Origin of the sequence: Vibrio sp. HS-50-1 (assembly GCF_024747315.1) — a bacterium.
Classification (GTDB): Bacteria; Pseudomonadota; Gammaproteobacteria; order Enterobacterales; family Vibrionaceae; genus Vibrio; species Vibrio diabolicus.
The window spans coordinates 57,672-173,014 of sequence record NZ_JAMPZF010000048.1 but is presented as its reverse complement, the minus strand read 5'-3'; the positions used below and the strand labels follow the sequence as shown (position 1 = coordinate 173,014).

Sequence of the window (115,343 nt, the reverse complement as noted above, 5' to 3'; positions counted from 1 at the left end):
GCTACACCTTCAAAGAAGGCACCACGCCACTCATCAAGTTCGATTTAGACCACACTCTCAACAAAGGTCACTTCAACAACCGCACCATGAAGGGTGATTTAGAGTTCATCGACGCTTACACCATTCGCGGTTTACGTAGCTCAAACGGATGGGCGAACAACCAACACGTGTACTTCTACGCCACCTTCAACCAACCTATCGTCAAAGCCATTGCTTTAGTTGACGGCGCAGAAACGGAAATCGATGTAAACAACGACAACATCGACGCAGTGAAAACCATCGCTTACCTAGAATTCGCACCATCATCAACACCGCTAGAAATCCAAGTAGGCTTGTCACCAACAGGCACAGAAGGTGCGGAGAAGAACTTAGAAGCAGAAGCGAAAGGTGTGTCATTTGATACTGCGCGCGCTCAAGCCAACGATGCATGGCACCAAGAGCTCAGCCGCATGATGGTATCTGGCGGCACGGAAGATCAAAAAGAGATCTTCTACACCGCGCTTTACCACGCTTCTATCGCGCCAATGATTTTCCAAGATGTCGACGGTCAATACCCAGCGATGCGTACTCGCATTCAAAAAGACGCGGGCGACACACCAAACTACTCCGTGTATTCCATGTGGGATACTTTCCGCGCTGCGCATCCACTGAAAACCATCATCGACCCAGAACGTGCCGAAGAGTTTGCCAACGACTTAATTCGTAAATACGAAGACGGTGGCATCTTGCCGAAATGGGAACTGCACAGCCATTACACGGGCACTATGATCGGCTTCCCTGCGGTTTCTATCATTGCTGATGCGATGGCGAAAGGTTTAGACATCGACCCACAACTGGCCAAAGAAGCGGCTGAGTTTACGGTGCGCTACCACGAGGCATCTGAATTCCCAGATTGGACGGAAGACAACAACATCGGCGCAGCAAACGTTGTGCAAGTGAAGGTGTACGAAGAAAACGGCTTTGTTCATCACGGCTACTGGAACAGTGCCTCTTACACGCTTGAGTTTGCTTATGGCGACTGGGCAATGGCAGAAATCGCGCGCATGGCTGGCGATGTAAAACTGCAAGAAGAGTTTATGACTCGTGCCGACAACTGGCTTAACCATTGGGATGCCGAGACGGGCTTCTTACGTCCAAAAAACCACCCGCTAAGCTCATCACCAAACAAACCGCCTTTGGAGTTCAACCAACCAATTGATGAAGAACGTTTGGATGAGTGTGAAATGGTTGAGTGGCCTGAAGGCTCTGGCGTGATGAAAGAGAAATGCCCACTGCTACCATTTGACCCTTACTACGTGGACGAGTTTGCCTACACCGAAGGGAACGCGTGGCAATGGAAGTTCCAACCAATGCACGATTTCAATCGCCTGAAACAAGAAATCTACCAAGCAGACTTGGCGCAAGGCAAAGACACCACGCCAGAGAAAGCCTTCCGTGAAGACTTGGACGAGCTATTCAATGCGCGTTCTTCAAACACAGGCGAAGAACTGCCAGACCTAACGGGTTACATCGGTCAGTACATGCACGGTAACGAGCCATCGCACCACATTCCTTACCTATACGCGCTAACGGATGAGCCATGGAAAGCGCAAGAGTACCTAGACCGCATCATGTCAGAGATGTACACCAGCGAACCAACTGGTTTGATTGGTAACGAAGACGTAGGTCAAATGAGCTCTTGGTACTTGATGTCGGCAATGGGCTTCTACCAAGTGACGCCTGCGGATCCGGTCTACACCATCGGTCGTCCTATGTTTGATGAAATCACCATTCCAGTGGAAGGCGGCGAATTCACAGTCATCGCAGACAACAACAGTCCACACAACAAGTACGTGAAGTCCGTAACCATCAACGGCAAACCGCTGGATGCCAACTTCACCTTCAAGCACAGCGAAATCAAAGCGGGCGGCGAGCTTCACTTCGTCATGACGGGTGACAAGCAAGAAGCGCTTCAAGCTCAGTAACGTTTTATGTAATTCGTGCTTAAAGAATAAGCAGATAGATTAACTCAGTGGCAGGAAGTGATGCGCTTCCTGCCTAAGGAATCAAGATTATGAACTTTACGAAAACCGCTATCGCCACCGCAGTAATTGCAAGTGTTATTGGTTTGGCTGGCTGCAACGATGACGATGAGAACACCTCACCAAGCGTCGATACTTCCAACCTAAAATACGTCGACCCATTCATTGGTACCGGCTTTAACGGACACACCTTCCCGGGTCCTGTTGTGCCAGAAGGCATGGTGCAACTTTCTCCAGATACCGAGCTGATCGGCTGGCACTCTTCATCAGGTTACCACTTCGATAAAAAGACTCTATTTGGCTTCTCCCACACTCACCTTTCTGGCACGGGCATGGGCGGTTTAGGTGACATTCTGTTCCTGCCGTTTACCGAAGATAAAGCTAAATACATCGAAGACAGCGACGACTACCGCGAAGCGATTTCGGTCAAGATGGACAAAACCTCAGAAGTGGCAGAAGCGGGTTACTACTCTGTGAAGATTGCTGAGAATGGTATCAAAGCTTAGCTTACAGCTTCTGAACGTGTCGGCTTCCATCGTTACACCTACCCGCAAGGTCAACCACAACGTCTGAAGATTGACCTCAACTCCATCCTAAATAGTGACTGGGGTTCGACCTCTCTGCGCAACAAACTGACGGTGAGCGAAGACGGTCATACCATCACGGGCGAGCGCGATGCAGCGCACTTCTCTGGTTGGGCGAAAAACCAAAAAATCTTCTTCTATGCGACTTTCGATAAGAAGATCAAAGACGTCTACATCCTTGCCAATGGCGAACATGTTGACGGCCTAACGGCAGAACATGTTTCTGAATTAATTTACGATGACCAAGGTAATCCAGTTAAGCGTGTCAAAGCGGACGTTACTGCCTACATCGAATTTGAAGATGAAGGCTCACAAGAGCTGAATGCGCAAGTGGCGTTGTCTGCGGTTGACCCTCAAGGTGCAGAAAACAACTACGATGCCGAAGCGAATGTCTCTTTCGATACTGCGCGTAACAACGCACGCGAGAAATGGGCAAAAGCACCCAACTTCTCTATCGAAGGTGGCACAGAAGATCAAAAAGAGATCTTCTACACTGCGCTTTACCACACCAAAATTGCACCTATAGTGCATCAAGACGTAGATGGTCGATTCCGTGGCATGGGCAAAGGCTCAATTCGTGAAGGCGAAGGGGAATACTCCATCGCTTACGGTCAAGCAACGGAAGAACAACCAAACTTCTCGGTTTACTCTCTATGGGATACCCAACGTGCATTACACCCACTAAAAACCATCACTGAACCAACTCGCGCGGTGCAATACGCGAAGAACCTAGTTCAGAAGTACACTGAAAGCGGCTTGCTGCCGAAATGGGAGCACTTAGGTGACGAGACAGGCACCATGGTTGGCTACCCAGCGGTAGCAGTGATTGCGGATGCGATGACCAAATTCCCAGAAGAGTTTACTCAACAAGAGAAAGAGCTGGCGCTGAAAGCCGCGATCGACTCTTCGACTTACGACAACTACCCTGCACTGCAAGCCGATTGGGATCAAGGCGTATTGGATCGCACTTTAACCAAGCACATCGACTACATTGAGAAAAACGGCTTCACACCTGCCATCCAACGTGTCGATGGTGAGCCAGTATTTGAAGACTACACGGTTGAGTCTGTTTCTTACGGTCTGGAAAACGCGTTCTACGATTGGGCTATCGCGCAAATCGCCAAAGCAGCTGGTGATACTCAAGCAGAAGAGCAATACCTTGAACGCTCAAAAGGCTACAAGAAGTACTTCGATTACAACCCAACGGAATACGCAGAGCATGGCGTGACGGGCTTTATGCGCCCAGTGATGATTGATGAAACCTTCATGACGCCATTCGACCCATACGGCACAGAACACGAGACAGGCAACTACACCGAAGGTAACGCATGGCAGTGGACTTGGTTTGTGCCGCATGACATCGCGGGCTTAAAAACCATCATGGGTGGCGATGCTGAGTTCCAGAAGAACCTAGAAGCAACCTTCACCGCAGAAAGCCAAGGTACAGAAACACCGGATATGTCTGGTTTGATTGGTCAAGTTGCGTTTGGTAACGAGCCTTCGCACCACATTCCTTACCTATTCAACTGGACCGCAGAACCATGGAAGACGCAACAAGTCGTCGACCACATTCTTGATGACATGTATTTCGCTGCCCCAGAAGGCGTAGTTGGTAACGAAGACGTGGGCGCCATGTCCGCTTGGTATGTGATGTCTGCATTAGGCTTCTACCAAGTGAACGCAGCAGAACCTATTTACACTGTGGGTCGTCCACTATTCGACAAAGCAGTGATTCCGGTGAAAGGCGGCACGTTCACCATCACCACAGAGAACAACGCCGATGACAACATGTACATCAAGTCTGTCACCATCAATGGCAAAGCTTTGGATAACGGTTTCTTCTTCGACCACTCCGAGTTCAAACCGGGTGGCGAGTTGCACTTCGTGATGACAGGAGAGCAATCTGAAGCGATGAAAGCGCCTCAATAACCTTCACTTGAAATGTGTTCCTCAGGCCAAATCAGTCTGAGGAACATAAGCTCAAATCAATCCCTTCCACTAATGACAGTGTCATTTCTGCTGCCGAAACTTCTTTGCAACCCGATGAATTTTGTCCGCACCACAACGGCGTAAATTCATCTCGGTTTTGCTTCTCCATAAGCGCTCTTAACTGAGTCATTTCAATGGATGCATATGGGAATTTCGGCGCAGACTCACAGATGTAGCCTAGCTCCGACATCGCGCGATTCACAATGCCTCGTGCTGGCCTGCCCGAGAAAACATTAGTCACCGCCGTATGCTGCGCGCGCTCACTGGCAATCGCATATCGATGTAAAGACGAGGTTTTTGCCTCATCACACAACAAATAGGCGCTGCCAACCTGCACGGCACTTGCTCCTAACTTCAGCGCGGCTTGTACACCGTTTCTATCGGTAATTCCTCCTGCTGCAATAACAGGTAAATTCACGCGCTTAACGATTTGCGGTAACAACGCCATCAAGCCTAATTGAGTAGATAAATCATCCGATAGAAACATGCCTCGGTGTCCACCAGCCTCCAAGCCTTGAGCGATAATGCCGTCAACGCCTTTTGCTTCCAGCCACAGTGCTTCATCCACAGTGGTCGCTGTCGAAAGGATCTTCCCTCCCCAGCCTCTAATTCGCGCTAATAAGTCATCGGCAGGCAAACCAAAGTGGAAACAGATCACTGGCGGTGTAAATGGTTCAATCGCGTCAGCAATATCATGATTGAAAGGCATCCTTGTCGGAGCGTTTGGCTGAGCCTGAACGGTTGCATCAACCTCGGAAAAATACGGTTGCAGCGTTTTTTGCCACTCTTCGTGCTTGTTGGCGTCATATTCCGGCATTTCATGGCAAAAGAAGTTGAGGTTGAACGGTCGGTTGGTTGCCTGTTTGATAAGTTGAAGTTCTTTTACGATGGCGTCTTTGTTCAGCATTCCACAAGGTAACGAGCCAAGCCCGCCAACATTACTGACAGCTATGGTTATTTGGCTGTCTTGCACGCCGGCCATTGGCGCTTGAATAATCGGTAACTCTGCTCCCAAAAGTGTATTAAATACCTTGTTTATCATGATCTTTCCTTGAAAACTTAACCTTTACCTGTGATGGCTCTGCGCCATAGTTATCCAGACTAGACTTTCACATGATTAACCACTTATAAAGTTAAAGTGATGCATTTGTGCGCTATGCACTTTTGATAGAAATGACAAAGGGAGCACATGGCTCCCTTGATGAGTGGCGAACAAGAATTGAAATGGCTATCGTGCTACATCTGATTCAAGCTCTAATTCTGCAACAGAAAGCATGGCAAACTCTTCTTCGGCGGTTGCTGCCACCAGTTTGTTGCGGCTGTATAAACCATAATAAACACCACCGATAAGAAACAATCCCATTGTCATGAAAAAGGCAGAGGGATCAAAAGCATAAACACCTGTCATTGCGATCAAAGAAAGCACCAGAGAAATACTCGAAGTAATTATCCCGCCAGGCGTTTTATATGGGCGAGCTAACTCCGGCTGTTTAATTCGCAATAAAATATGGCTCAAGGACATTAATGCGTACGATACAGTCGCACCGACAACAGCCATCGCCAAGATTAAGTCCCCCTCCCCCGTAAGAGAAACCAAGAACCCAAAAACTCCCGGAACCAAAAGCGCACGAGAAGGCACTTTTTTGTCGCTGGTTAATGACAAAGTTTGCGGCAAATAACCCGCGCGGGAAAGCGCAAACACCAAGCGACTGTAACCATAAATGATAGAGAAAAAAGAAGCGATAAGGCCTGCCAATCCAAGTAAGTTCACGGCCATTGCTATCGTTGAGTTGCCCGTAAGCTTCAGTGCGTCAACTAATGGCACAGCGCTATCGCCTATGACCTTTGAACCAACCGCACCAGCCAAAAGAACGACTACCAGAGTTGCGGTTAGTAATAAAAACAACATCGCACCAATGATGCCTTTTGGAACATCTTTTGCCGGATTTTTTGCCTCCTCTGCCGCTAAAGGTACGCCTTCAACCGCAAGAAACAACCACATTGCAAATGGCAACGCCGCCCATACGCCATACCACCCAAACGGCAAGATTTCTGTTGCCTGAGCCGTCGCCGGAGCAATATCGAATAAGTTATTAACATCAAAGTGACCAATAAGCACAGCAGCAGTGATTAGAATAGCTAGCACAGCCAAACCGCTGATGACCATCATTACTTTGAGAGCTTCGCCAACCCCTGCCATGTGAATAGCGATAAAGACGGCGTAGAAAAGTGCGTAAACAACAGGGCCATCGATACCAACCAATTCATTCACTGCTGAGCCAATAAAAATTACTATCGCAGCAGGTGCGAGCGCATATTCAATCAAAACTGATAAGCCAGTGAAAAAGCCACCTGTCGGCCCCATCGCCTGTCTTGCGAAGCTGTAACCACCACCCGCAGCAGGAATAGCCGCAGACATTTCAGCTAAAGACAATACTAGCGTGAAATACATTACTGCCATCGCGATAGCAGCAATAAGAAAGCCTCCCCATCCTGCTTGAGCGATGCCAAAGTTCCAACCGGCGAAGTCACCAGATATAACATACGAGACACCTAAGCCAGCAAGTAAAATCCAACCTGCGGTGCCTCTTTTTAGCTGCCTTTTGGCCAAGTACTCCTGATGTTTAGACATAGTAAATCCTTCTACTTTGATGAAATTAAAAAGTTGTCGCTGTGTTTATCTTCAACGCTTGCGCCACTTGGCTCATTGATGTCGGAGCGATCTTTCAGGTTCACTCCTGACAGTTGTAATTTTCGAGCCTCCTTGAGCAAGTAAAATGCGCGTTCACAGGCATCGTCATAGTTGAGCCCCTGGGGACGCACATTGGAAATGCAGTTTCTTTGGGAATCTTTAGAGCCTCGTTTAGCCCCCCAAGTGAGATACATACCCATGCTATCCGGAGAAGTTAAACCTGGCCTCTCTCCAATTAAAACCAGCACGGCCTTAGCGTTAAAACATTCACCAACATCATCCCCTACCGCTACTCTTCCTTGCTTTACGATTGTGATAGGTGCGAATTTCCATTGATGTTCATCATCAGCGCTTAAAAGAGAAATCAATCGAGTAACAACAGGCACTGCATGGTTTTGAATTGCGACGGAAGAAAGTCCATCAGCAATAACAATCGCAAGATCAATGTCAGTGTTATGCTCATTTGCTATCGAGTTGAGCGTTTGCCAAGAAGATTCATCGAGCTGCCTTCCTAAATCGGGCCTTTGCAGGTACATAAGCCGATCACTCACTTGGCTGCTCACTACCACTGGAGGCTCTAAGGTATTTTCAAGAATCGAGTAAGAGTCCGACAAACCAGCAACGAGAGACTCAATATTCAAACTGCAATGCACTGCATCCATAGCTTGGGCATGATCCAGCTGAAATGAGAGTAACTCGTTGGTTGGTACACTGTTCCCGCTACGACCCAGAGCGATCCGAGCAGAGGTGAAGTCGCGTAACTTGCCCCAAGGGTTGTGTGTGACAACTTCAGACTCGTCTTGTGGGGACTGAGCAATGGTGATTACTTTACCCATGAGAATACCCCTTATTCAGTTGATTTATTGCTCCCGAAAACGAGCGAGAGATTTGCTCACTTAACCGAACGTCTTGCACGCTCTCGAAAATCTGCATCTCCATTAACCATTGTTCAAACTCTGGTGCGGGCTTCAAACCGAGTACTTTTCTTGCATAAAGGGCATCGTGAAATGAGGTAGTTTGATAGTTGAGCATGATGTCATCAGACCCTGGAATACCCATGATGAACGAGCACTCGGCCACGCCTAACAGTGTCAGCAAGTTATCCATGTCATTCTGATCGGCATAGGCATGATTGGTGTAACAGATGTCGCAACCCATAGGTAAACCAAGCAACTTCCCACAGAAATGATCTTCAAGCCCAGCACGAATGATCTGTTTGCCATCAAACAGATACTCAGGGCCAATAAACCCAACGACAGTATTAACCAACAAAGGATCGAACTGTTTCGCGACAGCATAAGCACGAGCTTCGCAAGTCTGTTGATCGACCCCATGAAATGCATTCGCAGACAACGCTGTACCTTGTCCGGTTTCAAAATACATCACATTGTTTCCTACGCTACCTCGATTCAAAGACAATGCCGCTTCATGGGCCTCTTTCAAAATCGATAAGTCTATTCCGAATGTATCATTCGTTCCTTGCGTGCCGCCTATCGACTGAAAAACGAGATCGACTGGTGCACCCATTTCAATGGCTTCGATCGTGTTCGTGACATGAGTTAACACACAAGACTGAGTCGGTATTTGATAGTGTTGAATCACCTCATCCATTAAGTTCATTAACTTGATAGCTTGAGGCACATTATCTGTTGCCGGATTGATACCGATAACCGCGTCGCCATTTCCGTACATCAGACCATCAAAAATGGTCGCTGCGATACCATTGAGAGAATCAGTGGGATGATTCGGCTGTAAACGAGTAGACAGGCGACTCGGCAAACCAATCGTATTCCGAAAAGCCGTGACAACTTGGCATTTTTTAGCAACGAGAATCAAATCCTGGTTGCGCATAATCTTACTGACTGCGGCCACCATTTCTGGTGTTAAACCTTGACGAATTTTAGCCAACGTTTCACCATCGGCTTCTTCACTCAGCAGCCAATTTCGAAAATCCCCGACCGTCAAGTGCTCAATCGGTTTAAAGGCTTCAAGGTCATGCGTATCGATAATTAGGCGAGTGATATCGTCGCTTTCGTATGGAATAACCGCCTCGTTAAGAAACGTTTTAAGTGGTAACTCAGACAGCGCCATTTGTGCGACTACGCGTTCTGCCGCTGACTGAGCACAAACCCCGGCTAACGCATCGCCTGAGCGCTCCGGTGTCGCTTTCGCCATCAAGTCAGCCAATGACTTAAAGGTATAGACTTTACTGCCTTGTTGCCGACGATAAGTTGCCGTCATTGCTCTTCCTCTTCACTATTTGGTTCGCTTTTTGCTGAACTATCAATAAGCTTTAAGAAAGTATTGCCAAATGTGTTCCGTAGCGTTATCAAAAACTGGCAACATTCATAAACCAAAAATAAACAATGAGTTACATAAAAGCTGCTCCAACATGACTCACAAAAAAGGAATGAGCATCACAAGGATGAGTGACCAAACACCCCAAACTGCACCAATGCTGTGCATCCATCACACAAAGGATGCAAACCAACAAGCTGCAAGCCTAATAAACTGGCAACAGGAATACGATCAACTCAGCGATGGCCGATTTTTAGGTCAAATTCGAGAACGACGATTTCCCAATTTCCATGTATTTCGTGAAGACAGTAACCGCTCACTAAGACAGCAATGCAGGGTTGAAGAGGGAGGAATTTGGTTGGGTTTGAGTGCGGAAAATAAGCCGCTACACCTAAATCACAGTCAGTTTAATGCAAGCCAGCTTTTGCTTAGACAAGGCGGTGCAGATTTTGAGTTAATGACACCTGAACAGTTTTCTATCTATGGGATAGTACTCGACAGAAAACTGGTTCAAATCATAGAAAAACAGCTTGAGTTAGACGGTATCGGCTGCAACACACCGCACTTAGCGGGACCAACAGAAAAGCACATTCAACAACTTAAATTCTACTTGGGTACTTTGCTCGGTACCACTGAGTCGCGATGGTCTGACAGCACACATCAGGTGGTTTTAAAAGACATCGTACTCGAACTGTTCTCAATCAGTTCACCAAACTCAATCCACCCGATATCAATCTCTCATCGTCAGCATGTGATGCGCCGCATAAAGCAACAGCTACACGACTTAGACTACCGAACTCCGATCACCGTCAGTGAACTGTGTGACGCTGTGCACGTCAGTCGCCGAACACTGCAGTACACCTTTGAACATTGCTGTAATACTTCGCCAAAGCAATTCATACACCGAATGCGGCTGAATCAAGTACGTAGAGTGCTACAAAGCCCTGAAGATAATCGAACAATTGCAGAAATCGCTTTTGACTTTGGTTTTTTTCATCTAGGGCAGTTCAGTCAAAGCTACAAGCGGCTATTTGGTGAGACGCCAACTGAAACGAGAAAATGGGAGTCCAGCAAATAAAATGACAGGCAGTATATTCTTTTAGCTCCTGCGTTGGGGCCATGTTATGCAGTCGCAATGATTTGCTGAAACTTAGCATGAAGCTCTTCAAGTGCCGCTTCAACATCCGGTTCTGCACGGCTCAAGTGCGAGATTAACGTCATAAAATAGCAATCAAAAATCAGCGGTATTTTTCCCTCAAGGACGGAGCTTCCGTTTACAGATTGAAACAAAGCTTGGTTAAACGACTGATAATAATCCAAATCCCAAATCACTTCTTTCAACAAAGCTCGGCTCAGCTCAACGTTCTCAAAATAGTAGCGATAGTATTTCTCCGTCAGCGCCAAACCAATGTCGATATCGGTTTTACCTTCCACACTGACTAGCGTTTCTTGGCTGATCTGTTGCAGTTGCGCCAGCATCCCTTCGCGCAAAATCGACAGTTTAGTCGGGAAATGGCTAAACACTGTGCCATCGGCTACTCCTGCTTCTCTCGCTATCTGCCTTGTGGTCGTCATGTCATAGCCATTTTGAGCAAAAGATGCCCATGCGGCTTTTAGAATTTTATCTCTGGTTTGTTGTCGCTTCGTCATTGATGTGTCTGCTTAATGAGCCTGAAAGGATCATACCTTGCGTGGTTGAGATTGACAAATTGAGCGCGCTCATTTATAAAATTGAGCATGCTCATTTTATATAAAAACAAAAGGAATCGCTCATGTACGTATTAAACAAACTAGGCCAAGGATTGATTTTCTTCCCGACCATCTTCTGCTTTTCGTATATTTTAAGACCGATATTAATGGTCATCCTTATTCCAGGAGGACTCGCACTTTTGGCGTTAATCGGTGGCGCAGAAGTCAGAGCGGAACTCAAAGCCATGCTGCTTGAGGAGTTTTTTGGCGTTAGCCCATCGCACACCACCTCGAAAAAGGCGTGAGTGCGCTACAAACGTTGGCAAGGCTAAGTAAAAAAGAAAACGCGCAGATATCGAGATCTCAATACCTGCGCGTAGATGCGGTGAAAATAAGACTGGCGTTAGTCAGTATTCATGTTCTGGCCAATTCGCCATAAAACGCCACTAGGGTCAAACAAACAACATTCACGCATGCCCCAAGGTTGCTCGACCAGCTCAGTCAAACGCGAGCCAAATTCCTCATGGCCCACTTTGGATAAGTGCTGATGCCAGCTTTCTGCGTCTTCTACGAGCAAGTGCATCATGAAGTTATTACCGTGTTCTGGCTCATAAAAATTCTGTAAAAGAAACGCGCAGCTACCTTGAGAGAAGTATGCTACATCACCGAAGTCTGATGCCATTTCAAAGCCAATCGCCTCATAAAAGCGTTTTGATAGCGCGTAATCTTTCGCCGGAACAAATGATTTGATTTCAACAGTATTGAGGTTTTCCATTTCCAATTTCCTAAGCCCTTTTCCATCAAACTGACTGACGTAATCACGCTCTACGCCTTCTATTCGCCTTGCGTATTTTGCTGCGATGGCAGTGGTACACACTCTACCATTTGCGTTTGTAACCACGTGATAAATTTGTGTTCGAGTTCTGTACGCTTTTTATCTTGGCTCAATAAAACATAATTGCAACCTGATAGCACAAAACCAAATGGCGCGACCAAATTACCGCGCTTAATATCGTCCATAACAAAAGGATACGATCCCATCGCCGCGCCTAAGCCATCCACCGCGGCTTGTATGCAAAAATAAAAATGCGCAAATGATTGCTGAGTGCTGCCATTGAAGGTTTCACAACGTGTTGATTGCTGCCAATCCGCCCAAGCATGTGGGTCGGGATTGGTCATTTTCGGCGCGATGCTGGGCTTAAAGACTTAATGCGCTTGCGATCAGATTTCGACCATAAAAAATGCGGCTACTAGAGCCGCATTACAATCCACAAACCTTAGGTCTGATAAGTGAAACGTTTATTGAGTGATAACGGTGAGCTTATTCCAATCAATCGTGAAGCGAATTTGTGCCTCAGTGTAGTGGCTCGTTGTACCTTGATCGTACCAGTTACACGCATTGCGAGAGAAACCTTCGTCAACTTCTTTCATGCCCGCTCGTGCGATCATCTCCGTTTTTGGCTCTTCTCCGCGCTCAAATTCTGGTGTGAACACGTACTGGAATTTCGGTTTGAAGCCGTAGATCAGACGCGGCAAGTTCTCTTCTGGTAATAGGTTTTCGTTTGAACAACCTGTGTAGTGGTAAACACCCGCCCATTTACCGTAGTACTGGTAGTCGTTGGTGTAAATTTGGCTAAGAGAGGTGGTCCACTTAACGCCCATACCACGTTCCATGGAAGCTTTTGGCTTGGCTGCGGTGACGTAATCCTTACTTGAGTAACGAGACGTATAAGCCACACCGAGATCGGTCGTCAACGAGCCAGAAAAACTTGGTGCCGAGCCCGGTGTTGCAGTCGCGGTTAAGCCGATTGACGGTGCAACCGTGGTTGTCGATACCGAAACATCATTGGCTTCGTTTTGCGGTGAGTAATCCTCACTAAATACAGGCGTGCCACCAGCTTGATAGATGCTGTAATCGAACGCAACTGGGTAGTTTTGAGTAAAACGGTCAACAATCGCTGCATCAAAAGTGTGTTTTACACCCGGCTTACCTGGTACATAACCATTCCCTAGAGTGATCACGCGAGCCGCTTTTTTGTCGTTCTTTGAGTTATGGAATAACTCAACCAGTAACTTCATCTGCACACGGCTACCACGAAACTCGTACGGGAAAAGCTCAGGCTCGCTTTGCATCACGACCTCATAACTTTTCTTTACGTAACCTTCTAGCGCGATGTTATCAATCAAGACACTTTCTACAACCTTGTTATCAGAAGCAGCAGCAGTAGCGGAAATCCCTAACATTAGGGGAAGCAGTATTTTCTTATTCATTATTTTATTACCTTACTTGGGAACAGTCCCAAATCAAGCTAACATATTGAATACACTGCATCAACGTGACGAAAACGATTCACATTATCAATAGTTTGACCTACACCCAGAAATGAAAAAAAAACAGCCAACTTACGCTGGCTGTTTCGATGCAGTTAATGAATGACCCGAGCGTCCCCTTTAAGTAACTGAGACAGATCGATAGTGAATATCGTCACTGTCGGACGTTTAGGCAGAGCATTTTCGATCGAAAACTCTGGCCCAGCTGGAACGAGGGGGAAGTGAATAGCAGTCGGCCACGTTGACGAAGCTTCATTACCGCCCGGCTCAGATATTGAGAAAGAAAACGCAGGCAAACGGGTCATAACACTTACCTCAAATGACTGATTCGCGGGCTCAAGCGAGCCCGCTTAGGTTTTGCAATGTTATTGTTGTTTTAACGCTTACTTAATCACTAACGATTGGTAACGTTAGATATCAAGTTCTTTGTCTTCAACGTGGTTGGTGATCATCGCTTCAGTGGTGATCATCAAGCCAGCAACAGACGCTGCGAATTGAAGCGCTGAGCGTGTTACTTTCGCAGGGTCCAAGATACCCATTTCGATCATGTTGCCGTATTCACCTGTCGCAGCGTTGTAACCGTAATCGGCATCACCCGCTTTGACAGCATTCGCCACAACTGAAGCTTCGTCACCTGCGTTGGTTGCGATTTGACGAAGAGGCTCTTCCATTGCACGTAGCGCAACTCGGATGCCCACGTTTTGGTCATCGTTGTCGCCTTTTAGATCCGCCAATTCTTTCGCGATCTTAGTTAGAGCAACACCACCACCAGCAACAATACCTTCTTCAACCGCTGCGCGAGTAGCGTGTAGCGCATCGTCCACGCGGTCTTTCTTCTCTTTCATCTCAACTTCGGTTGCAGCGCCGATCTTGATCACCGCTACGCCGCCAGAAAGCTTCGCAACACGTTGTTGAAGCTTGTCTTTATCGTATTGAGAAGTGGTTGTTTCGATTTGTTTTTCAATCGAAGCCACACGATCAGCAATCGCGCTTGCTTCTGCTGCGCCACCCACAATAGTTGTTGTGTCTTTGGTGATGGTCACTTTCTTCGCGCTACCTAGTTGCTCTAGCGTTGCTTTTTCGAGTTCTAGGCCGATTTCTTCAGAGATGACCGTACCTGCGGTTAGTACCGCAATGTCTTCCATCATCGCTTTACGGTTGTCACCAAAACCAGGTGCTTTCACCGCCGTCGCACGCACGATGCCACGCATGTTGTTCACAACCAATGTCGCTAGCGCTTCACCTTCGATGTCTTCAGCAATGATCAATAGCGAGCGAGAAGATTTCGCCACTTCTTCTAGCACTGGCAATAGCTCGCGGATGCTGCTGACTTTTTTGTCCACCAATAGGATGTAAGGGTTGTCTAGCTCTACGCTGCCATTTTCTTGGTTAGTGATGAAGTATGGTGACAAGTAACCGCGGTCGAATTGCATACCTTCAACCACAGACAATTCGTTGTCTAGACCTTGGCCTTCTTCCACCGTAATCACGCCATTGCGACCCACTTTTTCCATCGCTTCTGCAATGATTTCACCGATCGCGCGATCGCTGTTTGCAGAAATGCTACCCACTTGGGTGATGGATTCTTTGTCGCTGCATGGCTTAGACATTTCACGTAGTTTCTCAACCGCCGCTTCAGTGGCTTTGTCGATACCACGTTTTAGGTCCATTGGGTTCATGCCAGAAGCTACCGCTTTAAGACCTTCGTTGATGAAAGATTGCGCCAGTACAGTAGCGGTCGTTGTACCGTCACCCGCTTCATCATTCGCTTTGGACGCCACTTGTTTCACCATTTGCGCGCCCATGTTTTCGAACTTGTCTTTCAGTTCGATTTCTTTCGCTACAGACACACCATCTTTGGTAATGGTTGGCGCGCCGTAAGATTTATCAAGCACAACGTTGCGGCCTTTAGGGCCTAGTGTCACTTTTACTGCGTCCGCCAGTAAGTTCACACCTTTCAGCATTTTTTGACGTGCGTCATTAGCAAATAATACGTCTTTTGCAGCCATAATTATCTCCTCAAAAAACTACTACAAAAATAATTACTCAACGATTGCTAACACATCAGATTCGGACAGAATCAAGTATTCTGCGCCGTCAATTTTCTCGGTTTTCACGCCGTAACCGTCATTGAAAATGATTTGGTCGCCCACTTTGACTTCCATCGCAGCGCGTTCGCCATTTTCAAGGCGTTTACCTAAACCAACAGCAATGACTTTCCCGCGGTTTGATTTTTTCACCGACTGAGAAGTTAAAACGATTCCCCCTTCAGATTTATTTTCCACCTCTTGTCTTTCAACAATTAGCTTGTCATTTAAAGGACGAATTTTCATTTTTAAGTGCCTCCTACTTGGAACCAAAAATAAAAGACAGAATAAACATCAAGATGGATTTGCGAGTCGACCGCTCGCTTTCGATGAGAATAATAAGGTCGAAAAATTGGAGTTCAAGAGGTGGATTTCATAAAAATTTTTTATTGAATTGAATAAAATCTTCTATCGAAACTTTTGACATTCACGGCCACTTAAAACCTCTTTATGATGGAAAATGTGTTCAATCAAATCTAGAGTGGTTACATACTCTTAAAAAGGATAATCAAACAATGAAAAAGGTCGTATCTCTGTTTCTTGCAACATTGTGCGTTGGCTTGCTTTCTTTCAGCGTTGCGGCTTCTGAGCGTGCTGAGCAAGGGTGGCAACTGATTGAGAAAGGCGCAATGATTGTCGATGTACGCACGCCGCAAGAGTTCTCTGAGGGGCATTTAGACAATGCGGTCAATTTCCCTCTATCTGAGCTTGATAAACATTTCCAAGACGTCGATAAAGATCAAGCGATCGTATTGTACTGCCGCAGTGGTAACCGCTCTGGTAAAGCGTATCAATATTTGCAATCGCAAGGGTTCACGAATCTGCACAATGCAGGTGGCTTAGAAGAACTGCAAGACGCCAAATAATCATCTCTGTTCTAATTTCAAAAATAAAAGCGCAGAGGGCGTTGCAGACTTATTGCAACGCCCTCTGTTACTAAATAATTCTCTTCCGCTACTACTCTATTTGGGCCCGGCCTCAAACTGAGTCAGGTTATCCGATATCTCAAGCCACGGCGCTTTAGACGCGACAAAAATATGGAAATTTGGCTTGTGGGATGGAGCATCATCCAAGACACCTAGGCGAATATTGACAATCCCATTGTTCTTTTTCGAATACAGGCTCGACCCGCAATGGCGACAAAAGCATAACATGGTATTTTCGCTTTTCTGATAAGTCTGAATATCCTCTTTTCCTTGAATAATGAGCAACTTATCCAAAGCGACGCCACCTGCAGACGAGTAGTCGGAGCCTGTGAACTTGCGACATTCCGAGCAATGGCAGTTTCCCATGTACTTGAATTCATCTGCCACTTCCAATTTCACCTTACCACACAGACATGAGCCTTTGAGTACTTCCATTTGAGTCCCTTTTTGTTATGAATCTAATTGAATTAGACGAATACACCGACACCATGCCACTGCAATGCGGAAAATTAAAGGCAGGTAATACAGGTTTTCAAAAATGAAACGAAAATGTAAAACACTCTACTTAGAGGAAAGATAGGTGTGCTCAGCACGTGAGAGCTCAAGCTATTGTCGATACAAAAACACCAAGCAAGACGCTTGGTGTTTTCTTAATATTTTGTCTAACACAGTCATCGCTCTTAATAAGAGACGCCGTGTTGAGAAAGTGTAGTGCTTAGAAAATGCAGTGCTTAGTAAAGCTGGTAGCTTCGTTTGCACTCCAGTCACCTTTTGGCTTATCTTTCAAGTTCTCACACCATTGCTCGCTGCCCACACCATCTTGAAGAACACAGTGCTTCGCAAAGTCTACTGCGTTGTCTGCTGTCCATTCTGTTTTTGGCTTATCGCGCATGTCGTTACACCAGTCTTCAGTGCCCACTTCATCACTACAAGCGGTTAAAGCAGAAGCCGCCAACATCAGCATGACTAGTTTTTTCATAAATTTAAGGTTCCAGTTGCAAACAATATTAAAATAAAACTCAATCGCTTCAACAAATGCCCATTCAACGGTCTGAACTAAGCTGTCACTTGTTGAAGTGACTTTTGTATCAACTATAACGAAATTATCAGTCTACGTGTTAAGACACCGAAAAATTATTGAGCCAAGCTGCGTAAATGACACCATAAACACCTATAGGCAGCGCGCTTGCGTTAATGCGCTGATCTTAGAAGACCCAGTGCCAAAACATGATAAACGTAACTCTAACGCCATTTGCTCAAAGTGCTCGACCACCGCTTGAGTGCTTATAGTAGCCGCTTTCAAGACTGCACCCGCTTGCCCAACGAGATTGGCGCCCAAATGTATGGCTTTCGCCGCTTCAAGTCCGTTATGCACACCACCTGAGGCGATCAAAGGTAATGTAGGATGCTGTGCTCGTATTTGAGTCAAACATTTTGCCGTTGGGATGCCCCAATCGCGGAAAAGTTCGGCTGCACGCTGCATTTTCGGATTATCTTGGCAATAGCCTTCAACCGCGCTCCAACTTGTGCCACCCGCGCCCGCTACGTCAATGGCATCCACACCGGCGTCAACCAATCGCTGCGCAACGTGACCACTAATACCAAAACCGACTTCTTTAATAATGATCGGAACATTCACGCGAGATTTAAGCTGCTCGATAGCGTGTAAGACCCCAATCCAATTATGGTCGCCATTTTTCTGAAACGCTTCCTGCATTGGGTTTACGTGTACAAACAACGCATCCGCTTGAATGGATTCAACCGCACGCTGCGCATTATCAAGTTTACCTTTGTCGCGCAACTGAGCGGCTCCAAGGTTGGAATAAAGCGGCACATCTTTGGCTAAATCACGAATGGTTTTGCCTAGACCTGCGTGTTGGCGCTCTTCTATGCTAATACGCTGCGACCCCACGCCCATCGCAATGCCTAATTCACTGGCAGCTTCAGCCAAACGACAATTGATCACTTCAGCATCTTTCGCTCCACCTGTCATCGAGCTAATCAAAAACGGCAGCGCCAATCGGTGGCCAAGAAACTCTGTCGACAGGTCGATCGCCTGAAAGTCACATTCTGGCAGCGCGCAGTGTTCAAACTCGACAGACTCAAAGCCCGCCGTTTTATGCTTCATGCTCATGTCATGATGTAAAACAGCGTCTAGATGTAAATCTTTTCGGTTAGTTTGCGGAGCCATAATGTCACCCTAAAGTAAAATAGTCGCGCAGTATTGCGATCCTTATCAGTAACGTCAATGCGAATTTTCTGAATTCACGAGATTACTTTTCCGAAACCAGTAATGAATCACGACTTACTCTGACATTATAGAAAGAGAAACTCGCCTTCTGTTTTAAACAAGCAGGCGAGTGTTTCTCCAAGTTGAAGTAATCAGCGTGCGAGACACCACGATAAAAATGGGCCGCATACTTCTCTAATTTACTTTGCGCTTTCTGACAGAATCAGAGACACAACGGTGCTTGTGGTGGTTGGAGCAAACTGCTCAGGGTCATCACAGAATTGAATTTTCCCTTTTTCTTCAACGTGGAACAACGGCACTACCGAGTTCCCTTTGTGATGCGCTAAATAGTCTTGATACGTAAAGTTGTCGCTCAATTTCGTGTGTTTTATCTCTGCACCGCGGCTCAACAAACTGGCCAGCTGGGTATAGCTTACGTTACCGCCCATCAGCAATTTACCGTGGTACTCCTGAGCCACGGAGTGCTTCTCGCTACCATTGCCGTTGGTTTTCACTTTTTGCAAGCAGTGAACTTTATCTTCACCAAACTCGTCGACAAATTGCATGCAAGCCATAATGTTGAAATGCTGGTCAGGTGTTAATGCAACGACTTGTCCCACCCCTATCAGGTTCAAATTGTCATCTGCGTGACTAGAAATCGGATTCCCGTAGTAGTAATCCAGCCCCAACATACGAACTTGACTGATGTACTCCCAGTTAGAATCGGTCATCAATATGCGGCGGTCATAACGTGCCAACGCTTGACCAATTTCTCTAGCTACTCGGTTAGCACCAATCAACAAGAAGCCGCGTGGCGCTGGCTCCGCGACGCCCAACATCAATGCGACAGGACGTGCCGTTGCACTTTGTAAAACAACCGTTCCGATGATCACCATGAAGGTCATAGGAACCAGTAAAATCGCTTCATCAATACCGTATTCGGTCAATTTGATCGCGAAAAGAGACGAAATAGAGGCAGCGACAATACCGCGCGGTGCAACCCAAGACAGGAACAGTTTATCTTTAAGTCTCAAGTTACTGCGGATGGTTGAGAGGAAAATCGACAACGGACGCGACACCAACTGCATAAATACAAACAGCAATAACGCGCCACTACCCAGCGCAGCAAAATCATCCAAGCTGATGCGTGCAGCAAGGAAAATAAATAGGCCGGTGATCAGCAATATGGTCAAGTGCTCTTTAAAGTGCAGAATTTGTTGAATATTGATGCCCTTTGCGTTGGCAAGCCACATACCCATTACAGTAACCGTGAGTAATCCGGCTTCAGACTCAATATGGTTGGAGACGGAAAATACGCCGAGCACGATCATCAAAACCGCAAATGGCTGCAAGTATTCCGGTAGCCACGCACGGCGCATAATCGTTGCGACTGCTGCGCCAGAGGCCGCACCAAGAATGACGCCCACGGCAATGAGCGTCCCGAACACTTCGACGCTATTTATCGCGCTGTGCGATACGATGAACTCATAAACCATCACAACAAAAAGCGCACCGAGTGGATCAATCAAGATCCCCTCCCAACGCAAAATATTAGCAAGCGTACTGTTAGGCCTTACCGTCCGAAGAAGTGGCACGATCACCGTCGGACCTGTTACCACGGTTAAGCTGCCGAACAACATGGCGAGCTCCCAAGTAAAACCGAGGAAATAGTGCGTCGCAATACTGGTTGCTGCCCACGAAATGATGGCCCCGATGGAAACGATACTCCAGACTGAGCCACTCACACCGCGAATTTCTTTAAAGTTTAGGGTCAAGCTGCCTTCGAAAAGAATCACCGCAACCGCCAATGAAACCAACGGAAAGAGCAAATTCCCTAAAATCTCATCTGGATTTAACCACTGCATAAATGGCCCGACAATCAACCCAGCTAGCAGCAAAAATAAAATCGCTGGTAAGCGCAATCGCCATGCCAACCACTGACAACCTAAACCAATGACCCCAACCGCTGATAGAACCAGCGCTTCATTACCCACTTGCATTAATCATTTACCTGTTTTGTCTTTTTTCGCGTGAATGCGCTATACCCAAATAACCTCGGGCGTGCGGTTCAATAAGCATGACTTGGCATGCAGACTAAACGGCTTACCTTCGACTCTTCGACAGCACGCCTCTGAAATGCACATTTTTGAGGTCACTTGGGTATCGCATCAGAATTATGAATATAGTTGAACCCCAATGACTTAACGACTCATTTCTGTTCATCAGATCTTAAAGTGACACACAAGTATGTCGCTTTGTCGAATTCATCATTACGCATTGAGTTTCATTATGTAGAATGATTCTTAAAGAAAGCGCGGAACCTAGCACTATATGAAGCTAAGGCAAAGCGCTTGGACTAAGCTTTAGCGTACGTGCTCAAAGTTAAGAATCGTGTGTCACGCGACGTACGCAGGGAGAAATGGATTGTACGTAATACTAACACTGTTCATGGCGTTGCTCGCCATCCTCATCGGAGTGAAAGCCGCCAACCGAGCAGCACTTTTAGAAAAAGAGCTAACCAAACTTCGTGAAGAGGTAACATCACTGCGAGTCAGTCTAAATAAGGACTCGAACCAACCAACGCGCCAACAATCCAGCGTTGAAGAGGTAGCAAAAGAAGCAAACTCCTCATCCTCTAAGGAGCATGACCCGATTACCGACCGAGCATCTTATCCAAACACAACACATCAAGCTCAATACCAGACAAGCGAAGTTCAACTGGACGTTTTTAGTCAAGAACAAGAGTCTATATTGCCAAGTAGAGTGCAGAGTCTGTTTAGCAACATTCAAGAAAACTGGTTGGTTTGGGTGGGCGCGCTGGCAATGCTAATTGGTGGGGGGTATCTCGTACAGGTTATTGGTAGTCACATTGAGTTTTCGCCACTTATGCGTGTGTCCTTTGCGTTTGTACTCTCGTTACTTATGGTGCTTGTTGGCGAATGGTTCCACCGCAAAGAACAACAAAATCCTCAACGAGCAACACGAGCCCAAGGCTTTACTTATGTGCCTGCCGCCGTTACCGGAACCGGGCTAACTGGCATTTACTGCACGGTTATCTTTGCGTTTGTTGTTTATCAAATGCTGACACCTAGTGTCTCGCTTATCATCTTAGCCGCTGCCGCATTTTGCAGCTTGGCTCTATCTTTACAGCAAGGGCCGTTGATGGCGGTGCTTGGTCTGATTGGTGGATATACCGCACCGTTATGGATTGGTGGAAGCGAGCCTAATTACTTCTTATTAGCTGGGTATATCAGCGCGATCTCGGTCGCGGCAACATTGCTAATGCAAAAAGTGCGTAGTGCATGGATTTCTCCAAGCATCGCGCTTCCACATGTTGTTTGGATGCTGTTGCTCATTGAAAGCATGCCGCTTGAGACGCTTTTTTCTTGGCTGGCTATTTATCTCTCCATTACTCTTTATCTTATTTTCGCCGTTCCAAGACTGGGTTGGACACTCAATCCTCGTTATCATCACTGCCAGAATAAGTGGACAAATCCGCCGACCGCTACCTCTCTCGCGATTGCGTTATTGACCTTTTCGGCTGTCACTAGAATGCCAGAATTGGACACACTACAAATGGTGTACTGTTATGCGCTGCTCGTTGCGACAGTATGGCTCCCAGCGGTTCGCACAGGTTGGTCATTGCGCGTATTTTTGCCTTCCATATTAGTCTCTGCGACCGCAATTGTTGTCCTTACTGTCGCGTTTGACGCTTTGTATATGCCAGAACATGGTGCCAGTATCTTACTCGCATTGGCCACCAGTATTGCACTGATCTGCTGTCGAACTTATTGCCAGTCACTCAGTGACCGTTCGCAACTCAGCGGCGTACTTCTGTTGGTACTGGCTCCAGCAATAAGTTTGATTACGTTGTTTTATATCGACGAATTTATGCAAGGCTACCTGTGGCACTGGACTGCATTTTGCGCATTGGTGACCGTTTATTACGTTGTACTTGGTCAACGCTTGCATTCGCTAGCATTGGAATGTTCAGCCGTCATGCACGCTTTAATTGTAGGCGTCGCCTTTGTTTGGTTAAGCGATACCTGGTTGACGACAGCCATCTCGATACAAGTTGCCGTAATGGCGTTACAGACTCAATCAGGGGTATTTCGCCCCGCAAGTTGGGCGATTAAAGTGGCGATGGGGATACTGGTCATCCGCCTCACTCTTTTACCCTTCATCCCTGAATGGCAACCCGTAGAAGCAGGACATTGGGCTTGGGTTATTGTGAGTTACCTACCGTCTCTCATCATCCTGCTCTATGCTCGAGCAACGCTAAAGCAAGTGGACCTCGAACTGACCAACTGGTTTGAAGGCGCATTTTTGCATGTATTCTTAATGGCGCTATTCACCCAAACCAACTACTGGTTAACTGGGCAGTACGGCTATTTAGGACACCTTGATTTCACAAGCGCCATCGTTTTTGCTAACCAAGCGTTGGTTATGGGTTTGGTGTACAGCTACCGTAGCCAATTTGCACAACGCTTAAGCCGCATCTATGAAGCCTACAGCTACCTGCTTTGGTGTGCCTTCGCATTGCTGATAATTTTGCTTAATACGGCAGAGTCGCCATTGGTGACTGACAACGTCTCAGCCCAAGCTCTTCCCGTTATTAATATGCTAAGCGTCGGCTGGTTGCTGCCAGCTTGCATCCTACTTATCGCAACCTTTAGAGGCTGGAATACGTTACAGGTTCATCGATTTGCGGTTGCTAGCCTAGGCTTTGCACTTGCTGCTATTTGGTTAGGTATGTCTATCCGTCAATTCTGGCAAACCACATCCATGATGTTGTACCAACCGACCAGCATGGCAGAACTGTTCAGTTATTCAGTAGCAGGTTTGCTCGTGGGTGGATTGCTTACTTGGCGCGGTGTGACACACAGAGGGTTGATGATGCAGCGCGTAGGTCTAGTGGTTTTAGCTTTTGTCGCACTCAAAGTATTCTTATGGGATGTTAGTTCTCTGGATGGGTTCTGGAGAGCAATCAGCTTCTTAGGTTTAGGAGCATCTTTAATCGCGCTTGGGTGGTTATTCCAGAAATTGAATCGCTCGGTGGCAAAAGCACTCGAACCATAAACGAATTAAAGAGAGATTCCCGACAATGCACCGTTCTCGTTATTGGGGGGCGATAGCGATGCAAAGCCGGGAATCATTGGAGTGTTCGTTATTTTAGCAACGCAACAACCGTATGACGACGCACGTTTGCTTGTGCATTCAACGCTTGAAAAGTCGAGGTAAACTCACCAGACTTCTGCACAAAACCATCCAGTTTTGCATTCACATCATCCACAGAAAGCTGCGCGGTTTTATTTTGAATTGAGCGCATTTGAGTATTCAATTCACCATGAAATGCTTTCGCTTCCTGCAAGCTCGTTTGCACTTGTCTTAGGTGCTGGTTCACTTTGGCAATCGTCTGTTTCATACCATCGCGTGACGCCAAATCAAACCCAAGTTCTGCAATACCATCTGGCTCTGACTTTAGATTTAGAACGTTCGGCTGGCCCGCAGGAAAACGGTGCCCTTCGCCCGTGACCATCACTTTCTGCTGCATTTGCTGATAAGCGTTGTCTCTGGCTTCAAATAAAATGCTGCCATCGTCAGCTAATGAGGCACGCATCCCTAAAGCAATCAAGCTTCGGTCAAGCATTTTGACAGTTCGAGCACCATCGGCTTGTCCATCGAACTGAATCATTACCGCTTGACCCTGAGGGAAATCCAAACGAATTTGCTCAGCCTTGTCACTTAAGCGATGCACGTTCAAGCCAGGAATAGAAAAGCGACGAATGTCTGCTTTATCTAGCTTTAAATGCAGTTCGTTGTTGAGCACTTTCTGGCCGTCGAAACGAGCATGCTCCACAACGTTCTGAATGGTGGCTTTAGAACGAACCAATGTATCCTGCAAGCCAGGTACATTTTGCACGCCTTGATTCACCGCTTGCGTCAAACCACGTTTAATTTGAGTCAGCTCTTTGCCAATCACCTGCAACGATTTCGATGCGATCTGCACTGCCGTCGCTTGCTGCTGACCTTGGGTCAGTTGAATCCCAGAGACAGAGTAGGCTGACGCAGTGTCAGCCTGAACTTGCGCCGGGCGCGGTTTAATTGCAGTACTTGAGTCTGCAGAACGGGTCGGCATGATAGAGGCTTGTTCTTGCCCACCCAAGCGTATGCTATGGGGTCTAACCTCTACTGTACTCATTACCATAAAAGAACTTCCTAACCTTATAGACGGTCAAACAACGATAGATCATTGATCTTTACATAGCTCGCTTGCGTTGCTTGCAAAGCCGCCATGTAATTGCTCAAGCGTACCGATGCTTCACCGTAATCCAGAGCTGAGAGGTCACCTGATACTTTATCGACGAACAGTTTATTCTCACCATGAGCACCGCCAACCAAATCTAGGTTATTGTGTCGGCCACCAATCTCCGTCATCGTGCCAAGTACGCTTGCCAACGTATCATCAATGGCACTCAGGCTTGCGTCCACTTCAGCTTGGAAATTCGGACTCGGGTTCTCAAATTCTGTAATTAGATTATTAATTTGATCCAGTACGTTTTTGCCGCCACCAAGGTCCAAAATGTCCTTTGCCGTCATGTTGGAATCCATCGTTACGCCTTTCGCAATCGTCACGACACGTTTATCGCTGTTGCCCTCGATGACATAACTACCGCTTGCACTGTTTATAGCAGGGGTGTCAGTTTTGGTGCCTGAAAATAGGTAATGTCCTTCTTCATCCTGAGCATTGAAAGACGACTCAATTGAATCACGATAGCTCTTTAGCTCCGTGATCATACCGGTACGGTCTTGATCAGTCAGTGAGCCATTCGCGCCCCATAATGCAATATCACGCATGCTCATTAGGCTCTCTTTCACTGAGTCTAAATGTGTTTCTTGACTCGAAAGCGTGGTTTTGACGTTTGCGATATTGTTTTGATATTGGGCGATGGCACTGTTTTCACGATCCAAATTAAGCAGCTTAATCGATGCCATTGGATCGTCAGATAGTTTAGTTAGACGCTCACCTGTCGTCATTTGTTGTAGCACGTGCCCCAGACCTGCATTGTTACCTTGCAGGCTTTGCAGCATCATTTGGCTAAATTGATTGTCACTGATTCGCATCTGGGTTTCCTTTAGAATAACTGCAATACAGAATCGAACAGCTGATTCGCTGTGCTGATCACTTTCATGTTGGCATTGTGTGCATTAGCAAACGTCATTAAGTTAGCCGCTTCTTCATCACTGTTAACGGCACTCACATTGTCACGAGCCGCATGTGCTTGCTTGTTCATGGCTAACTTAGCTTGGTAATCGGCGTCTGCTTGGCGTGCTTTAATCGCGGTTTGACCCACCATAGAACTGAATGCGTCATTCAAACTCACTGAGCCATAGCCAGTCACAGAAACAGGCTTGTTGCTTAAATTAATCAACGACTGCAATACATCCGCATTACCTGGCGTACCATCACTTGAAAACGCAAGCTCACCTGGAGTCAACTCAGTGATATCCAAACTTGCCGCTGGGTTGGCAGGGTCGTAGCTGAACAATGGTTTACCTGGGTTACCATTTAAATCTTGTCCAGTAGCGAGCACAGCGTTGTATTCATCCGCTAATGCTTTCGCCATGTCATTCAAAGCCAATTGGTTTGGTTTTAATACATCGGTTTGATAATCGTTAATCGCACCTAATTTGCCACCAAGAGAGTCACCAATCGCAAAACTTTGGCTTGAGAATGTTACGTGTAAGTCTGCTACGTAAGGGTCACTAGGATCTGGAACGGCTGCGAGTTTGCCATGGTCCGTGCCCATAACAAGTGGCTGACCAGAGGTCAACGTTACCTGAACACTGCCGTCAGGCTGTTCTGTTGTTCTGATTTCGATGGTTTGAGATAACTCGCCGATCAATTTATCTCGTTCATCCATAAGTTGCGATGGGTTGCCGCCTGTTCCTTGCATTTCAACCAGCTGCTTGTTTACCTTCGCGATGTTTTCCATGAGGCTATTCGCGTGGTTGAGTGCCGCATTACGCTGGTCGCTCATATCTTTATGTTGGTTGTGCAAAGACTCGGTCAACGTATTAAAGCGGCGCGCCAACGCTTCAGATTCGTTGATGATTTGTTGACGGTAAGGGATCGACTCAGGCTTAACCGTAGCATCGTTAAGCGCAGCGTTTAGAGAGTCCAAACCAGCAGAAATACTGAAGCCATCGGCCCCTAGCGTATTTTCCAATTGGCTCATGTTGCTGGTGTAGCCAGAAGCGTACGCCGCCATACTGTTAGTGGACCACGTTTGCTTAATCAGAAATTGGTCTGTAACGCGGCGAATGCTGGTGACCTCTACCCCTAAACCAGGGCTTAAGCGGTTGGCTTTTCCGTCATCAACTGATGCCATCAACGCTTGTTGACGGCTGTAGCCCACAGTATTCACGTTCGCCACGTTTTGTGCCGTTACGTCTAAGGCCACGCGGTTCGCGCCTAAACCTGAAAGGGCAATATTAACTAGGTTCATTTACAGCTCCATTTTCCTGATCAACGGCTGAGAAAACGCGGTAGTCATACCGGCTTCACCGAGCACCTGTTTTACAGAGGCGACGGCTTGAGAGGCGGTATTAAATAAGCTTGAGTTCCTCTCAATCTCGTTAGCATCAAGCTGTGAGATAGATTCAGAATTCGCACCTTTACCATCGTTTGCAGATGAGATGTTACGCGCAGCATCAAAGGCGACTTCGCGCATAGAGGGGCTAAGTTGCTGGATGAGCATATTGGCAATGCCAGAGCTCTGCTTTTTTGCCAGTTCCATTGCCAGTTGCCCATCGTACATATCGCGGAAAACACCTTGCTGCTGGCTTGCAAACGGGCTGTCTTTATCCGCTAGAACATCGCTGCTGCTGCGCATTTGACGCAGCACCATTTGTAAAAACATCGCCTCAAATTGACCCGCCACGACTTCAAGCGCGCCTTCCTGATCTCGACTCTGCTTGATGTTGGCAAGTGCGCTGTTGTCGTGATACAGCATCGAATTCAGTTGAGTTTGTTCATTGGTACTGTCTAGTTTCATCCTTAACTCCTTAAATCACGACCAATTCAGCGTTCAATGCACCCGCTTCGCTCAGTGCTTGCAGGATAGACATTAAGTCAGTAGGTGTGGCACCTAAGCTGTTTATCGCAGTCACAATAGTGTTGAGCTCCGTGCCTGGAGGCCAAATCACCATTTGAGCTAAATCTTCGTTCACATCAAGATCCGTTTGGTTAACGACTTTCGTATCGCCATTTGCAAACGCATTTGGCTGACTGACTTGTTGTGATTCAGAAATTCGCACGGTTAAGTTGCCGTGGCTCACTGCCGCCTCACTCACTTTGACGCTCTTACCGATCACGACCGTTCCCGTACGAGAGTTAAAGACAATTCGAGCTGGCTTGCGGCCTTCCACGACGCTCATTTCTTCAAGCATCGACATCATCACTACGCGCTGTTGGGTATCTTTTGGCGCACGCATATCAATGCGCGCTTTATTGATCGCAACAGCAACGTTAGGCCCAAAAGTGTTGTTGATTTCACGCGCGATATTTTTTGCCGTTGTGAAGCTTGGTTTACGCAGGTTTAAGGTGACTTCATCACGCTGGTTGAAATCAGTTTTGATTTCTCTCTCTAACGTCGCGCCATTCGGGACGCGACCTGCCGTTGGCGTGTTAACTTCGACTTTGGAGCCACTTCGCCCTTCTGCAGATAAACCGCCCACCACGACGTTTCCTTGTGCAATGGCATACACTTCACCATCAATACCGCGTAAAGGCGTCAACAATAGCGTACCGCCACGGAGGCTTTTCGCGTCACCAATTGAAGACACGACCACGTCCAAAGTTTGTCCGGGGCCCGCCATTGGATCAACGGTTGCTGTCACGCTCACAGAAGCCACATTTCGTAGCTTAGGGTTCATACTGTCATCAATTTGAACCCCAAACTGACGAAGCATGTTGGTGATAGATTGAGAAGTAAATTTCACTTGGTTTCGGTCACCCTGGCCAGCTAAGCCAACCACCAAACCATAACCAACCAATTGGTTTTCTCGAATGCCGCGTACATCGACCAAGTCCATGATCGGAATTTCCACTTCAGCATGTGAAGTGGTTGGTAATCCCAAGGTCAACACCAATAGGAAAGACGTAAAGAAAGATTGCATTGTCTTCATTAGAAAGGTACCCATGGGCTGTTGAAGAATTGAGTTAGCCATCCGGCTGCGTTGCTGTCAGCCAGAGCTCCGCGACCTGCGTAGGTAATTCGTGCATCAGCAATTCGTTGAGAAGAAACTTGGTTGCTGCGATTAATATCATCCACACGAACAATGCCAGTGAGACGAATAAACTCATCTCCCTGGTTAAGGCGCAGCCATTTTTCGCCACTGATACGCAATACACCATTAGGTAACACCTCGTGTACCGTTACGGTGATAGCACCTTGTAGCTTGTTACCCTGTGAGCTTGAAGCGCTGCCATCAAAGTTGCGGCTGCCATCGACACTAACCCCTAACTCATCGAACGTTTTCGTTCCTATGGTCGGCGCCGCGAAGTTAACCGCTGAGCTTTTGCCAAACTTAGTACCCGCTTTTTTGCTCGATGAGGTTTCTTCTGATAGTTGAACCGTTAACACATCGCCAACTCGGTAAGCACGACGATCCTGAAACAGGGTCATCGTGTATTGGTGACGATAAAGGCTACCAGACTGGGTTTCCGGCAACGTGTAATCGAGCGTTGGTGGTGCATATTCCTCAGCATTTGGCTCAGGCGGAATAAATTCCTGACGGCCGGCACATCCCACCAGCAACACGGCGGCTACTGCCCAACTCTTAGAAAGCCATTTCATTGCTTTTTCCTTCATCATCACCAATTTCATACTTACATTGATTGCGAAACAAACTTCAGCATGTCATCTGCAGCAGAGACCACTTTCGCATTCATCTCATACGCACGTTGAGTCGTGATCATGTCGACCATCTCTTCCACTACTTGTACGTTTGAACCTTCCAATGCACCTTGCTTGATGAGGCCTGCGCCATCTTCACCAGCAATCAGTTCATCTGCCGGGCCGCTGGCTTCCGTTTCACGGAACAAGTTACCCCCCACGGCCTCTAAGCCTGCTGGGTTAATGAATTTTGCGAGAGTGATTTGACCAAGCTGCTGTGGCGTTGGATCGTCCGCCGTCGTTGTTGTTACCGTGCCATCAACACCAACAGAGAATGAAGAGGCATTATCTGGGATCTGAATTTGTGGCTCTAACGGCAAGCCTTGGCTGTTAACCATCAAGCCTTCAGAGTTGACATGGAACTGACCATTACGTGTGTACATGATCTGTCCATCCGAGTTTTCGATTTGAAAGAAACCCTGTCCCATAACGGCAAGGTCCAACTCTTGTGTTGTATTTTGAGTGTTACCTTGCGTAAACACTTTTTGCGTGCCAACTACGCGAACACCGCTACCTAGCTGAATACCACTTGGCAACTCGTTAACTTGGTCTACTTGAGCACCAGGTTGACGCTGAATGCTGTAGAAAAGGTCTTCGAATACAACTCGGTCACGCTTAAAGCCAACTGTATTTACGTTCGCTAGGTTGTTAGAAATGGCAGTCATCTTCGTGTCCTGCGCTGCCATGCCTGTTTTACTTACCCATAATGCTGAATGCATTTTTTATTACTCCTTGCGGGGCGAGATTTATCTCGCCGCCATTAATTTATTACCAGCTTGTGCCAACGTCTCGGCCGTTTTCATCATGCGAACTTGCATCTCGAAGTTACGCGTTAACGACATCACGCTAATCAACTCATCAATGGCAGATACGTTACTGCCCTCAATGTGCTCAGGAGAAAGTTGCACCGTTTCATCGGCAGCGAATGGCACGCCATCTACACTGTGCAGTAGGCTGTCACTCTCTTTTTGAAGTTGGTTCATTTCTGGTTTAACCAACTTCAACGTTCCCGCGACGATTTCTGCGCCACCACCTGGTGGAATCACGGATACTTGACCACGCTCGCTGATTTCAATCTTTTGATAATCAGGCACAACCAAAGGCCCATTTTCACCAAGAACAGGGAAACCATTGATGGTCATGGCACCAAAAGTGTCGACTTGGATATTGCCCGCTCGCGTGTACGCTTCGTTACCCGCAGGGGTTTCTACAGCAAGATAACCCTCACCCATGATGGCGACATCCAACGGGCGTCCCGTTTTCATAATGTCGCCAGAATCAAAACGCGTTGAGGCAGAGTTGGTCACAACCATAGTGCGACCATCAAAACCTGGGCCTTGCATTTCTACACTGCGCACGCGCTCCATATCCGCTCGGAAGCCAGCAGTATCAGCGTTTGATAAGTTGTTTGAACGCACGTGCTGAGCCTTAAGAACTCGACTCGCACCTGACGTTGCAGTAAATAACAAGCTATCCATGCAAAACTCCCATTACACCGCGTTAAACAAAGCTTGAGTTAGCTTGTCGCTGGTAGAGATGGTTTTCGCGTTTGCTTGGTAGTTACGCTGTGCGGTCATAAGCGCCACAAGCTCACTGGTTAGGTCAACGTTAGAACCTTCTAGCGCACCTGGGGTTAAATCACCCAACGTACCTGAACCAGGGACACCCGTGATTGGCGCACCAGAGCTGAAGCTTTGAGTCCACGCCGTACCACTCACTTTTGCTAAACCTTGTGTGTTGGCGAAGTCTGCAAGTATAACTTGACCTTGCAGCTGTGATTGGCCGTTATTGTAGGTCGCGTAAACCATGCCATTACCTTCAACGCGTACACCTGTAAGCTTACCGGATGTGTAACCATTCGGGCTGTTAGTACTTACGCCGAATTTCGCACCAAACTGCGTGCTGCCTTTCAAGTTAATGTCGACACTCATCGCGTTTGCGCCTGCCGCAGGGAATGAAACATTAAACGGAGCCGTCGGTGAAGAAAGCGAACCGTCTTTGTCAAACGTTACTGGCACCGTTGTCACTGGTGTTGCGCCACCATCCACTTGAACATTCACTTCCCAAGAGTTAGAAGCGGTCTTAGTGAAATACTGGGTTACCGTGTGCGAGTTGCCCAGCGAGTCATAGACTTTTGTGGTGTAAGACGTATTGAATGAGTTTGAATCGTCCGGATTGAACGGCGTTACCGTTTTATCAATGGCAGACACACTTGCATCAAAGTTTGCAACAAAATCAACACCGTCTGTCGCTTTTGCACTCAGTGATGACGTAGATACTTGGATATTGCCCACAGAGCCTGTCATCAGGTTGTTGTTGCTATCCACACTGTAACCTTGCAGTTTTGCGCCACTGTTGGCCGTAATAAAGTTGTCCTTATCCCTTGAGAATACACCTGAACGCGTGTAGAGCGTTTGACCCATGTTGTCTTTAGTGACAAAGAAGCCACCGCCGTTAATTGCTAGGTCCATATTACGGCCTGTCCCTGAGATACTGCCGTCTTTGTCGAAGTTCTGTGAAATTGACGCGACTTCTACACCACCAGGTTGCATGCCGTTGTATACTGCGGAGAATTCTGTGCGGCCACCTTTAAAACCATACGTTGATGCGTTGGCAATGTTGTGACTGATTGTGTTTAGCTCTGTGTTGGTCGCGTCCAGACCACTTAGTGCGATGTTAAAACTCATAAAAAGACCTCTGATTTCCCTATTTGGTTAAGCACCAAACTGAGTGATTTGATAGAAAGGAACGTTGCCAACGCCATGGACATTGACTAATGCTGCGCCGCCAGTATTTGGAATACGCACTTGCTCAACAGTGCCAGCCATGAGCACATTTGGACTTGCTTGCCCTTCTTGCACTTCTACTGCCACTGAGTATTTGCCTGGTTTAAGACCAAGTTCTTCAGGATTAATTGAAAAGTCGACGTCACCTTTGCCGTGAGCACCTAATGGCACTTTAGTAGATTGACCAAACTCATCTTTCACAACTAACGTCACTTGGTTTGAGCTATGAGCGAGTTCGATTTTTCCGTTCTGTACGCCTTCACCAAGATCAAATTCGTTGGAATTGACGTAAACCGTTTGCCCAACAAGGCCCGCTGTTGATAGCACTTGCATGTTGTTCAGTAACACCATGCTCTGTTGCATTGTCTTAGACATATTCTCGGTACTTTGTACCTGCGAGAACTGAGCCAATTGACCAACGTATTCCGTACCATCAAGGGGATTAAGTGGGTCTTGGTTTTGAATTTGAGCCACCATCAAAGAAATAAACTCATTCTCCAATGAAGAAGCACTGTTCATGTCTTTAGGGTTTGGTGAGATACCGTTGCTGTCTTTTGCTTTTGTATTTACTGGAGCGTCAGACGATAAAGGGGTGTATTGTGCAATACTCATTAGCTGCCCTGCCCTAATCTAAGCAGACCTTGCTGCATACTTTTTACATTGGCTAATACTTCAACATTCGTTTCGAAGCTGCGTGTTGCGGACATCATGTCTGCCATTTCAGCAACTACATCAATATCTGGGTAAAACACATAGCCTTCATCATTAGCCAGTGGGTTGTTCGGCTCAAAACGCTTCTCTGCATCTCCAGCATTTTTAACAACGTCAACAATGCGAACTTCTGCATTGGGATAAGCTCCATTTTCTGTTGTCATTTGCGTTTTTTGGTACACAGTCGCAAATACTGGCTTAAGCGCTTTATAAGCGTCATCTGGATTTGCAGACACCGCGTCCGCATTAGCTAAGTTACTGGCGACCGTGTTAAGACGCACAGTTTGTGCTGTCATCGCGGATCCAGTGATCGAGTAAATATCAGTGAATGACATAATTAACGTCCCTCAATCGCTTTCGTTAAGCCATTAAATTTCATGTTGAGAAACGTCAGGCTAGTTTGAAAGTCCATGTTGTTTTGCGTGAATTTCGCTTGTTCAACACCCAGTTCTACAGTGTTGCCATCTTTGCTGTTCTGGTAAGGCACCGAGTATTGGGCCTGAACCTGAAACTTAGGCACTGGTTTGTTCACACCGCCTGCAGCCACCTGGTTCATTACGGTGGTGAAACTTAGGTCTTTCGCCAAATACCCAGGGGTGTCAACATTTGCTAGGTTACTGGCAAGGACTTTGGTACGCTGAACGCGAAAATTAAGTGCCTCTGGATGTACACCTAAAGCATTTTCAAATGTGATCGCCATGCATCTTCCTTACAGTTGGCTCGAATACGCCAACATACAAACAAGATGCGTGCCATAAAAAATAGTTATATATATCAATGATTTACAAACAAGGATGGAAGCCAAACTTCCGGCTCACGGAAAGCATTAAAAGCAAGGGGAAAGTGCTTACTTCCTCAACATTAATGCTAACTCTGCTTGCTCTAATACCAGGACAAACTTTCGCCAACACCTCTGGCAGAACCCTAAGCGTTGAGGAGATAAAATCCGTTGTAGCAGAGCATTTCAAACAAGAAGTGGCCCAAAATGCTCACTCTAACCAGTGGGGAGAATACCAACTGGATTTCGACATGTGGGTACCAGGCTCGGCGAATCACCTACCTGAGTGTGAGTCGCCTCTGGTCATCACTGGTCGCGACAATCAAGCGTTGCCAGTTGGAAACCTTAAGCGCTCAGTAAGTTGCGATGACATCGATTCACCCTGGCGAATTAACGTCACGATAAAATCTTCTCTGACACTGCCTGTCTTGGTTGCCACAACCACGGTCGGTCGAAATGAAGTTGTGACTGCCAAGCACGTTAAACTGGAAACGCGCACCATCTCGCGACAAGACGATTTTTATACTCGCCCAGGACAAGCAATAGGCTTAGAAACCTCTCGCCGTTTACGCGCAGGGCAAGTGGTCAACCCATCCAATTTATCGGCTCCACCTTTAATCGAAAAAGGCAATGAAGTCATAGTGATTGCGAGCAAAAATGGATTTAGCGCCAGCACGAAAGGAGTCGCCTTAGAAGATGGTGCGAAAGGGCAACAAATTGAAGTAGAAAACCTAAGTTCAGGCAAGGTCATTAGAGCTGTCGTAACCGGGTTAAACCAGGTTCATACTCAATTTTGATTTTGGACTCAGAGTAACATTTTTTAATTTTGGCTCTCGTCAGTAACGCTGAATTTCGAGTACAAAAAAATATTTAATGTTTATCACATCCTAACCGCCTACTTAATTTAGAACATGATGATGAGGACCACAGCATGAAAATCGACAAAGTCGCGGGCGGTCATGTCCCACAAACAAAATTACAGCAAGCAAGCAAACAGCCTGTCGACGTCGTCGAACAGAGCAAAGTACACGAGCCTGCATTTCAAGCGAATACAGTAGCGATAGATCGCGCTCAAGCTGAAATGGCATCACTACCTGATGTTGATATGGAAAAAGTAGAACAAGTACGTAACGCATTAGCGCGTGGCGAACTTAGCCTAGATACCAAAGCACTATCAAAGGCGATCATGCAATTCCATACAGGTCACGAGTAATAACATACTAGGAAGAGATCATGGCAAGCGCAGTATCGCAGCGAATTCAACAATTTATTCGCTCAATACCTGAGGATATCAAGCTCTATCAACAACTTATCCCTTTGCTTCAACAGCAAAAAACGTTGTACTTAAAGTTTGATGGGGAGGCACTGAGCAATAATGTTCAGAAACAAATGCCAATACTCAATAAACTTAGCCGCTCAGCCAGTGATAGAAGCCAGTGTATGCGAGAGCTGGGGTTAGCGTGTAATGACGCCAGCGTAAAACGAATTTTCAATGCTTTGCCTGCCCAAATAGGTATGCAAGCTAGAAAACAATGGGCGCTATTGGAAACGTTGGTAAGTCAGTGCCAACAATACAATCAGAGCAATGGCCACAGCTCTGCGGCGTTCCATGAGTTGGTCAGTCAACTCAAACAACCTGTGCAACACACTTATGAAGATAAATCGTTCTAAACGATGTTCGTCTTGCCTACAGATTCAGTCGCCATCTCGGCTGAGTACTGTAGGCCTTTTTATTTTTATCGCCTTACTATCCTGCCTTTCAATCACCTGCCAGGCGAAACCAAGCTCAGCTGATATTCAAACGCAATATCAAGTTTTAGCCCCATACAAGCCACAAATTGCCAAGCGTCTCGATTCATCCAGTCCGGTGATTCATCACATTTTCAAACAACTGCAAAGCCACTCTTTACCAAAGAGTCTAGCCTTAGTGCCAATGTTGGAATCCTCTTACAACCCCAAAGCCGTTTCTCATGCCAACGCCGCCGGACTTTGGCAACTGATACCAGCAACAGCTCAACGATTCGGGTTGACTGTAGATACAAAACAAGACGATCGCTTTGATACAGAAGCAAGCACAGCTGCAGCACTCCAGTATCTGACGTTTTTATACAACAAATTCGATCAAAACATGGCGCTGACATTAGCGGCCTACAATGCAGGCGAAGGGCGTGTCGCACGCGCTATTCAGCGAGCAGGCAGTAACGACTTTCAGAAGCTCACACTACCTAAAGAGACTCGCCAATACGTTAGTCGATTCTTCGCGCTGGAAAAGTTGATAGATATCGGTCAGTTACAATCCTCATCATTTCAACCTTTACTCTTATTTGCTTCAGATGCTCCGATGGTTTCGCAACCGCTGATCGACTTTAGTCCACTACCTCCGTTGGTCAATTTGTGATAAAAATCACGACAAAATCCAATGTCAGAAAAACGTAAAATTACAAGATCGTGTTCGGCCAATTTGAAAACTCGTGATCTCTATGCAAACGTGTGCAAAAAAGTTGAGGTAAGGTATCTCAAAGATAAGAAAGAGTAGTGGTTTATTAAAAGGTACCCAAATTGCGCTTGCCAATTGGGTAGATATGCGTCACATTGCGTTTGCAAAAAACATGAAAACCAATGGTTGGACCTAATAATTATTTACACACTAAATGTAAAACAGCTATTGTTTTCATAGTTCGAAACAAATTTAAAATATCAAGATGACGCTTCGCTTGCGCGTCTGGAATAAGTCCGGGTTCCGGGGGGGAGTCCGGACTTTTTTTATCGATTTAAAAGCTGACCTATTAACAGAACAACGAGTAGGTAAGTCACTATGAGGCAAGCTAAGTTATTTATAGTAATTCTTTAGAAATCAACTGAAGCAAAAACGTTTCGCGCTCGATGCTCATGCCTTTTTTCGGGCTTTCTGCCATGGTCTTTTCATTGTGCGCTATCGCTTCGTGAATGTTCATCCATACCGGACGCATTCCATTTTTAACTTCATAGTCTTCATAAGCCGTTTCGCCTAACTCACGATCGATTTTACATGTATAGCAATACGATACCATGTGCATTACGTCAGCGTCGTCTTTGTACCAAGGACGAAACTCCTCAAAGATTCCGAAAGGCTTAATACCATGGATATTCTGCGCGCCGGTTTCTTCTTCTAGTTCACGAATTAGTCCAGCAATCACATCTTCACCATCATCAATACCACCACCAGGCAAAGTGTAGTCATGGTAACGCTCTGTATAGAGCAACAACACATCTTCACCATCTAGTACGATGGCACGTGCCGCATTGCGCTGGAAAATAATTTTGTCGTCCAAGTGCTCAATGTCCGGATGAACGGTCGATTTTAAGTGTCTCATCGAAAATACCACTGTCATGTTTTGCGCGCATATTACCGAACTTCACGCTTTAAATCATCGTTGTCGGTCCAAATGCGTTCAAGACATTGGTTTGAACGCAACGGTTCTAACCTTCGTAACAATCCGCAACAAATAGAAGTGTGACGTGATAACCAGTAAAAGATGAGAATATCTAAATTCTTATACGTCCCTCTTACTTTTAACATCGATAAGACAATAATCTCTGAAAGTTGCCTATAATCAATACAATACTCGCCCACCCCATGCGGAGATAAAGAATGAAAAAGACAAATTTAATGATGGCTATGGCTGCAACGTTGGTACTGGCTGGTTGTTCAACTTACGAAGGTGCCACTCGCTCGACTGAGTATACCTCCGTCGCAAATCCTGCAGCCGTTTACTGTGTTCAGCAAGGTGGTGAGTTGGATACCGTTTCGGAAAATGGAGAACGTGTGACTTACTGCGTGCTGTCTGACGATAACCGTGTCGAGCAATGGGAATACTATCGCGACAATCATAAAGAAAGTGAGAGTGGCGACTACTAAATTTTTTTGTCGACACATCAGATTCCCTCTATCACTTAGGAGCCTTTAGGCTCCTTTTTTATTTGATTTATCAAAACTTTCTCACTTCATTTTTACATACCTCTGACTTTACCGCACATCGATACTATATCGAACAGTGTTCTATTCTTGACACTCCTCTGACATAACTTTCCACTTGGACAATAAAATCCCAAACACAGATCACACTAATTCACATTTCTTCCACATTTTCTGGAACAGGTGAGCAAGATGAAAACACAAATAGTAAAAGAAGCCGAGTCAGCCCCAAGCAACGTTGTTACTGAAGAGTCAAAGCGCATCATTTATAAATCGAGTTTAAGCGCTTTGATGATTGTCGCTATCAGTATTCTCGTTAACCTCAGTCTTCGCCTTGATTATGTCGTGTTGGGTTCAAGCCTTGGTGAGCTTTCCATAACAGAAACACTCCAGCTTGTGATGCTCGCGATTGCATCATGGTCATTTTTTAGCCTATCTAAACAACAGCCTCAGCTAAAGCATGCGGCCATTTTGATTGCCGGCTTTTTCGCGGTGCTCATTATTCGTGAAACAGATTATTGGACAGACATGATTCGTCATGGTTCTTGGGTTTTCCCTGCGCTCGCTCTCACCGCACTGGCTTGCGCCAAAGCTTACCAAGGTGGTAAAGGTACCATGAACGAAATGGCGACCATCTTAACGGTGCCCCACATGAAACTGTTAATTGGTGCCGTGATGCTATTGTTGGTCTTCTCTCGCTTGTATGGCATGGGCAGTTTTTGGCAACAAGTGATGGACGAGAACTACATCCGTGATGTTAAAAATATTTCGGAAGAAGGCATGGAACTCCTTTGCTACTGTTTGATCGCATTGAGCGCAGTCCGTACAAAACGCGAACTTAATGAATAGACTCAGGATCCAAGCGGCGGTTCAATGCAGTTAATATCGGATGAACGATCCTTAACGCTTGTTCCGCAGCTCCTACAGATTCATCCAAGGCCGTCATTTCGACGGCCTTTTTCATGTCTTCAATCTGTTGCAAACTATCTTTATCGAGTGGTAAAGCGAGCAATTGCTGAATGGCATGTCTCGCGATCATAAGCGGCTTCTTTCGGACAACCGATAAGTCTCGTAAAAATGCTCCCTGCTTGACCCCTTCTAAATAAACTCGGTAAGTCGTGAGTTCATCCAGTAATAAAAATGCCGCCGCCACAGGCCCTTTATGTGGGTATGGTACGCTGATATGTTTGTTGATATCCAATGGTAAGTTGAGAGTAACGCCCATGGATGCGCACTCAGATTTTAGTACTCGTAATAATCCCTGCTCATCCATCAAGGTTTGGATTTCTATGATTCGCTCAAGGTGGTAGTCATTCGACAACAAGGTGACCTCAACCGAACGCGCTGACCATAACTGGAACAAACCACTATCACACAAAACGCGAGAAGCGTAACGCATGTTCTGGAACGTATTCAAAGATCGATTTTCTAAAAGTATTTGATGTTCAGGGAACGGATGCACAGCGGCCGCATTTAGAGATTTAAAATAACTGTACATTGCATCTGCTTCAGAAATGCATTGGCCTTGCGTTAATCCACCACAAAAAATAATCGCCGTTCGCTCTGTCGGCAATGACGCAATCGCATTAGATAAGGCTTCGACTCTTGTTACCCCCTCAACGGTCAATCTGCTATTGACGAGGCGTTTACCTAAAACGATGACCACATTGTCTAACTTCATTTCAAAATCTCGCGCTTAGTTGGCAGTGTTACAAAAATCTTCTTTCACTCCCGGCCTACAGGCTTTAACATCTAGTTAACAACACTGTTCTAGAGACCTTTATAAAGGTTCACTGCTAAAGGAAGTCAATTATGCTGTCGATTTTCGATATATTTAAGATTGGTGTCGGGCCTTCTAGCTCCCACACTAATGGTCCTATGCTTGCCGGATTCCATTTCACTCAACTAGTTAGCGACTCTATGGCGAAAGTGCATCGGGTGCAAGTGGACCTTTATGGCTCATTATCGCTCACTGGGAGAGGGCACCACACAGACCGAGCCACTGTCCTTGGTTTGATGGGAAATAAACCCGATACCATTAAAATGAGTAGCGCTAAAAGTGCGCTACAAAATACTATAGACAACAACACGCTGCTGCTCGCTGGTACGCACCAGATTGAGTTTAGCTACGACCATGACATCGTCTTTCATAGTGACAACCTTCCCCTGCATGAAAACGGAATGACGATTACTGCACTAGACGCTGCGGGAGACCAAGTGGCGTTTGAAATTTATTATTCCATCGGAGGCGGATTCATCGCCACCGCTGACGAACTAGAAAACGGCACGCAACAAGATGAAGTCGCGGTACCATTTCCTTTCACATCAGCGGATGAGATGCTGGAAAAAGCCGAGACTAACGGTTTTAGTTTGGGAGGTATGATTCTACAAAACGAACTGGCATTCCGCTCAGATGAAGAAATTAGCCAAAGAGCAGAACAAATTTGGAAAGTGATGTCGCTCTGCATGCAACGTGGTTTCGATACGGAAGGGATTTTAGAAGGTGGTCTCAATGTCACTCGTCGTGCACCAAACCTTTTGAAAAAGCTCGAAGCCAACGCTGCAGTTGAGAATGATCCAATGGAGATCATGGATTGGATTAACCTCTTTGCCTTTGCGGTTAGCGAAGAAAATGCAGCTGGCGGACAAGTCGTTACTTCTCCAACTAATGGCGCTGCAGGGGTGATTCCGGCCGTATTGATGTACTACCATCGCTTCATCAAAGAGCTTGATATTAAACAGCTGAAAGATTTTCTCGCAGTCGCTGGCGCTATCGGCATCTTATATAAAACTAACGCGTCAATTTCCGGCGCCGAAGTGGGTTGTCAGGGAGAGGTCGGGGTTTCTTCATCCATGGCAGCCGCTGGTTTAACGGCGCTCAGAGGCGGCAGTAACGAGCAGATTTGTATTGCTGCGGAAATTGCGATGGAGCATTCATTAGGAATGACTTGTGACCCGATCGGCGGCTTGGTTCAAGTGCCTTGCATTGAAAGAAATGCCATGGGCGCAATGAAAGCCATTAATGCCTCACGTATGGCATTAAAGCGCACGAGCAAATGCCTTATTTCATTAGATAAAGTTATCGAAACCATGTATCAAACTGGTAAAGATATGAACAAAAAATACCGTGAAACTTCCTTAGGTGGCTTGGCCGTCATTCATATGGCACCGCCATGCGAATAGTCAAATAAGCCCGCTATATCATTGCTGGCGATGCACTTCGTCAGCAATTTCCTTTCTCGCAAGACCTCTTTTTATTTACCAGCAATCCTATAAACTCCCTTCGGTCTCAATTAGTAACAAATACAAAAAAATTAAACAAAAACAGAATTAAGCACTGCTTTATTCAAATTGATCCAGAACAACACATTAGCATTTAGCCACCTAAGCATTAGAAAATATAGTGCAGCATTTCCACGTTATGCGACAATTATTTCAATACTCAATCTTTCGTTTCATTACTATTTAATAGAAATAACAATACCTACCTTTCTCCGCTAATGTGAGTACAAAATTATGTGGAATAAACTCAATAAATCCATGATGTTCTGCCAAATGATGTTTGGCTTATCATTTTACGGTGTATTAGTAAGTCTAACTCGATTTTTTCTAGAGGATCTAAATTACAACGAAGCCGATACGATGATGATCGTTGGTGCTTTTTCGGCGATCGGGCCACTTTTCGCGATTGCGGGCGGCTTTATTGCAGATAAGTTTTTAGGCGCTTATCGCTCACTTTCTATCGCATATTTCGCTTTTGCATCCGGTTACGTATTACTCGTGTTGGGGGCTTCTGCTTCTAACGTTCCACTTTCAATGTGTGGTATTGCGCTCGCCAGTTATGGCCGCGGCCTGATGTCACCCTCTTACCCTAGCCTCTATAAACGAACGTTCAAATCACAAGAAGATTTTGAAAAAGGATACCCAATCAATTATTCAGTGAATAATGTTGGCGCCTTTTTAGGTCAATATTTGTTCCCAATGATTGTCCTTGTGATCGGCTTTAATGGCGGTTTTACCATCTCTGCTGTTATGGCAGCAGCGGCATTGATCATGCTATTGGTATTCCGCAAAGATCTTGTTGGCGTAGCCTCTGAGCTTGATCAAAAAACCGTAAGTTTAAAAAACTGGGTACTTTTTGCATTGATTTCATTGGCAATGATCGCGTTGGTATTTTTCATGTTTTCAAACATGGATATTGGCCAAAATATCGTATACGCCATCGGAGGGGCGGCGATCGCATACTTCATATCTCTGATGCTTAAAGCAAGCAAAGCTGAGTCTTTGAAGATGGGGACCATCTTAATTGTGACCTTGCTGACAACCTGTTTCTTTGTTTACTACGGACAAATGATGACCTCGATGAACATGGTTGCTATCAACACATTAAAAGGCTCTCTATTTGGTTTTATTCCGCTCGAACCAGAAGCAGCAATGGCAATGAATCCGCTTTGGTGTATGGTTGGTGGTCCTATCGTAGCTGGCTTTTTTGGGTTGCTGGAAAAGCGCGATATCTACCTCTCTACCGCGACAAAAATCGCCTTGGCATTTGTACTGACCGCGATAGCGTTTGGTATCTTGACGTTTGCCGTGACTACCGTGGGTGAAGATGTCGTGATCATGCCAGAAATCTTTCTCGCTATTCACTTCTTCCAGGCGATTGCAGAAGTCATCGTGGGTTCGATGGTCGTAGCGTTTATTCTTTCCGTCGCGCCGAAGCACATCGAAAACTTCTCTGTGAGCCTATTTTCTGTGGCAATCGCATTGAGCGGTATTATTGGTGCTGCATTTTCAACCTCTATCGCGTTAGAGAAAGGACAGACCATCACACAAGACATTGTACAAAACGTATATGGTGATTATTTCCAATTACTCACTGTCCTTGCTGTTGTCATGGTCGCTATCGCAATGGCAGCGTCACTCATTATTCGCAAGATGCTTGATGCGGCGAAAGAAAGCGATACTCAAGCGCAACCAGTCGAGATCGAAGCTGGGGTTGAAGTTCAAAGCTGAGTTTGATGATTTACCTATCTCAAAATATAAAAAATGCCGCGATATTCGCGGCATTTTCTTAACAACAACATGTTCGATTAATCACGTCGACCACGAAGTTCAATTTTTTGTGTAGCAGCATCCGTATGGATGATTACCCCGCCATAGGCCGTTTCATTCCGACCTTTCAGCGTCAGTTGAGAATCTGCTCGCTCGACGTCAACCTGATTTTTCGTAGCCATCGTCATATCAATCGTGCCCGTGTATGACCCATCGCCAGCTAATGCTATGTTTGTTGAGCAAACCATCAAACCAAGTGCGATTAATTTTTTCATACGTCACCTCTGTTTTTGTTCTTACTTTCTTTCGATGAAAAAACTGTAACAACAGAAACGTGTTCATACGAGGAAAGTCATCATTTACCAAATGGAAATCCAAACCACTAAATTGATATGACCAAGCCTATTTGCTGTCCACCGTCGCCTTCAATAAACCATAAGATACGACAGCATGCTTAAATTGACCGAACGTTGTCTTTTGTTCAGCAATCCAGAGATATGATTTCTCGGCAGAAGACAAATGAGACGATGTATGAGCATTAATCTGGACATTCAAAACGTATTGGTACTAAAACGGATGTATGAGTTACGTAGCGTCCGATTGGTGGCAGATTCACTCGGAAAGACATCAGGATCAATCAGCAAAAACCTGACAAAAATGAAAGCGCAGCTCGATGACCCTTTGTTCATTCAGACTAAAAATGGCTTTGAACCGACCGCTTTTGTCGAGGCGAACATGCCACATTTTGAACAAATCCTCACCAGTATTGATTCCATCAAACCACAGAGTTTTTCACCCGCTCATTTTGACGGCTCGATCACTATTTATGCGAATACATTGTTTTGGGATTACTTTGGTGACAAGTTTTACTTAGAATTACTAAAACACGCCCCAAAAGCAAAGTTCGCTTGTTTACGTTGGGGGAGCGACGCGAAAAAGCGATTAACTGAGGGTGAAAACGCTATTGCGATTCATTATTTTGATGAGGATCTTCCGCAATCAATTATTCAAAACGAACTAGGTCGAGGAAAAGCAGTATTTTTTGTTCGAGATGAGCATCCCGCTCAACATTTCCAAGAGCTAGAAAACTACCCCTTTTTACTTTTCAAAACGCCGGGATGGAACGACTACCGATACCCGTTGTTGGAAAGGCTCAATCATATGGGGTTCAGAACCACACCTAAGGTAGAAATTGAACACCCAGCGATGATTCAAAAAGTGCTCCTACAAACGGATCATTTTGGTATAACCATGAGTGGACATGTGCCTAAGGGCTGCCGAAGTATCGCGCTTCCTGGCGGGTTAGAGCTTGATGTTCGCTACGTGATGAGCTGTCGTCGATCACAACAGCAAGCCCCGATAAACCAGTGGCTATTCAATGTCATTAAAGATATCACCCAGCCCTAACCTAAAAGTCCTAGGGTGATGACTTGTCTATGTTTTCTTAGGTACTCGATATCGTTGAGGTAAGCGGTATGATGGCAATCTTCTAGGTTCGCTTGAAACCTATCATCACCTTGAGCTGCGACCCCTCTCATATAATCAACTAATGCGGAGAGTCGATGTGTCATCACCTCCACGAGCTCTTCCCGTTCCAATCTCGAACACCCATAAGCGTCACAGAAGAGTTTTGCACGCTGAATTTGTTGCTCCAAACAGCCCATTTTATCGTGCTCATCGGTTTTAAATGGTGCCCAACCATAGACCGAAAAAGCGACATCCCAAACTCTTGGTGCCGGATGTGCCGTATCAAAATCAAACACACCAACGACAAACTCTCCATGGAGTGCCACGTTATATGGCATGAAATCACCATGACAAATCACCTCTTGTGGTGTTCGTGGTGGCAGCATCCAGTGCATCGTTTCATTTTGATATTGCTTAAGGAAACCCTCAGATGCATCGTGCATATCGCGTAACATTTTTGCCGCAGATTGGAGCGCGGAAACAGAAGCAATGTTGCCAATCAATGGATAGTTGTCAGTCTCTCCTTCGACATAGCTAACCCACTCTTTTCCTTTCTCAATACCAACCGCTTTAGGGCATGCCGTAAAGCCTCGTGAATGAAGATAGGTAAGTAGCTGATGGATAGTCATCGTCCAATAACTGGCAGGACGAGATATCAAATTCCCTTTTCGATAGATGGCATTTTCTCTACCGCCTTGCATTGTTTCCATAACAGTATCCTGTGTGGATTAAGCGCGCATCAGATAACGTAAAGCTAGATCATCATACACTCAAAGCTTTTAGAGAAGGTTGACTGACCCTATAAGAAACCGCGCATTTTGTTAGGTAAATCGCAAGAATAAGTACCGCTGTAAAAATAGACCGTAAAACATCAAAGGCCTTGTATTAACCATTGGGCAAAGGTGTTTACGTGTGACTTTTCTGATGCCCTAACCATCATATAGTGTGCGCCGGAGCTGGGCATACGCCAATCTCCGATTTGTACTAATATCCCTTGTTGCAACTCATCCTCAACAAGAAAGTCTCTCACCAGTAAGACACCAAGTTGATTAGTTGCAGCTTGAATAGCAAGCAATGAATGTTCAAATTCGGCTATCACTTTGCTTGCCTTGATAACCTTGGTACGCAAACCATACCTGCCAAGATTCATGATAACCGCCGGTGCAAATTTTAGGTGTTTGAGACAACTTCGTGAGGTCATCAATCGGATTTAACTGAATAAAGCCGGGGCTTGCTACAACGATCCAGTTTTCTTGGGTAAGCTGAATAGCTTGTTGCTCTTGCCAATCGCCATCTCCGTTAATAATTTCTATATCTGCTATCGCACTGGCGTTTGGAACCGTATTCGCGGTTGTCGAGATCTTAAAGGAAACATCTGGAAATTGACGCTGAAAATCGGCCAGCCTTGGCATTAGCCATTGCGAGCAAAAACTGTGGGCGACATGTAAGGTAATTTGCTTGTTCTGTGGGCGAGTAAATAAATGATGGGTCGAGGTTGATAAATGATGGGTCGAGGTTGATAAGGTTTGAAGCACATGGTTAACCACAGGCCAGTATTCTTTTGCTGAGCTGGTCAGCGTAAGGTGCGTACCCTTGCGCTCGAATAATGTTGCATTTAACTGCAGTTCTAGCGATTTCACCTGCTGACTGACGGCCGCACGGGTCACATTTAGCTCCTCTGCGGCTTTAGTGAAGCTCTGTAATCGCGCCGTGGCTTCAAACGCTCGGAGCAAATTAAGCGGCGGTAAACTTTGCATAACACTCTCCCAAATACTTGGTAGCCATGGTATGAACTGGTGATGACAAATTGATGAAAGTGCTGAGTTTGTTAAGCGGGATCAAAAAAGCCAGCGTGATACACGCTGGCTTTTGGAACTGTCTCTTAAGCAGGAATTATTCTGCTTTCTCAGTGGTTTGGTATTCAAACGCAGGGACAACTACTTCAACACGACGGTTCATTTGACGACCTTGACGTGTTTCGTTGCTTGCTACTGGGTTAGCTTCACCCATACCTTTCACTGTCATACGCTCAGCCGCAATACCTTTTGCTTGGAACTCGTCAGCAACGGCTTTCGCGCGTTTTTCTGTAAGTTGCTGGTTGTACGCAGCAGAACCCGTCGTATCACTGTAACCCGTGATCTCAACTTGAGCTTGTGGGTAAGTGTTCATCAGATCAACGGTACCAGAAAGGGTCGATGCATCTTTCACTTCTGCACTTTCTAGGTCGAATTGTACTGTCGCTGTTGTTTGAGCAGGGTAAACATGCTCAACAATACGTGTTGCAGGGCGTGTTTCTACTACTTCCTCAACCACTTCTTCTTGAACTACTGGCTCAGAGCCAAACTTGTAGTTAAAACCAATACCGAAGAAATCTGAATCCATGTCTTCAATCACGTCATCAGACATATCTTGGTAACGTTGGTATTCAGCACGTAGGCTCCAGTTGTAGTTGATTTTGTACTCAGCACCTAGAGAGCCTGTTGGTACGAAATCTTTTTCGTCACCCGCCATCATGTATGCAGCACCAACTTTCGCGAATAGATTCCAAGAATCTGTTAGCGGTAGGTTGAATTTAGGAGCAAGAGTCAACGCCCAAAGATCACCGTCAACGGTGTTTAGGCCCGGCTTTTTGAAGTTTGCAGTGAAGTCACCAAGGTAATCAACACCGTACTCTGCTGCAACGTACTCGTTGAAGCTGTAGCCCAGGTGCATAGATGCTGCAAAACTGTCGTCGTCACAAGGTTCGTTTAGGTAACACGCATCATTTAGAGAGTTGTAACCTACTTTACCGCCCATGTAAGTGTCAGCAAGTGCAACGTTTGAGATCACACCACCAGCAAGTACAGTAGCCACTGCTATAGCGATTTTTTTCATTATTCTTTTCCTTTTTCTTGTACACAAAGCAACACATCGAGGCAGCATACTGCCGTAAAATATGAAGCCGTAACTTTCTCTTTTCTTCGAACAGAAATAGCTAAATAGCGTAGGAAAGAATCAAAAAATGATATTCAAACGCCAATGACGTAAACGGAGAAAGATAACCTCAAGACCATCTATTCATGAGCTTCATCCGCATACCCAACCGAGAAATAAAGTCTCGTTGCGTTGGTTTAGCCATAGTCAATTCGTTGCGGAGAATATCACAAAATAGCCAGTTTTCTGTGACGCAAATCACCATAAAAACCCATATTCTCAAATTTAAGAATCGACATTTAAGCCTGTGAATGGCAACAAATTTTTACAGGAGAGAATGGATATCGAAGGCATAAAAAACAGCTCATTTAAAATGAGCTGTTTTCGAAATAATGAACAGACGTGAACTTATCGAACTAGATTTTATCCGCCACGGTAAGCGTTGCAGCTAAGACATCTTGCCCAAATAATACACTGCGTTCTGGTGACCAACCATAAAGCGGATCTGGGTGATTGTTGTTGTCTTTAAATGGCATCTCGATCGTGTACGACAGGCATTTGAACTGCTCCGCGACCCAGTTTGAGCCTACCGTCAAATTCGCTTTACCCGGCTCATCTTTATCATAACCAATCTCATCTTGGAACTCAGGTGTAATAGTCAGTAACGCTTGCTTAAATGATGCCTCTAAAGCGGCAAGATTTTCATCGTAAGAAGGAATACCTTCTGAGCCAGCGACGAAGTTATACGGTATCGCTTCATCACCATGGATATCTAAAAACATGTCAACACCCGTTTCCAGCATGCGCTGACGCACAAGGTAGACTTCTGGGCTCTTTTCCATTGATGGCGTTTGCCATTCACGATTCAAGTTCACGCCTACCGCGTTCGTACGCAAGTGGCCGCGAATACCACCGTCTGGGTTCATGTTTGGTACCACGTAAAGCACTGCTTTTTCCAGTAATGCACGCGCAACCGTATCATTTTCATCCAGTAAACGTTGGATCATGCCTTCCATGAACCATTCAGCCATGGTTTCACCCGGATGTTGGCGTGCAATCATCCAGATTTTCTTTTTGCCTTCTTCCGGCTCACCAAACGTTAGCAAGCTCATGTCATTGCCGTCTAATGTGTGGCCTAATGTTTCTAGTTGGCAGTGGTGCGCGCTTTGTGCCATGTGTAACAAATCTAAATGACGATCGTATGTGTAAGGCGCAAAGTACGCGAAGTAAATTGAGCTACGCTCAGGGATAACAGTGAAAGTCAGCGTGTCACCATCGAACTCTGCTGGTATACGGAACCATTCTTCACGGTCGTAAGACGCCACGACATCGTAACCTTGCCACCCTTCTGGATAAGCCGACTTAGCCAAATCAAGCAGTTTGATCGTGTGCGACTGCTCGGCTTCGGTTTCTAGACGGAAATGGAACCACTGGTAGAATTCCGACATATTGTCATTAGGGATTTTAAGTTGGATGTCATTTTTGTCGTCCGCTTTCACTACGTGAATGCTGCCGCTATCGAAGTTGCTGAATACTTTCATTATATTACTCACCTTTTAAATCTGAGCTTGAAAGACAGAGGCTAACACAAGGCTACATCGCCCCCCAATGACTTTCACTGCAAACTGTCTCGTTTGTGGCTAAAGTCTTCAGTTTAGTCGAGCTTATCCGCTTTGCCTGCTGGTCCTGCGAGTTTCGCTAGCCATTTATCCCAAACAAACGGATGTTTCTCATTGTCTTCCGCTTCCTCTTTTCGGCGAACAGCATTTCGTACCATCATTGCTCCCAGCCAACGTATTGGTTCTGGTGGAAAATACCCAAGCGGTCCTTGCGCTAAACCACTTCGCGTCCATTCGTTATCTAGTCCTAACACCAACGACGATAAAATCTTTCCACCCATTCGAGTTTGGGCAACGCCGTTACCTGAATAACCAAATCCGTAAAAGACATTACTTTGCTCATCCAATTGTCCAAAGAAAGGAAAACCAGTTGCGGAGCGATCCGAACCGCCAGTCCAAGAGTACTCAAATTCAGCCCTTTTTAAGCGAGGAAAAAGGTTGTCGAATGATTTTTTTAGTAGCGTTTGATAACGCGTCGGCTTGTTAAACATCGCGTCAACTTGGTTGTTGAAAGAGAACTGATTACCGCCTTTACCTAGCATCAAACGGCCATCTGGCGTATCTCGGTAATAATGTACGAAGATGCGTGAGTCCAACACACTCGAACCTGCTTGCCAACCAGATTGAGACAAAGTATCACCAAGCGGTTTGGTAATAACCATATCCGAAGACACCACAACAATACTGTTTTTGAACTGCTTAAATTGCTCCACCATCCATGCATTTAATGCCAACACCACCTGCTGCGCTTGAATGTTTCCTTTAGGTGTACAGACGGTGGCAGGTTTTCCATAATCTAGACGCGTCATTGGCGTGTTCTCATAGATTTCCACACCCAACTCAATAGCGATACGGCGTAACCCTCGCGCGAGTAAGGCGGGTTGTACGTTAGCAGCAACCGGAGAGTGATAGCCTTCAATATGGCGAGGTGAACCCGCATTGGCACGCAGTTCCTCCACCGAGCAACGACGCCAACTGTTCACATTTAGCCGTTGTAACTCGTCGACAACTGGCTGCATTCCACCTTTCTGAGCCTGATTGGTTGCGGTGTAATAAACCCCTTTTAACGATAATTGCGCATCGATATTGTATTGCTGACAAAAGTCGTCAATCTCCAACACCGCTTGTTCCGACTCTTTTACCAACCAAACAGCATGTTCTTCACCGAATAACCGTTTCAACGTCGGGAACTTGGTAGACCATGTCAGCATACAGCCACCATTCGCGCCAGATGCCCCACTGCCACACAAGCCCTTTTCGATAACAACCACCTGTTTTTCAGGAGATTGCTGCTTAATCATAATCGCTGTCCAAAGTCCGGTGTAGCCACCACCGACAATAGCAACATCGGTATCAATATTTTGATGTAATGGTTGCGGCGTTTCTGGCTGTTCAGCTTCAATGGCCTGCTTGAACCAGTATGAACTGTGTGTCATCGGATATCCTTGTTAGTGCGTTGCATCGTTTCTGTAAACACTTTACAAACGATGAGCACAATCAACGAGCAAGAATATCTAACGCTGAGCGATAGCAAATGTTGCGCTGAGAGAGTGGAAGTTTCTGCTATCAATGAATACAAAAATGGGGAGCAGCGCTCCCCAAAACAAACAGCAAGGATATAAACTATCGGAAAATCGAGACCGTCTTACTGGTTAGTATTTACCGGTTTCACGCATGCGGTACTCGTATTGAACATTGAGAATAGGCTGGTATACAACTTGCCCGTCACTTTGCAAGAACTCATTCACCATGACTTTTGAGTCGGTGATAGAAAACGACTGGCGATCAACATACTCTGTAAGGCTTGTAAACTCGTCACGAAGCTGACCTGGTGATTTGCTTTGATAGTTCTGAATCATGTCACGACCCATTTCATAAGCCGCTTGTTTGCTATCCATAACATCACCATGGATCGTTTCGGTATCGTTTGTCCACTGATAGCCACCAGCAAAAACAACAGAAGGTGCAGCAGTCAGAGCAATCATACTTGCTAAAGTCATTAAGCGTTTCATAAACCTCTCCTTACTTACCTTTATATCGGGCCTAAATTGGCTCGATATTTATAAGGTACGTATAAAGACCAGAAACACGTCAAAATAATTTCAAATAACGTTCAATTCTTGTTCAACTCATTTCACTTTAACTTAGCAACACGGCATCATACTCTGCCAACACGAGCATTTTTCTACCTCGTAGTCACAACGTTCAAAGTGGCTTCCAAACTGACATTTCCTTACCAACCCATACAATACCTAAGGTCAATTTTCTCTTAGAATCCCAAAAAAAGAACAGTGTTCAAAACCTTATATAAACGTCGGGCACAGCAAAACCTCCCCTTTTAGTAGTGCTTTGCATTTCCCCCTTTTTCGGGTTCTTCGCTGCTCGTCCGTCGGTTCTTAATTGTGGCTGTTGAGCACACGTTAATCTGGAGTGAAAATGACCGCGAACAAATCCATTTTTTACCATAGCACATCAATTTACTCAGATGATTATGCTGATGTCTATAAGCCAATTTGGACCTACAGAGCTAAGTTCATCTTGCGCGCACTTTACTACAAACGAGCGTTTAAGCACCTGTCAGATAATATTGAATCGTCATTACTAGAGATGCTTTGTGCACGTACGCACCGCTTTTTAGAAAAACCGTTTCGTCCCTACATCATCAAAAATAACTCAGCGTTCGATCGTTCAAACCTAGTGGTTGATCACTACAAAACCATTTCAGAGCTGTTTTCTAAACAGACCATTGAAGAGATCTATACCGATTCGACAGGCTTAACATTAACATCATTTGAAATCGACGAGACATTGTACTCTGTGCGATTGGTGTACGAAGCGCGTTACCAAAAAGAAGGCGACATGAGCCTAGTGCTACACAGCGCGGAGGATGGCAACTTCTATACGCTCTCATTTACTCTCGGCCACATAGAATCTGGACGCAGCATTATGATTGGCGGCTTGCAAGGGCCACGCAGCAGTGAAGAGAACAACGCGAAAATTAAAAAGTTAACTCGTAAACTTTACGGGCAAAGACCAAAAAGCTTGATGGTGAGTTTGCTCACTTTACTCGCGCAAATTTGGGAAGTGAATACGATTCTAGCGGTAAAAACACAATCCCATACTTATGCTGCACGACGCTACAGTAAAGGACGAATCAAAACGGATTACGATGCACTCTGGCAAGAGTTGGGCGGCACCGAATACAACCGTCATTTCTACTCACTCGATGTGAATGCCCCGCGTCGTGATATCGAAGGCATGTCGCGTTCTAAGCGTTCGATGTATCGACGTCGTTACGAATGGTTAGACAATACCAAGGTCACTTTCGAACAAATATTAAAAGGCGAGCAAGCTAAAAGCTAAGGAGAAGCGTTCATGCGTTATTCATTCATTACTGCTTTAGTGTTGTCGGCTTTTTCTTTGTCAGCCAATGCAGAAACCAGTGAGCACATCATAGGTACAAACATTGGCTATGGCGATGTGAACTACGATGCTCCGACAAGCAAAGAATCAGGCGACATGTTCTTAGGTGAAATATATTACCGCTACATGCCAACACATAACTTTGGTATCGAAGCAGGTTATAAAGGCGCGTTTGACGGTATCGGCTCGATACTCGTGAGTCCGATTTCAGAAGTCACCAATACGAGCTTCTCCGGGCCTCGCTTGAGTGGCTATGCTAGCTATCCTCTGGGTTCAGGTTTCGAACTGTACGGCAAGGCAGGTGTCACTCTCTACACTCTCGAATACACTTATAAAGTGAACGGTCAGAGCAAGAACATCGAACACTCAAGTGTCGGAGGTGAAGCGGCTGGCGGTATCGGCTGGAGCTATAAACACTTTGGTTTGAATGCAGAATATGTGTACTCAAAAAACAGCGATTTTGACTCTAGCGGTGTGATGTTTGGTGCGCAACTGCGTTTTTAAACAAGGCTTACAAGTTAATACAAAAGGCAGCGAGAGGCTCATTCGCTGCCTTTTTTCGTGAATATAGGTCAATACGTAAGCGCGAGAATGATCCCCGCCACGATAGAAGTAACGCCAAGCCCTCGGGTGAGATACCATTTCTCAGACAGAAACCAAATCCCCATAAACAATCCAAACACAATGCTGATTTGCCTTAGTGCTACGACCAAGCTCACGTTGTCTGTCATGGTCATCGCAAACAGTACCAAACCGTAGGTGGATGCCATCATTACCCCTGCCATGCTGGCTGTTTTGCGGATATGCCAGACTGTCTTAATCTCATCTGGTTTGCCTGTAACCAAACACCACACAAGGGCAGGAATACCAATTGCCCAAAACTGCACGCCCAAATAGAAGATTGCACTGTACTGATCATTCAAGATCTCTGACGCTTGCCCTGTGAGTAAACTCAGCGCTTCTTTATCAACCACGGAGTAACCCGTTGTGCCTATTGCGGCAATTAATGCCCAGAACACACCGACATTCAAATAAGAGCCAAATGTCATTTGACGAAAATTCGTCAGTGGTACCAGCATACAACCAAGGGTAATCAGCAAGAATCCAAGCCACTGCTGACTGGATAATTCATGTCCCAATGCAACACTGATTGCGCCGACCATCATCACAGGCAGTGCCCGAGCAATCGGATAAACCACCCCCACATCAGCGTGCTTATAAGCGACAATCAAACCAACCAGATAAACCATTTGTGAAATGCCGCTAATGAACAGCAATCCCCAAAACTCACTCGGTAATGATGTCCAGCCAATGGTTGCCAAATACCAAATCAAATAAGGGGTAAGAATGGCACAGGCAGAAAAGCTGGCGGCCATGGTAAACGCGAGCCCTGACCCAGAGTTGCTTTTGCCAAGGATATTCCAGCCCGCATGAAGAACAGCAGAGAAAACGACGAGACCAATCGCCAACAAATCCATTTCAATGTTCCTGTCTGAATAAAAGAAAGGCCCCGAGATGGAGCCTTAGATAATGAGAAAATCCACTTAACGATTGAGTTCCGCCAGAGATTCAATGCTGATGGCATCGTGTCGCCAATACTCGATATCGCAATCAATCAACTCACCGTGTTGGTTGTAGTTGATGCGCTCCACCACCATCGCTGGCGTGCCGGCTGTCGCGCGCAATGCTTGAGCCATTTCACCCAACAAAGTACTGGTTGAAATGCGGTAGCGAATCTTTTGATACGTCACGCCATAATGATCGCGATAAATGTCCGTCAGTGAATTTGATAAATCGTAGTCCAACAGGTTCGGAAACAGCTCTGGGCGAATGTAGTTTGTTACGAAGACCACAGGTCTGTCTTCAAGGTATCGCACACGGTCGACTCGATACACATCCGAGAAAGGCTGCAAGTCCAACAAGCGCGCGGCTTGTTTGTTTGCCAGCGTCCCTTTTGCTGCGACCAACTCCGTTTTTGGCACTCGATTTTGCGCTTTCGCCATGTTCGGGAAGTTCAGCGTTTGGGTTGGGTCGTAACGCAATGGCTCAGGTGAGATAAACCAACCTCGGCGATCTTCGCGATAGATTCGACCTTCCGCTTCCAGCAGTGATAAAGCTTCACGCAGAGTGACGCGTGTAGTATCGAACGACTCCGCCAACTTACGCTCTGCTGGCAGTTTTTGACGCGGCGATAGCATGCCCGCTTCAATCTGTTCAACAATCGAATCTTTAATTTTTACGTATTGCACGAAGTGTCCTTATCTTTTGCGCCAAGCTTGTGTGCGATTCTCTAACAATTTACCCAAAGTCATCTGAACAATCTTCGCAATTGCGGCAGCCATCATGATCATCACAGCCATTGCCGCTGCAGCGCCAGTTTGACCTGCATCGTCCATATTCAGAATCGAGACCGAAGCCGGAATCGTATCAGTTGAGTAAAGGAATACTACCGCAGAAGTGGTGGTCAATGCATTAACAAACAAGTAAGTCGCAATGTCCAAAATCGCAGGTAAACACACAGGTAATGTCACTTTAAAGAACAACTTGTACTGAGGAAGCTTCACCGATGCTGCTGTGGCTTCAATCTCCGATGGCAACTGCTTTAGCGCTGTCAGGGCGGTCATGTGACCCACGGTGTAGTAATGCACTACCGTGTTAATCACCAAGAATGCCATGGTGCCATAAAGCACGTTCAGAGGATTGTTCGCATCGTTGAAGTAAAAGATGTAACCCAAGCCAAGCACCATACCAGGAACCGCCATTGGCACCACGCTGAGCATTTGCATCACCTGACGAATTGGACCAAACGCACGCCCTTTCTCAATGCAGTAAGCACCGACAAAGATAATGGCTGTACCGATCACTGCCGTCCAGCCTGCCAGCGTTAGCGAGTTGAAGAATGGGCTCCAACCGTAAGTGCTCATTTCAGTAAAGTTGTAATTGTTTAGCGTCAACGCTTTGTTCCAAGGCCAGAACGTAACTAACGAGCCATACACCGCCATGCCAAGCACAGCCAGCACTGCGATAGAAATGATGCTGCAGTAAACCAAACAGATGCTGTCGCGCGCTTTGTTAGGTTCTGGCTGATAAGGCACCGAGCGAGTGTCAAATAAGCTCTTTTGCTTTTTCTGTACCCAGCGGTCTGCGCCGAACGCCATTACCGCAGGAAATAACAACATAATGCTGGTCACCGCCCCCATGGCAAAGTTTTGCTGTCCCACGACTTGCTTGAAGATGTCAGTCGCCAGAACGTTGTAGCTGCCACCAATCACTTTCGGCACACCAAAGTCCGTGATAACCAGTGTAAAGACGACGATAAGCGTACTGATCAAACCGTATTTCGCCGCAGGTAGCGTAACCATAAAGAAGGTTTTGATGGGCGATGTTTTAAGTGCGCGGGCAGCTTCATACAAACGGGCATCTGAAGTGCGCAGCGAAGTGGTCAAAATCATCAATGCATGAGGGAATGTCCAGAAAATCAAACCCATCGAGATACCAATCACGCCGTAAATCGAGTTTCCTAACAGCATCTCTTTGGCAATGCCTTGATTACCGAAAAGGAAGATCAAACTGATCGCCGGCAACAACGAAGGCGCAAGAATTGGCGCAGTGCCTAGGATTTGAAACAAACCTTTAAATGGCATGCATGAACGAGTCAGCGCGTAGGCATAGCCAAACGCAAGCACACCCACTACCGAGGTCACTATCACGCCCAAAGTGAAGGTGTTGCCCACCGACACCCACAAGCTTGAAGAGGAAAAGTACGTCGCAAAGTTTGCCAGACCGACAAATTCGCCATTGGCATTTTGCACACTCTTGGTCAACATTGCCCAAAGCGGCATTAAGATGAACAACACCATCATGGTCGACAAACCAGCGAGCAAACCAAACAACACAAGGTTGTCGCGGCTAACACGTCCGAGTAAGGATTTTGCTTTGTCTTGTGTGGTCAGGCTATTCATCGTCATTGTCTTCGCATCCATGTTTACACCTACGCTGCTAGCGCTTTATCAACCGAGGGCACGGCGTAACCATGCAGCCCTTCTTCAGCAAACTGGATGTAACGTACATCGCCCGCCTTGATATTGAGTTTTTGAACCGTTTCCACAGGCACATCCACTACGATGGTTTTCGTTGAGCTGTCGTTTTGCAATACGCAATCAATGCGGAAAAACGCCCCCAGAAACTCGGTAGCCGTAACTCGCACTGGGAGAGAGTTGGTATAGCTTTCAACGAACTTGATGCTTTCAGGACGCACCGCAAGGTCGAAGCGGTCACCACGTTGGATCTTACGATTGGTCAAGCTTGGCGCTGGCATCAAGGTTTCGGCAATGCGTACTTGGGAGTCCGTAGCTACTGAGGTTTCAATAAAGTTCATGCTGCCGACAAACTCAGCGACAAAGCGCGTAGCTGGTTGTTGGTAGATTTCTTGAGGTGTGCCAACTTGCTCAATCACACCATGGTTCATTACCACGATACGATCCGCCATCGATAATGCTTCGTCCTGATCGTGCGTAACCATGATGGTGGTGATGCCCAGCTTACGTTGCAGCTTGCAAATCTCATCACGTAAGTGAACACGTACTTTTGCATCCAGCGCTGACAGCGGCTCATCAAGTAGCAGTAGACCCGGAGATAGCGCCAATGCACGAGCCAAAGCAACACGCTGCTGCTGACCACCAGAAAGTTGGTTAGGGAATTTCTCTCCAGAGGTTGGAAGACCAATGGTTTCTAGCCAGTAATCTACTTTCTCTAACGCTTCTTTGGTCGACATACCTTGGTTCTTCAAACCCACTGCAATGTTCTCTTGCACAGTTAGGTTCGGAAACAGCGCGTAAGATTGGAATACGATCCCGAAATCGCGCTTCTCTGGTGGTAGGAATGTGGTCTCTTGACCGTTTTGAAAAATCGCACCAGACGTTGGCAAGTCTAAACCTGCAATGGCACGTAGTAGAGTGGTTTTACCGCAGCCAGAAGGACCAAGAAAACAAACGAACTCGCCCTTTTCAATCGCTAGCGAGATTTTCTTTAATGCAGTGAACTGTCCGAATTGCTTCACTACATTTTCAATATTTAGGTAATGTTGGTTAGTTGACATAACACACGCTCCAAATGGTATATACCAACCTTAATTTGGGAGTGTTACGTTCCAATGACAAATTTATAGCCAGAAGATGACAAATAGATGAAGGGAAGCGAAGTTTGTTTACGTGACAATTAGAGATTCCCGACTCGCTCCTTCGTCACTCTCGAGAATGACGTGATGAGTGTGGTTCATAAATTCTGAAATCACATTCGCGGCTCAGAACGACAAGTTTTGACCTTCACTCCATATACTTAAGATCGTCATTCCGGACGAGCCTAAGCGAGCCATCCGGAATCTCTTACAAGCACTATATTCTGAGATTCCCGACTCACTCCTTCGTCGCTCTCGAGAATGACGTTGTGAGTGCGGATAGAAGCTCCCAACTTTCTTAAGTCCGTCATTCCAGCGAACCTAGGTGAGACTAGGAATCTACTTTCAACAAACTCTGAAATAACATAGAAAACAAAAAATCCACCTCAACCGAGGTGGATTTCAGCATTCAACTCAAAGCAAATTCAATTAAGACTTTGGCTCTGATTTCGCGTCAAATTTCTCAGACCATGCCGCTAGAATCTCTGCACGCTTGCTACCCATTTGCGCGAAGTCCATCTTCGCCATGTTCTCTTGAACGTTCGGGAAGTTAGACACGGTCGCTTTCACTTCTTTATGTGCAACCACTGGGTACATTTCTACGTAAAGCTCGTTTGCCGCTTTAGAGATTGACCAGTCGACAACGCGCTTCGCTGCATCCGACTCTTTTACTAGACCAACCGCTTCTGATTCCCAGCCGATGCCTTTTGGTGTGATAACCGCTAGTGGTGCACCTTGTGTTTTCAGCTTCGCGCCGCGGCTCGCCATCGAAATACCGATAGCCACTTCACCCATACCCGCTTGAACACATGGCTTAGAACCAGAGTGCGTGTAGTGTGCAATGTTCTTATCTAGGTCACGCATGTAGTTCCATGCCTGATCTTCACCCATGTTTTGTAGCCAAGCAGAAACCTGCATGTAGCCAGTACCTGAAGACGCTGGGTTCGGCATTGCAATGTGACCTTTGTAAACCGGCTTTGTTAGGTCTTCCCAAGACGTTGGTTTCGGTAGGTTAAGTTGTTTCGCTACCGCTTCGTTGAAACAAACTGCGTTAAAGAACGCATCGTTACCAAACCAAGCTTGGTTTGATTGAGGGTCGTTTAGGTTCGCGTGCAGCTCTTCCAAACCTTTTGGTGTGTAAGGCTTAAGAAGACCTTCATCTTTAAGCAGTGCCATTGACGAGCCAGCCAGACCCCAAACCACTTCCGCTTGAGGGTTGTTCTTTTCTGCCAGCAATTTCGTCGTCATGATACCGGTGGAATCGCGAACCCACTTAATCTTGATATCTGGGTTATCTTTCTCAAACGCAGACTTGTATTTAGCAAGAATGTCAGTTTCGAAAGCGGTGTAAACCGTGACTTCCTGTGCTGCCATTGCATTCGTAGCTAGCAGAGAGACAAGTGCAGCCAGCGATCCTTTCATCAAACGGTTTTTCATCATTTTCTCCAGTTAATTTGGCTAAGTTTTAATTTGGTCTGTACCAGTTGACGATAACCACCCTACTGAGCCTTTGTGACGAAATCATGACCATTAAATGGCAGTTTTACGAAAATTTGCGATGAATAATCGTTCAATTGATCCGCCATTTTCTGGATATTAAAGTTTTATGAAATTGGATATTCGCCTATTTACTGCCCTTTTCTTCCTCGCTAGAGTGAACTTGAAATTTGGTGTAGACCAATTGGCCTATTCTGATGGAAATCGAGATGAAAAACGAATACCTACTACTGACTCCAGGTCCTCTATCTACTTCTGAAACAGTACGTGAAGCCATGCTAAAAGACTGGTGTACTTGGGATGATGAATACAACAAAGACATTGTAGAAGTGATCCGCACTAAGCTTGTAAAACTGGCGACGGAGCAAAACGGCTACACCAGCGTACTAATGCAAGGTAGCGGCACCGCATCAGTAGAAGCGACGATTGGCAGCGCCATTGGCAAAGATGGAAAATTGTTGGTTGTCGACAACGGTGCTTACGGTGCGCGTATCGCTCAGATCGCTGATTACCTAAATATTCCATGCCATGTAGTTTCCCCAGGCGAAACATCACAGCCACACTTGAACGAGGTGGAAACTGCATTGGCATCGGATCCTGCTATCACACACGTGGCAATTGTTCACTGTGAGACAACCACTGGCATGCTTAACCCAATTGAGGCATTTGCTTCTGCGGCAAAAGCACACGGTAAAGTCGTGATTCTCGATGCCATGTCGAGCTTTGGTGGCATTCCTATCGATATCGCAGAGCTGGGCATCGATTTTATGATCAGCTCAGCGAACAAATGTATTCAAGGCGTACCGGGTTTTGGCTTTGTGATTGCGAAGCAAACTGAGCTCGAAAAGTGCCAAGGTCAGGCACGTTCTTTGAGCCTTGATCTTTACGACCAGTGGCACTGCATGGAAGTGAACCACGGCAAATGGCGTTTCACGTCTCCAACGCACACAGTTCGCGCTTTCTACCAAGCATTGCTAGAACTGGAACAAGAAGGGGGCATTGAGGCTCGTCATAACCGCTACCAAACTAACCAGAAAACACTGGTTGCAGGTATGCGTTCTCTGGGTTTCGAACCGCTACTGAGTGATGACCTTCACTCGCCAATCATCACTTCTTTCTACTCTCCGACGCACAGTGATTACCAGTTCAAAGCGTTCTACACACGTTTGAAAGAGCAGGGCTTCGTGATTTATCCGGGTAAGGTATCGAACGCAGATTGCTTCCGTATCGGCAACATTGGCGAAGTTTACCCAGCAGATATCGAGCGCTTAATCGGTGCGATTGAAAAAGCAATGTACTGGCAAGTTGCGTAAAGCAGCCTTCTGATTGAGAGCGCATTATGACTCAGAATATCAAACCGACTCATTTCCGCAGCGAAGGTGATGTCAACACGACACCAGCGCGCCAAGCTTGGAATGCATCGATGGACGATGAACGCACGCAAGCCTTGTTGAAGCGTGATTCGCAGGTCTTTCTTCATCAAGCCATGTCGACGCCTTGCTTAGATACCTTGGAAGCAGCAGAAGGCATCTACATCCAAGATGCTACCGGTAAAAAGTACATGGACTTCCATGGCAATAACGTCCATCAGCTGGGCTACGGTCATCCGCATGTGATTAAACGTGTGCAAGAGCAAATTGCCAAACTGCCGTTTTCACCACGTCGTTTTACCAATGAAACCGCGATTGAATGTGCCGAAAAGCTCACCCAAATCTGTGGCGGCGAATTGAACCGCGTGCTGTTTGCTCCGGGTGGCACCTCTGCGGTTGGCATGGCACTTAAACTAGCGCGCCACATCACGGGCAACTACAAGGTGGTGTCTCTGTGGGATTCCTTCCACGGCGCATCGTTGGATGCCATCTCAGTGGGCGGCGAAGCGTGTTTCCGCCAAGGCATGGGACCATTAATGGCAGGTGTTGAACACATCCCACCAGCGGTGTCTTACCGAGGTGCTTTCCCTGTCGCGGACGGCAGCGACGTGCATTACGCCGACTACCTTGAATACGTGATTGAGAAAGAAGGCGGCGTGGGCGCGTTTATCGCAGAGGCAGTTCGTAATACCGACGTACAAGTGCCGAGCAAAGCCTACTGGAAACGCATTCGCGAAATCTGTGACAAACACAATGTCATGCTGATCATCGACGACATCCCTAACGGCATGGGTCGCAGCGGTGAATGGTTTACCTACCAAGCCTACGACATCGAGCCAGATATGCTCTGCATTGGTAAAGGTTTGGGCGGAGGCTTAGTGCCTATCGCAGCCATGGTAACCAAAGACAAATACAACACCGCCGAGCAAATCTCCATGGGTCACTACACTCATGAGAAAAGCCCTATCGGTTGTGCTGCAGCACTGGCAACCATGGAAGCCATTGAGCAAGACGGCTTGCTAGATAAAGCCAAAGCCGACAGCCAGTTCATGCGTGAAAAGCTGCTAGAGATGAAAGCCAAGTACCCTGTGATTGGTGATGTTCGTGGCATCGGCATGTTGTGGGGCATTGAACTGGTCACTGACCACGAAAGCAAAGCGCGTGCGTATGACGAAGCGGAAGCTGCGTTGTACCAATGCCTCAACAATGGCGTGAGCTTCAAGGTGTCGCAAGGCAATGTGATTCAACTCAGCCCACCGCTGGTCATCACTCGCGAACAACTGACAGAAGCGTTGGCGATCTTCGAAGAATCGATCGCCAAAGTGTGTAACGACTTTAACTACTTCTAACTTCAACAAAAACCAATTTATCCAGAGCGCAGTTCCAACGTGTAGGCAAGCGCTCTGGCAAGCAAAAAAGGATTGAACATGAACAACTCACCAATTCAAGCAGTGATCTTTGACTGGGCTGGCACTATCGTCGATTTCGGCTCTTTTGCGCCAACCAGCATCTTTGTGGAAGCATTCAAACAAGGCTTTGATTTTGAAATCGACCTTGAAGAAGCGCGCGAACCAATGGGACTTGGTAAGTGGGATCACATCCAAGCTGTGGGTCGTATCCCTGCGGTTGATCAGCGTTGGAATGAGAAGTTTGGTCGCTCAATGACCAGCGAAGACATCGACACTATCTACGCAGCTTTTATGCCTCTGCAAAAAGCAAAAGTGGCTGACCATGCCGAGCCAATTCTCAATGCAATTGAAGTTGTGAACGGTCTGAAAGACAAAGGCATCAAGATCGGTTCTTGTTCTGGTTACCCTCGCGAAGTGATGGACGTACTGATTCCAGTGGCAGCGGATTACGGCTATAAACCAGATTACGTGGTAGCAACGGATGACCTACCACAAGGTGGTCGCCCAGCACCATTTATGACACTGAAAAACGTGATTGAGCTGAACGTAACTGACGTTAACGCGTGTATTAAAGTGGATGACGCAGCACCGGGCATCGATGAAGGTCACAACGCCGGTATGTGGACCGTTGGTCTGTTGCTTTCTGGTAACGAAGCGGGTCTGACGTTTGAAGAATACAAAGCCGCGGACGAAGCAACGCTTAATGTCGCTCGTGAAAAAGCGCGTGCAAAACTGCTCAAGAGCTCGCCGCACTACCTTATCGATACGATCGCAGACTTCCCTGAAGTGGTGGCAGATATCGAACGTCGCCTAGCAGCAGGTGAACGTCCGTAATCTTCATCTTCCACCAATAAGTGAAAACAAAACGCCCCTCATGTGAGGGGCGTTTTTCATATTGAGGCTATCTTATTGAGACAACAACTTTCTCGTTGGTTCTTGCTCGGTGTATTCAACGGATTCGTTACCAGATAGCTTATCGACGTCAGCTTGTTCGCCGCTCACCACCAGTACCTGTTGCTTCACCAACGCATCAACCACTTTAAGGTTATGTTGACGAAGAAGCGCTCTCACTTCGCTCTCTTTCCCTTTGTGATACTTAACAAAGTAACGCGTAGGTTGTTGCTCAGCTTGTTCAGAACGTTCATCCACGAGCGGAAATCCTTGATTGTTCGCCAAGCTGGCCGAGCTTAGTCCGATTGCCAATAGTGCGGTAGCACTCACCGCAGACAAAGAAAGTAAGGTCAACTTCTTCATAGCCACTCCTTATTGAAAAGTCAGAGTCCAACTGTTGATTGTGCCTGTGTCTCTTCTGGCACTGTCTACCGCTTTTAGTTCCCAAGAACCTTGTGATTCAAAACCAGAGAAATCCGCTTGGAAAGTGGCCTTGATATCGTTAGCGCTGCCGCCAGTATTATCGTGAAGCACGACTTCTCCACCAGTAGGTGAAGTTAGCGTCACTCGTAGGTCACCGATGTAAGTGTGGCTAATATCAACGTCAATACTTACTGTACCTGAATCACCAGAGCGATCGACATCTACTGCGCTGATTGCGCCAGAAGATTTGTTGTCAGGAATCGCAACAGGGCTGGTGTTTGAGAAGCTAGAGTCCGAAGAGCTACCGCCACCGTCAGGACCGTTACAGCCCGCATCCAAGAATAGTTTCGCCGCTTCCGCATTCACTAGGCCGTGACCTGTGCGGTTGTCTCGTCCAGCGACATCAATGTCTGTTGCCGTTTGAACTAGGGCATTACGTACTTGCGCTGCTGTACACGTTGGGTGGTAACTCCACACCAAGCCTGCTACGCCAGTTACATGAGGTGTTGCCATCGATGTACCATTGTAGTACTCGTAATCTTCACCAGAGGTGGTTGAAACCGTAATTTCTTGACCTACATACCCCAGCAACTCTTGACCAAATGCACGGTCAACCGTCACCGAAACCATGCGATAAGCGTTGTTTGTGTCAACCAAGAATGGGTTTTGTAAACCAGGTAGTTCCGAGTTGCTGTATACGATTGCCGCTCGCGCACCCGCATTGTAACAAGCCTGAACCGCATCCACTTCTGGGTAGTTACCTGAAGACTGGTTGCCAATACGTTCAGTCAAACAAATTTTGCCCGACATATCACCACAGTTAAAGTTACCGCCAGATACATCACAGCTATCTAGCATTGCTGTTACTGAACCAGCGATTGGATCTGGCACATACGAAGAGCCGTTATTGATCAAACGATTGTGAGGGACAATGCCGCGATCAAATTGGCTTACGCCATTCAAGGTAATATCAGAAAGTTTACCTTCGCCTACCGTAACCGTTGATAAGATCGCCACACCTGGGCCAGAGATCTCAACTTGATCAGTAGATTGCGAGAACGCCGCATGATCATTTTGGTTATCGACAGCAGCAACAGACATAACTGAATCGTAAGAAGCTGGGTAGCTGTGTGCGGTGTTACCGTCATTACCAGCTGCGGCGATTAGCAGAACGCCTTGATCGTAAATGTTTTGCAGTGCATTTTGCTCAGTTCGGCTTGATTGACTACCACCAAGACTCATGTTCACAACGTTGGCACCATTATCTGCACACGTTTGGATCGCTTTAACAAGCCCAGATGAGTAACCCCAACCTGATTCGTTAAATACTTTCACGATGTGCAAATTCACATTCTGGTTTGGCATCACTCCCTTTACACCTTCGGTGTTGGCAATCGCTGCGATAGTACCTGCTACGTGAGTACCGTGGGCGTTATTGTTACCCGGATCGCTCCATGATCCTGTACCACTATCGTTGGTACCTGCAACACGGTTACCGCTTAGGTCGTTGTGCGAGATGTCGTACCCTGAATCGATAATACATACAGTGCGATTACCAGCATTGAAGTCGTCTAACTGTTGAGCATTAACCGCTTCATAACCCCACGGGGTAGTTTCGCTGAGCAAATAGCGAGGCGGATCGACTTCGACATATTCCACATCACTGCGATTACGAAGTGGTTCTAAGTCATCACCATCCAACTCAACGCTGTAAATGGCGCGATTACCTAGTTTTTCCACCTTACGTGCCTTTACCTGTTGTAAAACAGACTCCTGCGCGATTCGTGGTCCCCAAAATGAGTTACCACCCATTGAAGATCGGCTGACTGCATCTTCTTTGAATTTGACGATGTACTTCGTCGGTAACTTAGATTCATCAAATCCCATTGGTGGAGCCGCAAACGCTGACATAGAAGTGGTCAGTGCTATCGCTACGGCAGACAACGAAAATAAGCCTTGTTTTTTACTTGTTGTGTAGTGCATTTGCCCTATTCCTTATTTGAGCTAATTTTTATTCACTATATTCCCATGAAAAGTCATCACCATGATGTTTGCATGAGAGCTTCAGCTATAGTTTATAGGCCAAAAATGCCAAACAATTTGTTTCATGAATATACAACTTTGTACAAAAGATCATTCAATAAACATTTTTAGTTAACATCAAAAAGCATAAACAAAACCTTATAAAGCAATCACTTAATTAACAAAAAGTGCATGTTAAATTAATGTTAGTGAGTAATTATTCTAAATAACACGTATTTAATCGATTGCTATGCTGAATGGATTTTTTGACTGTGGTGCCAAAACTGAAATATTGAATATTTAGTTGTTGACTGTCTTGAGTATTTACTCAGAATTAGAAGGTTTAGTGAGAAAAATTCTCATCTAAATACTGTTATAGCCGAGCGTATTCACGTATTCGGAACCATAACCATTACAAGAAGAGTGAATGATGAAAAAAACAATCACACTATTAACTGCATTACTTCCGCTTGCCTCTGCCGTTGCAGAGGAGCCAACATTATCACCAGAAATGGTTTCTGCGTCTGAAGTGGTCAGCACGCAAGAAAATCAAACCTATACTTACGTTCGCTGCTGGTATCGTACGAGCCACTCTAAGGATGATGCGGCTACCGACTGGAAATGGGCAAAAAACCAAGATGGTAGTGACTTCACTATCGACGGTTATTGGTGGAGCTCTGTTTCATTTAAAAACATGTTCTACACCAACACTTCACAAAACGTGATTCGCCAGCGCTGTGAAGAAACACTAGATCTGGCGAACGAGAACGCAGACATTACGTTTTTTGCTGCTGACAATCGCTATTCTTATAACCACACGATCTGGAGCAATGATGCTGCAATGCAACCAGATCAAATCAACAAAGTAGTGGCTTTGGGCGACAGCTTATCTGATACAGGCAACATCTTTAACGCTTCCCAATGGCGCTTCCCTAACCCAAACAGCTGGTTCTTAGGTCACTTCTCGAACGGTTTTGTTTGGACGGAATACGTTGCTAAAGCCAAAAACTTACCGCTTTATAACTGGGCAGTTGGCGGCGCAGCAGGTGAGAACCAATACATTGCGCTAACAGGTGTCGGCGAACAAGTTTCTTCTTACTTGACCTACACAAAACTGGCGAAAAACTACAACCCAGCAAACACATTGTTTACGTTGGAGTTTGGTTTAAATGATTTCATGAACTACAACCGTAGCGTGCCGGAAGTAAAAGCGGATTACGCTGAAGCTCTGATTCGTCTAACAGACGCGGGCGCGAAGAACTTCATGTTGATGACACTGCCAGACGCAACCAAAGCACCACAGTTCAAATACTCAACGCAGGAAGAAATTGAAACGATTCGCGCGAAAGTATTGAAAATGAACGAGTTCATCAAAGCACAAGCGATGTACTATAAAGCTCAAGGTTACAACATTTCATTGTTTGATACGCACGCGCTGTTTGAGACGTTAACCTCGGCACCAGAAGAACACGGGTTCGTGAATGCAAGTGATCCTTGTCTGGACATCAACCGCTCATCTTCTGTGGATTACATGTACACCCATTCATTACGCTCAGAGTGCGCGGCATCTGGCGCAGATAAGTTTGTGTTCTGGGATGTGACTCACCCAACCACAGCCACGCATCGTTATGTTGCTGAAAAAATGTTGGAAAGCAGCAATAACTTAGAAGAGTTTCGCTTTTAATAAGACTTTCTTATAGGTTAAACTCTTAATCATCATAAATACTTTGATGATAAAAATGGCCACGAAATATCGTGGTCATTTTGTTTTCATATACATGAGTCTACTTTTATATTTAAATATAGATGAACAATAATTAAAATACAAAATTCCAAGTTATAAGTATTATAAACAAAACTTTTAAATACCAGCAAACCAGTAAAATCTAAACTTATTCAACATGCAATCCATTTAAATTTCATCATGGTCATTTTGATTATGCATTTAAAGAGGAGTTAAGTGGCAAGTTAAATAAAAAATACCCACATAACACAGGTAAGACCGAGAGGAGTGTGTCATGTGGGTTTAAACGATAGTTCTCTTGCTGATTCGAACTACCAACGTTGGGATGCAATGGAAATACAAATGACTCAGAGTTTCCATCACGGACACTTTATCGCTGGATGCCCCTCTATTTGTTAGGGAACAGTCAGCACAATAAAAATAGAGAAGTAATACCGAAAAAAATAAAAATAGAGGTTCAGGATTTTATTTACACGTAAAATAACTACTATATTCACGCCATGAAGCATTAATAAATTCAACAATAAATATTTATTAAGTTAAATTTACTTATTGTCAGCACACTGTTAGTTTTACTCCTAAATGCACTGGTCAGATTTGTTTATTTTACTGATTTTCGTTGCAATACAACTTCTAATTAATTCATGAGAAAAACATGCAGCGACAATTAACTCTTTCACCGATTTATTTATTAATCGGGTTAGCCTCCTCGACGGCGTATGCCGGTGGTTTTCAAATTAACGAACATTCTGCGACGGGTCTTGGTCGTGCTTTTGCTGGTGATGCCGTCATTGGTGATAATGCGTCTGTAGTCAGCCGCAACGCCGCAGCGATGACGCTGTTTAAACAAAATGCCTTATCGTTCGGTGTCACTTACGTCAAGCCTGACGTTACCGTTAAAAATGCGCAATATCATCGAGCTAACATTAATGCGGATGTCAATGTTGGTATGGGCGGTTTTCCTCCTTCCCCTCAAGTTGACATTACCCCGTCCTTCTCTCAAACCGTGACCGACATTGATGACGTCGATGGCGTCGGTCAACCAGCCGTTGTACCCAATTTTTACTTTATTCACCCTATCAATGACGACTGGTATCTAGGCTTATCGGCATACTCCAACTTCGGAACCGACATGGAGTTTAAACCAAACTATGGCGCACCTGTTTTTGGCGGTGTCACCAGCGTAGAGAGTGTCAACCTTGGCGCAAGCTTGGCATACAAGGTGAACGACCGTTTTAGTATCGGTGGTGGTATTGATGTGATTTACGGCTCTGGTGAGCTGTACCGCGATATGGACGTGGGTGTTTGCGTTGGTGGGAACATACTTGGAAACGAACTAGAACAACGCTGTGGATCCGTAAAAGGCAACGCACTTGATGTGGAAGCTGGCGGCATTGGGCTTGGCGCGAACATTGGCATGATGTACGAGTTTAACGAGCGTCATCGCTTAGGTTTAAGCTACAAGCACAGCCCTAACATTGATGCCAAGGGCGACATCCAATTTGCTGGCGAATCGTACGACTCACTTGCTATGCCGCTACCGGATATTGCGGAGTTTTCCGGTTATCACCGCGTCTTACCTAAATTTGCCCTGCACTATTCTGTGCAGTGGATTGGTTGGTCAGCATTTGACAGCTTGAAAGCTGATGATCAGTTGCTAAAAGATTTTCAGTGGCAAGACTCCGCGCACTACTCCATCGGTGCGACTTGGTACGCCAATGAACGTTGGACACTTCGCACGGGTTACATGTTCGACAAAACACCTGTCGATGAGCTGACTTCGCTTTCTATCCCAGATTCGAACCGTCACTGGTTATCCGCGGGGGCCTCTTACCAATGGTCATCAGATACCACGGTTGACATCGGCATGACGTACTTGATTGGTGAAGATGTCAACGTAGAAGAGTACGCGTATGAAGGTGTTCCTGCACCGATGGTGACGGGCGTGACCCATTCAAATGCGTTCCTAATTGGTGCCCAACTCAGCCACCGTTTCTAATTTGTTAGGCAGTGATCAAACCTCTAGGTCATTGCCTTGTAACAACGCTTATCAAAGCGACCGAACAGAGACATTATTATGAACAAAACACTACTTGCTTTTTCACTCTCCCTTCTCACTCTAAGCGCTGCTCAGGCTTCGGAATGGGGCTATGGCAATGACAAACACGGGCCAGAGCACTGGGGAGAAATCGCCAAAGACTGTGCTACCACAAAAAACCAAAGCCCAATCAACATCGACAACCCTGCCGATGCAAAACTGGAAGCATTGAACCTTTCGTACACTGGTCAGGTCATTGGTTTAACCAACAATGGTCATACGCTGCAAGCGCAAGTGAACGGACGTAACAGCTTCACCATCGATGGCGAGACGTTCGAGCTGCAACAGTTCCATTTCCACACACCTTCAGAAAACCAAATCAAAGGCCGTCAATATCCACTTGAAGCGCACTTTGTACACGCCAACGCAGACGGCGAGTTGGCGGTAATTTCGGTGATGTTTGATGCAGGCGATCAAAACGCAGCGCTGTCTAAACTGATCAACGCAATCCCACAAGAGAATCAAACCACGTTCTTTAAAGATACGTTTGAGATTAACGACTTACTGCCAAAAACTGCAAACTACTATAAATTTAACGGCTCTTTAACCACACCGCCATGTTCAGAAGGTGTGCGCTGGTTTGTGCTTAAAGACACTCAAACCTTATCCAAAGATCAAGCCGAGAAACTGATGGAAGTCATGGGACAAAACAATCGTCCGCTGCAACCGCTAAATGCGCGCGTTGTACTTTCTAACTAATCGCCAAATCCGATAAGGGGCATCGTATTTGCCCCTTATTTTGATTCGCTCTAACCTCACTTCGTTACAGGAACCCCCAATGAAAACTCCATCTGTTCTGTCACTCTTACTCGCACTCGCCCCCTCTCATAACCTTTCTGTCGGTCAAACCACCCCTTCCGTCAGCATTGATACCTATGGCGAAATGACGCTACAAGGAGACGATGTGGCTTATCAACCTTGGGCAACTCAGCAGATGTTAGGCAAAGTCCGTGTGATACAAGCCATTGCAGGTCGTAGTAAAGCCAAAGAGATGAACGCGCCGCTGATGTCAGCAATCACTGCCGCTCACTTTCCTGAAGATCAGTATCAGACCACAACCGTAATCAACCAAGAAGACGCCATATGGGGAACCGGTACATTTGTTAAATCGTCGGCAGAGGACAGCAAAAAAGACATTCTCTTGGTCTTCCATGGTGTTAGACAAAAATGGCGTATTAGCAACAACTTGGGATCTACAGCAAGAAAGTTCTGCGATTATCGTACAAAATAAACAAGGCGAAGTTTTATTCGTGAAAGAAGGGGCTTTAACTCAAGACGAAGTCACACACGTCATCGAACTGATTAAACAGAATATCTAAACCTAAGGTAAGGAAAAGCTATGAAACTGTTCAACACCATCGCACTCTGTCTTTTAGCGGCTGTAGCCTCTTTCCAATCGGTTGCTGGAGACAACGATTGGGACAAGATTGCAGATAAAACCGTCAGTTTTAAATCGGAAACCGACACAGTCAATCCACTGTCCCCATTTGCTAACGCTCGTTTCAGCCACATCAAAATCAAATGTACGCAAGGTACGGTCGATCTGAAAAGCGTTAAAGTAATCATGAAAGATGGTCAGGAAAAGACGTTCGACAGTTTAGGTGTTCTGACTAAAGGCATGTCATCAAGAAGCTTAAGCCTACCAACGAAAGATAACGCGAAATTAGACAAGATCGAGTTGAACTATGAATCGGTTGGCAGCACAGCGCTGCAAGTCGCGGGGGTGACCAAGAAAGCAAAAGTAGAAATTTTAGGTAAGAAAATCGACGAGTAAGCGATGGCTCAACGAGCTCTCCCAAACTAAAAACAGCGGCACTAGGCCGCTGTTTTCATTAAAAATTATCATTAAATGAATTTCTTCAGCTTCGCCAAACCATAAGCCGCGATAGTGACACAATCTTTGATCGTGCCGTCGATCATCATTTGTTCGAACTCCTCAACAGAAAAAGCGCGAGTGATCAAATCCTCTTCTTCACTGTCGAGTTGATTGCCCACGTCCGTTAAATCACTGGCGAAGTAGACGTGACATGTCTGATTCAAAAAGCCGTATGCGATAAACTGCGCGCCGACATACGCCATGGCGCTCGCCTGCATGCCCGTTTCTTCACGTAGCTCACCTTTGGCAAGCTCAAGATGATCCGCATCTGGGTTTGATTCCCACGCCCCTTGTGGGATCTCCCAGCAACGTTGACCTACGGTGTAACGGTACTGCTGAACCAAGTGAATCATCCCATTATCGATAGCCAGAATCGCAGCACAATCAGGTTTGTCGACCACACCATAGATGCCCTCTGCGCCGCTCGGACGTAAAATTTTGTCCTCACGCACCGTCATCCACTTATTCTGGTAAACGACTTTGCTGTCTAGCTGTTTGATGTCTGGCATAGTTATTCCTTGATTTTTCTGAGGGTTACTGCGGAATAATACCCGATTCGGTTACGCCACCAAAATGTTCTTTAGTTCACTCAAAGACTCAACGGTGTAATTTGGTGCGATACGCTCATCGACACTTGCGCCTGTGGTATTTAACCAGCAAGTTTCAATACCAAAGTTATTGCCACCAAGAATATCGGAATGCAGGTTGTCACCCACCATCAGTACACGCGTTTTGCATGGGTTGCCCATTTGCTGCATCGCGTATTCAAAAATGCCTAAGTCCGGTTTTGCGACGCCCACTTGTTCAGAGATCACCACTTTATCGAAGTACTCAGTCATCCCTGTGCGCTCAAGGCGAATTGCTTGCAACTCTGTAAAACCGTTGGTGATGATGCCCATTTTAGCTTTGCCTTGCAGCGCTTCCATCAGCTCTTTTGCACCTGGCAACAAACTGCAAATATCGGCCATTGCTTCTAAAAATGCGCTATTGAGATCTGCTGTTGTGGTATTCAACTTCTCAGCCCACTCGGTAAAGCGGTTATGTTTTAGCTCATCTGCCGTTACTTTGCCGTCTTGGTAATCCACCCAAAGCGGTTTGTTTACGGTTTGGTAATGAGCAAAATCTTGTTCAGTAAAATCTACGCCTTTGCGAGAAAACATAAGCTGCAAACCTTTGAAAGCATCAAAGTGGAATAAGGTTTCGTCAGCGTCAAACAGGATCCAATCGTACTTCATTTTCTTCTTCCCAAAATCAAGGTCGTAATACTGATGCATAGTCTAGATTGTTTTCTTCTTGAAGATAATCTCTATAATTGGAAATTAATTGTATCCTTGTGCTCAACAATAAATGCTTCACGATGATAGGAGATTGATGTGAACGCGATTGCCTCCCTGCCCGTTTTTGTTGCTGTTGTCGAATGCGGCAGCTTTTCCCTTGCGGCCAAACAGCTGAATCTGACGAAATCGGCGATAAGCAAACGCATCAACCAACTAGAAGACGATTTGGGTATTCGTCTCCTTAACCGAACCACGCGTAAGCTGAGCCTGACCGAAGCGGGAGAACGCTATTTTGAGTACGCTTCTCAAGCGCTCAATCTGGCCCAGCAAGGCGTGGACGCGGTATCGGAACTGCAAGGCTCTCCACAAGGTCGGCTCAAAATTACCGTGCCGATGTCTTTCGGTGTGCTACATATCGCGCCTTTGATCAGCGAGTTTCTCGCTCGTTACCCGAAAATTGAAGTGGATTTAAACCTCGAAGACAAAATGGTCGATTTGGTTAAAGACGGTTTTGATTTGGGGATCCGTATTGGTGAACTCACCTCTTCCAATCTAATCGCAAAACGTCTCGCCCCTTGTAAAAGTGTGCTTTGTGCCTCACCAGATTACTTAGCGGAGTTTGGAACACCACAAAAACCAAGTGATTTAGTCAGTCACAACTGCCTGCGCTATTCCTATTTCCGTGGCGGCGTCGAATGGATGTTCATCAACAACGGCAGCGAATACAAGGTGCTTCCAAAAGGAAACTTTATCGTCAATAACAGTGAAGCCATTCGCCAGTTGCTGTTAAGAGGTTCGGGCATTGCGCAACTGCCAACGTTTATTGCAGGAAGAGACTTTGCCGCAGGAAATCTAAAACCGGTGATGGAAGAGTATTCTCTACCAGAACACGCCATTTATGCGGTGTTCCCTGAGCGCAAGCACATGCCGTTGAAAGTAAGAGCCTTTATCGATTTTATCAGCGAAAAACTCGGCACAGATTTACCTTACTGGGATCGTTACAACCGCCCAGAAAAATAACCGTATTGATGATAAGTGAGTGAGATTTCACTACTGACATGTTCTGACATTCCATCCGCGTAACCTTATTTGGAACTCAACAGGCAATCCGCCAAAACCAATAAGGAATCACAATATGGAAACCGTTATCGAAACTGTGCAATTTCGTCTAACCGCAGGCACAACAGAGCAAGACGTGATCGCCGCCGCCAAGCAGTCACAAACGTTTGTGAAGAATCTGCCGGGCTTTTTGTATCGCTCACTCAGTCACGAAGCGACGGACGATGTGTGGACAGACATCATTTACTGGCGTTCAATGGACGATGCAAAACAGGCGGGAAAACAGATTAAGCAAGCCGTTGAATTTCAGCCTCTGTTATCAATGATTGACTGCGAAAGCTTCGAGCTTAAACATCACAACTTAAAAATGTGCAGTGAGCTAGAGAAGTAATCAGCCACACTACCACTAACAACCAGTAGGTCTAGATAAGGAACATCATGAGCAAATCAGAACGACTGTTTGAGCTACTGACGCTTTTGCGCGCAAAGCGTTACGCCGTGACAGCGAAAGAGCTCGCAGAAAGAATGGAAGTCAGCGAACGTACGATTTATCGCGATATTCAGTCGTTGCTCAGCTCTGGTGTTCCTATTCAAGGTGAAGCAGGTGTCGGCTACCTGTTGCAAGCGGGCTCTCATCTGCCGCCTTTGATGTTCTCAGAAAAAGAGATGATGGCGCTTGAACTGGGTATGCGGATGGTTCGAGCCTGGTCGGATGCCGAACTCGCCGAAGCGTCTCATTCTGCGTCCGCCAAAATACTTTCGGTATTGCCCGATAAGCTCAAACAACAAGTGGAAGATTGTCCGCTGATTGTGCCCGATTATCACACCCAATCCGAAACTGCCAAACGAGGGCAGCTTCTGCGCCACGCGATTGATCATCAGTTTAAGGTCAGTTTGGATTACCAAGATGAAAGCGGACAGGTGACCGAGAGAAAAATCCAACCGTTAGGCCAGTTCTTTTGGGGCAAAGTCTGGACGCTGGTCGCCTGGTGCGAATTGCGCGATGACTACCGCCAGTTCCGCCTCGACCGTATCCAAGCACTGCGTATGCACGATGAAGAGTTTCAGAGTGCGGAAACCAAATCTCTCAAACATTATATTGCGCAGTATGAATCGAAAGATTGAGTGTTTTTCATCCCTCCATCACAAGGATCCTAAATTGCTCTGCTCAATGCGCGATATTTGGAAAGGCACATTTGGTTAAACTAATGTTTCATTTTTAACAGATGCGCAACCAACCTAAGATCGTTAACTTAAGTAGCACGTCAACCACACCGGAGCGTGAAGCTATGAAAGTACTGATTCAATACACCCAAGCAGGGAAATATCGAGATCAAGCGTGGGAGTCTTTAACTCTTCGATCTAAAGGTGATATGCAGGCCGTTACCCCTTCTTATGCAGCCCAACTTATCGAACAAAGCAAAGCGACACTTGTGATGACAGAAGACGGACAGATCATCTTTCACTCCTAAATTCCATCAGTCCTATGACGAAAAAGGCCTGCATTGCTGCAGGCCTTTGTATGAGTGAATTAAGAGTTATTTACTGGAAACTCACTGCAGTTGGTAGGCGATCAAGCATCTTGTAGTAATCACCAGCCACAGCGCCGATATCACCACGCAAGTACGCTTGGATCATATTGAGATCTTTCAGCCAAAGTTCTTTGTCAGCATCTGAAGACGCCATGTACCCTGCGTACACATTGTCGACCGCGAACATCATGTCTTCAGCGTGATCGTTGTAAATCAAAAGCATCGCATCAGTGTAAGCTTCGAACGCTTTCAGCTCATCGTGCGCTTTACCACCTTTGTAGCTCAATGTGCCCGAAGTTGCATCGATGACCAAATCACCCGAAGTCACATTCACTGTCGTAAAGTTGATGAAAGACTGGCTAAACGACAGCACACCTGCCGCGATATCCGCATCAATGGTTCGCTTCATTGCGTTGACCATTGGCGCATCCAGCAGCAATACAGGATCGTGGAACGCTGGGACAATCGCTGTTCGGAATGGCCCCCAAGCACTATCGATGCTCTCTGCAACCTTGTTTAGTGTTGCAGGCTCATAGCTATCTAGGTACGTTTTTAGATCGTAACCTTTGGACGTCACCAGTTGATTTGCGTAGTCGTAAGCCAGCTTGTTTGCTTTTGTTGCCACAAACTTCTCGCCGTCGATAACAAACTCAACCTTGTCACCCGCGATGATACCGTAACGGTCTTGCTGCTTCGTAAACGTATCAAACTGAGATTGACCACGAGTCTTCACTGTGTAGTCGTAAGACTTCATTTGGTTCACACCCATTCTCAAGATGACATCGCCAACACGTCCGCGACCTTCTGCACCAATATCAAGGAATCTTGCAATACCACGAGGCATTGGTGGTAGGGACTCCATTTGCTCAGTGATGTGTAGGTTCACGGTAACACCTTTTAGATTGGTGTATTCCTTACCGTCTTTACCCACCAATTTAACTGGCGTATTTAACGCATCATTTGCCACGATGTTGCCCATGATGTCTTCGTATTCAGCTTGCACCCCAGGGATATCAAGCAGCGATGCAAAGCTCACCTCGTCGGTAAAACGGTTCGAGAATCGACGTGCTAAGAAGTGGCTCGCCAACGCTTTATCTGGCCAGTTACCCAACACAGACACCGCATTTGACCAAGGGTAATCCGGGTCAAAGCTACCAATCGAGTTTAGGAAGCGTCCATTCGCAGTTTCCGCAACAGCTATATAGCCCTCATCTGAATCTTCGATAAAGCGTGCTGCCAAATCATCAAAACAGCTGGCTGTTGAAAGATCGTAATCAGCCGGAATTTGGTGTGAGTTGTTGTCTAACAGTTGACCAAAAGAAATCACTTTTTGGTTGCCTGCCGCATTTTCTATCACACATTGATGCTCTGGTGTGCGCAAGATATCAAGGAAGAACGCCGCGGATTTTTTCGCCCCATTCGCGTAATCACAGAACCATGAGTTATCGGCTTTACCTTCGCTACAGTATTGAGGATTTGAAGCAAGGAGTAATAAAAAGTCACCCGGCTTATCCGTTGACGAAGTGTAACCCAGATTGGTGTACAGGTTATCGATGCGCTCAAGATCTTCCATCTTGTCACGGATAGCGCTCATTTCCATGTAACGGCGCACTAAGTAACCAGGATAATCGGACGAGAATAATCCCGTCGTCCCATATAACTCCAAGTTGCGTCGATCATAGCTATCGAGATAGTTCTGCCACTCGTAAGAAACAATTTCTTCTAGGTTTGTACCTTCGTCAAAACGGTTACAGTCGCTGTTTAGAGAAACGTTCCCATCGGTACAGAAATCGTAAGACTTACGCTCAATTTCATTCACTTTATCTAGGTAGTAAAGTGCGCCATAACGAGTTTTCGCATTCAGTTCTGGATCATCAGACAACGCGGCGGTATCGAATCGGCTAAAGTCACAGTTGTAGAGTGATTTGCCTTTCTCGTTCCCCGTTAATGCCTTCACTTCAGAACACACCATCAGCGATGTGTTGTCTGGATTGTTGCCAAACTTGTATGCAAAGCTTTGTTGGTAGGCTTGCTGATCAGCGAGGTACCGGGCGTATGCCGCTTTGTCTTCATCGCTTGCACTGTCTGCCGGCTTCGCAACAGGTGCAGGAGCCGAGCCTGAAGAATCTTGAATCGTCTCGACTTTACGACCATAACCAAACTTAAAGGCCGCAATGTCGTACAGACCCCAAGTTGGCGTTTCATCCAACATGCTTGGCGCGTAGTCCATCGTCGAACTGTAAGCAGGAATGTTGTTCAAACCAAGTTGATGCGCTTGCTCTAGCGTGTAGTAGTTCGCTTTGTCATTTGAGCCTTTAAAGTTATGGCGCAGACCCATGTTGTGGCCAAGCTCGTGAACGAGCGTATTGCTGTAAGTCGCAACCGTAATCGCATCTGCGGCTTTCACTTGCAACTCTTTTGGCAGGTATTTCCAGCGCTTAAGCTGACGTGATACTTCGTTACCTGCGTCATCGAGTTTGATCTCAAAGTAACGCTCGTCGTCCAACTTCAAGTTGTCCAACATGGCCTTGTTAGTTGAAGAAACCCACGACGCTTCAATTGGATAAACGTTGTTCTCTGCCCAGAAAGACAAACGGTTCTCTTCAGCTTCAACCACCTTTTCAAACTCCATATCATCATTGAAGTTTTTCATTAGCTGAGTTGGGCTCTTTGTCGCCGCCTTGCCAGAAACGATGTCTTCTTTTGATACGAAAGGCGCATAAATGTTTTCATCCGATTTCAGGCTCGCCATTGCTGCCATTGTCGAGAGGGCTTCAACTCTATCCTCGACCTCTGTTTTCACCGTTTCACTATTAGTCGGCAGTGGATCCAATCCATCTAAGTCCAGCTGATTACGATTGTAGAATCGCGCCAAGTTATCCCAATAGAAAGGTACACCCGTTCTTGCAACGCCTGCGTATTGGTTCACGTGGCCTTTGATGATTTCCCCCGTCATCGGGTTAGAAACCGACGGGCCGTAGCCAAGCAGACCGTTCGCTAGAGGCTCGTCAATCAGATTAATCACGTTGTAACGCAGATCTCCTGGGTGAATACCAGCCGCGTTGGTTTTGTTCACAATCTCGATTTCAGGCTTGCCTGCATCCGCCCCAAATACATTCAGCGCTTGGTTCATCTTGTCGATCGATTGCAGCGTTGCATCCAAGAACAACTTGTTCTTCTCTTCAAAGAAGTTATCGCTCAAGTAGTATTTGATAGAACCTTGATTCGGGTTGAAACGATTGAGGTAAACCACATCACGGTCGTATTTATTCGTGACTGGGTTAAGCTTTTTCGTCGACGTAGTGAAGAAGCCAATGTCGTTCTCATCACCCACTGGGTACAAGATCGGTTGGTAACCTTCGGTTGCCACTTCACTTTCGTGCACTAACGAGTAGTAGAAACGAGATTTAAACGCGCCATCAACAAGCGCTTCATCCAAGCTCGCTTTCGTTGCAAAGTTGATGTAGTCGGAAATATTATCTAAATCGATACGGAACGTGCGCTCTAGTTCGAAATTGAGAAGACCGTTTTTAGGGTCAAAGTCCCACGAGATCAATCGTGGTGTGCCAATTTCATCAATGCCCTCGGTAATGCCATACAGATCTTCCATATTGAATTCTGCAATTTCGAGATCTTCAGGACGAGGAGTGAAGTGAGTTTTCTTCTTGTAGTTTAAGCTTGCGTCTTCGTTGGTTTCTTCTTTGTTGGTGCAATCACCATGCGCGTCTTCTTGACAGCGATACGCCGCAAAGTCACCCGGAATCGTCAGCACTTGCGCGAAGTTAACGCCGTCGTCGTCTGCGACAAATTTCTCTTCACCGCAGTAATTATTGGCATCTTTGCTTAGATGCGCGTCTGGGTAGTTTTTATCGTAACTGCGAACTTCCAGACCTTCTTTGGTAAAACAAAGCTCAACGTAACGAGGTGAACCTTGCAAGAATGGGAATTGGTTCAGAGCAAAGCGTGGCGCGGCACCAGTCGTCGGAACGTAAAACCAACGACCGTCTTTAAGATCTTTTACTGCGACTTCTTTTGCATCTCTTTCGACATAGTCATACGCCTGATCATCTGCGCCACAGCCTGCAAGTGCGGCCGTTATTGCTGACACCAGAGTCAATTTTTTAAACATTATTTGGATATCCTTAATTGTTGTTATTTTCCTAGAAGGAGTAAGTCACTGTCGCGATGTAAGACGCTTTCTCTTGGTCCAACAAATCGATGTTGCCCAAGGTGCCTCGCTCTGCATCTTGATAGAAACCCGTTGATGACGCCGCGAGTAGCAATGACCAGCTTTCATCAAACTCGTATGTGCCGTACAACGCCCCCTCATACTGCCAACTGCTTCTGCGCGTACCTTGATAACTGATGCTGTTACCACCTAACGCCGTGATCCCCACTGCGAACGATTCCCACGACTTTTCCGCAACAGCAAACAATGAGTAAGTCCACTCAGTCAGCGAGCGTCCCCCCATGGTTTTGTATTCGTGGAAATTTTTTCTCAGTCTTGGCGAAACCGAAAAATCGACGCTCCAAGCTGAAAAAGAGATCGGCACACCTAAACGAACCGCGGTGTGCAGTTCATCTTTACGAGATGTTTCTGAAGTTGGAATGGTGAGCTGACCCGCAACGCCGATTTTCCCTGTCTCTCCAAAGCGATATAGGTTCGTGTATTGCAAGCCCAACACCGAATCTGTCGCGTAGGTGCCGACTTCATCTTCTAGGGCACGATAGCCACCCGTAGAAAAATAGGCTTTTGTGTCGCTCGAAAAGGAATAAACGAGATCCCCTCCCCACGAGAAATTGCGGACAGAACGGTAGTCGTCTTTATCGTAAATGTTTGTATCGTAAGATAGGTAAACGGCCCCACTAAACTTACAAACAATACAGGACGTATCTCCTTCATTTTGTGTAGATTCAGGCGTGCTAGTGCTATCAATTACACTCGTTTCCACCGCGAATGATGGCGCTGAAAACAGCGTACCCAACAACATTGCAAGCGGCGTCATCATCCACTTTGTTGTGTGCTGCATGTTTTGAAACTTCCATGAGAATTAAGTTTATTAGAATAAACTTAAAGACAAACAGATTATTGGGATGAAATTCCATAAAAATTCAGATAATCAACCCCAATAAACCTATCAACCATAAAATTACTCTTATGGTTAAATCCTTATTTAATTTTTTAATACTATTTATCTGAGTATTGTTGCGTTCTACTTTGCTTAAAAACGTACTTTAAAATGACTTTTTATAAATAAAACCACTCACCACAACGTTAAAGAAGCAGCAAAGAAACGCCATTAAAATAAAAGTTAAAAGACAATTATTATCAACAACTTAAAATCAACAAAAACAGTTAAAATGAATGAGTGAAAATGTATAAGTTAAAATACAAAAAATATAAGAACATCATTCCGTTTAATTTTAGTCGTTATTGTATTGAGAAAGTTTAATTTTCAATTTCTAAAATTGGTGGGATACACATAAGAGAAATCATCAAAACCATCCGTTGTTAATAATGAATTTCGCATTTAAAACAAAAGATAGAAACAAGATCAAATTCATGTTTTCTAATATATCTATTCAACCCTTGACAAGTTTGAATAGAAAATCAAACTTTCAGTCAATCTAAAATCAACAAAACATTCACTAAGTGAATACTCAAAAGATAAGTCAAAACTAAATAGCACATACGGTCAGCATATTTGTGAATTACTATTCATTAAATATTTTTTTATGAATTAAACAATAACGTGACCGGATTCACACAATTGCACTGCATGCAACATAAAGCAAACGAAATTTAAGTGTTTACGGACCCAAAACGTGTCGATAGAACAGAGATTAAACATCGAGCTGAAACACGTATTTCCCACCGAAATTTATTATACATAGCAGTGAGTTACCTGTACCCAAGCGGTTAAAATGCGTACTGATGTGACTCACTTTTGAGAGAGGAACATGAGAAGAGCAAAAGCACTAAAAGAGGATAATGCGATTTGAATAACCAGTGCTTCAAACCGCACTTATGTACTTATGCAGAGAAAGAAAGACTATCAATTACTGTTGAATGGTTTTATGACCACAGTTTTCGCAGATCAAGTGACGTTCAAATTCATCCATAGAAGCAAGGAAGGCGCCGAATACTACGCTTTTGAGAAAGCCAGCAATGAACTCTTTCTTGTTGCGATTTTTATCGCCTTCAAAGCCACTTTTCTTTCTGACTAACACCACTACATGATGCGTTTCTACCCCACATTTAGGGCACATGAGGACTTCTGTCTTGTTCGACATCTTAGACTCCTTGGCGAATTATCCCTTTCTGATGGCATGATTCTCTTATGCCTGTAAAGCGAGTCATCATACCATCACTATCGATTCTTACTCTTCTTCGTTGAGACGACGAATCAACTTAGCAGGTGTGCCTCCGTATAGACAATCTGGCGGCACATCATGGTTGACGACCGAGTTCGCCGCAATCACCGAGCGAGCACCAATCGTTACACCTTGGTTAATGACGGAGTTACCACCAATCCACACATCATCTTCAATCGTGATAGGTTTACAAAACGTCTCCCAACGTCGGCGACTTCGGTAATCAACAGAATGAGAAGCCGTATACAATTGCACGCTTGGACCGATTAGCACGTGGTTCCCGATGGTAATTTTAGCGCCATCAAGCATGACCACATTCATGTTGATAAAGGTTTCTTCGCCGATTTCGATGGTTTTACCGAACTCGCAATGGAAAGGTGCTTGAACAATGCAAAGACCCGCTTTGCCAAACAGCTGTTTTTGTAATTCGTCGCGCTGACTTTCGTCGGTATTGTTATTGAGCGCTCTAAGTGCTTGAAGAGCATGACTTCTAATTGCGTCAATTTCTTTGTCCATGCCATCAAAGATTTGACCAGACATAATTTTTTCGAGTTCTGTCACTGGGAGACTCCTAAAACCTGCAATTACTACTTTCAGATTAATCACACGGTACGTGAATTGCGGAATAAAAAAAGAGAAAAGCCTGCACTTTTCTCTTTCCTGTTTTTATATTTTGTGGAGTCTGTCGACTTACACGATTTCCCAGCTGTGGGTCATCTCAACACCTTCACCTAGCATTAAGCAAACCGAGCAGTATTTTTCTAGCGAGTCAGCCGCCACTTTTGCTACGACTTCTGGGTCAAGTTCGTCACCTGAAACTTCAAAGTGGATATTCACTTGCGTAAAGATACGTGGTGCGGTTTCACGACGCTCTGTGGTTAGCTTGGCATTAACAGACAAGACCTTTTGTCCTGCCGTTTTCAAACCGTCGACAACATCGACAGAGCTACAGCCACCTGCGGCCATTAGTACCATTTCCATTGGGCTTGGTGCCATTGCACCGCCATTGCCATCCATCACTACGGAGTGACCCGACTGAGATTGCCCAAGGAATTTAAAATCTTCTACCCATTTAACTTCTGCTTGCATGATTTACCTCATTTAGCATCGCTCGTTGAAGACATCGTTGCCCTATCAAGCGGTGTATTTCGTGTCGATACTTTAGCTTTCTCGCATAAAAGGGCAACGGAATTTTCAACATTGCTGTAATTTTTTCGCTCGGTTGCCTTTCTCTATACGTAACACTTTTTATTTCAGTCACACTTTCTACGAAAAACAACGTTGAGGTAGCTATGAAGAATATATCTAAGTTATTGGTCGGATTCTCTTTCGCACTTCCTGTCTTGTTTCTACTTTTGAGTAAAGCAGGCACCGCCGATACGATGGATAAGATGAAGGCTTCAGAGAATGCAGAAATCGCCACACTAGCTGGCGGCTGTTTCTGGTGTACAGAATCTGATTTGGAACAGTTGACTGGCGTAGTCGATGTCATATCAGGCTATTCTGGTGGTCATGTTGAAAACCCAACTTATCGCCAAGTTTCATCAGGTAAATCAGGTCACATAGAAGTGATCGAAGTTAAGTACGATCCAAAAGTGGTTAGTTACGAGCAAGTGTTGGACTACTTTTTTCGTCATATCGATCCTACTGACGATAAAGGCTCTTTTGTCGACCGTGGCCCACAGTATCGCCCTGCTATTTTCTATCATAACGCGGAACAAAAGCAGATCGCAGAACAGTTTATGATGGAAATCGACAAGGCGATGATCTATCCAAAACCGTTGAAAACAGAACTGATCGAGTTTGAGAAGTTTTATCCCGCAGAAGAGTATCACCAAGACTACTACAAAAAGAGCAGCTTAAAGTATAAGTATTACCGCTATGCGTCTGGTCGAGATAAATACTTGGATGAAGTATTTGGTGATGATCGTAAAGAGACCCCAAAAACGCTTCGTCAGTTGATCGAAGAAAAAAAGTTGCTATCAAAAGTGAAAGAGTACAGTAAGCCTGCTAAGTCCGAGATCAAATCAAACTTAACGGAGTTGCAATACTACGTAACACAAGAAGAAGGCACCGAACGTCCGTTCGACAACGAATATTGGGACAACAAAGAAGCGGGGATTTACGTTGATATTGTAACTGGTGAGCCGTTGTTTTCTTCTACCGATAAATACAAATCGGGGACGGGTTGGCCAAGTTTCACTAAGCCAATCAACCCAGGTTACATCGTTGAAAAAACCGATTACAAGCTGATTTATCCAAGAACGGAAGTTCGCAGTAAGTTTGGTGATTCTCACCTTGGTCATGTTTTTAAAGACGGTCCGAAGCCAACAGGATTACGCTACTGCATGAACTCTGCGGCAATGAAATTTGTACCTGTAAGTGAAATGAAAACGCAGGGGTATGAAGAGTATCTGTATCTCTTTGATAACTAGTTCGTATTCATTCAACTTCAAGGGCATACGATGGCGAATGAGGAGGACCAGATGAAAGGTTTTAAAACACAATTACCAACCAAAATCTGCTCTGTTTGCCATCGCCCATTTTCTTGGAGAAAGAAATGGGCAAGAAATTGGGACGAAGTCGTTTACTGTTCTGAGCGCTGCCGAAGAAACAAATCAGTCAAAAGTTAGAACCACAAAAACTTTATGTCGCACTGCTAGCCTTATTTTCCAAGGTAACGTGGCTCAGACCAAGCAGCGCTTCACCAAGGTAACAAGGCACCATCATAAGCCCAAAATGCCCCGCTATCCTGCGGGGTTGCTTTGTCAATCAATCCCCATAAGTCTCGCGCGACACGCTCTGGGCTAAACAGCTTTCCTTCAGGTACATTCGCTTGAAAAGGTGCCGACAAAGCCGTATCTGTTGTGCCTGGGTGAAGAGCGAGTACAGTCCCGTGTTTGACCATTCTCCGCCATTCAATCGACATGGTTTTGAGGAACATATTTAACGCGGCTTTCGATGCACGATAGCTGTACCAACCGCCTAAGTGATTATCACTAATACTGCCAACTTTGGCCGAAATGGTCGCAAACTTGGGGTTGGTACTGCGTTTTAACTTGGGCGTGAAGTATTTCGCCAACAGTAAACTCGGCAAAGTATTAACCAAGATGGTTTGCTGAAAAAAGTCTGCGTCGAGCGAGCTAAGATTCTTCTCAGGACCTTTATCTTGGGCGTGCAACATACCAACGCAGTTCACCAACCAATCAACATGTTCAATTTGCTCACTGAACGCTTTCATCTGCTCGTCCTGCGATACATCCACTTGATGCCAAACTACATTTGGGTGTTGCCAGTCTGGTTGATGCTTACGATAAGTGGCATGCACGTGAGCTTGAGGAAAGCGAACTAGCGCTTGTTGAACCATCGCCAATCCAATGCCGCCATTTCCACCAACGATCAGTATGTCCATTACAAGCTCTCCAAGTTTTCCATATAGTGCTCAGCAGTATCTAATATCGCTTGGCGTTGCTGCTCTTCCATATTGTCCCAAGATCGGAAAATCATCCCAATACGTGGATTCGTTGCTAAGCGTTTGTCGTGTTTATTCATAAAGCGCCAATATAAGCTGTTGAACGGACATGAACCTTCACCACTGCGTGCTTTGTTATCGTAGTGACATCCTTTACAGTAGTCGCTCATTTTGTTGATGTAAGAGCCACTCGCCGCATACGGTTTGGTGCCAACAATCCCACCATCTGCAAACAGTGCCATACCGCGCGTATTGGGCATTTCTACCCATTCAATCGCATCAACGTAGATACCGAGATACCATTCATCCACTTGGTCTGGGTCGATCTCGGTTAATAAACAAAAGTTACCAGTGACCATCAAACGTTGGATGTGGTGTGCGTAGGCATAATCGAGAGACTGGCCAATCGCGTTTCGCATACAGGCCATGTTGGTTTCGCCGTTCCAGAAGAAGTCTGGCAGCTTTCTACTCGCTTCCAGTTCATTCTTTTTCGGGTAATGAGGCATGTTCGCCCAATAAACGCCTCGGATGTATTCTCGCCATCCCAAGATCTGACGAATAAAACCTTCTACTTGAGAAATGTCTATGTCGGCATTGGCATGAAATGCCTTAAGTGAAGCGTCAATCACCTCTCGCGGATTCAGCAGCTTACTGTTCAGCGAGAACGAAATCCGGCTATGATACAAGCTCCATTTAGCCTCGTGCTGACCTGTCATGGCGTCTTGAAAACGACCAAACAGTGGCAAACAGACCTGACAAAAATGCGCGAGTAAAGACAAGCTTTGAGAGCGACTTACTGGCCAAAGTAAATCACCATTTAATTTACCTATGGTTTGAATGTTGTGCCGACCTAAGCGCTCGACAATATCACTGACGTCATGACTAAACATTAATGGCTTTGGCAGCTGTTCAATGTCTTTTGCTTTAAGTTTATTTCGGTTATTGGCGTCGTAGTTCCACTTTCCACCAATAGGCTTACCGTCTTGCATCAAGATGTCGAAGCGCTTACGCATCCGGCGGTAAAAGTGCTCCATCATGATGTGTTTACCTTGAGGAAACTGCGATTCTATTTCCTCAAACGGTAACAAAAAGTGTTCCGAATCGACGCTGCGCATCACGACCCCATCAAGCTTTAGTTTGGCTAACTGCTCTAGTAAACGGTATTCGTCGGGGCGTTGATATTCAAACTTACTTGCACCAACTTCACTCACGTAGTGTTGTAAGACTTGCGCAAGATCCTCGAAAGATTGTGTGTCATCCAACGTAAGGTGCAAAACTTGATGCCCTTCTTCCTGCAGCTCGTTGGCAAAATTCGCCATCGCAGAGAAAAAAGCACACACCTTTTGAATGTGATGCGTAACGTAAGTATTTTCTTGTTTTAACTCAGCGACAAGGTAAAGCACCGAATCGTCTACACGTTTAAACCACGAATGCTCGCTATTAAGTTGGTCACCAAGAATGAGCCGAACCGTATCGTAATGCATTGGTTATCTCCCGCTCTCTTTTTTTGGCGCAATCGGCCAATCCACCATATCGACACTATCAAGATGTACGCCTACGCATCTCCCCTGCCATTTGTCGATAAATGAAAAATCTGGATCATAAGTTTGTGTCTGCTTTTCTAGATTAAACTGACGTGAGCCACGTGGGTCAGCGCCAACACCAGCTAAATACTGCCAGTTGCCCCAATTAGAGCCGACATCGTAATCAATCAACTGAGTTTCAAAATAAGCAGCACCGTAGCGCCAGTCGAGTCCGAGTTCATGAACCAGACAACTCGCGACCAGTTGGCGCCCTCGGTTAGACATATAACCCGTTTTATTAAGCTGATGCATACATGCGTTAACGATTGGAAAAGGTGTCTCGCCTTTCTTCCACTGCTTGAAGCGTTGCGCATAAAAACTGGTCAGTGGTGGCTGGTTGGCGATACCGCCAAATCGAAACAACGTCTGTTGATACTTTCTCGCGTACCAATAAAAGTATTCCCGCCACAGCAACTCGAAATAGATCCAATAGGTTGAATCATTTGCACCATTCTCCGCTTCATAACGTTTCAACATGGCATAAATGGTTTTCGGAGAAACGCACCCATGAGCTAGCCAAGGAGAGAACTTGGTGGAGTAATCCATGCCATCTAAACCATTGCGTGTTTGTTTGTATTCACTGGCTAGTGTGGAAGCAAAATACTGGCGACAATGTTCAAGCCCGCGGCTTTCTCCACCATGAAACGCAGCTTTTGTGTCAAAGTAATATGCAGTAACGGAAGGAAGATTCACACCTAAAGGAATTGGAGGTAACGAACGGATACTCTCGTGGGGCCGAGAGATGTCTAAACCTTCAACTTGCTTTCTAAACTGCGTGAAAGTCGTAGGCAGATTGCTCAAGTCAAATGGCAGTTGTTCTTCCCTTAACAGGGTCCGGATTGCTTGCTGTTTTATTTTTACATGAGACGCGCCTTCAACTGCGCGATCTAACGCTTGTTGCTCATCCGAACCGGGAAAGGCGTCAGCATATATATGTGTGACGCCGAAGCGATTAACAGCATACTTGATTGCTTGATCGGGCGTCAGTTCAACCGCCCATAATCGCTGACCAAGGTGATTCAAAGATTGATTGAGTTCACTAAGCGATAAGTCGAGAAACTGCAATTTCGCACGCCCGAAAGAGGCTTCCTGCGCAAAGTGATGCAAGTAAGGCGTCATTGAAGGGTAGCAATACAAGCAAATTAACTCGTCCATTTCTACACTGGCGCTTTTCAACAGTGGGTTGTCGTGCAATCGCAAGTCGTTCGTGAACCAATAAAGTCCTATTTTCTTTTTCAATTCGCACCCTCAGATGTTAATTCTTCGTCTACGAGTTCTTTTCACGGAGACCCTGACGTTAAGCCTTTTGATTTACTTGCTTTTATACGAAAACGAGAGTTTGACGATCATTAGGTTACTAACGTTCAAACGGAATCCATTTGCTGGATATCTCAAAACACGCAATACCACCAAATGCCTGTACATGTTTCATACTGATATTTTATAAAATTTGAATCCAACGGTATTGATCACGATCTTAATCACTCATTTTCTATATAAACCATGCAAAAGTGATAAAAATTAAAGCGACATTAGTTAATATCCGTTAATCTAAGCCCAATCCCATTTTGCTAGTACCATCGCAGAAATGACCGACGAGTTTAAGAAATCAACCGCTAATTTAAAAAAAGCGGTCCCACTGATGATCAAAAACCATGTTGCTGCCACGCCAGCCAACTACGCGCTTTGGTATACCTACGTTGACAAGACCATTCCAGAACTCAACTTTGAGTTAGACATGGTGTTAGAAAACTACGGTATTTGCCCTCCAGCAACCAATAAACAGCTTTACAACAACTATGTGGCCAGCAAAGCAGAAACCAGCCTTGAAGATCTTAGAACCAATGTAGAAGTTCTGCTACATGAAGTATCCAGTTCAATGAGCGATACGATTTCAGATACTTCCTCCTTTTCCGAGATGGTAGACAAAAGCTTTAATAAACTGGAAAAAGTTGAGGACAATAGCCTAAGCATTGAAGAAGTGATGGTAGTGATTCGTCAACTTGTCGCAGAGTCACACGAAATTCGTCACTCAACAAAGTTTTTGAATAGCCAATTGACTAACGCGAGTGAAGAAATTTCTCGCCTCAAAAACCAACTGGCTGAAGTACAGCAAGATGCGTTGTTCGATGGTTTGTCAAACCTATACAACCGCCGAGCATTTGACAAAGATCTCTCTTCACTTATTGCATCAAATCAGGCAATGACCTTGATCATGCTTGATATCGATCATTTCAAATCATTTAACGACAATTACGGGCACCTTTTTGGCGATACAGTATTAAAAGCCATTGCCCGCCGGCTACAACAAAGTTGTCGAGATGGGATATGTGCGTACCGTTTTGGTGGTGAAGAATTCGCGTTAATTGTACCTAACAAATCTCTGCGAATTGCTCGCCAATATGCAGACACACTACGCCGGATGATAGAAAAACTGCGTATCAGAGATAAGCGCTCAGGCACACAAGTTCACAGCATTACCGCTTCTTTTGGGGTAGCAGAATTTGAGCTGGGTGATACGCCTGAAGCCTTAATCAATAAAGCCGATAAACAGCTTTATGAAGCAAAACAACTCGGTCGTAACCGCGTGATGCCAATTTAAATAAACTGGCTAAGCGAAAACGACTTTTATGATAAAAAAGAAAACCCCGCGCTGTAAAGTGCGGGGTTTTTGTATCCAATCATGAGTATCTTAATCGACGCTGTAGCAGTAACTTAGAATGTAGTCGTCACCATTTTTTGCGGTATATTCTTTATCTTCACTGCATGCCATCGGCTTACCTTTTTTGTCGCCTTTGATTAGACTTATCCAATGGCGCATCGCGGTTGGTGCATTGCCAGTTAGTTCAGGATGAAACGTCGTGCGAGTTTCCAATTGAATATCATCAATGTCCACTAATTCCACGCAACCAGTGCCTTTATGACAGCCAAACAGCACTTCTACATGATTGCCCGAATCATCTTTGAACAAAATCGACTTTGGATCTTCCTTTTCACCAGTGTACGCCACGAAGTGTTTTGGGCTTTTCAGGCCGCTGTGTGTACCGTCTTTGAAATAAGCCAAAACATGGCGGTAATCAATCACGTAACTTGATACGTCTTGGTGCGACCCGTTCTCCAATGGGAACATGCGGTCAAGCAGTTGCTTCGCTTTTACTTGTTTCTCACTCTGCTGCTCAGCACTTACCGCTTCGACGGCAAATACGGCTTCAGCGATAAATGGGCGTTGTTGTTGTTGCATCTCTTTTTTATCGAAGTTCAGCATATTCATCGTCATATCCTCGCACTTAAAAACTCGTCCTAGAGTAAAAACTTAAATCCTTTATTTAAGTTTCAGGCAATTCTGTGAAGTGGATGGTTAATTTCCTTGCCTGCTCATTATGTAGACTAGCGAAATATTGACTACAATTTCACAACAAAAATTTTACAATGTGAATTTTACAAAATGTCTGTGTCAAAAAGCCTTATTCGTCAGTCTCATTTTCTTGGTACGAAAATTCGTAACCTAAGAAAAAACAACCATTTAACGATGGAAGATTTGTCTGCCCGTTGTGTAAGAATTAATCCAGAGTACGCTCCGTCGGTTTCTTACCTTTCAATGATTGAGCGCGGAAAACGCGTACCGAGTATCGATATGCTCGAAGTGATCGCGGAAGTTTTTCAAAAAGATCCGGCGTGGTTTTTAGATGATGAACCCGAATTAGAAGCCATCACACCCAACAAAGGAAATCGTGGCGGGATTAGTGGCATGGCGTTGGAGCCGAGCTTCCTGTTTTCCAATGATATTCTTCAAATCGCGATACCAGAAATGCTCTCCCAAACAGGTATCACGGGGCGTCAATTCGCCCACTTACTGATCCGCGCACACCAAGAAAACCATCAAAACCATTTTCCTGATTTAGAGCGCGCCGCCGAAGAGGTCGGCTTGAAGCGGCTGAATCTATCTGTAGAAGATCTCGTAGACATTGCAAAGAGTATGGGATTGGATATCCGCTGGGTAGATCGAGCGCCACAAGATGTGATTGATGAACTGGGCGTCAGCGCCAAACAGTTGATTACGTCTTTCATGGAGCCACCTGGGACTATTTATCTCAATAAACGAATGCGTGACTATCCAACCCGATTGAAGTATGACTTGGCGGTATATATCGGCCATCGAGTGCTCCATAGCAGCGATGCAATGAATAACGTTTTATCTATCGGGCATCAAAACAATTGGGAGCAAATGGACAGCCCTGTGTCGAACTCTGAACTCAATTCGCAAGATATCCTGCAAGCTTGGCGTGATTTTGAGTCCAGCTTTTTTGCTGGTGCCTTGCTTTGCCCCAAAGTACCATTTCGTCAGTTGCTTGACCGCTCCGGTTACGAAATTGATGTTCACAAAAAGGCCGGCGTTTCTCCTTCCGTTGCAATGCGTCGCATGACGGTGGTCTCGCCTTACCCTCATTGGCACTATTTTGATGCCTATGGCCCTGGCAAGTTAAAAGCAGTGTATCGAGGAAACGGTATTCCATTGCCTTGGGGTAACATGCGCAAAGTGAACGACCCTTGCCAGCACTGGGCGGTATTCCGACGCCTTTCCCAGCCTTTGGATACAAGTTCAGCGCAAATTTCGATTTTAAATGTTGGCGACGAGCCACGTATCTACTGCTGCGAATCGGTCAACGTATTTGATCCTGCGGGGAATAATCGCGTGCTATGTGCCGGTATTGATCTTAACCCTGCCATTTCTGCACAAGGTGGCGATGCCGTTTCCATAGCGGAAGAACTTAAGTCCCTTTGTGTCGCTTCCGGCGGAAGTAGTGTTATTCCTCCCCACATCAAAAAAGACTTAACGACTATCGCTAAGATATTAAACATCAACTGGATAGAGCGCGGGATTCAAACCCAAGCAAGGTTAATCTGCTCCAGAGGGGCGGTTTGTCCAAGACAACCTAGTTGTTACAGCAAGTGCGAAGAAGCTGATGAGACGGGCAACGATGTGGATATCATCGGGCTTTAGAAAGAAAAAACGCCAATCACAATAAACGTGATTGGCGGTATATACTTGTGAACAATTTGTATTCACTAACAACGTCAGTTGGCTAGGTGACCCTCGGCTTAATAAGGGTCACTCTAAGTAAAGCACGATGCGTGCCAACTTTAAAAAAGCCGTTTTTTAGTAGATCCAGATGCATATCGTTGCTTTATTAACCATTAATTTCGCAAACTGCATTTGCAAAATGCAACATTATGCAAATATGCCACTAAATGCACTGCTAATAACGACTCTCTCAGCAAAGTGTCTGTGAACATATGAAGTCACATATTCTTGCACCTCAATGATGATGAGATTTCGGGATCCCAACTTTACCATTCCTCTAACCCCTTATTGAAACTGGGTTCAGGCTCATCCGCCATGCTTTTGTTGATACATTCTCTCATCGGCTATTTTCATCATTTGCTCAGGAGATGACATTTGCGGGTCAAATATCGCGTACCCAATACTGGCTTTCAAATAGATAAGCGTTTCATCGTAAATGACGGGCGTCGAGCATAGCGCTAATCGAAGTTTTTGTAGAAGGGACTGAACATTTTCTTCCGTTCCAGGGTGATGGACTACAACTAAAAACTCATCACCGCCCATTCTGGCCACGATGTCTGATTTACGCAGAGAGCTTTTTACCCTTTCAGCCGTAGCGATTAAAACTTTGTCACCTGCGTCGTGACCATAGGTATCGTTAATGTGTTTAAACCTATCTAGGTCAATATTAATTAAGGCGAAGCTATAACGCTTTTTATAACGTTTCGCTATTTCGAACTGCTGCTTGTAAAACTTCATAAAATAGCGACGGTTTGGTAAATTCGTGAGTTCATCGTGTAAAGCTCTGTCATCTGCAATGGTATACAGTCGATAAATGGCGAACAGCGCGAGGCTAAGTGCGAATATAATGGGATAGCCGATTACTCTAGCTAAATGCAACTGATGCCAAGAGATTTGGCGATCAGCTTTGCCTCCAGAGAAAACCACCATACTCCACCCACCATAAGGAAAATGAACCATCTCTTTTGCATATACCATGCTATTTACACTTTGCGCGCCAAAGAAAGCATCACCAAATGAGCCACCGCTATCGTAACCACGGATCATTAAAGGGTAACGATACGAGAAATCAATTACGCCGGTTTCTCTCATCAGAGCATCGAAATCAATCACCGCACTGATCACTCCCCAGTAGTCCTGATTCATTGGAGGATCAAGAAAAACAGGCACACGCACGATCAAACCTCGGCCACCTTGGATCAATGTAACGGGCCCTGCGATGAAAATTTCTTGTACATCCTTGGCTTTTTGCACCTGTACCCACTGCTGTGGCACTGCGCGGTAATCAAGGCCGATTAGGCGCTCATTACCTTGGCGTGGAAATACGTGACTAATTACATCATTTTTCGCGATACCGATGATTGTAATATGTTTACTTTTATTTAGGATTCGGTGAGCGGCGATACTCAATTCTTCTTCTTGGTTTTTAGGAAGTAAAGTAATGAGTGTCGCTAAAGTACTGGCTTTGTAGATATCCGCCATAAGTACCGCTTCCAAATTGGAACGGAGAATGGAAAGTTGTTCTTTGGCCTCAACTTGAACTCGCTCTTTGTGAAGCTCTTGCTGGTTTCGATTTAACAGCTCAATAACCCCAATACACAAAGCGAAAAAGGTGAGGAAGAACAATGCAAAATAGCATCGCTTTCTGGGTAAATAACGCATTTTCTCCCCACAACTCGTATACAACTACGAGATTTTTTATTTATTGTTAAAATTCTTATTATCACAAGAATAACCAATCATAATCAGAAAGGTAACAGTGATTGACAACTTTTATGTTTTAGGTGTGAGATGATGCATCAACAAGGCGATTTATTTGGCGGCGATCTATGGCAAGAAGTAGAAAGAGGAAAACTTTATTATGATCCTCATTTTCTTAGCCATCTTGAGGCGGATAATTACTTTGACCAACTTCGAAAGACACTGCCATGGCACCAAGAACACATTACTATGTTCGGCAAGTCAGTACTTCAACCTCGCTTACAAGCGTGGCACGGTGATGCAGCATATACTTACTCAGGCTTAACCATGCAGCCTCACCCTTGGACTCCTGAGTTAACTCAGCTCAAAGTGCGTTGTGAATCAGTTGCTGATGTCACTTTTAATTCTGTTCTCGCTAACTTATATCGACACGGGCAAGACTCAATGGGCTGGCACCAAGATAATGAACCAGAGTTAGGTAGAAACCCTGTTATCGCATCTTTGAACTTAGGTGAAACACGTCGATTTTTGCTTAGAAATTTACATTGTAAAACTGAGATTGAATATGAGCTTTCTCACGGCTCCTTACTGATTATGGCTGGCGAGCTCCAGCATCACTGGAAGCACTGCGTACCAAAAACCGCGAAAACCAAAGATGAACGTATCAACCTGACTTTTAGGCAAATTTTCAACTATTGACTCAGCTTTTACATTCTCAATTAATATTGATGGTAGGTTTAGGTTCAGGACTTCATAGGGAATGGATTTATGCGTATTAAACCTCTTAGCTTAGCGGTCTTACTCTTTTACTCACTTACCTTTGCTGCTCAGGCATCACAGGAAGACGTACCGCTTCTCGATAATACTCAATCAGCGCAGTTGATTCGTAGTACCTACGAACAAGAACTGTTCACTTTCCCGGCGTTTAAAGAGGGCCATTTTGGCTTACGCATGTACCGCCAAACATTAGATGAGAAATATCACGCTGCCATTTGGACCGACATGGCACAAGTAGCCAGCCGGTTAAACCTATTTGCTAATGAAGTCGTTGAACCAGAAGACATCATTCTCTATTCATCTCAAAGGTTGACCACGTATCAAGAGAAAGAAACCGAACGAGGGCAGCGACGCTATACCGTGACTAAACACCATCCTGAGTACCTTTATCTTGGTGTGGATTCGCTTGGCGCAATGGCAAGAGCAAACGAATATGGCCTACAACATAAACAAGACAAAACGCTGAGAAAAATTATTAGGCGCTACGATTTCTCGCGTTACGTTACGGACAAAGAGATGATAGAGGCATGGGCAGCTCAGCTTGCAAACCAAGTCTACTGGCTTCGTCAGCTAGGAGAGCAAGATGTGGTCGAGGAATTCACTCAAACCTTCCGGAACACCTACCCCGACGATAAAGATAAGATGCTTTCAGCTCAGCAGTATTGGAACAAACTCTATGGTATGACGCACATCATCTTTGCCGATTCACAGTATTATCAGGAGCGAGTAAGCGAGAAGAAACACCAATGGATTTATGATTACTTTCGCAACAACATCGACACTATCCTACTGCGCGCCAAAGAAGACGTGATTGCGGAAGTCGGCATTTCGTTTTTGTTAGCAGGCTTGGACCATGATCCGGTCGTAAAGAAGACCCGCCAAGCCATTCGTCATGCAATCAACGCAGAAAAAGGGATGATTCCGTCGGTCGACGGTAACTTTGATCTCAAGTACGGCGAACACCGTAACGTGCTAGCCATCATGCTGCTCGATTGGAAAGGGGTACATAAAGCGCCAACTTATCAAGAGCACCCAGAGGCTTTTAAATCGATACCTTACGGCTTAATGCCCAAGCCTTAGAAATAACAAAACCCGCCATTTAGGCGGGTTTTGAGTGTGGATCTTCAATCTAAATTAGAGAGAGATAAAAATTCCCGCTAAGCAAGCACTCATCAGGTTAGCGAGTGTACCAGCAGCAACCGCTTTTAGGCCTAGACTTGCAACATCTTTGCGGCGCTCAGGTGCCATCACGCCGATAGAGCCCAACTGAATCGCAATTGAGCCAATGTTCGCAAAACCACACAACGCAAAAGTGATAATAATTTGAGTATGCTCAGACAGTGTCGCTTTGTGCTGCACAAAATCGATAAACGCAACAAACTCATTCATCACCACTTTCTGACCAATGTATGAACCCGCAGCTAGAATTTCGTGGCTTGGCACACCAATCAACCACGCTAGAGGTGCAAACAAATAACCAAAAATCGCTTGTAGCGTTACGCCAGAGAAACCAAGTATCTCACCCAAGTTTTCTAGCCCCGTGTTCACCATCGCGATAACACTCACGAAAGCGATAAGCATGGTACCAACAGCAACGGCAACTTTCATACCGCCCATGGCACCGCTTGCTAGCGCATCAATTACGTTGCTTTCTTCTGATTTATCTAGCTCAATATTGTTGTAATCGCTTGGCGTTTGACGCTCAGGAACGATGATTTTTGCCATCATCAAACTACCTGGTGCTGCCATAAAGCTTGCCGCGATCAAGTATTTGAGGTCGACCCCTAAACCAGCATAACCACCAAGCACACTGCCCGCCACTGAAGCCATACCACCAGCCATCACGGCAAACAGTTCAGAGCGAGTCATGTTAGAAAGAAATGGACGAATAAGAAGTGGTGACTCGCCTTGAGATAAGAAAATGTTCCCTGTTGCAACCAAAGACTCTGCTTTACTCGTACCCAAGAACTTCTGGATAGCGCCGCCAATAAATTGAATCACTTTTTGCATAATGCCCAAATAGTAAAGGGCGGAGATAAGAGCACTGAAGAAGATGATGATAGGAAGGACACGGATAGCGAAGATAAAGCCAGAAGAAGCGAGGTCACCAAAGAGGAATTTAATCCCTTCATCAGCAAAGCTGAGTAGCCCCGCGACACCATTACTTAAACTCGCCAGCGCCGCTTGACCCAACGGGAAATAGAGCACCAAAGCAGCAAACCCCATTTGTAGCATCAAGGCGCGAGATACAGTTTTCCAATTAATGGAAGAACGACCCTCAGAAAGCAGGAAAGCACAACCTAGCAGTGCAACAATACCAAATAGACTAAATAGAACACTCATGAGCTGGACCTACTAAACGTTGAAAAAGAAAAAAGAGCCAAAGGAATTGGCAGAAGAAAGGGACAACGCAGCGAGTGATAACTCACTTTTAGATCCAGAATGTAGACAGAACGAATAGTTCGACATCTTATTTTTACCTTATACAAGCAATTGAACGTAGCTGGTCCGGTCCGTGGGGTCATTCACTGCTGGCGAGCATGTTGCTTGGCCTGCTCCATGTGACGGCTTGTATGGGTAAGGGTCCTGAACAACTAAACCCTAATTCCCGCTTAAACGGGACGCAAGTATAGCCAACAAAAAGAGATATTCATCACATTTATTTACGCAAACGTTCAAGCGTTCAAAATTTAGGCAAAAGTACTCTTTTGTCGTCATACTATTAATAAAAGTAAGGGCATAAGGATAGGCGTTGATGGTAAAAAACATAAAAGTGACCAATAAATATGCAATCAAACTCGAAAGAGCCAAAATTCGTCATTTTGCTCTCGCCAACAGGTGGATTTTGGTTATACAATTCGCGTTGCTTCTTTCGAGGCCTCTGAGTATTCAGAGCATCATGATGCCGAGATGGTGAAATTGGTAGACACGCTAGCATGAGGTGCTAGTGCCTTTGGTGTGAGGGTTCGAGTCCCTCTCTCGGCACCATTATCCTTCTTCCCTAATTTTGTTCGAGTGTAATGCAAAGTTCTAAGCAGGCAAGACAGTCTACAGATGCTAACCAACTTCTGAGTGAGCTTGCGGTTCACGCTTTATTGCACCTGCACTTTAAAATTCACGCGTCCTCAGATGGCCTCTCCCTTAAAGAGCGTAACGACTTACTGCAGAAATGGCTGAAGCCAAAACTGAAGAGTAATCGCTATAAGCTGATTAAAAAGCCGTTAAAGTCTTTGACTCAACGGGCAAAAGGCGAGAACGGAAATCTGGAAGCGTTACTCGAACGTTGCGTGGGTGCAGATAAACCAAGTAACCCTCAACCTGATCTAGATAGCTACTTGCTGTTGATTAACGAGATTGAGAAGAAGTTGGGGACTACTATATTATTATCTCGACCGGAAGACGTCGACTTATCTCACGACCAACACGGCTGTTTGCTATGTGTGCTTTCTGAGAACTTAAATCAGCATTTCGATGATAATAACGCCCTAATCGCTCCTATTTCGATGCTGTTCCGTGGACCAATGAGCCAACGTTCACTTTTCCTTGGCAGTATTTACGCCAGTGGCACCTTCAATTATGAAGTGCAGTACCAGGACGATCAGTTCGTTCGTATTACATTAGAGTTGGCGTAAGTGTAACGCTAAGAAACAAATCGAAAAAGGCCGCGAAACTCGCGGCCTTTTGCTTTTCTATATTCAGCCTTAATTAATCGTTCTCTTTAAACCGAGCAGTAAAGTGGCGCAGCACTGGTGGCTCGTACTCGAAAGTGAGTCCTTTTAACTCATGAGCACGATTTTTCAGTTCGATAATCGCATCCGCAATGTAATCCATATGATCGTTTGTGTAGACACGACGTGGAATGGTCAAACGCATCAACTCAAGCTCTGACGCTTTTTGTTTACCCGTTTCCGGATCTCGACCAAGCAACAGCGATCCTATCTCTACTGCTCGAATGCCCGCTTCCAAGTACAAAGCATTACACAATACCTGCGCAGGGAACTGATCCGCTGGAATATGTGGCAAAATCTTAGCGGCATCCACAAACACCGCATGACCACCCGTTGGGTATTGAATCGGAATACCGCCTTCACGTAAGCGCTCACCTAAGTATTGAACTTGGCTAATTCTATAATGAAGAAAATCCTCGTCCGCGGCTTCATACAAACCGCGAGCGAGCGCTTCCATATCACGCCCAGCCATGCCGCCGTATGTTACAAATCCTTCCATGGGTACGCAGCGCGTCTGCACCGCCTGGAACAACTCCTTATGATCACGAATACAACACATGCCACCAATGTTTACCATCGGGTCTTTCTTAGCTGACATGGTGAGCATATCACCGTACTGGTACATCTCACGGATGATTTCCAGAATCGATTTATTCTCGTAACCCGCTTCACGCTGCTTAATAAAGTAGGCGTTCTCACAGTAACGAGCCGAGTCAATCACCACCGGAATATCGTACTTGGTTGCGATTTCGTACACGCTGCGCATGTTTTCCATCGACACAGGCTGACCACCGGAGCTATTACAAGTAATCGTGGTGATAATCGCACAAATGTTATGTGAACCGTGCGCTTCAATTGTTGCCACCAGCTTATCGATATCAAAGTTGCCCTTCCAATCATAAGGCGTAGTGGTGTCGAATGCTTCTTCCGTTACCACGTTAATTGCTTTACCGCCATTGAGCTCAATGTGACCCGCGGTGGTATCAAAATGGTAGTTCGATATAAATACTGGCGTTTCACCACCACGAACCTGACGCATACGCTCAATCAAAGCTGGGAACAAAATTTGCTCGGCACCACGCCCTTGGTGCGCAGGCACGGTGAGCTTGTAACCAAAGAAGTGCTCTACTGCATCACACAGGTTGTAGTAATTTCTGCTACCCGCATAGGATTCATCCCCCATCATGATGCCAGCCCACTGATTATCACTCATGGCACCAGTGCCAGAGTCAGTCAGCAAATCGATATAAACATCATCACTACGAAGAAGAAATGGGTTATAACCCGCTTCTTTTAACGCGACTTCACGGTCTGCCAAAGTGGTCATTTTGATTGGCTCAACCATTTTGATACGGAAAGGTTCTGGAATACGTTTCATTGTTAATTTCCTTATACGCATTGCCCTACGCGCTATCACGTAAGACTAAAAAAACAAATAGATAAAAATGCTTTTCAATGCGGTTGCATTGAGGAAATCAACGAGAAGAGATTTTACTAAGAAGAGACAAGCAGTAGTCTAGGTTGTACCAGAACGACAGCACCAAACGGCTATCGAGAATATCCTTTATTCTCATCGTCTTCGTCCTCCTGATAAAAATAAAAAGCCAGAAACCCCATGTTTCTGACCTTTTCAATATAGTGCAGTTTTCAATCAACTTTCAGTGAAGTCACCCTCATTTTAAGAAGGTCTGGCCCTTTTCATTCTGCGTTTGATATTACTTTCTTTGACTAAATAATCGAAAAGTGGCGCGAATAAGTTAGCAAATAGAATCGCTAACATGATGCCTTCTGGATAAGCTGGGTTCAGCACTCGGATAAAAATCGTCATCACACCGATTAATAGTCCGTATGCCCATTTACCGCCATTGGTAAAAGCCGCCGAGACGGGATCTGTCGCCATAAAGAAGGTACCAAACGCGACCCCACCAATCACGAAGTGCCAGTAAAACGGCATGGAGAACATTGGGTTAGAGTCCGAACCGATCGCATTCAATAATAATGAAGCCGCCACTAAACCAACCAACACCCCTGCAACGATTCGCCACGACGCAATCTTCATAAAGATAAGAACAAAGCCTGTTAGTGCAATCAATAACGTGGAGACTTCACCCATCGAGCCTGGCAAATTACCAACAAAAGCATCTCCCCATGAAATTGGTTGTCCCGTCATATTATTTATCAAGGCACTTTGCCCACCTTCATACCATTGGCTCAGCGGTGTAGCGCCAGAGTAACCATCTGCCGCAACCCAAACAGCCCCGCCAGACATGTTAGCGGGATAAGCGAAGTACAAGAAGGCTCGCCCTGCTAGTGCCGGGTTTAAGAAGTTTCGCCCCGTACCACCGAAAATCTCCTTCGCCACAACAATACCGAAAGTGATACCTAAAGCCGCTTGCCACAGTGGAATTGTCGGAGGAAGGATCAGCGCGAATAGTATAGAGCTGACAAAAAAGCCTTCGTTCACCTCATGCTTTCGAACAATAGCAAACAGAACTTCCCAGAAACCACCAACGATAAACACCGTCGCATAAACCGGAATAAAGTAAGTGGCGCCAAGCCACATTTTACTTGCCCACCCCGCCTGTGAAACCGCATCTAACGAGCCCCATACCCAACTCAGTTTCCACGAAGAAGCCAGCGCTTGCTGAGCTGAGGCTTGATCCATTCCATACAACAAAGCATCGCTGGACTGCTGACCTATGTTGTACATACCCCAGAACATGGCAGGGAAGACCGCCAGCCACACCATGATCATAATACGTTTTAAATCGATGCTATCTCGAACGTGAGTCATGCCCTGATTAACCTTACCAGGCGTGTAAAAAATGGTTTCGACAGCTTCGAACAATGGATAGAACTTGTGATACTTCCCACCTGGGCCAAACTTAGGTGTCGCTTTCTCAAAGTAGTGTTTAAGGCTCATAACAACTCCTCCTTTACCTAAAAGATGGTACGCACTGCCGTAAAAAGCGATCGTTTTTTAATCTCTTAGCCTTCCTTCTTCGTATTCCATTTTGTTCGTCGCTCTTCCCTCATCTCTTCTAATTCGGCGAACTGTTAATTCGAAACTTAAAAGGGAATGCCCATGGACACACTCGCCATCGATTTAGCCAGATTCCAATTTGCCTTTACTGTCTCTTTCCACATCATTTTTCCAGCGTTTACGATTGGTTTGGCAAGTTACCTCGCCGTGTTAGAGGGCTTGTACTTAAAAACGGGCAACAAACAGTACATGCAGATCTATAAATACTGGCTCAAAATCTTTGCCATCAGTTTTGGTATGGGTGTGGTAAGTGGCATCGTGTTGAGCTATCAATTCGGGACCAACTGGAGCGTATTTGCCGACAAAACAGGCCCAATCTTAGGCCCGCTAATGGGTTATGAAGTTTTCACTGCATTTTTCCTCGAAGCGGGGTTTTTAGGCGTGATGCTTTTCGGTATGGATAAGGTAGGTAAGAAGCTTCACTTCGCCGCGACTTGTATTGTTGCATTCGGGACGTTTTTGTCTGCGTTTTGGATACTTTCGGTTAATAGTTGGATGCAAACACCAGCGGGCTATAGTATCAACGAAGCCGGACAGTTTATCCCTGAAGATTGGTGGGCGATTGTCTTCAACCCTTCCTTCCCTTATCGGCTCGTCCATATGTTGCTCGCGGCTTACCTCACTACCGCCTTTGTTGTAGCGGGCGTTGCCGCTTATCACTTATTAAAAGCAAACCATAATCCACTAGCCAGAATTATGTTCTCGATGGCAATGTGGATGGCAGCCATCGTGACACCAATTCAAATCGTTGCTGGAGACATGCACGGATTAAACACCCTTGAACATCAACCCGCCAAAGTTGCCGCGATGGAAGGGCACTATGAGTCTCACCAAGGCGCGCCATTGATTCTCTTCGGTATCCCTAACGATGAAGAAAAACGTATGGAATACGCACTAGAAATCCCCAAACTCGGTAGCTTGATTTTAACTCATGACCTCAACGGCAAAGTAAAGGGCTTAGATGCTTTTCCAGAGGAAGAACACCCTCCTATGTCCATCGTTTTCTGGTCTTTCCGAGTAATGGTCGCGCTTGGTTTTGCCATGCTTGTTATTGGTTTGTGGAGCCTATGGCTAAGAACACGTCGCGAACTTTTTGATTCAAGGGCACTTCAACGTATTTGTGTGCTGTTTGCTCCAGCTGGATTCATTGCGGTTTTAGCAGGCTGGATAACCACCGAAGTTGGTCGCCAGCCTTACACCGTGTACGGTCTTTTAACCACAGCCAATTCGGCATCGCCTATTGATGCCGCCGCGGTGAGCGTCTCCCTGACGGCGTTCATCGTGGTTTACTTTGTGGTTTTTGGAGCAGGCTTCTTCTATCTACTGCGTTTGATGCGCAAATCTCCAACTCGTTATGAAGAAGGCTTAGACAGCCGACTTCCTGATGGCACGAAAACCGATGCTATCACACACTCTAACCATCTAACCTAGGAGGCTAGCTCATGGATTACGCATTAATTTGGTACGCTTTGATCGGGCTCGCCGTTCTGATTTATGTCGTGTTAGATGGCTTTGATCTCGGTATTGGTATCCTCTTCCTCAGCGCGAATGACGATGAAGAGCGCGACATGATGATGAACAGCATCGCTCCTGTTTGGGATGGGAATGAAACTTGGCTAGTTCTTGGCGGTGGTGGGCTTTTTGCCGTGTTCCCCCTCGCCTACGCGGTCATTATGCCAGCACTCTATGCTCCCCTGATTTTAATGCTGCTCGGGTTAATTCTGCGCGGGGTTTCTTTTGAGTATCGCTTCCGAACACAACGCGGAAAGTTTTTATGGGATAGCGCTTTTTTCATTGGTTCACTCACCGCGGCATTGATGCAAGGCATTATGCTTGGAACCCTGCTCCAAGGTATAGAAGTTAGTGAACGAGCATACGCAGGTGGATGGTTTGATTGGCTTTCGCCATTTAGCGTATTTTGTGGCTTGGCGCTTGTTTGTGCTTATATTCTGCTTGGTTCATGCTGGTTATTAATCAAGCTTCCAGAAGAGCTGATGGGGCGTTACTACGTGGTCGCGCGACGATGGGGGCTAGCAATGGTAGCCTGTATATTCATCGCTAGTTTATGGTTGCCATTGAGCCAACATATCGTCTTTGAACGTTGGTTCTCATTACCAAACTCGCTACTGTTTTTCATTTTACCAATTATTGCAGCGGCACTCATTTGGCAGCTATTCAAAGCCTTACTCGACCACAAAGCCGTCCGAGCCTACGTTCTTGCGATCGGCCTGTTTCTTGTATCCGCGATGGGTTTCGGTGTCAGTACGTTTCCTTACTTGGTCCCATTCGCACTCACTTATCAAGACGTCGCCGCGCCAGATAAAAGTTTGGCATTTTTACTTGCCGGTGCGGTGGTATTACTTCCTCTGATCATAGCCTACACGGCTTATTCGTACTGGGTTTTCCGCGGTAAGATGAAACGTGGAGAAGGATATCACTGATGAAACTAAAACCCATTTTGTGGTTCATTGGCATTTGGCTGGCAAGCGTGGTCGCCTTGTTTATCGTCAGTTCGCTGATACGAGCTTCGATATTGTAGGCCAAGAGTCTACTGCACCACATCTGAAGCCATTGAGGTCTATACTCAAGCAAGAGTAAAGCAACGGAGTGTTTTTATGACCTTAAAGCGGTTTCTGGTAACTTTGATTCCTTTGACGGTTCCACTGTTTTCACCAAATGCATTGGCCGTAGACAAGCAGATGTCATCCGCCATGAAAAGTAAAATGCGGTCTATTTGCTCCGCAACAAACGAGCAGGGTCATTGGCAACTTGCTGAGGCAACTCCTGACGCCAGACGCTCACTCAACATGGTGCTTTATCAAATGAATGCCGATGATAAATTGAAAGCGATTCATGAAGTGAGAACGAAAATGGTCGGCGGAACCCATTATACATTTGAGTTCGAGTTGCAAGATGGCCAAGTCTGGAATGCGATTGTTTTACACAGCGCTCGTGGCGATTACATGATCGAAAGACACGCCAAGAAAGGTGAACTTTGCTCCAAAGAGCAATAAACACTACAGCTCTACAGTCAAAACAGTAAAGGCGACTGAGTCAGTCGCCTTTACTGTGGGTATGTTTAGGTATCGCTTCAAAAGCTTGGGAAAAGTAATAGCTTTTAACCTGAGGTCTAATCAAATCACAAGCTAACCCAAGGTCATCATGCTTTGTGAAAGGTAAATGTTCTGATACTAATTCCTGGGAATCTTTGTCCACGGTCCGGAAAGATTCAACAATTCTAAGTGGCCAGTAAGCTTTATTCTCAGTAACAAGAAAAAAGTAATATTGGAGCTGCTCTCCATGAGTCACGGCATTGTTAATTTCACTTCTAATTTTAACCACTTCGATTTTGCTACCAACACAAGCGAAGTCATATGCATCAGTAATTTCCGCTTCCTTCGCGCCCGGAGTATATACCATATAATCCGATTCAAACTTATTATCAGTCAGCAAATAACCATCGTCGACACTAGTTAACTGAAAGGAAAATGCAGGGTAATGTACTATCAAACAAGCTCCAAAAGCCCTACTTAAAAATTTCTTTGAAAATACCTTTTTTATACAGTTCGGTAAATATCTCATGTCTTTGTCCATATGAATCTGTATTTTTATTAATAACCTTAGTAATACTATCAGTTACCGTTCTAGATGCTCCCTTATCGGCTTTTAAATATAGTTTATTCTTCAGCCAAAAAATCATAGCAGTCCTGATGGCATATTTAGGTTGAGCAACTAACTGGGGCGAAGAAGAGAAACTCGTATTTTCGTTCCAAATATTTGCGTGTATGCTTTCTGTCGCTAAATAGTTTCCTTTCCCTGTTAACTGTATCATTCCTCTACCGCGATATTTCCATCCATCTCCGGTACTTGCATCACCATTGCCTATTTTCATGGCATAGGCATTATTTGCTATCGCTTCTTGGTTTGCTTTTTGATTGATGGCATTTTTTCTCCCGTGCTTTTCAGCTAACTCCGGCCTATTCCGATAGACTCTGAAAGTGCTTTTCAATCCTTGAACTGAATAATTCAGGTTTTCCTCCATTCTCATTCCAGGACCAACCTCTTTTGCTAATTGAGCGACAAAGTGTGACAGTCTCAGTTCACTGTCTAACTTACATTCAGAGATCTTCATAGAAAGTTCTTTGCTTATAATCACTAAATAGTCTTCTGAAACTTTAGTTTCATTCTTCCATACTTTTCTAAGGTGCTGTTTTGTAATCATAGTCCCTCCATCTGATGAAGATTAAAACTGAAAGAACAAAAAATCACCTATAAAATTTGAAGTTGACATTGTATTACGACACTTTAAAACCATTTCTTACATACTAATTACATTATTGTGCGGCAAATGACATACCAGTCAATATTCTAGAAAAGCATTCTTTTCGCTCATATATTTTAATATGGCTTTTTACTGTTAAACCAACTCGGCTTTCGCTTCTATCTTCTCATTCACTTTATCGCAAATGTATTCCCCAATCGGCATTGCCGATGTCGCTGCGGGAGAAGGTGCGTTGCAAACATGCAAGCTTCTTGCGCTCTCTGCAAACAAGAAGTCATGAACCAAAGTGCCATCGGATAACACTGCTTGCGCACGAATACCCGCAGGATATGGTTTGAGATCGTCTACCTTGATGCTAGGGCAGTATTTGTTGACCAACTTGAGATAGCCCGGCTTCCACCAAGAGTTCTTAAACTCATCCAATCCGGTTTTGAGATGCTTTTGTGTCACCTTCCAGAAACCGGAGAAGCTGAGCATCTGCATGGTATCTTGCAGGCTAAAGTTAACCTTGTCGTACCCTTCTCGCTTCCAACCTTGCACCGCATTTGGACCTACGGTCACACTGCCATCAATCATGCGAGTCAGGTGGACACCCAAGAATGGCAAATCAGGGTCGGGAATTGGATAAATAAGATGATTCACCACTTGGTCGTGTTTGCTATCTAAGCGGTAGTATTCACCGCGATAAGGGATGATCTGAAAGTCAGTTGGAATACCCATCATCTTAGTCATACGATCCGCCATCAAGCCGCTGCAAGTAACCAAGAACTTGGTATTAAGCTGCATCGTTTGACCGTCTGAAATACAGGTCAGTTGGACTTCCTCATCCTTCTCTTCGGCAGCCACCACTTTAGTTCTCAGGCTAATTTGCCCGCCGAGCTTTTGGAACTCTTCCGCCATCTGCTCAGTGACCAAACGATAATCGACAATACTGGTGGTTTTGACATAAATCGCGCCCAAGCCTGTGATGTTTGGTTCAGCCAGTTTGAGTTGAACTTCATCGAGTAGCTTTACGTCGATACCGTTGACATGGCAGCGCTCATAAAGGGCATTCATACGTTCGACTTCTTGCTCATTGGTCGCAACCAACAACTTGCCACAGTTCTCCACCGGAATATCGTGCTCAGCACAGAACGAAATGGTTCGCTCTACCCCACGCTTACAAAAATCGGCTTTTAAGCTGCCCGGTGCGTAGTACACCCCAGCATGAATCACGCCGCTATTGTGTCCGGTTTGGTGCCTGGCAAAACCGGACTCTTTCTCAACCAATAAAATGGATTTGTCTGGGTGACGTTGCTGCAGTTGCCATGCTGTCGACACGCCAACGATACCGCCACCAACAATGATGTAGTCATAGACTGATTTCATACGACCTCTTATAAAACCGATAGTTGAGATTGTTGCAATTTGAACTTGCGACCACTGTAAATGAACACCGCGACAAATACCGCGCAGCTTGCCACACGAACCAACATTGGGATGTCGTGCCAAACCAGCAATGTACCCACCACTACCAACAAGAGACGCGTCAGAATGTTTAGAGGACCTTCCAAGTAACCTTCAATCGCACCAATCAATGCATAGGTACCGATGATGGCAAAGAAGCCCACGGTAATCACTGACGTCACATCCCAACTTACTAAGCCTGTGTAGGCAATAAGTAGCGGCACAAGGTACAAACCTTTGGCGATTTTCCACGCCATCAAACCAGTGCGCATTGGCGGTGTTTTCGCGATGGTTGCCGCAGCAAATGCGGTCAAACACACTGGAGGAGTAACGTTACTGTCTTGCGATAGCCAGAAGATGATAAGGTGAGCAGCCAGCAATGCCAAGCCTACCGCTTCCATACCCAAACTTTGCTCTAGTAGGGTTTCCATAAAGTCAGCAGGTACTAACGCCACCATTTCTTTCGCCGTTTCCAACGCCATTGGTGCATTAAGCAGCTCCAGCTTTTCTGGCGCCGCCAACATAAAGATCGCTTTTGCTTGTTCAGGCAATTGACCTGACACCATCAATTCAAGCAGTTGGTTTTCCGCAATCAACTTGTAAAGCGCTGGGGCAGACAGTGTGCCCAATACAATATACGCCGCTGTCACAGGTAAACCCATACCCAAAACAAGAGAAGCGAGCGCAATCAGAACGATCATGATGAACAAGTCGCCATTCGCCCAACCGTCGATCATCAGTGAGAACGTGTTGCCGATACCCGTTGTGCTGATCACGTTGATCACCAAACCAATACCCACCAGCAATACGGCTGTTGTTGCCATGTTTTTCGCGCCTTGCGAGAGTGCTTCGATGATCGCTTTTGGTCCCATCTTGTGATCTTTCGAGAACCAAGAAGCCACCACCACAGAAATGATCGATAAGCCAGCAGCGTAAGTTGGCGTAAAGCCTTGAACCAGCAAAGTAACCAATACCGCCAGCGGGATAAGGTTGTGCCAACCGCTGATCAACACTTTTAATAGAGATTCATCGCTGGTCGTGATTTTTTGAACGCCGCTGCGTTTGGCTTCGATACGCACAAAGAACGCAACAGACAAGAAATAGATAAGAGCAGGGATGAAAGACACCGCGATAATATCAACATACGGAATTTGCGTGTAAGACGCCATGATGAAAGCACCCGCCCCCATCACTGGTGGCATCAACTGACCCCCCGTCGACGCCGCAGCTTCAACCCCCGCTGCAAAGCGCGAAGGGAAACCTGCTTTTTGCATTAAAGGAATACTGAGAACACCGGTGGAAACCGTATTTGCCACACTAGAGCCCGATACTGAGCCCATCAAACCGGAGCCAATCACTGCGATAAAACCCGGACCACCAATGATTTTGCCAGCCGCAGCACGTGCCACATTGATGATGTAATCACCAACACCAGAGCGAACAAGAAACGCACCAAACAGAATGAACATGAATACGAAAGTCCAACTGATGCGCGAAATAGAGCCAAACATGCCCTCAGAAGAATAAAAGCTACGGTAGAGCAAAGTTTCCATGCTCAAACCCGGGAAGTGGAAAATACCTGTCGCCCACTTACCCCAAAGCACAACGTAACTCAGACACACCACAATCAGCACTGGAATAAACCAACCCATGGTGCGTCGGATCAGCTCAATAACAATCAGGATTGCCATGATGGCGAAGACCCAATCGCTGGTCACGAACTTAACACCGCGTTCATATAGCGCATCTTCGGCATAGGGAATGTAGAGCAAACACGCGACCGCGCCCATGGCAATCAACACATCGATGCCGAGTGCAATCTTACTCTGCTTGAGAGAGATATGAGCCGGATACCAAAGCGCACAAATCACCGCAAAGCCAGCAAAGTGGGTCGCGGAAATCCATAGCTCTGGTAACGTCGATAAGGTATTAAACCAAATGTGCAAAGCAGACAACACCACGCCAAACACTGTGATCGTGGTGGTTACCCACGGAAAATCAGTGCGCGTGGGCAGCTCAAACTTCTGCAATTCCTTTTCTATTGAGTCGCTCATCTCATACTCCAAGCTCTGGCGGCTTTTTCCATCTTAGAAATCGGTAGGGATAAAATGCCCCGAGCCAAAACTCGGGGCGAAGTTGGCGTTATTTCGCCATTAGATCTGATGGGATTTCGATGCCCATTTCTTTGTAGTAACGCGCCGCACCTGGGTGAAGAGGCACTGGCAAGCCAGCAATCGCTTTCTCAATCGCCATTGCTTTTGTTGCTTTGTGGATACCTTGTAAGAACGGCAGATTCTCGTAGATCGCTTTGGTTAGTTGGTAAACGTCTTCTTCCGAGATATCTTCACGAACAGCCAAGAAGTTTGGCTGTGCAATGGTGGTGATTGGCTTATCTAGACCCGGATACGTGTTCGCAGGAATTTCGTACTTCGTCCATAGGTTGTAGTTACCGTTTGCCTCTTTGATTTGCTCGTCAGTAAACGAAAGAATCGAAATGTCTTTACCCAACGCAGCAAAAGCTTGAGTAACCGCACCAACAGGTACACCCGCAGGCGTGTTCATGCCGTCAATGGTGCCGTTTTGAAGTGCGCTCGCACTGCCGCCGTAGCCCATGTAAGCAAGATTGAATTTATCAGGATCTACCTTCAGACCTTTCATGATTTGGCGACCCGAGTTCTCAGTACCAGAGTTCTTCTTACCGATAGAGAACTTCTTACCGTCTAGATTGTTCAGGTCAGTCACTGTGCCAGTTTTTGCTAGGTCAGAGCGAACAATAAAGTGCTCAACGTTTTGCCACAGCATAGAGACTGAACGCAGTTGTTCTTGGCGACCGCTTTTCTCATAAGGACCTTCACCAGACCAAGCCCAAGCACCGTAAAGACCTTGTAGGATCGCGAACTGTGCTTCGTTCTCGTTCAGCAGTTTGACGTTTTCACCAGAGCCCGCAGAGCTGATTGCAGAAAGGGAAAAGTGGTGCTTTGGTGCCAATTTCACTTTGCTTAACGTCGCCAACGCTACGCCCACAGGGTAGTAAGTACCACCTGTCGATGCCGTTGCAAGAATGTAGCTACGATCTTCTGCCGCAGCGTTAGCAGCAATACCAAAAGAAGTCACAGCGACAGCCAAAGCTTTTACCAGCTTATTCATTTTCATTATTACTCTCCGTGTAGTCGTTTCACGATTGGGGATTTACATCATGTTAAATCTTCATTAACAACAAATTCCCTAGAGCAATTGAAATGCCAACTTTTAAGTCATTGTATTTATTGACATAAGCACAGAAAGACATCAAAAATGAGCAAAATTATGCTGATTTGATAGCAAAGCGATGAGCAAGATCTTGCTTATTCAAGAGGAGAAGGTTGCACGCCTAGATCGCAAAAGGTTAATGAAATGTGACCAACACGAAACAAATGCCTAATTCGCTAATAAGCAATATTTTGCCGACGTGACTTTGGATTGGACTACAACTAATGAGCGTCTTAACAATAAGAATAAAAAGCGCATCATTCTAAACTGCTCACTTTACCAGCGGAGGCTTATAGCCTAAACGACTACAAATAGCACAAAAATACAGCAAAACAAGCCATGTTAATGAAATGAAAAGTCATTTATTCTAATTTTAAATTTAAAAACCAGTTCGATCCACCAGTTCAGAAACAAACATTGACCGTATCAACTTATTTTCTACTTCGGGGTTGTGCCAATAGCCTCATGTTCGTTAGGGTAACTACACACCAAGGCAAACGTATTCCTTGGTGCTTTTTTGTCACTAAGGATCACTCATGTCAGCAACTGCGCAATCACAATTCGCTTTAAAACGCCCATCTGGCGTTGCTGCTGCGATCCTCCTGCTCTCTCTGGAACTGATTCAGAGCTGACAGGCTATATCTTAACTTTCTGTCAGCTTGAGAAGAAGCTGACGGGAACACCACATACTCCTCCCATTCCTTTCAGTTTCTTCCAAGCGAAACATAAGAGGAATAACAATGTTAAGCGCACGCAATATCGCCGCTTTGGGCTTCATGACTTTCGCCATGTACTTAGGCGCGGGTAACCTGATCTTCCCTCCATTTTTGGGTTACCAAGCAGGTGAAAACTTTCTGAGCGGGATGTCTGGCTTCCTCTTAACGGGCGTAGGTCTACCTGCAATGGCACTGGTAATGGTCGCTATCGTAAACGGTTCAGACAAATTAACCGCCGCCCTACCTAAACCTTTGGCAACCAGTTTTTGGGTGATGGTGTTTATCGTGATTGGCCCTGCGTTTGTGATTCCACGCGCGATTACTGTGGCTTACCAATTTAGCTTTGCCCCAATGTTTGGCGATGCCGCTTTGGTGCCTTTCACTGTTGCCTTCTGTGTTATCACCATTTTATTCGCCCTATATCCGGGTAAGTTGGTCGACAACCTAGGCAAGATCTTAACTCCCGCTTTGATGGCTATCTTGGTGATCATGTCTGTGACCGCTCTGGTTTATCCTGCTGGCGAACTAACTGCCGCAACGGGACCATACGTATCTGGCGCGTTTGCTGAAGGCTTAACCCAAGGCTACATGACAATGGACGCGCTAGGTTCTATCGGTTTTGGTTGGATCATCTTCCGAGCGATTCGCAGCATGGGAGTGGATTGTCCGAAAGCCACCGCAAAATACACGCTAATTGCAGCTTTGATGTACGCCGTTGCCATGGCATTTGTTTACATCTCATTGGCTTACATTGGCTCAACAAGCTCATACTTAGGTTCTGAATTCAGCAATGGTGGCGACATCTTAACGGCATTCACCTTCAGCCACTTCGGCGCATTTGGTTCACTATTACTTGGTGCCGTGATGGTATTGGCGTGTTTGACTACTGCTATCGGCGTAACCACCGCAGGCAGTGAGTTCTACGACAACACTTTCAGCAAAGTGAACTACAAAGGCTGCGTTATCACGACCATGGTATTGGCAGGTTTGATCGCTAACGTAGGTCTAGAGCAACTATTGGCTATCACATTACCAGCGGTTGTGGCGCTTCACCCAGTAGCGATTGCGTTGATGATCATGGCACCAGTGCGCAACAAGATGTCGCAAATCATGGTCGTCGCGACGGCGTTCACTGCTCTAGCGTTTGGTTGTGTTGATGCGCTGCACATCCTCGGTTACATGCCAGATTCCACCGATGAGTGGATGGGTAATTACATGCCTCTGTACAATGACTTTGCTAGCTGGATTATGCCTAGCGTATTTATGATGATTGTTGGTCTGCTGTTTACGACGAAAACCAACCAAACCGAACAATTCGAGCTGGTAAATGAATAGCCGTTTAACATAAGACATCACTCAATAAGTAAGTTAATATGTAGTTCGCTTATTGATATCAGGCAAAGGAGTTGCCTGAACTATGGATTGATGTGGAGCGCTTATGGACAATCAGTATTTAGACATCAGAACGCTCAACTTTATCGTTATTCTGTTCTCTTGCATTTACTCAATCAGTCTACTTTGTTACCAATACACACAGAAAAAAATCAAAGGCTTAAAGACTTTTTCTCTCTCGCTGTTATTTATTGGCTTTGGGCCTTTTTTACTAGGATTTAGAGGCTCCGCACCAGATTGGCTTACCATCGTCATAGCTAATACGCTCATATTAATCGGATTCTTGCTTACGCTTTACAGCGTGAGCATTTTTCGTCAATTCCCTCTAAAACTGGCCCACTCACTCGCTTTTTTAACGCCCATTTTCAGCGGTTCGTTTTATTATTTCACCTTCCATGACCATTCAATTAAAAGCCGTATCATTTACTTAAGTGTTTATATCTGCATCGGTACGTTTTTTAGTGGGATCGCCATGCTGAAAGGTACCAAGCAAGACCAAAAACTCCCAACCATAGTGATGGCGTGCTCCTTCTTTTGCTTCAGTATTTTTATGGGCTTCAGAGCACTTTGGAGCGCTTTCGCCAATGAAGTGCCAAATTTTATGACCGCAGGTTTTATCCACCAGATGACGTTTTTACTTAGCATCTGTCTGATTGTCGCTATGAGCTTTAGCATGTTGTGGCTAATTAATGGCCGCTTGATACAGTCAATCAATGATCTCTCACATTTAGACGCTCTCACAGGGCTTCATAATCGTCGCGCGATGGAAGAAATTGTTCCAAACCTTGTTAATCAAGCTCACAAACGGAACCAATCAATAAGCATCATCATGACCGACATGGACGAGTTCAAAGTAATTAATGATCACTACGGCCATACGGTAGGCGATTCCGTCATGGCTACGATTGCCGCTATCTTTAAGAAACACCTCCCAGAGTCAGCTTGCACAGTACGATTTGGTGGTGATGAGTTCATGATTGTTTTACTTGAAAAAGCACAACGCGCCAAAATTGTTGCCGAGCAAATTCGCCTGGCGGTGGAAACTGAAGCCTCATTGCAGTCATTCGAAAATGAGATCACCATGAGCTTTGGAATCAGTGAGTTATCAGAGGGACAATCGCTTCACGAGGTCGTTGCTGAAGCAGACGAAGCGCTGTATAGCTCTAAACATACGGGCAGAAACCAAGTCACCTTGTTTGGAGAAGGGAAAGGCCTAACTTATAAGTTTGTCCCAACTCCCTCAAAGAGCGCTTAATCATATTTGTGACGCTCATAGCGGTAAATCAGCTTAAAAATGGCGTTAAGTATAATCAGAGCGATTTAAACCAAACTTTTGCATCTTTTGATTCAAAGTTCGACGAGGTAAATCCAACTCCTGCATCACCTCGTTAATGCGTCCGTGATGTCTGACCAATGAATCATGCAGCACCTTGCGCTCAAAATTGTGTAATTGAATAACCAGTGGAACACCCACTTGCGTCTCCTCCGTGGTTGACGAAGGACGGCTAGAGAGAATTTCCATCACAGATACCGTTTCATCCAAGGCAAAACGCATAGCCACGTTTCGCAGCTCTCGAACATTTCCAGGCCAAGCGTAGGAAAGCACAGCGTTTCTGTCGGCGTCACTCAATGGTCGGGTTTCAGGGTTAGTTTGCAAGGTGAAGTGCTCAAACAAAATCAGTGAATCTTCTTCTCGCTCACATAATGGTGGCAAATAGATCTGCGCCACATTGAGTCGATAATACAAATCTTGACGAAACTCATCATGATCATTGAGATCTTCTTTCGCGGCGGCGATCACTCTAAAATCAACCGAGATCTGTTGATTGCCTCCAACGCGCTCAACTGTATGTTCCTGTAATGAACGCAGCACTTTCACCTGCATGGACAGCGGCATACTCTCGATTTCATCAAAGAATAAGGTGCCTTTATCCGCGTATTCCAATTTGCCAATGCGCTTTTTACCCGCTCCGGTAAATGCCCCAGCTTCATGCCCAAACAGCTCACTTTCAAACAGGTTCTCAGGAATGGCGCCACAGTTGATTGGCACAAAATGATGGGTTCTGCGTTGGCTTTCATTGTGCAAACTGGTCGCCACCAGCTCTTTACCACAACCTGTTTCGCCGTAAATGATCACGTTAGTATCGATTTTCGCCAATTTCGCAACTTGCTCGCGTAATTGCTGCATCACTCTACTTTGACCAATGAGCACCTCTTCTAAACCACTCACGCTAGCTAGATACTCTTGGCGGTGAAGCGTCGATGTTTGCGCGCGATGGCTCTCGACCGCATCTGTGACGCGTTGAGACAAACGCTCCGGCTGGAAAGGTTTTTCAATAAAATCAAACGCGCCGTTTTGTAGCGCATTCACCGCCATATCCACATCACCATGACCAGTAATTAGTATCATTGGTGTTGAAATGTGATTCGCAATAAGGCTCTCTAAAATCGCAATTCCATCAGTATCTGGCAAACGAACATCACTAACTATCGCATCAAACTCTTGGTTCAGAATGGCGGTTTTGCCTTCCTCCCCCGAGCTAAAAGCTGTGACGTCAAACCCCGCCAATTGCAGCCATTGGCTTGTTGCTTGACGAACGATGTCATCATCTTCAATTAGGGCGATACGCGGAATGTCGTCAAAAGTCATGAGTTACTGCCTGATCGGTGATAGAAGTCTTTGCTAAAGTTAGCAAAAACCATGCTATAGAAAAGGAGCTAGATCCCACTTCTTAATCACAATTCTTTAACATCCAATCAGTTAAGCGCACTCTTTCACTACCAACTACGATAACTATGTTCAGCCAAACGGAGCTCGTATGCAGCGCACTAAGAATGGGAAAATGTGGCTAACCGCCGTATTGATCAGTGCGCTGGTGATCTTTTTCTACGGTGCTAGCCGAGAGGTGGCCCATCAATGGCTGAGCGTCCAAACTCAACAAGAAGCACAACAGAAACTCCTCGACTACATTGGTGAAGTCCGCCGAGCATTAAAACGTTTCTATCACCTTCCCTATCTCGTCACGAATAACCCAGAAACAATTTCGTTTGTGAAAGGTAATTTAAACTACTACGAGCCACTTCAAGCACAACTGACACAGCTCGATAAAGCCGCGAATACAGAGGGCTGGTTGATACTTTCAACCTCGGGAGAAGTGTTGGTATCAAGTCTGATCGATGAACGGTTCAGCCGCTCTGACCGCCGTGCGATTGTCGAACAAATACAACGTCAGGGAGAAGGCGTCTCACTGGTGAATAAAACAAAAGGTTCTAGTCCGCTTTACTACCTCTCTGCACCAATTTTTGATGGTTTGGAGATAGCGGGCATCGTTGTTGTTCAAATCAACCTGAGTTTACTAACAGAGCAGACCATCACCAGCCAAGACATCATCACGCTACAAAATCGCCATCAACGCTTCTTCCTCTCCAGCAGTACAAACTATAACGCCGACTGGTTTAATGAACCGAATAACCAAGTCAAAGTCGAAACTCAAACACTGTATGACAATACGGTGATTCATTTCTGGACTCTCAATCAGCAGCGCTACTTTGCACACACAGTAAAGCTGGACGACTTAAACTGGTTTGTCAGTTACCTTATTCCGACCAA

The 115,343-nt window shown here is 45.6% G+C and carries 102 protein-coding genes, 1 tRNA gene and 4 pseudogenes (2 of these 107 cut by a window edge); 43 read left to right on the top strand and 64 right to left on the bottom strand.

Annotated features, from left to right (window positions below):
* Both NDJ01_RS20150 and NDJ01_RS20145 read left to right on the top strand, forming a co-directional pair.
* On the top strand, positions 1-1,964 hold the 3' portion of the coding sequence (locus tag NDJ01_RS20150; protein WP_258587220.1) for a GH92 family glycosyl hydrolase. The gene continues 493 nt to the left of window position 1, outside the view; 1,964 of the gene's 2,457 nt are visible here — the last part of the coding sequence; the start codon falls outside the window, past its left edge; it ends in the stop codon at positions 1,962-1,964.
* An 89-nt stretch (positions 1,965-2,053) separates the two neighbouring features.
* Positions 2,054-4,534, top strand: a pseudogene (locus NDJ01_RS20145) (GH92 family glycosyl hydrolase).
* Between the two features lie 31 nt (positions 4,535-4,565).
* On the opposite strand, the gene NDJ01_RS20140 reads toward NDJ01_RS20145, so the two are convergent.
* The 4 genes from NDJ01_RS20140 to NDJ01_RS20125 form a co-directional block, all read right to left on the bottom strand.
* Positions 4,566-5,636, bottom strand: coding sequence for a nitronate monooxygenase family protein (locus tag NDJ01_RS20140; protein ID WP_258587219.1), 1,071 nt, complete (start codon positions 5,634-5,636; stop codon positions 4,566-4,568).
* 186 nt (positions 5,637-5,822) lie between these two features.
* Positions 5,823-7,226, bottom strand: coding sequence for an ethanolamine permease (eat, locus tag NDJ01_RS20135; protein ID WP_005398344.1), 1,404 nt, complete (start codon positions 7,224-7,226; stop codon positions 5,823-5,825).
* Between the two features lie 11 nt (positions 7,227-7,237).
* On the bottom strand, positions 7,238-8,122 hold the full coding sequence (gene eutC, locus NDJ01_RS20130; protein ID WP_213895808.1) for an ethanolamine ammonia-lyase subunit EutC: 885 nt from the start codon (positions 8,120-8,122) through the stop codon (positions 7,238-7,240).
* A complete protein-coding gene (locus tag NDJ01_RS20125; RefSeq protein WP_005388715.1) occupies positions 8,115-9,527 on the bottom strand; it encodes an ethanolamine ammonia-lyase subunit EutB in 1,413 nt (470 codons plus the stop codon). Before NDJ01_RS20125 ends, eutC begins: the two co-directional genes overlap by 8 nt.
* Positions 9,528-9,711: 184 nt before the next feature.
* Between NDJ01_RS20125 and NDJ01_RS20120 the strand changes: the two genes are divergently transcribed.
* The gene (locus NDJ01_RS20120) at positions 9,712-10,662 is read left to right on the top strand and encodes a helix-turn-helix domain-containing protein (protein WP_258460284.1); all 951 of its coding nucleotides are present in this window, start codon (positions 9,712-9,714) and stop codon (positions 10,660-10,662) included.
* 44 nt (positions 10,663-10,706) lie between these two features.
* Here the strand turns inward: NDJ01_RS20120 and NDJ01_RS20115 are convergent, their stop codons facing one another.
* Complete coding sequence (locus NDJ01_RS20115; protein ID WP_053808110.1) at positions 10,707-11,234, bottom strand: TetR/AcrR family transcriptional regulator; 528 nt, start codon at positions 11,232-11,234, stop codon at positions 10,707-10,709.
* Between the two features lie 122 nt (positions 11,235-11,356).
* Between NDJ01_RS20115 and NDJ01_RS20110 the strand changes: the two genes are divergently transcribed.
* Positions 11,357-11,578 (top strand): hypothetical protein, encoded by a 222-nt coding sequence (locus tag NDJ01_RS20110; protein ID WP_017635120.1) that lies wholly within the window; start codon positions 11,357-11,359, stop codon positions 11,576-11,578.
* A gap of 98 nt (positions 11,579-11,676) precedes the next feature.
* Here the strand turns inward: NDJ01_RS20110 and NDJ01_RS20105 are convergent, their stop codons facing one another.
* From NDJ01_RS20105 to NDJ01_RS20080, 6 genes and pseudogenes are all read right to left on the bottom strand, one after another.
* Positions 11,677-12,048: a VOC family protein gene (locus NDJ01_RS20105; protein WP_258587568.1), complete on the bottom strand. Its 372-nt coding sequence runs from the start codon at positions 12,046-12,048 to the stop codon at positions 11,677-11,679.
* Positions 12,049-12,107: 59 nt separating this feature from the next.
* Positions 12,108-12,437: pseudogene (locus NDJ01_RS20100) on the bottom strand (LysR family transcriptional regulator); the annotation flags it as partial.
* 135 nt (positions 12,438-12,572) lie between these two features.
* Positions 12,573-13,544, bottom strand: a complete 972-nt coding sequence (locus NDJ01_RS20095; RefSeq protein WP_258587218.1) for a leukocidin/hemolysin toxin family protein — start codon at positions 13,542-13,544, stop codon at positions 12,573-12,575.
* A 155-nt stretch (positions 13,545-13,699) separates the two neighbouring features.
* On the bottom strand, positions 13,700-13,909 hold the full coding sequence (locus NDJ01_RS20090) for a hypothetical protein (RefSeq protein WP_005464025.1): 210 nt from the start codon (positions 13,907-13,909) through the stop codon (positions 13,700-13,702).
* 105 nt (positions 13,910-14,014) lie between these two features.
* Positions 14,015-15,613, bottom strand: coding sequence for a chaperonin GroEL (groL, locus tag NDJ01_RS20085; RefSeq protein WP_005463958.1), 1,599 nt, complete (start codon positions 15,611-15,613; stop codon positions 14,015-14,017).
* 33 nt (positions 15,614-15,646) lie between these two features.
* Positions 15,647-15,937, bottom strand: coding sequence for a co-chaperone GroES (locus NDJ01_RS20080; RefSeq protein WP_005373989.1), 291 nt, complete (start codon positions 15,935-15,937; stop codon positions 15,647-15,649).
* A gap of 269 nt (positions 15,938-16,206) precedes the next feature.
* On the opposite strand from NDJ01_RS20080, the gene NDJ01_RS20075 reads away from it, so the two are divergent.
* Positions 16,207-16,557, top strand: coding sequence for a rhodanese-like domain-containing protein (locus NDJ01_RS20075; protein ID WP_065645657.1), 351 nt, complete (start codon positions 16,207-16,209; stop codon positions 16,555-16,557).
* Between the two features lie 96 nt (positions 16,558-16,653).
* Here the strand turns inward: NDJ01_RS20075 and NDJ01_RS20070 are convergent, their stop codons facing one another.
* The 4 genes from NDJ01_RS20070 to NDJ01_RS20055 all read right to left on the bottom strand — a co-directional run bounded on the left by NDJ01_RS20070 (position 16,654) and on the right by NDJ01_RS20055 (position 20,847).
* Positions 16,654-17,052: a GFA family protein gene (locus NDJ01_RS20070; protein ID WP_258587217.1), complete on the bottom strand. Its 399-nt coding sequence runs from the start codon at positions 17,050-17,052 to the stop codon at positions 16,654-16,656.
* A gap of 280 nt (positions 17,053-17,332) precedes the next feature.
* Positions 17,333-17,596, bottom strand: a complete 264-nt coding sequence (locus NDJ01_RS20065) for a DUF3012 domain-containing protein (protein ID WP_258587216.1) — start codon at positions 17,594-17,596, stop codon at positions 17,333-17,335.
* A 192-nt stretch (positions 17,597-17,788) separates the two neighbouring features.
* Entirely contained in the window at positions 17,789-18,808 is a 1,020-nt protein-coding gene (gene fni, locus NDJ01_RS20060; RefSeq protein WP_256950408.1) for a type 2 isopentenyl-diphosphate Delta-isomerase, read from the bottom strand.
* A gap of 239 nt (positions 18,809-19,047) precedes the next feature.
* Entirely contained in the window at positions 19,048-20,847 is a 1,800-nt protein-coding gene (locus NDJ01_RS20055; RefSeq protein WP_005395287.1) for a sodium:proton antiporter, read from the bottom strand.
* 448 nt (positions 20,848-21,295) lie between these two features.
* On the opposite strand from NDJ01_RS20055, the gene NDJ01_RS20050 reads away from it, so the two are divergent.
* Positions 21,296-23,926: a DUF2339 domain-containing protein gene (locus NDJ01_RS20050; protein WP_258587567.1), complete on the top strand. Its 2,631-nt coding sequence runs from the start codon at positions 21,296-21,298 to the stop codon at positions 23,924-23,926.
* 88 nt (positions 23,927-24,014) lie between these two features.
* Here NDJ01_RS20050 and NDJ01_RS20045 read toward each other — a convergent pair whose 3' ends face one another.
* Genes NDJ01_RS20045 through flgB form a run of 12 tightly spaced genes read right to left on the bottom strand, consistent with a single transcriptional unit; the run spans position 24,015 to position 34,005 of the window.
* Positions 24,015-25,055 carry a hypothetical protein gene (locus NDJ01_RS20045; protein WP_012842382.1) on the bottom strand — a complete coding sequence of 347 codons (1,041 nt, stop codon included), beginning with the start codon at positions 25,053-25,055 and terminating at the stop codon, positions 24,015-24,017.
* Positions 25,056-25,072: 17 nt separating this feature from the next.
* Positions 25,073-25,972 (bottom strand): flagellar hook-associated protein FlgL, encoded by a 900-nt coding sequence (gene flgL, locus NDJ01_RS20040; RefSeq protein ID WP_005395290.1) that lies wholly within the window; start codon positions 25,970-25,972, stop codon positions 25,073-25,075.
* A gap of 11 nt (positions 25,973-25,983) precedes the next feature.
* Positions 25,984-27,357, bottom strand: a complete 1,374-nt coding sequence (gene flgK / locus NDJ01_RS20035; protein ID WP_005395291.1) for a flagellar hook-associated protein FlgK — start codon at positions 27,355-27,357, stop codon at positions 25,984-25,986.
* Complete coding sequence (locus NDJ01_RS20030; protein ID WP_258587215.1) at positions 27,358-27,906, bottom strand: rod-binding protein; 549 nt, start codon at positions 27,904-27,906, stop codon at positions 27,358-27,360.
* 10 nt (positions 27,907-27,916) lie between these two features.
* Positions 27,917-29,038, bottom strand: coding sequence for a flagellar basal body P-ring protein FlgI (locus NDJ01_RS20025; protein WP_053808116.1), 1,122 nt, complete (start codon positions 29,036-29,038; stop codon positions 27,917-27,919).
* Complete coding sequence (gene flgH / locus NDJ01_RS20020; RefSeq protein WP_005395295.1) at positions 29,038-29,709, bottom strand: flagellar basal body L-ring protein FlgH; 672 nt, start codon at positions 29,707-29,709, stop codon at positions 29,038-29,040. Before flgH ends, NDJ01_RS20025 begins: the two co-directional genes overlap by 1 nt.
* A 32-nt stretch (positions 29,710-29,741) precedes the next feature.
* On the bottom strand, positions 29,742-30,527 hold the full coding sequence (flgG, locus tag NDJ01_RS20015; RefSeq protein ID WP_005395297.1) for a flagellar basal-body rod protein FlgG: 786 nt from the start codon (positions 30,525-30,527) through the stop codon (positions 29,742-29,744).
* A 27-nt stretch (positions 30,528-30,554) separates the two neighbouring features.
* Positions 30,555-31,286, bottom strand: a complete 732-nt coding sequence (gene flgF / locus NDJ01_RS20010; protein ID WP_006741308.1) for a flagellar basal-body rod protein FlgF — start codon at positions 31,284-31,286, stop codon at positions 30,555-30,557.
* Between the two features lie 12 nt (positions 31,287-31,298).
* Complete coding sequence (gene flgE / locus NDJ01_RS20005; protein ID WP_257081006.1) at positions 31,299-32,495, bottom strand: flagellar hook protein FlgE; 1,197 nt, start codon at positions 32,493-32,495, stop codon at positions 31,299-31,301.
* A gap of 27 nt (positions 32,496-32,522) precedes the next feature.
* The gene (gene flgD, locus NDJ01_RS20000; protein WP_053808118.1) at positions 32,523-33,206 is read right to left on the bottom strand and encodes a flagellar hook assembly protein FlgD; all 684 of its coding nucleotides are present in this window, start codon (positions 33,204-33,206) and stop codon (positions 32,523-32,525) included.
* Positions 33,206-33,640, bottom strand: coding sequence for a flagellar basal body rod protein FlgC (gene flgC / locus NDJ01_RS19995; RefSeq protein ID WP_053808119.1), 435 nt, complete (start codon positions 33,638-33,640; stop codon positions 33,206-33,208). Before flgC ends, flgD begins: the two co-directional genes overlap by 1 nt.
* Positions 33,641-33,642: 2 nt before the next feature.
* Positions 33,643-34,005 carry a flagellar basal body rod protein FlgB gene (gene flgB, locus NDJ01_RS19990; RefSeq protein ID WP_005395306.1) on the bottom strand — a complete coding sequence of 121 codons (363 nt, stop codon included), beginning with the start codon at positions 34,003-34,005 and terminating at the stop codon, positions 33,643-33,645.
* 77 nt (positions 34,006-34,082) lie between these two features.
* On the opposite strand from flgB, the gene flgA reads away from it, so the two are divergent.
* From flgA to NDJ01_RS19970, 4 genes are all read left to right on the top strand, one after another.
* Positions 34,083-34,880, top strand: a complete 798-nt coding sequence (flgA, locus tag NDJ01_RS19985) for a flagellar basal body P-ring formation chaperone FlgA (protein WP_258587214.1) — start codon at positions 34,083-34,085, stop codon at positions 34,878-34,880.
* A 134-nt stretch (positions 34,881-35,014) separates the two neighbouring features.
* The gene (gene flgM / locus NDJ01_RS19980; RefSeq protein ID WP_006741305.1) at positions 35,015-35,296 is read left to right on the top strand and encodes a flagellar biosynthesis anti-sigma factor FlgM; all 282 of its coding nucleotides are present in this window, start codon (positions 35,015-35,017) and stop codon (positions 35,294-35,296) included.
* A 20-nt stretch (positions 35,297-35,316) separates the two neighbouring features.
* The gene (flgN, locus tag NDJ01_RS19975; protein ID WP_006741304.1) at positions 35,317-35,754 is read left to right on the top strand and encodes a flagellar export chaperone FlgN; all 438 of its coding nucleotides are present in this window, start codon (positions 35,317-35,319) and stop codon (positions 35,752-35,754) included.
* Positions 35,735-36,481: a lytic transglycosylase domain-containing protein gene (locus tag NDJ01_RS19970; protein WP_258587213.1), complete on the top strand. Its 747-nt coding sequence runs from the start codon at positions 35,735-35,737 to the stop codon at positions 36,479-36,481. The genes flgN and NDJ01_RS19970 overlap by 20 nt, the downstream gene beginning before the upstream one ends.
* Positions 36,482-36,917: 436 nt before the next feature.
* On the opposite strand, the gene NDJ01_RS19965 is transcribed toward NDJ01_RS19970, so the two are convergent.
* Positions 36,918-37,436, bottom strand: coding sequence for an NUDIX hydrolase (locus tag NDJ01_RS19965; protein ID WP_258587212.1), 519 nt, complete (start codon positions 37,434-37,436; stop codon positions 36,918-36,920).
* Positions 37,437-37,714: 278 nt separating this feature from the next.
* On the opposite strand from NDJ01_RS19965, the gene NDJ01_RS19960 reads away from it, so the two are divergent.
* Complete coding sequence (locus NDJ01_RS19960) at positions 37,715-37,981, top strand: DUF333 domain-containing protein (protein ID WP_005395313.1); 267 nt, start codon at positions 37,715-37,717, stop codon at positions 37,979-37,981.
* Between the two features lie 249 nt (positions 37,982-38,230).
* Complete coding sequence (locus NDJ01_RS19955; RefSeq protein WP_258587211.1) at positions 38,231-38,887, top strand: hypothetical protein; 657 nt, start codon at positions 38,231-38,233, stop codon at positions 38,885-38,887.
* Here NDJ01_RS19955 and NDJ01_RS19950 read toward each other — a convergent pair.
* Entirely contained in the window at positions 38,877-39,719 is an 843-nt protein-coding gene (locus NDJ01_RS19950) for a YdcF family protein (RefSeq protein ID WP_258587210.1), read from the bottom strand. The two genes, NDJ01_RS19955 and NDJ01_RS19950, sit on opposite strands and share 11 nt — an antisense overlap.
* Before the next feature lie 131 nt (positions 39,720-39,850).
* Between NDJ01_RS19950 and NDJ01_RS19945 the strand changes: the two genes are divergently transcribed.
* Positions 39,851-41,221, top strand: a complete 1,371-nt coding sequence (locus NDJ01_RS19945) for an L-serine ammonia-lyase (RefSeq protein ID WP_005395319.1) — start codon at positions 39,851-39,853, stop codon at positions 41,219-41,221.
* Positions 41,222-41,554: 333 nt separating this feature from the next.
* Positions 41,555-43,051 carry a peptide MFS transporter gene (locus tag NDJ01_RS19940; RefSeq protein ID WP_005395321.1) on the top strand — a complete coding sequence of 499 codons (1,497 nt, stop codon included), beginning with the start codon at positions 41,555-41,557 and terminating at the stop codon, positions 43,049-43,051.
* A gap of 77 nt (positions 43,052-43,128) precedes the next feature.
* Here NDJ01_RS19940 and NDJ01_RS19935 read toward each other — a convergent pair whose 3' ends face one another.
* Entirely contained in the window at positions 43,129-43,365 is a 237-nt protein-coding gene (locus NDJ01_RS19935) for a hypothetical protein (protein WP_046873848.1), read from the bottom strand.
* 256 nt (positions 43,366-43,621) lie between these two features.
* On the opposite strand from NDJ01_RS19935, the gene NDJ01_RS19930 reads away from it, so the two are divergent.
* Positions 43,622-44,497 (top strand): LysR family transcriptional regulator, encoded by an 876-nt coding sequence (locus NDJ01_RS19930; RefSeq protein WP_164665386.1) that lies wholly within the window; start codon positions 43,622-43,624, stop codon positions 44,495-44,497.
* Here the strand turns inward: NDJ01_RS19930 and NDJ01_RS19925 are convergent.
* The 6 genes and pseudogenes from NDJ01_RS19925 to NDJ01_RS19900 form a co-directional block, all read right to left on the bottom strand.
* Positions 44,494-45,267 carry a phosphotransferase enzyme family protein gene (locus NDJ01_RS19925; RefSeq protein ID WP_258587209.1) on the bottom strand — a complete coding sequence of 258 codons (774 nt, stop codon included), beginning with the start codon at positions 45,265-45,267 and terminating at the stop codon, positions 44,494-44,496. The two genes, NDJ01_RS19930 and NDJ01_RS19925, sit on opposite strands and share 4 nt — an antisense overlap.
* Before the next feature lie 161 nt (positions 45,268-45,428).
* Positions 45,429-46,314: pseudogene (locus tag NDJ01_RS19920) on the bottom strand (LysR substrate-binding domain-containing protein).
* Between the two features lie 136 nt (positions 46,315-46,450).
* The gene (locus tag NDJ01_RS19915; protein ID WP_005395330.1) at positions 46,451-47,431 is read right to left on the bottom strand and encodes an OmpA family protein; all 981 of its coding nucleotides are present in this window, start codon (positions 47,429-47,431) and stop codon (positions 46,451-46,453) included.
* Positions 47,432-47,886: 455 nt separating this feature from the next.
* Positions 47,887-49,011 carry a M14-type cytosolic carboxypeptidase gene (locus NDJ01_RS19910; RefSeq protein ID WP_005395332.1) on the bottom strand — a complete coding sequence of 375 codons (1,125 nt, stop codon included), beginning with the start codon at positions 49,009-49,011 and terminating at the stop codon, positions 47,887-47,889.
* 113 nt (positions 49,012-49,124) lie between these two features.
* Positions 49,125-50,525 (bottom strand): FAD-dependent oxidoreductase, encoded by a 1,401-nt coding sequence (locus tag NDJ01_RS19905; RefSeq protein ID WP_258587207.1) that lies wholly within the window; start codon positions 50,523-50,525, stop codon positions 49,125-49,127.
* Between the two features lie 216 nt (positions 50,526-50,741).
* Positions 50,742-51,101 carry a DUF3316 domain-containing protein gene (locus tag NDJ01_RS19900; RefSeq protein WP_005395335.1) on the bottom strand — a complete coding sequence of 120 codons (360 nt, stop codon included), beginning with the start codon at positions 51,099-51,101 and terminating at the stop codon, positions 50,742-50,744.
* Between the two features lie 424 nt (positions 51,102-51,525).
* Here NDJ01_RS19900 and NDJ01_RS19895 point away from each other — a divergent pair, with 424 nt between their 5' ends.
* Positions 51,526-52,452 carry a VirK/YbjX family protein gene (locus tag NDJ01_RS19895; protein WP_258587206.1) on the top strand — a complete coding sequence of 309 codons (927 nt, stop codon included), beginning with the start codon at positions 51,526-51,528 and terminating at the stop codon, positions 52,450-52,452.
* A gap of 12 nt (positions 52,453-52,464) precedes the next feature.
* A complete protein-coding gene (locus NDJ01_RS19890) occupies positions 52,465-53,016 on the top strand; it encodes a porin family protein (RefSeq protein WP_258587205.1) in 552 nt (183 codons plus the stop codon).
* Positions 53,017-53,084: 68 nt separating this feature from the next.
* On the opposite strand, the gene NDJ01_RS19885 is transcribed toward NDJ01_RS19890, so the two are convergent.
* The 5 genes from NDJ01_RS19885 to NDJ01_RS19865 all read right to left on the bottom strand — a co-directional run bounded on the left by NDJ01_RS19885 (position 53,085) and on the right by NDJ01_RS19865 (position 59,128).
* A complete protein-coding gene (locus NDJ01_RS19885) occupies positions 53,085-53,990 on the bottom strand; it encodes an EamA family transporter (RefSeq protein ID WP_258587204.1) in 906 nt (301 codons plus the stop codon).
* A 66-nt stretch (positions 53,991-54,056) separates the two neighbouring features.
* Positions 54,057-54,761, bottom strand: a complete 705-nt coding sequence (gene phnR, locus NDJ01_RS19880) for a phosphonate utilization transcriptional regulator PhnR (protein WP_005442366.1) — start codon at positions 54,759-54,761, stop codon at positions 54,057-54,059.
* 9 nt (positions 54,762-54,770) lie between these two features.
* Positions 54,771-56,495: a putative 2-aminoethylphosphonate ABC transporter permease subunit gene (locus NDJ01_RS19875; RefSeq protein ID WP_258587203.1), complete on the bottom strand. Its 1,725-nt coding sequence runs from the start codon at positions 56,493-56,495 to the stop codon at positions 54,771-54,773.
* Positions 56,496-56,503: 8 nt separating this feature from the next.
* Complete coding sequence (locus NDJ01_RS19870) at positions 56,504-57,610, bottom strand: putative 2-aminoethylphosphonate ABC transporter ATP-binding protein (protein WP_258587202.1); 1,107 nt, start codon at positions 57,608-57,610, stop codon at positions 56,504-56,506.
* A 507-nt stretch (positions 57,611-58,117) separates the two neighbouring features.
* The gene (locus tag NDJ01_RS19865) at positions 58,118-59,128 is read right to left on the bottom strand and encodes a putative 2-aminoethylphosphonate ABC transporter substrate-binding protein (protein WP_258587201.1); all 1,011 of its coding nucleotides are present in this window, start codon (positions 59,126-59,128) and stop codon (positions 58,118-58,120) included.
* A gap of 266 nt (positions 59,129-59,394) precedes the next feature.
* Here NDJ01_RS19865 and phnW point away from each other — a divergent pair, with 266 nt between their 5' ends.
* The 3 genes from phnW (at position 59,395) to phnX (ending at position 62,798) form a co-directional block, all read left to right on the top strand.
* Positions 59,395-60,498, top strand: coding sequence for a 2-aminoethylphosphonate--pyruvate transaminase (phnW, locus tag NDJ01_RS19860; RefSeq protein WP_041054152.1), 1,104 nt, complete (start codon positions 59,395-59,397; stop codon positions 60,496-60,498).
* 26 nt (positions 60,499-60,524) lie between these two features.
* Positions 60,525-61,904, top strand: a complete 1,380-nt coding sequence (locus NDJ01_RS19855; RefSeq protein ID WP_258587200.1) for an aspartate aminotransferase family protein — start codon at positions 60,525-60,527, stop codon at positions 61,902-61,904.
* A 78-nt stretch (positions 61,905-61,982) separates the two neighbouring features.
* Positions 61,983-62,798, top strand: coding sequence for a phosphonoacetaldehyde hydrolase (gene phnX / locus NDJ01_RS19850; protein WP_258587199.1), 816 nt, complete (start codon positions 61,983-61,985; stop codon positions 62,796-62,798).
* A gap of 72 nt (positions 62,799-62,870) precedes the next feature.
* Here the strand turns inward: phnX and NDJ01_RS19845 are convergent, their stop codons facing one another.
* Together NDJ01_RS19845 and NDJ01_RS19840 are read right to left on the bottom strand one after the other, a co-directional pair.
* Entirely contained in the window at positions 62,871-63,218 is a 348-nt protein-coding gene (locus NDJ01_RS19845) for a hypothetical protein (protein WP_005395359.1), read from the bottom strand.
* Positions 63,219-63,227: 9 nt separating this feature from the next.
* Positions 63,228-65,261 (bottom strand): S8 family serine peptidase, encoded by a 2,034-nt coding sequence (locus NDJ01_RS19840; RefSeq protein WP_046873865.1) that lies wholly within the window; start codon positions 65,259-65,261, stop codon positions 63,228-63,230.
* A gap of 466 nt (positions 65,262-65,727) precedes the next feature.
* Between NDJ01_RS19840 and NDJ01_RS19835 the strand changes: the two genes are divergently transcribed.
* The 5 genes and pseudogenes from NDJ01_RS19835 to NDJ01_RS19815 all read left to right on the top strand — a co-directional run bounded on the left by NDJ01_RS19835 (position 65,728) and on the right by NDJ01_RS19815 (position 70,916).
* Complete coding sequence (locus tag NDJ01_RS19835; protein ID WP_005395362.1) at positions 65,728-66,984, top strand: type 2 secretion system lipase; 1,257 nt, start codon at positions 65,728-65,730, stop codon at positions 66,982-66,984.
* Between the two features lie 715 nt (positions 66,985-67,699).
* Positions 67,700-69,043 carry an OmpP1/FadL family transporter gene (locus tag NDJ01_RS19830; RefSeq protein WP_258587198.1) on the top strand — a complete coding sequence of 448 codons (1,344 nt, stop codon included), beginning with the start codon at positions 67,700-67,702 and terminating at the stop codon, positions 69,041-69,043.
* Between the two features lie 78 nt (positions 69,044-69,121).
* Complete coding sequence (locus tag NDJ01_RS19825; RefSeq protein WP_258587197.1) at positions 69,122-69,841, top strand: carbonic anhydrase; 720 nt, start codon at positions 69,122-69,124, stop codon at positions 69,839-69,841.
* Positions 69,842-69,920: 79 nt separating this feature from the next.
* A pseudogene (locus NDJ01_RS19820) lies at positions 69,921-70,461 on the top strand (YtfJ family protein).
* A gap of 20 nt (positions 70,462-70,481) precedes the next feature.
* Entirely contained in the window at positions 70,482-70,916 is a 435-nt protein-coding gene (locus tag NDJ01_RS19815) for a hypothetical protein (protein ID WP_005393700.1), read from the top strand.
* Positions 70,917-70,987: 71 nt separating this feature from the next.
* On the opposite strand, the gene NDJ01_RS19810 is transcribed toward NDJ01_RS19815, so the two are convergent.
* Both NDJ01_RS19810 and yjjG read right to left on the bottom strand, forming a co-directional pair.
* Entirely contained in the window at positions 70,988-71,527 is a 540-nt protein-coding gene (locus NDJ01_RS19810; protein ID WP_005393699.1) for an NUDIX hydrolase, read from the bottom strand.
* Positions 71,528-71,578: 51 nt separating this feature from the next.
* Positions 71,579-72,253, bottom strand: coding sequence for a pyrimidine 5'-nucleotidase (gene yjjG, locus NDJ01_RS19805; RefSeq protein ID WP_029800868.1), 675 nt, complete (start codon positions 72,251-72,253; stop codon positions 71,579-71,581).
* Between the two features lie 138 nt (positions 72,254-72,391).
* On the opposite strand from yjjG, the gene NDJ01_RS19800 reads away from it, so the two are divergent.
* From NDJ01_RS19800 to NDJ01_RS19785, 4 genes are all read left to right on the top strand, one after another.
* Entirely contained in the window at positions 72,392-73,315 is a 924-nt protein-coding gene (locus tag NDJ01_RS19800; RefSeq protein WP_006741275.1) for a LysR family transcriptional regulator, read from the top strand.
* Positions 73,316-73,430: 115 nt separating this feature from the next.
* Positions 73,431-73,745, top strand: a complete 315-nt coding sequence (locus NDJ01_RS19795; protein WP_005497913.1) for a hypothetical protein — start codon at positions 73,431-73,433, stop codon at positions 73,743-73,745.
* A 47-nt stretch (positions 73,746-73,792) separates the two neighbouring features.
* Positions 73,793-74,479: a YafY family protein gene (locus NDJ01_RS19790; protein WP_006741273.1), complete on the top strand. Its 687-nt coding sequence runs from the start codon at positions 73,793-73,795 to the stop codon at positions 74,477-74,479.
* Positions 74,480-74,643: 164 nt separating this feature from the next.
* Positions 74,644-74,826: a hypothetical protein gene (locus tag NDJ01_RS19785; RefSeq protein WP_005393690.1), complete on the top strand. Its 183-nt coding sequence runs from the start codon at positions 74,644-74,646 to the stop codon at positions 74,824-74,826.
* Between the two features lie 70 nt (positions 74,827-74,896).
* On the opposite strand, the gene NDJ01_RS19780 is transcribed toward NDJ01_RS19785, so the two are convergent.
* From NDJ01_RS19780 to NDJ01_RS19760, 5 genes are all read right to left on the bottom strand, one after another.
* Positions 74,897-79,015 (bottom strand): M66 family metalloprotease, encoded by a 4,119-nt coding sequence (locus NDJ01_RS19780; protein ID WP_258587196.1) that lies wholly within the window; start codon positions 79,013-79,015, stop codon positions 74,897-74,899.
* 31 nt (positions 79,016-79,046) lie between these two features.
* Positions 79,047-79,916 carry a hypothetical protein gene (locus NDJ01_RS19775; RefSeq protein WP_258587195.1) on the bottom strand — a complete coding sequence of 290 codons (870 nt, stop codon included), beginning with the start codon at positions 79,914-79,916 and terminating at the stop codon, positions 79,047-79,049.
* A 1,030-nt stretch (positions 79,917-80,946) separates the two neighbouring features.
* Positions 80,947-81,180 carry a hypothetical protein gene (locus NDJ01_RS19770; RefSeq protein ID WP_053808146.1) on the bottom strand — a complete coding sequence of 78 codons (234 nt, stop codon included), beginning with the start codon at positions 81,178-81,180 and terminating at the stop codon, positions 80,947-80,949.
* An 87-nt stretch (positions 81,181-81,267) separates the two neighbouring features.
* Positions 81,268-81,822, bottom strand: coding sequence for a sugar O-acetyltransferase (locus NDJ01_RS19765; protein ID WP_257888883.1), 555 nt, complete (start codon positions 81,820-81,822; stop codon positions 81,268-81,270).
* A 129-nt stretch (positions 81,823-81,951) separates the two neighbouring features.
* Positions 81,952-82,350, bottom strand: a complete 399-nt coding sequence (locus tag NDJ01_RS19760; RefSeq protein ID WP_257888882.1) for an OsmC family protein — start codon at positions 82,348-82,350, stop codon at positions 81,952-81,954.
* A gap of 203 nt (positions 82,351-82,553) precedes the next feature.
* Between NDJ01_RS19760 and msrB the strand changes: the two genes are divergently transcribed.
* Positions 82,554-83,696: a peptide-methionine (R)-S-oxide reductase MsrB gene (gene msrB / locus NDJ01_RS19755; RefSeq protein WP_237309352.1), complete on the top strand. Its 1,143-nt coding sequence runs from the start codon at positions 82,554-82,556 to the stop codon at positions 83,694-83,696.
* 51 nt (positions 83,697-83,747) lie between these two features.
* Complete coding sequence (locus NDJ01_RS19750; RefSeq protein ID WP_074189751.1) at positions 83,748-83,894, top strand: DUF2256 domain-containing protein; 147 nt, start codon at positions 83,748-83,750, stop codon at positions 83,892-83,894.
* A gap of 71 nt (positions 83,895-83,965) precedes the next feature.
* On the opposite strand, the gene NDJ01_RS19745 is transcribed toward NDJ01_RS19750, so the two are convergent.
* The 3 genes from NDJ01_RS19745 to NDJ01_RS19735 are packed head-to-tail and all read right to left on the bottom strand — an operon-like array spanning position 83,966 to position 87,555.
* The gene (locus tag NDJ01_RS19745) at positions 83,966-84,673 is read right to left on the bottom strand and encodes an SDR family oxidoreductase (protein ID WP_258587194.1); all 708 of its coding nucleotides are present in this window, start codon (positions 84,671-84,673) and stop codon (positions 83,966-83,968) included.
* Complete coding sequence (locus NDJ01_RS19740) at positions 84,673-86,217, bottom strand: cryptochrome/photolyase family protein (RefSeq protein ID WP_258587193.1); 1,545 nt, start codon at positions 86,215-86,217, stop codon at positions 84,673-84,675. Before NDJ01_RS19740 ends, NDJ01_RS19745 begins: the two co-directional genes overlap by 1 nt.
* A 3-nt stretch (positions 86,218-86,220) precedes the next feature.
* Positions 86,221-87,555, bottom strand: a complete 1,335-nt coding sequence (locus tag NDJ01_RS19735; RefSeq protein ID WP_258587192.1) for a DASH family cryptochrome — start codon at positions 87,553-87,555, stop codon at positions 86,221-86,223.
* Between the two features lie 349 nt (positions 87,556-87,904).
* Here NDJ01_RS19735 and NDJ01_RS19730 point away from each other — a divergent pair, with 349 nt between their 5' ends.
* Entirely contained in the window at positions 87,905-88,918 is a 1,014-nt protein-coding gene (locus tag NDJ01_RS19730) for a GGDEF domain-containing protein (protein ID WP_017635511.1), read from the top strand.
* Positions 88,919-89,008: 90 nt separating this feature from the next.
* Here the strand turns inward: NDJ01_RS19730 and NDJ01_RS19725 are convergent, their stop codons facing one another.
* Positions 89,009-89,587 carry a malate synthase gene (locus tag NDJ01_RS19725; protein ID WP_005374156.1) on the bottom strand — a complete coding sequence of 193 codons (579 nt, stop codon included), beginning with the start codon at positions 89,585-89,587 and terminating at the stop codon, positions 89,009-89,011.
* Between the two features lie 174 nt (positions 89,588-89,761).
* Between NDJ01_RS19725 and NDJ01_RS19720 the strand changes: the two genes are divergently transcribed.
* Positions 89,762-91,318, top strand: coding sequence for a DUF3612 domain-containing protein (locus NDJ01_RS19720; protein ID WP_171344279.1), 1,557 nt, complete (start codon positions 89,762-89,764; stop codon positions 91,316-91,318).
* Positions 91,319-91,705: 387 nt separating this feature from the next.
* Here the strand turns inward: NDJ01_RS19720 and NDJ01_RS19715 are convergent, their stop codons facing one another.
* Positions 91,706-93,061: a diguanylate cyclase gene (locus NDJ01_RS19715; RefSeq protein WP_005374160.1), complete on the bottom strand. Its 1,356-nt coding sequence runs from the start codon at positions 93,059-93,061 to the stop codon at positions 91,706-91,708.
* A 132-nt stretch (positions 93,062-93,193) separates the two neighbouring features.
* Here NDJ01_RS19715 and NDJ01_RS19710 point away from each other — a divergent pair, with 132 nt between their 5' ends.
* Entirely contained in the window at positions 93,194-93,799 is a 606-nt protein-coding gene (locus NDJ01_RS19710) for an alpha-ketoglutarate-dependent dioxygenase AlkB (RefSeq protein ID WP_005374161.1), read from the top strand.
* A gap of 69 nt (positions 93,800-93,868) precedes the next feature.
* Complete coding sequence (locus NDJ01_RS19705; RefSeq protein ID WP_258587191.1) at positions 93,869-94,957, top strand: DUF3541 domain-containing protein; 1,089 nt, start codon at positions 93,869-93,871, stop codon at positions 94,955-94,957.
* 54 nt (positions 94,958-95,011) lie between these two features.
* On the opposite strand, the gene NDJ01_RS19700 is transcribed toward NDJ01_RS19705, so the two are convergent.
* Positions 95,012-96,220, bottom strand: a complete 1,209-nt coding sequence (locus tag NDJ01_RS19700; protein WP_017635515.1) for a NupC/NupG family nucleoside CNT transporter — start codon at positions 96,218-96,220, stop codon at positions 95,012-95,014.
* A 561-nt stretch (positions 96,221-96,781) separates the two neighbouring features.
* Here NDJ01_RS19700 and NDJ01_RS19695 point away from each other — a divergent pair.
* Positions 96,782-96,865, top strand: a tRNA-Leu gene (locus NDJ01_RS19695).
* Between the two features lie 32 nt (positions 96,866-96,897).
* Positions 96,898-97,509, top strand: a complete 612-nt coding sequence (locus NDJ01_RS19690) for a DUF2913 family protein (RefSeq protein WP_104973361.1) — start codon at positions 96,898-96,900, stop codon at positions 97,507-97,509.
* Between the two features lie 73 nt (positions 97,510-97,582).
* Here the strand turns inward: NDJ01_RS19690 and NDJ01_RS19685 are convergent, their stop codons facing one another.
* A complete protein-coding gene (locus NDJ01_RS19685; RefSeq protein WP_257888876.1) occupies positions 97,583-98,983 on the bottom strand; it encodes a tryptophanase in 1,401 nt (466 codons plus the stop codon).
* A 300-nt stretch (positions 98,984-99,283) separates the two neighbouring features.
* Positions 99,284-100,528 (bottom strand): NADH:ubiquinone reductase (Na(+)-transporting) subunit B, encoded by a 1,245-nt coding sequence (locus NDJ01_RS19680; RefSeq protein WP_257888875.1) that lies wholly within the window; start codon positions 100,526-100,528, stop codon positions 99,284-99,286.
* Positions 100,529-100,690: 162 nt separating this feature from the next.
* Between NDJ01_RS19680 and NDJ01_RS19675 the strand changes: the two genes are divergently transcribed.
* The 3 genes from NDJ01_RS19675 to NDJ01_RS19665 all read left to right on the top strand — a co-directional run bounded on the left by NDJ01_RS19675 (position 100,691) and on the right by NDJ01_RS19665 (position 103,662).
* Complete coding sequence (locus NDJ01_RS19675) at positions 100,691-102,079, top strand: cytochrome ubiquinol oxidase subunit I (protein WP_139060125.1); 1,389 nt, start codon at positions 100,691-100,693, stop codon at positions 102,077-102,079.
* A gap of 11 nt (positions 102,080-102,090) precedes the next feature.
* Positions 102,091-103,089, top strand: a complete 999-nt coding sequence (gene cydB / locus NDJ01_RS19670) for a cytochrome d ubiquinol oxidase subunit II (protein WP_005393631.1) — start codon at positions 102,091-102,093, stop codon at positions 103,087-103,089.
* Between the two features lie 174 nt (positions 103,090-103,263).
* Entirely contained in the window at positions 103,264-103,662 is a 399-nt protein-coding gene (locus NDJ01_RS19665) for a cystatin (protein ID WP_257888874.1), read from the top strand.
* A 40-nt stretch (positions 103,663-103,702) separates the two neighbouring features.
* On the opposite strand, the gene NDJ01_RS19660 is transcribed toward NDJ01_RS19665, so the two are convergent.
* The 5 genes from NDJ01_RS19660 to NDJ01_RS19640 all read right to left on the bottom strand — a co-directional run bounded on the left by NDJ01_RS19660 (position 103,703) and on the right by NDJ01_RS19640 (position 109,529).
* Positions 103,703-104,158 (bottom strand): hypothetical protein, encoded by a 456-nt coding sequence (locus tag NDJ01_RS19660; RefSeq protein ID WP_257888873.1) that lies wholly within the window; start codon positions 104,156-104,158, stop codon positions 103,703-103,705.
* A 16-nt stretch (positions 104,159-104,174) separates the two neighbouring features.
* Positions 104,175-104,870, bottom strand: a complete 696-nt coding sequence (locus tag NDJ01_RS19655) for a hypothetical protein (RefSeq protein ID WP_203342681.1) — start codon at positions 104,868-104,870, stop codon at positions 104,175-104,177.
* Positions 104,871-105,065: 195 nt separating this feature from the next.
* Positions 105,066-106,298, bottom strand: coding sequence for an L-2-hydroxyglutarate oxidase (gene lhgO, locus NDJ01_RS19650; protein WP_257888872.1), 1,233 nt, complete (start codon positions 106,296-106,298; stop codon positions 105,066-105,068).
* A gap of 8 nt (positions 106,299-106,306) precedes the next feature.
* On the bottom strand, positions 106,307-108,430 hold the full coding sequence (locus NDJ01_RS19645; protein WP_257888871.1) for a TRAP transporter permease: 2,124 nt from the start codon (positions 108,428-108,430) through the stop codon (positions 106,307-106,309).
* A gap of 88 nt (positions 108,431-108,518) precedes the next feature.
* Complete coding sequence (locus tag NDJ01_RS19640; RefSeq protein WP_005374185.1) at positions 108,519-109,529, bottom strand: TAXI family TRAP transporter solute-binding subunit; 1,011 nt, start codon at positions 109,527-109,529, stop codon at positions 108,519-108,521.
* An 836-nt stretch (positions 109,530-110,365) separates the two neighbouring features.
* On the opposite strand from NDJ01_RS19640, the gene brnQ reads away from it, so the two are divergent.
* Positions 110,366-111,676 carry a branched-chain amino acid transport system II carrier protein gene (gene brnQ, locus NDJ01_RS19635; RefSeq protein WP_203342677.1) on the top strand — a complete coding sequence of 437 codons (1,311 nt, stop codon included), beginning with the start codon at positions 110,366-110,368 and terminating at the stop codon, positions 111,674-111,676.
* Positions 111,677-111,779: 103 nt separating this feature from the next.
* Positions 111,780-112,988, top strand: a complete 1,209-nt coding sequence (locus NDJ01_RS24785) for a diguanylate cyclase (protein ID WP_373273862.1) — start codon at positions 111,780-111,782, stop codon at positions 112,986-112,988.
* Positions 112,989-113,033: 45 nt separating this feature from the next.
* On the opposite strand, the gene NDJ01_RS19625 is transcribed toward NDJ01_RS24785, so the two are convergent.
* Positions 113,034-114,383, bottom strand: coding sequence for a sigma-54 dependent transcriptional regulator (locus NDJ01_RS19625; protein ID WP_258587190.1), 1,350 nt, complete (start codon positions 114,381-114,383; stop codon positions 113,034-113,036).
* 169 nt (positions 114,384-114,552) lie between these two features.
* Between NDJ01_RS19625 and NDJ01_RS19620 the strand changes: the two genes are divergently transcribed.
* Positions 114,553-115,343, top strand: partial view of an ATP-binding protein gene (locus NDJ01_RS19620; RefSeq protein ID WP_258587189.1) — the 5' portion only. Its footprint extends 1,282 nt past the window's final position; 791 of the gene's 2,073 nt are visible here — the first part of the coding sequence; its start codon is at positions 114,553-114,555; the stop codon falls past the right edge of the window.

Excerpts from the sequence above, each read along its gene's own strand:
- NDJ01_RS20140 (WP_258587219.1), bottom strand. The coding sequence starts at position 5,636 with ATGATAAACAAGGTATTTAATACACTTTTGGGAGCAGAGTTACCGATT.
- eat (WP_005398344.1), bottom strand. The coding sequence starts at position 7,226 with ATGTCTAAACATCAGGAGTACTTGGCCAAAAGGCAGCTAAAAAGAGGC.
- eutC (WP_213895808.1), bottom strand. The coding sequence starts at position 8,122 with ATGGGTAAAGTAATCACCATTGCTCAGTCCCCACAAGACGAGTCTGAA.
- NDJ01_RS20125 (WP_005388715.1), bottom strand. The coding sequence starts at position 9,527 with ATGACGGCAACTTATCGTCGGCAACAAGGCAGTAAAGTCTATACCTTT.
- NDJ01_RS20120 (WP_258460284.1), top strand. The coding sequence starts at position 9,712 with ATGAGTGACCAAACACCCCAAACTGCACCAATGCTGTGCATCCATCAC.
- NDJ01_RS20115 (WP_053808110.1), bottom strand. The coding sequence starts at position 11,234 with ATGACGAAGCGACAACAAACCAGAGATAAAATTCTAAAAGCCGCATGG.
- NDJ01_RS20110 (WP_017635120.1), top strand. The coding sequence starts at position 11,357 with ATGTACGTATTAAACAAACTAGGCCAAGGATTGATTTTCTTCCCGACC.
- NDJ01_RS20105 (WP_258587568.1), bottom strand. The coding sequence starts at position 12,048 with ATGGAAAACCTCAATACTGTTGAAATCAAATCATTTGTTCCGGCGAAA.
- NDJ01_RS20095 (WP_258587218.1), bottom strand. The coding sequence starts at position 13,544 with ATGAATAAGAAAATACTGCTTCCCCTAATGTTAGGGATTTCCGCTACT.
- NDJ01_RS20090 (WP_005464025.1), bottom strand. The coding sequence starts at position 13,909 with ATGACCCGTTTGCCTGCGTTTTCTTTCTCAATATCTGAGCCGGGCGGT.
- groL (WP_005463958.1), bottom strand. The coding sequence starts at position 15,613 with ATGGCTGCAAAAGACGTATTATTTGCTAATGACGCACGTCAAAAAATG.
- NDJ01_RS20080 (WP_005373989.1), bottom strand. The coding sequence starts at position 15,937 with ATGAAAATTCGTCCTTTAAATGACAAGCTAATTGTTGAAAGACAAGAG.
- NDJ01_RS20075 (WP_065645657.1), top strand. The coding sequence starts at position 16,207 with ATGAAAAAGGTCGTATCTCTGTTTCTTGCAACATTGTGCGTTGGCTTG.
- NDJ01_RS20070 (WP_258587217.1), bottom strand. The coding sequence starts at position 17,052 with ATGGAAGTACTCAAAGGCTCATGTCTGTGTGGTAAGGTGAAATTGGAA.
- NDJ01_RS20065 (WP_258587216.1), bottom strand. The coding sequence starts at position 17,596 with ATGAAAAAACTAGTCATGCTGATGTTGGCGGCTTCTGCTTTAACCGCT.
- fni (WP_256950408.1), bottom strand. The coding sequence starts at position 18,808 with ATGGCTCCGCAAACTAACCGAAAAGATTTACATCTAGACGCTGTTTTA.
- NDJ01_RS20055 (WP_005395287.1), bottom strand. The coding sequence starts at position 20,847 with ATGCAAGTGGGTAATGAAGCGCTGGTTCTATCAGCGGTTGGGGTCATT.
- NDJ01_RS20050 (WP_258587567.1), top strand. The coding sequence starts at position 21,296 with ATGGCGTTGCTCGCCATCCTCATCGGAGTGAAAGCCGCCAACCGAGCA.
- NDJ01_RS20045 (WP_012842382.1), bottom strand. The coding sequence starts at position 25,055 with ATGGTAATGAGTACAGTAGAGGTTAGACCCCATAGCATACGCTTGGGT.
- flgL (WP_005395290.1), bottom strand. The coding sequence starts at position 25,972 with ATGCGAATCAGTGACAATCAATTTAGCCAAATGATGCTGCAAAGCCTG.
- flgK (WP_005395291.1), bottom strand. The coding sequence starts at position 27,357 with ATGAACCTAGTTAATATTGCCCTTTCAGGTTTAGGCGCGAACCGCGTG.
- NDJ01_RS20030 (WP_258587215.1), bottom strand. The coding sequence starts at position 27,906 with ATGAAACTAGACAGTACCAATGAACAAACTCAACTGAATTCGATGCTG.
- NDJ01_RS20025 (WP_053808116.1), bottom strand. The coding sequence starts at position 29,038 with ATGAAGACAATGCAATCTTTCTTTACGTCTTTCCTATTGGTGTTGACC.
- flgH (WP_005395295.1), bottom strand. The coding sequence starts at position 29,709 with ATGAAATGGCTTTCTAAGAGTTGGGCAGTAGCCGCCGTGTTGCTGGTG.
- flgG (WP_005395297.1), bottom strand. The coding sequence starts at position 30,527 with ATGCATTCAGCATTATGGGTAAGTAAAACAGGCATGGCAGCGCAGGAC.
- flgF (WP_006741308.1), bottom strand. The coding sequence starts at position 31,286 with ATGGATAGCTTGTTATTTACTGCAACGTCAGGTGCGAGTCGAGTTCTT.
- flgE (WP_257081006.1), bottom strand. The coding sequence starts at position 32,495 with ATGAGTTTTAACATCGCACTAAGTGGTCTGGACGCGACCAACACAGAG.
- flgD (WP_053808118.1), bottom strand. The coding sequence starts at position 33,206 with ATGAGTATTGCACAATACACCCCTTTATCGTCTGACGCTCCAGTAAAT.
- flgC (WP_053808119.1), bottom strand. The coding sequence starts at position 33,640 with ATGTCATTCACTGATATTTACTCGATCACTGGATCCGCGATGACAGCA.
- flgB (WP_005395306.1), bottom strand. The coding sequence starts at position 34,005 with ATGGCGATCACATTTGAAAATGCTTTAGGTGTACATCCAGAGGCACTT.
- flgA (WP_258587214.1), top strand. The coding sequence starts at position 34,083 with ATGATTTACAAACAAGGATGGAAGCCAAACTTCCGGCTCACGGAAAGC.
- flgM (WP_006741305.1), top strand. The coding sequence starts at position 35,015 with ATGAAAATCGACAAAGTCGCGGGCGGTCATGTCCCACAAACAAAATTA.
- flgN (WP_006741304.1), top strand. The coding sequence starts at position 35,317 with ATGGCAAGCGCAGTATCGCAGCGAATTCAACAATTTATTCGCTCAATA.
- NDJ01_RS19970 (WP_258587213.1), top strand. The coding sequence starts at position 35,735 with ATGAAGATAAATCGTTCTAAACGATGTTCGTCTTGCCTACAGATTCAG.
- NDJ01_RS19965 (WP_258587212.1), bottom strand. The coding sequence starts at position 37,436 with ATGAGACACTTAAAATCGACCGTTCATCCGGACATTGAGCACTTGGAC.
- NDJ01_RS19960 (WP_005395313.1), top strand. The coding sequence starts at position 37,715 with ATGAAAAAGACAAATTTAATGATGGCTATGGCTGCAACGTTGGTACTG.
- NDJ01_RS19955 (WP_258587211.1), top strand. The coding sequence starts at position 38,231 with ATGAAAACACAAATAGTAAAAGAAGCCGAGTCAGCCCCAAGCAACGTT.
- NDJ01_RS19950 (WP_258587210.1), bottom strand. The coding sequence starts at position 39,719 with ATGAAGTTAGACAATGTGGTCATCGTTTTAGGTAAACGCCTCGTCAAT.
- NDJ01_RS19945 (WP_005395319.1), top strand. The coding sequence starts at position 39,851 with ATGCTGTCGATTTTCGATATATTTAAGATTGGTGTCGGGCCTTCTAGC.
- NDJ01_RS19940 (WP_005395321.1), top strand. The coding sequence starts at position 41,555 with ATGTGGAATAAACTCAATAAATCCATGATGTTCTGCCAAATGATGTTT.
- NDJ01_RS19935 (WP_046873848.1), bottom strand. The coding sequence starts at position 43,365 with ATGAAAAAATTAATCGCACTTGGTTTGATGGTTTGCTCAACAAACATA.
- NDJ01_RS19930 (WP_164665386.1), top strand. The coding sequence starts at position 43,622 with ATGAGCATTAATCTGGACATTCAAAACGTATTGGTACTAAAACGGATG.
- NDJ01_RS19925 (WP_258587209.1), bottom strand. The coding sequence starts at position 45,267 with ATGGAAACAATGCAAGGCGGTAGAGAAAATGCCATCTATCGAAAAGGG.
- NDJ01_RS19915 (WP_005395330.1), bottom strand. The coding sequence starts at position 47,431 with ATGAAAAAAATCGCTATAGCAGTGGCTACTGTACTTGCTGGTGGTGTG.
- NDJ01_RS19910 (WP_005395332.1), bottom strand. The coding sequence starts at position 49,011 with ATGAAAGTATTCAGCAACTTCGATAGCGGCAGCATTCACGTAGTGAAA.
- NDJ01_RS19905 (WP_258587207.1), bottom strand. The coding sequence starts at position 50,525 with ATGACACACAGTTCATACTGGTTCAAGCAGGCCATTGAAGCTGAACAG.
- NDJ01_RS19900 (WP_005395335.1), bottom strand. The coding sequence starts at position 51,101 with ATGAAACGCTTAATGACTTTAGCAAGTATGATTGCTCTGACTGCTGCA.
- NDJ01_RS19895 (WP_258587206.1), top strand. The coding sequence starts at position 51,526 with ATGACCGCGAACAAATCCATTTTTTACCATAGCACATCAATTTACTCA.
- NDJ01_RS19890 (WP_258587205.1), top strand. The coding sequence starts at position 52,465 with ATGCGTTATTCATTCATTACTGCTTTAGTGTTGTCGGCTTTTTCTTTG.
- NDJ01_RS19885 (WP_258587204.1), bottom strand. The coding sequence starts at position 53,990 with ATGGATTTGTTGGCGATTGGTCTCGTCGTTTTCTCTGCTGTTCTTCAT.
- NDJ01_RS19875 (WP_258587203.1), bottom strand. The coding sequence starts at position 56,495 with ATGGATGCGAAGACAATGACGATGAATAGCCTGACCACACAAGACAAA.
- NDJ01_RS19870 (WP_258587202.1), bottom strand. The coding sequence starts at position 57,610 with ATGTCAACTAACCAACATTACCTAAATATTGAAAATGTAGTGAAGCAA.
- NDJ01_RS19865 (WP_258587201.1), bottom strand. The coding sequence starts at position 59,128 with ATGATGAAAAACCGTTTGATGAAAGGATCGCTGGCTGCACTTGTCTCT.
- phnW (WP_041054152.1), top strand. The coding sequence starts at position 59,395 with ATGAAAAACGAATACCTACTACTGACTCCAGGTCCTCTATCTACTTCT.
- NDJ01_RS19855 (WP_258587200.1), top strand. The coding sequence starts at position 60,525 with ATGACTCAGAATATCAAACCGACTCATTTCCGCAGCGAAGGTGATGTC.
- phnX (WP_258587199.1), top strand. The coding sequence starts at position 61,983 with ATGAACAACTCACCAATTCAAGCAGTGATCTTTGACTGGGCTGGCACT.
- NDJ01_RS19845 (WP_005395359.1), bottom strand. The coding sequence starts at position 63,218 with ATGAAGAAGTTGACCTTACTTTCTTTGTCTGCGGTGAGTGCTACCGCA.
- NDJ01_RS19840 (WP_046873865.1), bottom strand. The coding sequence starts at position 65,261 with ATGCACTACACAACAAGTAAAAAACAAGGCTTATTTTCGTTGTCTGCC.
- NDJ01_RS19835 (WP_005395362.1), top strand. The coding sequence starts at position 65,728 with ATGATGAAAAAAACAATCACACTATTAACTGCATTACTTCCGCTTGCC.
- NDJ01_RS19830 (WP_258587198.1), top strand. The coding sequence starts at position 67,700 with ATGCAGCGACAATTAACTCTTTCACCGATTTATTTATTAATCGGGTTA.
- NDJ01_RS19825 (WP_258587197.1), top strand. The coding sequence starts at position 69,122 with ATGAACAAAACACTACTTGCTTTTTCACTCTCCCTTCTCACTCTAAGC.
- NDJ01_RS19815 (WP_005393700.1), top strand. The coding sequence starts at position 70,482 with ATGAAACTGTTCAACACCATCGCACTCTGTCTTTTAGCGGCTGTAGCC.
- NDJ01_RS19810 (WP_005393699.1), bottom strand. The coding sequence starts at position 71,527 with ATGCCAGACATCAAACAGCTAGACAGCAAAGTCGTTTACCAGAATAAG.
- yjjG (WP_029800868.1), bottom strand. The coding sequence starts at position 72,253 with ATGAAGTACGATTGGATCCTGTTTGACGCTGACGAAACCTTATTCCAC.
- NDJ01_RS19795 (WP_005497913.1), top strand. The coding sequence starts at position 73,431 with ATGGAAACCGTTATCGAAACTGTGCAATTTCGTCTAACCGCAGGCACA.
- NDJ01_RS19790 (WP_006741273.1), top strand. The coding sequence starts at position 73,793 with ATGAGCAAATCAGAACGACTGTTTGAGCTACTGACGCTTTTGCGCGCA.
- NDJ01_RS19785 (WP_005393690.1), top strand. The coding sequence starts at position 74,644 with ATGAAAGTACTGATTCAATACACCCAAGCAGGGAAATATCGAGATCAA.
- NDJ01_RS19780 (WP_258587196.1), bottom strand. The coding sequence starts at position 79,015 with ATGTTTAAAAAATTGACTCTGGTGTCAGCAATAACGGCCGCACTTGCA.
- NDJ01_RS19775 (WP_258587195.1), bottom strand. The coding sequence starts at position 79,916 with ATGCAGCACACAACAAAGTGGATGATGACGCCGCTTGCAATGTTGTTG.
- NDJ01_RS19770 (WP_053808146.1), bottom strand. The coding sequence starts at position 81,180 with ATGTCGAACAAGACAGAAGTCCTCATGTGCCCTAAATGTGGGGTAGAA.
- NDJ01_RS19760 (WP_257888882.1), bottom strand. The coding sequence starts at position 82,350 with ATGCAAGCAGAAGTTAAATGGGTAGAAGATTTTAAATTCCTTGGGCAA.
- msrB (WP_237309352.1), top strand. The coding sequence starts at position 82,554 with ATGAAGAATATATCTAAGTTATTGGTCGGATTCTCTTTCGCACTTCCT.
- NDJ01_RS19750 (WP_074189751.1), top strand. The coding sequence starts at position 83,748 with ATGAAAGGTTTTAAAACACAATTACCAACCAAAATCTGCTCTGTTTGC.
- NDJ01_RS19745 (WP_258587194.1), bottom strand. The coding sequence starts at position 84,673 with ATGGACATACTGATCGTTGGTGGAAATGGCGGCATTGGATTGGCGATG.
- NDJ01_RS19740 (WP_258587193.1), bottom strand. The coding sequence starts at position 86,217 with ATGCATTACGATACGGTTCGGCTCATTCTTGGTGACCAACTTAATAGC.
- NDJ01_RS19730 (WP_017635511.1), top strand. The coding sequence starts at position 87,905 with ATGACCGACGAGTTTAAGAAATCAACCGCTAATTTAAAAAAAGCGGTC.
- NDJ01_RS19725 (WP_005374156.1), bottom strand. The coding sequence starts at position 89,587 with ATGAATATGCTGAACTTCGATAAAAAAGAGATGCAACAACAACAACGC.
- NDJ01_RS19720 (WP_171344279.1), top strand. The coding sequence starts at position 89,762 with ATGTCTGTGTCAAAAAGCCTTATTCGTCAGTCTCATTTTCTTGGTACG.
- NDJ01_RS19715 (WP_005374160.1), bottom strand. The coding sequence starts at position 93,061 with ATGCGTTATTTACCCAGAAAGCGATGCTATTTTGCATTGTTCTTCCTC.
- NDJ01_RS19710 (WP_005374161.1), top strand. The coding sequence starts at position 93,194 with ATGCATCAACAAGGCGATTTATTTGGCGGCGATCTATGGCAAGAAGTA.
- NDJ01_RS19705 (WP_258587191.1), top strand. The coding sequence starts at position 93,869 with ATGCGTATTAAACCTCTTAGCTTAGCGGTCTTACTCTTTTACTCACTT.
- NDJ01_RS19700 (WP_017635515.1), bottom strand. The coding sequence starts at position 96,220 with ATGAGTGTTCTATTTAGTCTATTTGGTATTGTTGCACTGCTAGGTTGT.
- NDJ01_RS19690 (WP_104973361.1), top strand. The coding sequence starts at position 96,898 with ATGCAAAGTTCTAAGCAGGCAAGACAGTCTACAGATGCTAACCAACTT.
- NDJ01_RS19685 (WP_257888876.1), bottom strand. The coding sequence starts at position 98,983 with ATGAAACGTATTCCAGAACCTTTCCGTATCAAAATGGTTGAGCCAATC.
- NDJ01_RS19680 (WP_257888875.1), bottom strand. The coding sequence starts at position 100,528 with ATGAGCCTTAAACACTACTTTGAGAAAGCGACACCTAAGTTTGGCCCA.
- NDJ01_RS19675 (WP_139060125.1), top strand. The coding sequence starts at position 100,691 with ATGGACACACTCGCCATCGATTTAGCCAGATTCCAATTTGCCTTTACT.
- cydB (WP_005393631.1), top strand. The coding sequence starts at position 102,091 with ATGGATTACGCATTAATTTGGTACGCTTTGATCGGGCTCGCCGTTCTG.
- NDJ01_RS19665 (WP_257888874.1), top strand. The coding sequence starts at position 103,264 with ATGACCTTAAAGCGGTTTCTGGTAACTTTGATTCCTTTGACGGTTCCA.
- NDJ01_RS19655 (WP_203342681.1), bottom strand. The coding sequence starts at position 104,870 with ATGATTACAAAACAGCACCTTAGAAAAGTATGGAAGAATGAAACTAAA.
- lhgO (WP_257888872.1), bottom strand. The coding sequence starts at position 106,298 with ATGAAATCAGTCTATGACTACATCATTGTTGGTGGCGGTATCGTTGGC.
- NDJ01_RS19645 (WP_257888871.1), bottom strand. The coding sequence starts at position 108,430 with ATGAGCGACTCAATAGAAAAGGAATTGCAGAAGTTTGAGCTGCCCACG.
- NDJ01_RS19640 (WP_005374185.1), bottom strand. The coding sequence starts at position 109,529 with ATGAAAATGAATAAGCTGGTAAAAGCTTTGGCTGTCGCTGTGACTTCT.
- brnQ (WP_203342677.1), top strand. The coding sequence starts at position 110,366 with ATGTTAAGCGCACGCAATATCGCCGCTTTGGGCTTCATGACTTTCGCC.
- NDJ01_RS24785 (WP_373273862.1), top strand. The coding sequence starts at position 111,780 with ATGGACAATCAGTATTTAGACATCAGAACGCTCAACTTTATCGTTATT.
- NDJ01_RS19625 (WP_258587190.1), bottom strand. The coding sequence starts at position 114,383 with ATGACTTTTGACGACATTCCGCGTATCGCCCTAATTGAAGATGATGAC.